General features: G+C 53.9%; 84 protein-coding genes, 4 tRNA genes and 2 pseudogenes. 38 read left to right on the top strand and 52 right to left on the bottom strand.

What is annotated here, in order from left to right; translation table 11 throughout:
- From G462_RS0111980 to G462_RS0111970, 3 genes and pseudogenes are all read left to right on the top strand, one after another.
- Positions 1-199, top strand: a pseudogene (locus G462_RS0111980) (hypothetical protein); the annotation flags it as partial.
- Positions 200-778: 579 nt separating this feature from the next.
- Positions 779-2,173: a GIY-YIG nuclease family protein gene (locus G462_RS0111975; protein ID WP_026959199.1), complete on the top strand. Its 1,395-nt coding sequence runs from the start codon at positions 779-781 to the stop codon at positions 2,171-2,173.
- Between the two features lie 8 nt (positions 2,174-2,181).
- Complete coding sequence (locus tag G462_RS0111970; RefSeq protein WP_157378610.1) at positions 2,182-3,069, top strand: hypothetical protein; 888 nt, start codon at positions 2,182-2,184, stop codon at positions 3,067-3,069.
- A gap of 77 nt (positions 3,070-3,146) precedes the next feature.
- Here G462_RS0111970 and G462_RS0111965 read toward each other — a convergent pair.
- From G462_RS0111965 to rpsU, 5 genes are all read right to left on the bottom strand, one after another.
- Positions 3,147-3,223, bottom strand: a tRNA-Ile gene (locus tag G462_RS0111965).
- Between the two features lie 116 nt (positions 3,224-3,339).
- Positions 3,340-5,169, bottom strand: a complete 1,830-nt coding sequence (rpoD, locus tag G462_RS0111960; RefSeq protein ID WP_026959197.1) for an RNA polymerase sigma factor RpoD — start codon at positions 5,167-5,169, stop codon at positions 3,340-3,342.
- 124 nt (positions 5,170-5,293) lie between these two features.
- Positions 5,294-7,054, bottom strand: coding sequence for a DNA primase (dnaG, locus tag G462_RS0111955; RefSeq protein WP_026959196.1), 1,761 nt, complete (start codon positions 7,052-7,054; stop codon positions 5,294-5,296).
- 164 nt (positions 7,055-7,218) lie between these two features.
- Positions 7,219-7,662: a GatB/YqeY domain-containing protein gene (locus G462_RS0111950; protein ID WP_026959195.1), complete on the bottom strand. Its 444-nt coding sequence runs from the start codon at positions 7,660-7,662 to the stop codon at positions 7,219-7,221.
- Positions 7,663-7,687: 25 nt separating this feature from the next.
- Positions 7,688-7,903: a 30S ribosomal protein S21 gene (gene rpsU, locus G462_RS0111945; RefSeq protein WP_016403353.1), complete on the bottom strand. Its 216-nt coding sequence runs from the start codon at positions 7,901-7,903 to the stop codon at positions 7,688-7,690.
- Positions 7,904-8,118: 215 nt separating this feature from the next.
- Here rpsU and tsaD point away from each other — a divergent pair, with 215 nt between their 5' ends.
- Positions 8,119-9,135, top strand: a complete 1,017-nt coding sequence (gene tsaD / locus G462_RS0111940; RefSeq protein WP_026959194.1) for a tRNA (adenosine(37)-N6)-threonylcarbamoyltransferase complex transferase subunit TsaD — start codon at positions 8,119-8,121, stop codon at positions 9,133-9,135.
- A 40-nt stretch (positions 9,136-9,175) separates the two neighbouring features.
- Here the strand turns inward: tsaD and plsY are convergent, their stop codons facing one another.
- Positions 9,176-9,772 carry a glycerol-3-phosphate 1-O-acyltransferase PlsY gene (gene plsY, locus G462_RS0111935; RefSeq protein WP_026959193.1) on the bottom strand — a complete coding sequence of 199 codons (597 nt, stop codon included), beginning with the start codon at positions 9,770-9,772 and terminating at the stop codon, positions 9,176-9,178.
- A 116-nt stretch (positions 9,773-9,888) separates the two neighbouring features.
- Between plsY and folB the strand changes: the two genes are divergently transcribed.
- The 3 genes from folB to G462_RS0111920 are packed head-to-tail and all read left to right on the top strand — an operon-like array spanning position 9,889 to position 11,600.
- Positions 9,889-10,263 (top strand): dihydroneopterin aldolase, encoded by a 375-nt coding sequence (gene folB / locus G462_RS0111930; protein ID WP_026959192.1) that lies wholly within the window; start codon positions 9,889-9,891, stop codon positions 10,261-10,263.
- Positions 10,264-10,265: 2 nt separating this feature from the next.
- Positions 10,266-10,748: a 2-amino-4-hydroxy-6-hydroxymethyldihydropteridine diphosphokinase gene (gene folK / locus G462_RS0111925; protein WP_026959191.1), complete on the top strand. Its 483-nt coding sequence runs from the start codon at positions 10,266-10,268 to the stop codon at positions 10,746-10,748.
- Between the two features lie 48 nt (positions 10,749-10,796).
- The gene (locus tag G462_RS0111920) at positions 10,797-11,600 is read left to right on the top strand and encodes an undecaprenyl-diphosphate phosphatase (RefSeq protein WP_026959190.1); all 804 of its coding nucleotides are present in this window, start codon (positions 10,797-10,799) and stop codon (positions 11,598-11,600) included.
- A gap of 52 nt (positions 11,601-11,652) precedes the next feature.
- On the opposite strand, the gene G462_RS0111915 is transcribed toward G462_RS0111920, so the two are convergent.
- The gene (locus tag G462_RS0111915) at positions 11,653-12,894 is read right to left on the bottom strand and encodes a multifunctional CCA addition/repair protein (RefSeq protein WP_026959189.1); all 1,242 of its coding nucleotides are present in this window, start codon (positions 12,892-12,894) and stop codon (positions 11,653-11,655) included.
- Positions 12,895-13,026: 132 nt separating this feature from the next.
- Here G462_RS0111915 and G462_RS0111910 point away from each other — a divergent pair, with 132 nt between their 5' ends.
- Positions 13,027-14,664 (top strand): ExeA family protein, encoded by a 1,638-nt coding sequence (locus tag G462_RS0111910; protein WP_026959188.1) that lies wholly within the window; start codon positions 13,027-13,029, stop codon positions 14,662-14,664.
- On the top strand, positions 14,664-15,527 hold the full coding sequence (locus G462_RS23955) for a general secretion pathway protein GspB (protein WP_026959187.1): 864 nt from the start codon (positions 14,664-14,666) through the stop codon (positions 15,525-15,527). The genes G462_RS0111910 and G462_RS23955 overlap by 1 nt, the downstream gene beginning before the upstream one ends.
- Positions 15,528-15,594: 67 nt before the next feature.
- Here the strand turns inward: G462_RS23955 and G462_RS0111900 are convergent, their stop codons facing one another.
- From G462_RS0111900 to G462_RS0111890, 3 genes are all read right to left on the bottom strand, one after another.
- Complete coding sequence (locus G462_RS0111900; RefSeq protein WP_051326716.1) at positions 15,595-16,200, bottom strand: TIGR04211 family SH3 domain-containing protein; 606 nt, start codon at positions 16,198-16,200, stop codon at positions 15,595-15,597.
- A gap of 132 nt (positions 16,201-16,332) precedes the next feature.
- Complete coding sequence (locus tag G462_RS0111895) at positions 16,333-17,598, bottom strand: inorganic phosphate transporter (RefSeq protein WP_026959185.1); 1,266 nt, start codon at positions 17,596-17,598, stop codon at positions 16,333-16,335.
- Positions 17,599-17,627: 29 nt separating this feature from the next.
- Positions 17,628-18,308: a TIGR00153 family protein gene (locus G462_RS0111890; protein ID WP_026959184.1), complete on the bottom strand. Its 681-nt coding sequence runs from the start codon at positions 18,306-18,308 to the stop codon at positions 17,628-17,630.
- Positions 18,309-18,494: 186 nt separating this feature from the next.
- On the opposite strand from G462_RS0111890, the gene G462_RS23950 reads away from it, so the two are divergent.
- Positions 18,495-19,556: a CYTH domain-containing protein gene (locus G462_RS23950; RefSeq protein WP_051326715.1), complete on the top strand. Its 1,062-nt coding sequence runs from the start codon at positions 18,495-18,497 to the stop codon at positions 19,554-19,556.
- Here the strand turns inward: G462_RS23950 and G462_RS0111880 are convergent.
- Entirely contained in the window at positions 19,553-20,020 is a 468-nt protein-coding gene (locus G462_RS0111880) for a chemotaxis protein CheX (protein ID WP_026959183.1), read from the bottom strand. The two genes, G462_RS23950 and G462_RS0111880, sit on opposite strands and share 4 nt — an antisense overlap.
- A 389-nt stretch (positions 20,021-20,409) precedes the next feature.
- On the opposite strand from G462_RS0111880, the gene G462_RS0111875 reads away from it, so the two are divergent.
- On the top strand, positions 20,410-21,261 hold the full coding sequence (locus G462_RS0111875) for an HDOD domain-containing protein (protein WP_026959182.1): 852 nt from the start codon (positions 20,410-20,412) through the stop codon (positions 21,259-21,261).
- 160 nt (positions 21,262-21,421) lie between these two features.
- Here G462_RS0111875 and G462_RS0111870 read toward each other — a convergent pair whose 3' ends face one another.
- The 3 genes from G462_RS0111870 to G462_RS0111860 all read right to left on the bottom strand — a co-directional run bounded on the left by G462_RS0111870 (position 21,422) and on the right by G462_RS0111860 (position 22,438).
- On the bottom strand, positions 21,422-21,901 hold the full coding sequence (locus G462_RS0111870; protein WP_026959181.1) for a DUF4442 domain-containing protein: 480 nt from the start codon (positions 21,899-21,901) through the stop codon (positions 21,422-21,424).
- 320 nt (positions 21,902-22,221) lie between these two features.
- Positions 22,222-22,297 (bottom strand) — tRNA-Phe (locus G462_RS0111865).
- A 65-nt stretch (positions 22,298-22,362) separates the two neighbouring features.
- Positions 22,363-22,438 (bottom strand) — tRNA-Phe (locus G462_RS0111860).
- 462 nt (positions 22,439-22,900) lie between these two features.
- Between G462_RS0111860 and G462_RS0111855 the strand changes: the two genes are divergently transcribed.
- Positions 22,901-23,374, top strand: a complete 474-nt coding sequence (locus tag G462_RS0111855; RefSeq protein WP_026959180.1) for an Lrp/AsnC family transcriptional regulator — start codon at positions 22,901-22,903, stop codon at positions 23,372-23,374.
- A 27-nt stretch (positions 23,375-23,401) separates the two neighbouring features.
- Here the strand turns inward: G462_RS0111855 and G462_RS0111850 are convergent, their stop codons facing one another.
- Both G462_RS0111850 and G462_RS22650 read right to left on the bottom strand, forming a co-directional pair.
- Positions 23,402-24,121, bottom strand: a complete 720-nt coding sequence (locus G462_RS0111850; RefSeq protein ID WP_026959179.1) for a DUF3581 family protein — start codon at positions 24,119-24,121, stop codon at positions 23,402-23,404.
- Between the two features lie 83 nt (positions 24,122-24,204).
- Complete coding sequence (locus G462_RS22650) at positions 24,205-25,206, bottom strand: gluconeogenesis factor YvcK family protein (protein ID WP_051326714.1); 1,002 nt, start codon at positions 25,204-25,206, stop codon at positions 24,205-24,207.
- A 168-nt stretch (positions 25,207-25,374) separates the two neighbouring features.
- On the opposite strand from G462_RS22650, the gene G462_RS22645 reads away from it, so the two are divergent.
- The 8 genes from G462_RS22645 (at position 25,375) to G462_RS0111800 (ending at position 33,580) form a co-directional block, all read left to right on the top strand.
- A complete protein-coding gene (locus G462_RS22645; RefSeq protein ID WP_084405045.1) occupies positions 25,375-26,187 on the top strand; it encodes a UDP-2,3-diacylglucosamine diphosphatase in 813 nt (270 codons plus the stop codon).
- A 54-nt stretch (positions 26,188-26,241) separates the two neighbouring features.
- Entirely contained in the window at positions 26,242-26,679 is a 438-nt protein-coding gene (locus G462_RS22640) for a tellurite resistance TerB family protein (RefSeq protein WP_035477578.1), read from the top strand.
- 171 nt (positions 26,680-26,850) lie between these two features.
- Positions 26,851-26,926: transfer RNA gene (locus G462_RS0111830), tRNA-Trp, on the top strand.
- A gap of 60 nt (positions 26,927-26,986) precedes the next feature.
- Positions 26,987-28,414, top strand: a complete 1,428-nt coding sequence (locus G462_RS0111825; protein ID WP_026959178.1) for an FAD-dependent oxidoreductase — start codon at positions 26,987-26,989, stop codon at positions 28,412-28,414.
- Between the two features lie 360 nt (positions 28,415-28,774).
- Complete coding sequence (locus G462_RS0111815) at positions 28,775-30,010, top strand: imelysin family protein (protein WP_245579561.1); 1,236 nt, start codon at positions 28,775-28,777, stop codon at positions 30,008-30,010.
- Between the two features lie 98 nt (positions 30,011-30,108).
- The gene (locus G462_RS0111810; protein ID WP_084405044.1) at positions 30,109-31,524 is read left to right on the top strand and encodes a di-heme oxidoreductase family protein; all 1,416 of its coding nucleotides are present in this window, start codon (positions 30,109-30,111) and stop codon (positions 31,522-31,524) included.
- A gap of 9 nt (positions 31,525-31,533) precedes the next feature.
- Positions 31,534-32,499, top strand: coding sequence for an imelysin family protein (locus tag G462_RS0111805; RefSeq protein ID WP_026959175.1), 966 nt, complete (start codon positions 31,534-31,536; stop codon positions 32,497-32,499).
- The gene (locus G462_RS0111800; protein ID WP_026959174.1) at positions 32,489-33,580 is read left to right on the top strand and encodes a DUF1513 domain-containing protein; all 1,092 of its coding nucleotides are present in this window, start codon (positions 32,489-32,491) and stop codon (positions 33,578-33,580) included. The genes G462_RS0111805 and G462_RS0111800 overlap by 11 nt, the downstream gene beginning before the upstream one ends.
- Positions 33,581-33,592: 12 nt before the next feature.
- On the opposite strand, the gene G462_RS0111795 is transcribed toward G462_RS0111800, so the two are convergent.
- The 9 genes from G462_RS0111795 to rsmC form a co-directional block, all read right to left on the bottom strand.
- Positions 33,593-34,216: a GTP cyclohydrolase II gene (locus tag G462_RS0111795; RefSeq protein ID WP_026959173.1), complete on the bottom strand. Its 624-nt coding sequence runs from the start codon at positions 34,214-34,216 to the stop codon at positions 33,593-33,595.
- 80 nt (positions 34,217-34,296) lie between these two features.
- The gene (locus G462_RS0111790; RefSeq protein ID WP_035477577.1) at positions 34,297-35,490 is read right to left on the bottom strand and encodes a BamA/TamA family outer membrane protein; all 1,194 of its coding nucleotides are present in this window, start codon (positions 35,488-35,490) and stop codon (positions 34,297-34,299) included.
- A complete protein-coding gene (locus G462_RS0111785; RefSeq protein ID WP_035477575.1) occupies positions 35,487-36,755 on the bottom strand; it encodes a DUF4056 domain-containing protein in 1,269 nt (422 codons plus the stop codon). Before G462_RS0111785 ends, G462_RS0111790 begins: the two co-directional genes overlap by 4 nt.
- 3 nt (positions 36,756-36,758) lie before the next feature.
- Positions 36,759-37,667: an alpha/beta fold hydrolase gene (locus G462_RS0111780; protein ID WP_026959170.1), complete on the bottom strand. Its 909-nt coding sequence runs from the start codon at positions 37,665-37,667 to the stop codon at positions 36,759-36,761.
- 8 nt (positions 37,668-37,675) lie between these two features.
- Positions 37,676-38,569: a hypothetical protein gene (locus G462_RS0111775; RefSeq protein WP_035477572.1), complete on the bottom strand. Its 894-nt coding sequence runs from the start codon at positions 38,567-38,569 to the stop codon at positions 37,676-37,678.
- A 208-nt stretch (positions 38,570-38,777) separates the two neighbouring features.
- The gene (locus tag G462_RS0111770; RefSeq protein ID WP_026959168.1) at positions 38,778-39,059 is read right to left on the bottom strand and encodes a late competence development ComFB family protein; all 282 of its coding nucleotides are present in this window, start codon (positions 39,057-39,059) and stop codon (positions 38,778-38,780) included.
- A gap of 83 nt (positions 39,060-39,142) precedes the next feature.
- Positions 39,143-40,597: a glycogen synthase GlgA gene (glgA, locus tag G462_RS0111765; RefSeq protein ID WP_245579560.1), complete on the bottom strand. Its 1,455-nt coding sequence runs from the start codon at positions 40,595-40,597 to the stop codon at positions 39,143-39,145.
- A gap of 94 nt (positions 40,598-40,691) precedes the next feature.
- Positions 40,692-41,912, bottom strand: coding sequence for a glucose-1-phosphate adenylyltransferase (gene glgC, locus G462_RS0111760; protein WP_026959166.1), 1,221 nt, complete (start codon positions 41,910-41,912; stop codon positions 40,692-40,694).
- Between the two features lie 111 nt (positions 41,913-42,023).
- The gene (gene rsmC / locus G462_RS0111755) at positions 42,024-43,055 is read right to left on the bottom strand and encodes a 16S rRNA (guanine(1207)-N(2))-methyltransferase RsmC (protein ID WP_026959165.1); all 1,032 of its coding nucleotides are present in this window, start codon (positions 43,053-43,055) and stop codon (positions 42,024-42,026) included.
- Between the two features lie 308 nt (positions 43,056-43,363).
- Here rsmC and dapA point away from each other — a divergent pair, with 308 nt between their 5' ends.
- Positions 43,364-44,236 (top strand): 4-hydroxy-tetrahydrodipicolinate synthase, encoded by an 873-nt coding sequence (dapA, locus tag G462_RS0111750; RefSeq protein ID WP_026959164.1) that lies wholly within the window; start codon positions 43,364-43,366, stop codon positions 44,234-44,236.
- 121 nt (positions 44,237-44,357) lie between these two features.
- On the top strand, positions 44,358-45,113 hold the full coding sequence (locus tag G462_RS0111745) for a GGDEF domain-containing protein (RefSeq protein WP_026959163.1): 756 nt from the start codon (positions 44,358-44,360) through the stop codon (positions 45,111-45,113).
- Between the two features lie 10 nt (positions 45,114-45,123).
- Here the strand turns inward: G462_RS0111745 and G462_RS0111740 are convergent, their stop codons facing one another.
- The gene (locus G462_RS0111740; protein ID WP_026959162.1) at positions 45,124-45,462 is read right to left on the bottom strand and encodes a hypothetical protein; all 339 of its coding nucleotides are present in this window, start codon (positions 45,460-45,462) and stop codon (positions 45,124-45,126) included.
- A gap of 83 nt (positions 45,463-45,545) precedes the next feature.
- A complete protein-coding gene (locus G462_RS0111735) occupies positions 45,546-46,907 on the bottom strand; it encodes an aminotransferase-like domain-containing protein (protein WP_026959161.1) in 1,362 nt (453 codons plus the stop codon).
- Between the two features lie 113 nt (positions 46,908-47,020).
- Here G462_RS0111735 and G462_RS0111730 point away from each other — a divergent pair, with 113 nt between their 5' ends.
- A complete protein-coding gene (locus G462_RS0111730; RefSeq protein ID WP_026959160.1) occupies positions 47,021-47,614 on the top strand; it encodes a LysE family translocator in 594 nt (197 codons plus the stop codon).
- A 59-nt stretch (positions 47,615-47,673) separates the two neighbouring features.
- On the opposite strand, the gene G462_RS0111725 is transcribed toward G462_RS0111730, so the two are convergent.
- The gene (locus tag G462_RS0111725; protein ID WP_035477571.1) at positions 47,674-48,885 is read right to left on the bottom strand and encodes a uracil-xanthine permease family protein; all 1,212 of its coding nucleotides are present in this window, start codon (positions 48,883-48,885) and stop codon (positions 47,674-47,676) included.
- A gap of 174 nt (positions 48,886-49,059) precedes the next feature.
- On the opposite strand from G462_RS0111725, the gene G462_RS0111720 reads away from it, so the two are divergent.
- Both G462_RS0111720 and G462_RS0111715 read left to right on the top strand, forming a co-directional pair.
- Positions 49,060-49,413, top strand: coding sequence for a DUF2956 domain-containing protein (locus G462_RS0111720; protein WP_026959158.1), 354 nt, complete (start codon positions 49,060-49,062; stop codon positions 49,411-49,413).
- Between the two features lie 20 nt (positions 49,414-49,433).
- The gene (locus tag G462_RS0111715) at positions 49,434-49,967 is read left to right on the top strand and encodes a GNAT family N-acetyltransferase (RefSeq protein ID WP_026959157.1); all 534 of its coding nucleotides are present in this window, start codon (positions 49,434-49,436) and stop codon (positions 49,965-49,967) included.
- Here G462_RS0111715 and G462_RS0111710 read toward each other — a convergent pair.
- The 3 genes from G462_RS0111710 to G462_RS0111700 form a co-directional block, all read right to left on the bottom strand.
- Positions 49,964-50,464, bottom strand: coding sequence for a hypothetical protein (locus tag G462_RS0111710; RefSeq protein ID WP_026959156.1), 501 nt, complete (start codon positions 50,462-50,464; stop codon positions 49,964-49,966). The genes G462_RS0111715 and G462_RS0111710 overlap by 4 nt on opposite strands.
- 357 nt (positions 50,465-50,821) lie before the next feature.
- Positions 50,822-52,078 (bottom strand): condensation domain-containing protein, encoded by a 1,257-nt coding sequence (locus G462_RS0111705; RefSeq protein ID WP_026959155.1) that lies wholly within the window; start codon positions 52,076-52,078, stop codon positions 50,822-50,824.
- 112 nt (positions 52,079-52,190) lie between these two features.
- On the bottom strand, positions 52,191-53,444 hold the full coding sequence (locus tag G462_RS0111700) for a condensation domain-containing protein (protein ID WP_026959154.1): 1,254 nt from the start codon (positions 53,442-53,444) through the stop codon (positions 52,191-52,193).
- A 116-nt stretch (positions 53,445-53,560) separates the two neighbouring features.
- On the opposite strand from G462_RS0111700, the gene G462_RS22635 reads away from it, so the two are divergent.
- The gene (locus G462_RS22635) at positions 53,561-54,778 is read left to right on the top strand and encodes an MFS transporter (RefSeq protein WP_169720171.1); all 1,218 of its coding nucleotides are present in this window, start codon (positions 53,561-53,563) and stop codon (positions 54,776-54,778) included.
- Here G462_RS22635 and arsJ read toward each other — a convergent pair.
- The 4 genes from arsJ to G462_RS25055 are packed head-to-tail and all read right to left on the bottom strand — an operon-like array spanning position 54,771 to position 58,280.
- Entirely contained in the window at positions 54,771-55,991 is a 1,221-nt protein-coding gene (gene arsJ / locus G462_RS0111690) for an organoarsenical effux MFS transporter ArsJ (RefSeq protein ID WP_026959153.1), read from the bottom strand. The two genes, G462_RS22635 and arsJ, sit on opposite strands and share 8 nt — an antisense overlap.
- 2 nt (positions 55,992-55,993) lie before the next feature.
- On the bottom strand, positions 55,994-56,998 hold the full coding sequence (locus G462_RS0111685) for an ArsJ-associated glyceraldehyde-3-phosphate dehydrogenase (RefSeq protein ID WP_026959152.1): 1,005 nt from the start codon (positions 56,996-56,998) through the stop codon (positions 55,994-55,996).
- A gap of 11 nt (positions 56,999-57,009) precedes the next feature.
- Entirely contained in the window at positions 57,010-57,504 is a 495-nt protein-coding gene (locus tag G462_RS0111680) for a phosphatase domain-containing putative toxin (RefSeq protein WP_026959151.1), read from the bottom strand.
- Between the two features lie 2 nt (positions 57,505-57,506).
- Positions 57,507-58,280 carry a metalloregulator ArsR/SmtB family transcription factor gene (locus tag G462_RS25055; protein ID WP_051326710.1) on the bottom strand — a complete coding sequence of 258 codons (774 nt, stop codon included), beginning with the start codon at positions 58,278-58,280 and terminating at the stop codon, positions 57,507-57,509.
- Between the two features lie 316 nt (positions 58,281-58,596).
- Here G462_RS25055 and G462_RS0111670 point away from each other — a divergent pair, with 316 nt between their 5' ends.
- On the top strand, positions 58,597-61,236 hold the full coding sequence (locus G462_RS0111670; RefSeq protein WP_026959149.1) for a nitrate reductase: 2,640 nt from the start codon (positions 58,597-58,599) through the stop codon (positions 61,234-61,236).
- A 10-nt stretch (positions 61,237-61,246) separates the two neighbouring features.
- On the opposite strand, the gene G462_RS22630 is transcribed toward G462_RS0111670, so the two are convergent.
- Positions 61,247-62,206 (bottom strand): DMT family transporter, encoded by a 960-nt coding sequence (locus G462_RS22630; protein ID WP_211234217.1) that lies wholly within the window; start codon positions 62,204-62,206, stop codon positions 61,247-61,249.
- Between the two features lie 109 nt (positions 62,207-62,315).
- On the opposite strand from G462_RS22630, the gene G462_RS0111660 reads away from it, so the two are divergent.
- Positions 62,316-63,233 carry a LysR substrate-binding domain-containing protein gene (locus tag G462_RS0111660; RefSeq protein ID WP_026959148.1) on the top strand — a complete coding sequence of 306 codons (918 nt, stop codon included), beginning with the start codon at positions 62,316-62,318 and terminating at the stop codon, positions 63,231-63,233.
- 61 nt (positions 63,234-63,294) lie between these two features.
- Here G462_RS0111660 and G462_RS24945 read toward each other — a convergent pair.
- The 5 genes and pseudogenes from G462_RS24945 to G462_RS0111640 all read right to left on the bottom strand — a co-directional run.
- Positions 63,295-63,585, bottom strand: a pseudogene (locus G462_RS24945) (GlgC family sugar phosphate nucleotidyltransferase); the annotation flags it as partial.
- A gap of 15 nt (positions 63,586-63,600) precedes the next feature.
- The gene (locus G462_RS22625) at positions 63,601-64,548 is read right to left on the bottom strand and encodes a sugar phosphate nucleotidyltransferase (RefSeq protein ID WP_245579558.1); all 948 of its coding nucleotides are present in this window, start codon (positions 64,546-64,548) and stop codon (positions 63,601-63,603) included.
- A gap of 284 nt (positions 64,549-64,832) precedes the next feature.
- Complete coding sequence (locus tag G462_RS0111650; RefSeq protein ID WP_157378609.1) at positions 64,833-65,399, bottom strand: thioesterase family protein; 567 nt, start codon at positions 65,397-65,399, stop codon at positions 64,833-64,835.
- Between the two features lie 33 nt (positions 65,400-65,432).
- A complete protein-coding gene (locus tag G462_RS0111645) occupies positions 65,433-66,098 on the bottom strand; it encodes a trimeric intracellular cation channel family protein (protein ID WP_026959146.1) in 666 nt (221 codons plus the stop codon).
- 71 nt (positions 66,099-66,169) lie between these two features.
- Positions 66,170-66,877 (bottom strand): autoinducer binding domain-containing protein, encoded by a 708-nt coding sequence (locus G462_RS0111640; protein WP_026959145.1) that lies wholly within the window; start codon positions 66,875-66,877, stop codon positions 66,170-66,172.
- A gap of 168 nt (positions 66,878-67,045) precedes the next feature.
- Between G462_RS0111640 and G462_RS22620 the strand changes: the two genes are divergently transcribed.
- Positions 67,046-67,489, top strand: a complete 444-nt coding sequence (locus tag G462_RS22620) for a DUF4902 domain-containing protein (protein ID WP_169720170.1) — start codon at positions 67,046-67,048, stop codon at positions 67,487-67,489.
- On the opposite strand, the gene G462_RS0111630 is transcribed toward G462_RS22620, so the two are convergent.
- Positions 67,481-68,047, bottom strand: a complete 567-nt coding sequence (locus G462_RS0111630; RefSeq protein ID WP_026959144.1) for an acyl-homoserine-lactone synthase — start codon at positions 68,045-68,047, stop codon at positions 67,481-67,483. The two genes, G462_RS22620 and G462_RS0111630, sit on opposite strands and share 9 nt — an antisense overlap.
- A gap of 312 nt (positions 68,048-68,359) precedes the next feature.
- On the opposite strand from G462_RS0111630, the gene olsF reads away from it, so the two are divergent.
- On the top strand, positions 68,360-70,162 hold the full coding sequence (gene olsF, locus G462_RS22615; RefSeq protein ID WP_084405039.1) for a bifunctional ornithine lipid synthase OlsF: 1,803 nt from the start codon (positions 68,360-68,362) through the stop codon (positions 70,160-70,162).
- Here the strand turns inward: olsF and G462_RS0111620 are convergent.
- Positions 70,125-71,273 (bottom strand): aminotransferase-like domain-containing protein, encoded by a 1,149-nt coding sequence (locus G462_RS0111620; protein WP_026959143.1) that lies wholly within the window; start codon positions 71,271-71,273, stop codon positions 70,125-70,127. The genes olsF and G462_RS0111620 overlap by 38 nt on opposite strands.
- A gap of 196 nt (positions 71,274-71,469) precedes the next feature.
- Here G462_RS0111620 and G462_RS0111615 point away from each other — a divergent pair, with 196 nt between their 5' ends.
- The 6 genes from G462_RS0111615 to G462_RS0111590 all read left to right on the top strand — a co-directional run bounded on the left by G462_RS0111615 (position 71,470) and on the right by G462_RS0111590 (position 78,324).
- Positions 71,470-72,363 carry an AraC family transcriptional regulator gene (locus tag G462_RS0111615; protein ID WP_026959142.1) on the top strand — a complete coding sequence of 298 codons (894 nt, stop codon included), beginning with the start codon at positions 71,470-71,472 and terminating at the stop codon, positions 72,361-72,363.
- Between the two features lie 140 nt (positions 72,364-72,503).
- Complete coding sequence (gene metN / locus G462_RS0111610) at positions 72,504-73,538, top strand: methionine ABC transporter ATP-binding protein MetN (RefSeq protein ID WP_026959141.1); 1,035 nt, start codon at positions 72,504-72,506, stop codon at positions 73,536-73,538.
- Entirely contained in the window at positions 73,528-74,181 is a 654-nt protein-coding gene (locus tag G462_RS0111605; RefSeq protein ID WP_026959140.1) for a methionine ABC transporter permease, read from the top strand. Before metN ends, G462_RS0111605 begins: the two co-directional genes overlap by 11 nt.
- 58 nt (positions 74,182-74,239) lie before the next feature.
- A complete protein-coding gene (locus tag G462_RS0111600; protein WP_051326708.1) occupies positions 74,240-75,031 on the top strand; it encodes a MetQ/NlpA family lipoprotein in 792 nt (263 codons plus the stop codon).
- Positions 75,032-75,454: 423 nt separating this feature from the next.
- Positions 75,455-77,371, top strand: coding sequence for a methyl-accepting chemotaxis protein (locus tag G462_RS0111595; protein ID WP_026959138.1), 1,917 nt, complete (start codon positions 75,455-75,457; stop codon positions 77,369-77,371).
- Positions 77,372-77,487: 116 nt separating this feature from the next.
- On the top strand, positions 77,488-78,324 hold the full coding sequence (locus G462_RS0111590; protein WP_026959137.1) for a CvfB family protein: 837 nt from the start codon (positions 77,488-77,490) through the stop codon (positions 78,322-78,324).
- 7 nt (positions 78,325-78,331) lie between these two features.
- Here the strand turns inward: G462_RS0111590 and G462_RS0111585 are convergent, their stop codons facing one another.
- Both G462_RS0111585 and lhgO read right to left on the bottom strand, forming a co-directional pair.
- Positions 78,332-79,288, bottom strand: coding sequence for a YbgA family protein (locus tag G462_RS0111585; RefSeq protein ID WP_026959136.1), 957 nt, complete (start codon positions 79,286-79,288; stop codon positions 78,332-78,334).
- 479 nt (positions 79,289-79,767) lie between these two features.
- Positions 79,768-80,973, bottom strand: coding sequence for an L-2-hydroxyglutarate oxidase (lhgO, locus tag G462_RS0111580; protein WP_026959135.1), 1,206 nt, complete (start codon positions 80,971-80,973; stop codon positions 79,768-79,770).
- Between the two features lie 84 nt (positions 80,974-81,057).
- Between lhgO and G462_RS0111575 the strand changes: the two genes are divergently transcribed.
- Together G462_RS0111575 and G462_RS0111570 are read left to right on the top strand one after the other, a co-directional pair.
- Entirely contained in the window at positions 81,058-81,813 is a 756-nt protein-coding gene (locus G462_RS0111575; RefSeq protein WP_035477567.1) for a sulfite exporter TauE/SafE family protein, read from the top strand.
- 209 nt (positions 81,814-82,022) lie between these two features.
- Positions 82,023-82,760 (top strand): ferredoxin--NADP reductase, encoded by a 738-nt coding sequence (locus G462_RS0111570; protein WP_026959133.1) that lies wholly within the window; start codon positions 82,023-82,025, stop codon positions 82,758-82,760.
- Between the two features lies 1 nt (position 82,761).
- Here G462_RS0111570 and G462_RS0111565 read toward each other — a convergent pair whose 3' ends face one another.
- From G462_RS0111565 to G462_RS0111530, 7 genes are all read right to left on the bottom strand, one after another.
- Positions 82,762-83,934, bottom strand: a complete 1,173-nt coding sequence (locus tag G462_RS0111565; protein WP_026959132.1) for an AAA family ATPase — start codon at positions 83,932-83,934, stop codon at positions 82,762-82,764.
- Between the two features lie 162 nt (positions 83,935-84,096).
- The gene (gene ettA / locus G462_RS0111555; protein ID WP_026959131.1) at positions 84,097-85,761 is read right to left on the bottom strand and encodes an energy-dependent translational throttle protein EttA; all 1,665 of its coding nucleotides are present in this window, start codon (positions 85,759-85,761) and stop codon (positions 84,097-84,099) included.
- Positions 85,762-85,789: 28 nt separating this feature from the next.
- A complete protein-coding gene (locus G462_RS0111550; protein WP_026959130.1) occupies positions 85,790-87,085 on the bottom strand; it encodes a site-specific integrase in 1,296 nt (431 codons plus the stop codon).
- Positions 87,058-87,282 (bottom strand): excisionase family protein, encoded by a 225-nt coding sequence (xisR, locus tag G462_RS22610; protein WP_035477565.1) that lies wholly within the window; start codon positions 87,280-87,282, stop codon positions 87,058-87,060. Before xisR ends, G462_RS0111550 begins: the two co-directional genes overlap by 28 nt.
- A gap of 192 nt (positions 87,283-87,474) precedes the next feature.
- Entirely contained in the window at positions 87,475-87,852 is a 378-nt protein-coding gene (locus tag G462_RS0111540; protein WP_026959129.1) for a hypothetical protein, read from the bottom strand.
- A 222-nt stretch (positions 87,853-88,074) separates the two neighbouring features.
- Positions 88,075-88,344 (bottom strand): helix-turn-helix transcriptional regulator, encoded by a 270-nt coding sequence (locus G462_RS22605; RefSeq protein ID WP_035477564.1) that lies wholly within the window; start codon positions 88,342-88,344, stop codon positions 88,075-88,077.
- A 256-nt stretch (positions 88,345-88,600) separates the two neighbouring features.
- Complete coding sequence (locus G462_RS0111530) at positions 88,601-88,816, bottom strand: hypothetical protein (protein WP_026959128.1); 216 nt, start codon at positions 88,814-88,816, stop codon at positions 88,601-88,603.
- Between the last annotated feature and the right edge of the window lie 434 nt (positions 88,817-89,250).

Here is an 89,250-nt window from a genome sequence, read left to right as displayed (position 1 = left end):
AAAAACGGAGTTCTTGAAAGCCAGCATCAGGCCCAAAGTCGAGCACCCGTTTCGCATCATCAAATGCCAGTTTGGTTTCGTGAAAGCGCGGTACAAAGGCTTGATGAAAAACGACAACCAGCTAGCGATGTTATTCGCACTTGCCAATCTTGTTCGGGTTGACCAGATGTTGAGGAGCAAGCAGCACCAGTGTGCCTAAAATCTGGGAGTAGCCCAGATAAAGGGCCTGAAACGGGCAAATTCGGCAGTTATTCGGCCACAATGATTCAAAATCTCGGAATCAGAAAATTCGAGAAAGAGAAAATGGTCGGTTTACGCGTACGAGTGGCTTGATCGCACCTTCCCTAGTTTCCTCTATATCTGTTAATGAATGTCCACTGTTGGCCGCTAGTATGAAAGCCGCGGCAAGTTAACTGATAGTCGCCTTTGAGGAGCCCTTAGATAGAGCGGGAGCAAAGCAATTGACTTCCATGTCAGCAATGTGATTGTAAAGAAGAACCCGGCGTTGTGCACGGAGAAGGTATAAGCCTGCTGCTGTAGTGCCTAAGAACGATAGATTTTAGCGCGGGTGGATAGTCAATCTTTACCCTGGGTGCACAGCAAGTATTGCCTGCGCTTCAACTTTTTCCAGTAAACATGGTTAGCTAAACTATTGGTATATATGAATTTTATGGAAAAGATCCCTGTAAGTAATGTAAGGCTGTGCTAATGTGAATCCTCACTCGCCGAGGCATCATCAAGGATGAGCCTTTCTTTCTTCGAGGATAATGGAGTATTGATGAAAGAACTTCACCAGCTTACCCCCCTGCAAAACCAGATCGTCGATAAATCCATCGACAACGTAAATCGCAAACTTATCGCGGGATACCGCAACCGCAGCTTAAACAAGCCCACGACTGGCAATACGGTTAAGGCCGCGACGGCCAGTGACGCCATGGACGTCGCCAATCGAGGGCAAATGTGGAAGGAGATGATTGCCAAGTCCTTCTCCCATGGCATCGGCTCTATATCAACGCTTCAGTTTGATAGGAGCTTCACGGTGCAAGGCGGGCAAGCCCAGGGCTTGGAACAGCAACCTGACAAGCCCGGTGTATATGTGGTTTACGATAGCAGTGGCAACATCCGCTACATCGGCGATTCAAGCAATGTTAACGAACGTTGGCAGAAGGGACATTTGGGGGAGGGGAACTCCGACAAGCCCTACAAGCTAGATAAAGAGCTAGCTGAAGGGTGTACTGTAAAGGTTATTGATTGTGACAGTGTGGAAACAGCCGCGGCTTTAGAAGCGGCACTGATCGATGAGGTTGGTACAGAAAACCTGATTAACAGTCGCACTGAGCTCTCTGGTGAACAAACTAGCCGTTCCAATATCGAAGCAAAGAAAATCAAAGAGCGTATGGGCTCTGCGGCTAGCTTGGCTGGAGGCGCCGCCATTGAGGGGGCTAAAAATGGTGGATGGGTGATGCTAGAACAGCTGGTTGCCGATTGCCTTAAAGCGTTGAAAGATGAAATTGTGGACCTGTTTTACAGCGGTGAGCCGGACCTACTAGAGCGCGTAAAGCGCCTGCTTAGCCGGTGGTTTGAGTCAATTAAGCAACAACTCACGAACGTACGCGACTTTGCCAAAGGGGTGTTTGAATTTGTAGTTAATGCTCTTAGTAAGGCGATTAGTCAGGTCTATCAGCTTGCTCGCAACCTGTTTGACTTGGGCCACGCAGCATGGAGCCTGTACAAGAATAAAGAGACGATGAGCAAAGAGGAGCTTGTCAGCAAAGTTACTGAGACGGTGGTGATTTCAGCCAATGTATCGTTCTGGAGCAGCATGGACATGATGCTGGAAGGACAACTATTTCCACTGGTAGGCCCTGCCGCTCCCATCCTTTCCGCACTGATCTCTGCATTGGGCTTTGGCCTATGCAGTAACTACTTGAGCCAATTTGTTCCCAAGATTGTTGAGTACATCTACGGTGGGTTTGCTGAGACAAAAGAGCAGCTTCGCGAGTCGGCGTTGCAACTGGTGGAGTCATCGCAAATGAATATGCGATTGCTGGTTGAGCTGGAGGCCTATGCCGCATCAAGTGTAGGGCTGATGCAAGATGTAACAGAACACGAGCGCAGGCTCTCAGAGCTGACGCCAAGAAACGCCACGATTAGAAGCGAAGTCGACTTGTAGTAGAGGGAATGATGGATTTAGTACACAAAGTGGGAAACAACTCTCCAGTTAATAAACAGGTCGATGACCTAGTTGCGCGTTTTGATGGCATGAAACAACGCCTGAGTGAGTCCATGGGAAGTGTAAAGGAAATCAACTCGGAAGAGATTGAAGTTGGTTTTCTTAAAGGTCTTCGAGGAAAAACCGATGCCCAGATTGCAAAGCAAGTAAATGCTCTTGGCAAGAACTTACTGGAAACACAACTAGTGGTTGAGTTTTTAATTGAACTAAATCACGCAAAAAATGAGGTGCTTAGAGGTTTTTTCGATGCTCTGGTTCGCAAGTTGGTCGAGCTGGACAATGAAAGCCAAACGATTGTGGGTGACCAAGACGTATCGAAAGCAAACGAGCGTAAGATCGTTTTAAAGATTAAAGAGCAGATAGAAGCTCGCCTGAACATGGAGTCGAAGATTGAAAATAACAGAGTTGAGATTGGTGCCAACCGAGAAGAGATAGAAGCAAACAAAGAGCTTATTGAGGGTAACCGAGAGCAGGTAAGTGATAACTCTCAAGCCATTGATAGCAACCGTTCATCGATCACCAATAACAGCTCGTCCATCGTTGAAAACAAGCAAAACATTAGCTCAAACTCACAATCAATCAGCGACAACAAAAGTAGCTTGGAAGGTGTGAAACAGCAGCTCCATGAGCTTACGCGCGAATGCGCCAGCCAGCATGTTCTCCAAGATGGGCTGCAACGTCAGTTAGATAAGCTGGAAGCGCGAGTACAAGCGTTGGAAAGCTCAACAGCAACAAACAGTGCATTACTCAGCCTGCGCAAGCAAACCTTGCTAACGGCACTGCTTGCTTTGTTGGCGTTGACACTCACCGGGTTGTCTATCGGGGGCGTTGTCTAGAAGCGACGTTTGCATCGTCAACTGGTCAAATAGCAAAAAGGTTAGCAACTATTCCAGTGCTAACCTTTTTCTGTATTTGGTGGCCCTTGCCCGACTTGAACGGGCGACCAAGCGATTATGAGTCGCCTGCTCTAACCAACTGAGCTAAAGGGCCTGATTGTAAGGTTTCTTAGAAAAGAAACAGGCAGGATTATAGGGAATCCTGCCTGTTGTGTCTATTGCCGATAAGTGCGTTCGCTCAAATCTTAAGCGAAGGCTAGGGCCTTGATTTTACTCGTCTAAGAAGCTGCGCAGTTGCTCTGAGCGGCTTGGGTGACGAAGCTTGCGCAGGGCCTTGGCTTCGATCTGACGGATACGCTCACGGGTTACGTCGAACTGCTTACCTACCTCTTCGAGGGTGTGGTCAGTGTTCATGCCGATACCGAAGCGCATACGCAGTACCTTGGCTTCACGCGGGGTAAGGCCAGCCAGTACGTCTTGGGTGGCGTTCTTGAGGCTTTCACCGGTGGCTGCGTCAACAGGCATAGCCAGGGTGGTGTCCTCAATGAAGTCGCCCAGATGCGAATCTTCATCATCACCGATGGGGGTTTCCATGGAGATCGGCTCTTTGGCGATCTTCAGAACCTTACGGATCTTGTCTTCTGGCATCATCATGCGTTCTGCCAGCTCGTCTGGGTTTGGCTCGCGGCCCATCTCTTGTAGCATCTGACGGCTGATACGGTTGAGCTTGTTGATGGTCTCAATCATATGTACCGGGATACGGATGGTACGTGCCTGGTCGGCAATCGAGCGAGTAATCGCCTGACGGATCCACCAGGTTGCGTAGGTCGAGAACTTGTAACCGCGACGGTATTCGAACTTATCCACCGCCTTCATCAGGCCGATGTTACCTTCTTGGATCAGATCCAAGAATTGCAGGCCGCGGTTGGTGTACTTCTTGGCAATCGAGATTACCAGACGTAGGTTCGCTTCAACCATCTCTTTCTTAGCGCGGCGAGCCTTAGCTTCACCGATGCTCATGCGACGATTGATGTCTTTAATTGAGTGAACCGACAGGCCGGTTTCTTCTTCGATCTGCTTGAGCTTGAAGATGCTGCGGCGGATCTCTTCTTCAACACGCTTAAGCGCAGGAACATGGCCTTTATCGCTCGCCAGCTCTTTATCTAGCCACTCAGAGTCGGTTTCGTTACCAGCAAAGGCACTGACGAAGGCTTTCTTCGGCATCTTCGCTTGGTCGCAGCTTAGCTTAAGTACCAGGCGCTCTTGGGTGCGCACACGGTCCATCATGGTACGCATGCTGTCTACCAGGCGGTCGAACAGTTTTGGTACCAGGCGGAAGGTGTGGAACACTTCGCTTAGCTCTTTGATCTCTTTGCGGGCTTCTTTGGACTGACGGCCATGTTTTGCGATGGCGGCTTGAGTAATCTCGTAGTGCTCACGCAGGGTGTCGAAGCGCTCTTTGATCAGCTCTGGGTCGAGGCCGGTATCTTCTTCTTCCTCGTCCTCGTCTTCGTCATCATCTTCATCATCGAGGTCTTTCTCTTCCAACTCAGAACCTACGTGGGTAGCGGTTGGAGCGGCGGTGTCTACCTCGTCTTCGCTGATGAAGTTACTAACGATGTCGCCAATTTTCAGCTCTTCAGCTTGGTATTGGTCGTACATCTCCAACAGGATGGAGATGGTTTCAGGGTATTCAGATACACTGCGCTGTACTTCGTTGATGCCTTCTTCGATACGCTTGGCGATGTCGATTTCGCCTTCACGGGTTAGCAGTTCAACGGTACCCATTTCACGCATGTACATACGTACTGGATCAGTGGTGCGGCCTAGTTCAGATTCCACCGTGGCAAGTGCCTGGGCTGCAGCTTCGGCAGCATCTTCGTCGGTGGTATTCTCAGCCAACATCATGTCATCGGTATCGGGGGCTGCTTCGAGCACCTGAATACCCATGTCGTTGATCATTTGAATGATATCTTCAACTTGATCGGAATCTACGATGTCTGCAGGCAGGTGATCGTTCACCTCTGCATAGGTTAGATAGCCTTGCTCTTTACCTTTAGCTAAAAGGATTTTGAGTTGAGACTGTGGAGTTTGTTCCATAGATGTCATCCGAAGTAGATTAAGCTAGCTTTACCGATACGAAAGCGCTCGGGCGCAAACGTGCCATTCTATCAAATGTGGGTATTTTTTGCCAATTCAAGGGCCAACTAATAAGTCTTTACTGTCAAGTTTTCAGCTCGGTCATCAAAGTCTGCATTTCTCGCTTTTCTTCGGGGCTAAGTTGTCCTTGTAGGGACTTCACCGTTAGCTGATCGAAGCGTTGATGGAGTAGCTGGTCCACAAAGCTGGAGATGGTATCGTCCAGCTCTTCTTGGTAGCCCTGTTCATCGATCTGCAAGTCATAGCCAGCCAGCAGGTTTAGGTGCTTTTGTTGCGGCAGATCGCGCCAACGCTCCAGCAACTGGGCGGTGGTGATATCGGGCTTTTGCTTGATGTGTTCCAGTAGTTCTAACAGGATCTCGATGCCTTTTTGGTCGAGGCTTTCCAGCCCTGGAACTGTAGGTACCTGCAAGCCGATCTGGGGCGTTTGCAACAACATGGCAATGGCCTTACGCATAGGCGTAAGGCTAAGTTTAGTCTGTTTAACGTTCGCTTGGGGGCGATTTTTTTTAATCTGGGCCAGCTCGGTATCGAGCCGGTTGCGCAGCCAGCGATTACGGGTCGCCAGCTCGGAGAGCAGGGTTTCTTTGTAAAACTCCGCCGGAATTTGGTTAATCAGCTGGTAGGCCTGCGAGGCTAAATGGCTCTTGCCGGCGTCGGTGCTGATATCGATATCTTGGGCGAGTCGCTCGAACAAGAACTGCGACAGCGGCATGGCTTGCTGCATGCGCTGCTCGAAGCCGTCTTTGCCTTCTTGGCGCACCAAGCTGTCGGGATCTTCGCCGTCGGGCAGGAACATAAACTTCAGTTCTACCTCGTCGCGCAGTTGGGGCAGGGCGTTTTCCAAGGCCCGCCAGGCGGCATCTCGGCCAGCGCGGTCACCGTCGTAACAGCAGATAATCTGACGACTGGCGCGGAACAGCGTTTGCAGATGCTCTGGGGTGGTCGAGGTACCCAAGGATGCGACCGCATAGTCGATATCGAACTGGGCCAGCGACACCACATCCATATAGCCTTCCACCACCAAGATCTGTGGGATCTTGTTGTAGGCTTGGCGCACTTCATACAGGCCATACAGCTCTTGGCCTTTGTGGAAGATCGGTGTTTCCGGCGAGTTGAGGTACTTAGGCGTACCGTCGCCGAGAACCCGTCCACCAAAGCCAATATAACGACCACGCTTGTCGCGGATCGGGAACATCAGCCGGTCGCGGAAGCGATCATAGCAGCGGCCCTTGTCGCTCTTAATCGACATGCCTGAATCGAGCAGCATCTGCTGAGCTTGTTGGCCGAACAGCTTGTTGAGCGAGTCCCAAGCATCGGGCGCATAGCCAATGGCAAACTTTTGCGCGACTTCGCCACTGAGGCCCCGGCCTTTAAGGTAGTCGATCACCTTTTGTTTTTCTGGGTGTTCGCGTAGCTGCTGCTGGAAGTAGCGGGTGGCATGCTGCATCAGCTCGTACAGATCTTTGGCGTACTGCTTTTGCTGCTGGTTTTGCTGGGGATTGAACTTGCCCCCACGGCCCTCTTCACGCTCCACTTCCATGCCCATCTGGCCGGCGAGCTCTTCCACGGCTTCGACAAAGTCGAGCTTGTCGTACTCCATGATAAAGCCGATGGCATTACCGTGGGCACCACAGCCAAAACAGTGATAGAACTGCTTGTCGGGACTGACCGAGAAAGACGGGGTTTTTTCGTTGTGGAAGGGGCAACACGCCGAGTAGTTTTTGCCGGTTTTTTTCAGGCTAACCCGTTGATCAATCAACGATACAATGTCTGCTCGTGCCAGCAGGTTATCGATAAATTGTTGGGTTATACGTCCAGCCATAAAGTCTCGAACAGGCGCCTATGGAAAATTACCGTGAAGCGGATTAGAAAAGAGTGCCCTTAACTTAAGAGCCTATCAATACGCTTTTGTTCAATACGCAAGAAAACAACAAGCCGTGATCCCAAAAATGAGAGCACGGCTTGCCAGATTGAAGCTAACGGGATTTAGGCGAGTTGCTTGCGTACAGCGGCGCTAATTGCGCCCATGTCAGCTCGGCCTTGTACTTGTGGTTTAAGTACGCCCATTACCTTACCCATGTCTTGCATGCCAGCGGCACCAGATTGACTGATGGCAGCAGAAATCAGCTCGCTGATCTCTTCTTCGCTAAGCGGCTTAGGAAGAAACTCTTCCAGCACAGTGATCTCAGCCAACTCTACGTCGGCTAAGTCTTGACGCTCGGCTGCAATAAATTGCTCGGCGGCGTCTTTGCGCTGTTTCACCTGCTTAACGATGATTGCCAGAACTTGCTCATCGTCAAGTTCAATGCGCTCATCAACTTCACGCTGCTTAACAGCGGCCATTAGCATACGCAAGGTGCCAAGACGTTGCTTGTCTTTAGCACGCATTGCGGCTTTTTGTTCATCCTGAAGCTGGGCTTTTAATGACATGGTATTGCTTAACTCTTAGTGCTTATTAGTACAAGCGAACGCGACGTGCGTTTTCACGAGCCAGCTTTTTAGCGTGACGCTTAACAGCAGACGCTTTAGCACGCTTACGAGCAGTGGTTGGCTTCTCGTAGAATTCGCGACGGCGAACTTCAGAAAGAATACCTGCTTTTTCGCAAGAGCGCTTGAAGCGACGTAGTGCTACGTCGAATGGTTCGTTTTCACGTACTTTAACGATTGGCATATGCCTTTCACCTTCCGGTTGTAGTTGTGAGGCCGAGCATAATTCAGCCTGGGTGATTAAAAATGGTGCCGAATTTTAAGCCGATCCCACTGTGCTTGTAAAGCCCAAATGTGCTGGCTGGTGAAAAATCCACGACGCAGGTAAGATATGCGCGTTTTTTAATTGGCTAAACTTACAGCGCTTGGGCAAACCTGAGGCTGACACGGGAACACTGCATGCGAATTCTAGGTATCGAAACCTCTTGCGACGAAACTGGCGTAGCAATCTACGATGACAAGCTCGGGCTATTGTCGCACGCCCTTTATAGTCAGGTGAAGTTACATGCAGATTACGGCGGGGTAGTGCCTGAGCTGGCCTCGCGCGACCACATCCGTAAGACCATTCCCTTAATAGAAGAAGCGCTCAAAGAGGCCAATTGCGGCAAAGACGAGATCGATGCGATTGCCTATACCGCCGGCCCGGGCTTGGTGGGCGCGCTATTGGTGGGCTCGCTGACCGCCCGCAGCTTAGCCATGGCCTGGGAAGTACCGGCAGTGGCGGTGCACCATATGGAAGGCCACCTGTTGGCGCCGATGCTAGAAGATACCCCGCCAGAGTTTCCTTTCTTGGCGCTGCTGGTATCTGGCGGCCACACCATGATTGTGGAAGTGGACGGAATCGGCGAGTACACCATTCTTGGCGAGTCGATTGACGACGCCGCCGGTGAGGCCTTCGATAAAACTGCCAAGCTATTGGGTCTGGATTACCCGGGCGGCCCATTGCTAGCGCGCTTGGCTGAGAAAGGCGTACCCGGCCGCTTTACCTTCCCACGCCCCATGACTGACCGCCCCGGTCTGGATATGAGCTTCTCAGGCCTTAAAACCTTTGCCAAGAACACCATCGATGCCGAAGGCGACGATGAGCAAACCAAAGCGGATATCTCGCTGGCCTTCCAGCAGGCAGTGGTCGATACCCTGATCATTAAGTGCCGCCGCGCGCTTAAAGAGACCGGCCTGAAACGCCTAGTGATTGCCGGTGGGGTAAGCGCCAACACCTCGCTACGCGCCCAGCTCGGTGAGCTAATGAAAAGCCGTGGCGGTGAGGTGTTCTACCCGCGCAACGAGTTTTGTACCGATAACGGTGCGATGATCGCCTACGCGGGTATGCAGCGCTTTAAGGCTGGACAGGTGCAGGATTTGAGCATCGAAGCCAAGCCACGTTGGCCGCTGGATCAGCTGCCGCCTGCTAAATAAAACATCGCCAGTGAAAAAACAGAGAGATATCGAAGGGTGCTTAGCGTTCTTTACGCTTAAGCACCTTACTTTCGGAATGGCTACGTAGCCGCGAGATATTACCCTGATGGCGCATAATAATCAGCACCGAGAGCATGGCAACCGGCAAGGTGTAGGCGGGCTTAATCCACCAGGTGTAGAGCGGCGCCATGGACACTGCGACAATCGCCGCCAGCGATGAATAGCCGCGTACCCACAGCGTTAACAACCACGTGCCAATCAGCAGCGCGCCTAAATCCAGCCCAATCGGCAGTACCCCTCCGAGCGCTGTCGCCACACCTTTGCCACCCTGAAAGTGAAAGAATATCGGGTACATGTGCCCCAAACAGGCGGCGATTCCCACAAAGCCCAGCACTACTGGCGCTAGACCTGCAAAATAACCGAGCCATACTGGAATGGTGCCCTTGAGCATATCGCACACCAGTACTAAGCCTGCAGGCAGCTTGCCGCCGAGGCGGTAGACGTTGGTGGCACCAGGGTTATTGGAGCCAGATTGGCGGGGATCGGGAAGTTTAAACACGCGGCAGATTAGCACGGCGCTGGAGATGGAGCCGAGGAGATAGGCACAGCTAATAAAGGCTAATCCGGTAAGACCCATTGTCTACAAACGTTCCCCCTGCCATGGAATTGGGTTATTATCGCGCACCACCGAATCATACGCTGTTTTATAACCCAAGGCTATTGGTGGACCACTCAGCTGACCTGATGAGTTCTATGGATAAAGTAATAATTCGCGAGCTTACCTTGCTCGCCAGCATTGGTGTTTACGACTGGGAACACCAAATCCAACAAAAACTGGTTATCGACCTGGAAATGGGCTGGGACAACCGTCCGGCTGCGGCCAGCGATGATATCGCTCTAGCGCTCGACTATGCCTCGGTCAGTCAGGCGGTGGGCGAGCTGGTTCAAGGGCAACACCACAAACTGGTGGAAACCCTGGCCGAGAAGATTGCCGCCATGCTGCTTAACGATTTCTCCACCCCTTGGGTCAAGGTCAGCTTGAAAAAGCCCGGTGCGGTGCCCAATGCCGCCACGGTTGGGGTTGAGATCGAACGTAGCGGCGCTGAACTGCCACAAGCAGGACGATAGTGATGGCAGAGATCTTCGTTGGCATTGGCAGCAACATCGACCGTGAGCAACATATTGCCAGCGGCATTGATATGCTGCGCGAGGCCTTTGGTGAGCTCAGCCTGAGCCCCATCTATGAGAGCGAGTCCTTTGGCTTCTCTGGCCCCAGCTTCTTTAACTTGGTGGCCCGTTTTGAGTCGTCAAAGAGCATCGGCGAGGTGTTAGCTGAGCTAAAGCGCATCGAAGCGGCCAACGGCCGAGTGCATGGCGCGAAAAAATTTGCCTCTCGAACCTTAGATATTGATATCCTGCTCTACGATGATGTGGTGTGTTCACAACCGTGTGAACTGCCTCGTGGGGAAGTATTGGAGAACGCCTTCGTGCTTCGCCCGCTAGCTGAGTTGGCCGGTGAGCGGATTCATCCAATTGCAAAACAAAGCTACCACGCGCTGTGGCAAGCTTTCGATAAGCAATACCAACCGTTAAACCGAGTCAGCTTAACCTGATAGCTTAGGTTCGTAAGCCGGTTTCCAGTTTTAAAATAGTAGGTACTTATGTCCACCATTGAAGTAGTGGTCTTGTCCCTTATCCAGGGATTGACTGAATTCTTACCCATTTCCAGCTCTGCCCACCTGATCCTGCCTTCGCAGTTGTTAGGTTGGGATGATCAGGGCCTGGCCTTCGATGTTGCCGTGCACTTTGGTAGCCTGTTCGCCGTAATGGCTTATTTCCGCACCGAGATCCTCTCCATGCTTAAGTCGTGGATTGCTTGGTTTGGCGGAAAGCGCGACCCGGAAGCCACCCTTGCGTGGTTTATTATCTTCGCCACTCTACCTGCGGTGTTCTTTGGCTTCTTCGGCAAGGACCTGATTGAGATGTACTTGCGCTCTGCCTGGGTGATTGCCTGTACCACCATCGTGTTTGGCATGCTGCTGTGGTGGGCCGACAAGAGCGGAGTGCGCCGCTTGGGCGAGTACGATATCAGCTGGAAGCAAGCCATGGCGATTGGCTTTGCTCAGGCGATTGCAATCATTCCCGGCACCTCGCGCAGTGGTATCACCATGACTGCAGCTTTGATGCTGGGCATGAAGCGCGAAGCGGCGGCTCGCTTCTCTTTCTTGTTGTCGATTCCGGTGATCTTGGGCGCCTGTGTGCTGCTCACCAAGGATATCGTTGATACCAATGTAGCCACCCCAGATTGGTCGGCGCTGGCAATGGGTATTGTGCTGACCTTCTTCAGCGCCTACGCCTGTATCCACTACTTTATTAAGTGGATCAGTAAACTGTCGATGACCCCGTTTGTGATCTACCGGGTATTGCTGGGCATTGGCTTGGTGGTGATGCTAACTACCGGCTAGATAAGGGTAAGTCAGCCACGGTAGTGGCTGGCTACATCGATACGATGACTGTTTAAGAGGCGTGGTTTGCTAACCACGCCTTTTTTGTATCGCTGATCACCGCTATCCGCTGCTGGCCAAGCTGTTCGCGGATCTCCGCGCCTTTATAGCCGGCAGCAACGATGGCTTTTACATCCACCGCTTGGGCGTTTTGGTACTGCAGCCACAGATAATCGGCAGAGGGGTAGGGCTTGCTCTGCCAGCCTAAGCGGCCGCGGTAATCGGCGATGCAGGCTTGCAAGATCTGCTGGAAGCGCTCGCCCTTGCGCCAAGCGTCGGTCTTGTTCAGCAGTTTGAGCACGGTGGCAGGCTTTAGCTCAGCGGCGCTATGGATGGTGATATGGTATTCAGCCACGAGTAGCGCTAAGTCGCGGTAGTGGTTGGGCACCTTAAAGCGCTCGCAGAAGGCCTTGATCCGCGGCATACCCGCCGGGCCATGGTTGGGGTGCGAGGGCAGCTTGTCTTTTGGCGTGAGCGCCTTGCCAAAATCATGGCATAGCGCAGCGAAACGCACCTCTTTGGCAAAGCCTTCATCGACCGCTTGCTTGAGTACCATCATGGTGTGTAGCCCGGTGCAGATCTCCGGGTGATACTCTTTGCGCGCAGGCACGCCGTAGAGCTCATCGAGCTCGGGGAACAGCACCTTCAGCGCCTCGGCTTCGCGTAGCACTTCAAAGAACACCTGCGGATTTTGGCAATCCAGGCTGCGCTCCAGCTCGCTCCACACCCGCTCTGGAGTCAGGCTCTCCAGCTCACCGGAGTGGGCGATATCGCGCATCAACGCGATGGTCTCATCGGCGACCTTAAAGCCAAGATGGTGGAAACGGGCAGCAAAACGGGCGACCCGCAACACCCGTAGCGGATCTTCCACAAAGGCCGGGCTGACATGGCGCAGCAGCCGCTGTTCCAGATCGCGCTGGCCACCGTAGGGGTCGTGGATCTCGCCGTTGGGCGATTGGGCGATGGCATTGATGGTGATATCGCGGCGGATCAGGTCTTGCTCGAGGGTAATGGATTCGTCGAAATCGCAGATAAAACCGGTATAGCCCTGACCTTTTTTACGCTCGGTACGCGCCAGTGCGTACTCTTCTTGGGTGTGCGGATGCAGGAACACCGGAAAGTCTCGGCCCACTTGGGTAAAGCCCTGATCGAGCATCTGTTGCGGGGTTGAGCCAACGACCAAATAGTCACGATCTTTCACTGCCAAACCCAGTAAGTTGTCGCGCACTGCGCCGCCAACTAGATAAATCTCCACGCTCGTCTCACTCTTGCCGATCCACAAAATCTTTGAACGCGGTATTATATACCCGAACTACTCCAAGGTGCAGGATTCGAAAAACTCAATGTCCATCGGGCAAGGCGAACTGCGGTAAAAAAGGATAACAGGATGTACTTTGAATACTTCGGGTTAACGGAGAACCCGTTCTCGATTGCTCCCAACCCGGACTATTTGTTTTTAAGCGATCGCCATAAAGAGGCGCAGGCGCACTTGAACTTTGGTTTGGGTGAGACTGGCGGCTTTGTATTGCTTACCGGCGAGGTGGGCACCGGGAAAACTACGGTGCTACGTAACCTGTTGCGCCAGTTAGGCGATGACAGCCAGGTGGCGATGATCCTCAACCCCAGCCTGAGCGAACGTGAGCTGCTGGCCAGTATCTGTGATGAGCTGGAGATAGATTACGACCAGCAGCAAGACAGCCTGAAGCTCTACAGCGACGCCATTAAACAGCGCTTGATGGATAACCACCAGGCCGGCAAGCACACCCTGTTATTGATTGATGAAGCGCAGCACTTGGGCGTACAAGCTCTTGAGCAGCTGCGCCTGCTCACTAATTTAGAAACCGACACCCAAAAGTTACTGAGGGTAGTGTTGGTTGGCCAGCCAGAACTGCAACAGATGCTCAAGCAGAGCATGTTGCGCCAGCTGGCTCAACGGATTACCGCGCGCTATCACTTGCTGCCACTGACTCTGGCAGAAACTCGCCAATATATTCGCTACCGCCTTAAGGTGGCTGGCTGCCAGCGCAAGCTGTTCAGCGATAAAAGCTGTAAGAAAATCTTCCAGCTAAGCGGCGGGATCCCCCGTCTGATTAACCTGCTGTGCGATCGAGCATTGCTGGCCAGTTACGCCGCCGACCAAGAGCTGGTTGAACCCAAAGCGGTACAACAAGCGGCAGGCGAGATTGGTCTGGAGGGCGTAAAAGCGGGCTCAGGAAATAAACTGGGGCTGGGCTTTGCGGCAGGTGTGGTGCTCGCCTTGGGCGTGGCAGGCGCTCTGGCTTATTTATCAAAACCTCCTGCGCCTAGCGCCATTGAACCCACGCTGCAGCCCGCACTCGAGCTTAATCCCATCGTTGCCGAACCCGCGGTAGCCGCTGAGCCGGAGCCGTACGAGCTTGCCGAGGCTGCGCCCGCTGTCAGTGTTGACAGCCAATGGCGTGAGCTGCGCCAAGCCAACCTTCGGCCAGATATTGCCCGCCAGACGCTTTACAAGCTTTGGGGCTATCAGGTGGAGGCCCAGCAGGCCAACTGCCAGCTAGCACCCGCGGTGGGGCTGCGTTGTCAGCGCCAGCAGGGCGGCTGGAACGCGCTGCTGGCGCTCAACTACCCGGCGGTGATTGCACTGAATGATGAAGGCCAACGCTTCTTTGCGGTGGTCACCCAACTTGAGCCGGAGGTGGAGCTGTGGCTCGATAGTCAGCGGATAGTGGTCGAGCCAAGCTGGCTACTGCGCCGCTGGGATGGTGAGTTCGAACTGATGTGGTACCCACCGCGCGGCTTTAGCGGGGTGTTAAAGCAGGGTGAGCGTGGTCCGATGGTGGAGTGGCTTAGCCAAAGCTTAGCCATGCTCAACGGCGGCCTTGCGGGCCAAAGCAGTGTGTTCGATGGCGAGTTGGCCCAGCAAGTCCGCAGCTTCCAACGCCAAAATCTGTTGGAGGCCGATGGGGTGGTTGGAGAGCAAACCATGATGCGCCTTTCCCAGCTAGTCCATCTTAGCCAGCCGCGACTCAAGGAGGTGTGGTAATGTCGATTATCTCTAAGGCACAGCAACGCGGTCAGGGCGAGTATTACGACGGCGACAAACAAGGCTTGTCCATCAAACCCTTGGCTGCCGTTATCGGTGGGCTAGTGCTCGGTTGTGGCTTAGCCGCAGGTGCTTATCTGTATTGGAGCACGGCCACCGCTAGCCCATCTCAAGCAGTTAGCGGTGCCGCAGGGCAACAGCCCGCCATTCAGGTGGTTCAGACGGCTCAGGTTGTTCATCCCGATCAGCAAATACTGGCAAAACCGGCACCTGCCAAGGAGCCGCGCGCGATGGAAAGTGCCTTAACACCCAGAGAGATAACCATATTGCCATTGCCAGAGCTTAAGTTAGAGGCGGTCGATTTGCTGAGTCTGCGCCAGCAGCAGTTAAAGCTGCAGAGCGAGGCTCAGGCGGCCTCTTATTCGCAGGCTGAAGCACCTGTTTCCCAAGCGGCTACCAATGCAGAGCCTGTATCGCAAATAACACCGAGCGCCCAACAGACACAACCACTAGCGCAGCAAGCTGAGCCTGAAGTTGATAGCGTGCTGGCGGCATTGTTCGCCGATGCGGTGGAAGCTACCGAAGGCCAGAGCTGGCAGCAGGGTGACTACGATATGACGCCACAGCTAAGTGCGCTGGATGAGGCTATTAGCGCCAAGGTGCCCGACTTTCAATTTAATTCCCACGTGTATTCTTCGGATTCGGAGCGCAGCTATGTGCGCTTTAACAATGAGCTGTTGTACGAGGGAGAAGAGGTGGCGCCCGGGGTCATTCTAGAGGCCATTCGCCGCGATGATGTGATTTTAAATATCGACGGCACCCTGTGTCGCCAGCGGGCCCTAAAAGACTGGAAGCTCGGCTAGGGCCTAGTGATGCGGTAGAGACTAAAAAGGCGTGCTTAGCACGCCTTTTTTGATCGTGTGATGGAGCTTACATCCAGCGGTTGTCGCGTTTCTTGCGGCGTGGCAGGTGCGGCACAATCAAGCCAACGATCAGGCCCACGATGGCGATAATGCCACCACGCATCATCCAGCGCATTTGAATGTCGGTTTCGCGGGTGTCCAAGCGACGACTCAGGTCTTGGTTTTGGTCGTTGATCTGTGCGAACTGCTCGTTGAGTTGCTGGTTTTGCGCGGTCAGCGTTTCGATTTGCGCAGTCTGCTCTTCAATCAACTGCTGCTGCTGGCCTGCTTGAGAGCTGCTGTCTTCAGCCATACTCTTACGTGCTTGCTCGCTTTTTGCCAGTGCATCTTGCGCCGCTTTCAATTGCTCAGCCAGGCCCGGGTTGCGGTTCAGGAACTTGGCTTCTACCCAGCCTTCGCGGCCGGTAGACATACGGATCTTGGCATACTGGGTTTCGCTGTTAAGGTCCAGCAACTCCACTTTCTCACCGGCGTTGACTGAGCCAATGATGCGGAATTGGTTGCTGGACCCGGAATGCATATAGACGAACAGTTCGTCAGAGATATAGCGGGTTTGAGCGTGAACACTCAAACTCAGGGCAAAGGTGGCAATAGCAAGTAGTCGTGCAAACACGTTATTAGTCTCTAAGTGATTGTTTATGATTTGGTCCCAGTGTACGAAACAACGCTGTGGGGCTCAACCACAGCGTTGTTGTAGAGCACTCATGAGCGCGCTTTATAGGCTCATGAGAGGGGCTTGCGTTGCTTAGTTGAAGATAAGCAGTAGTAGTTCGAAGAACACAATCGCCAGGCCGGCACCTGCTGGTAGGGTAATCACCCACGAGGTAACGATCTTGCGCACCACACCAAGGTTCAGCGCCGCAATACCGCGCGCCATACCTACGCCTAATACCGCACCCACCAAGGTTTGGGTGGTGGAGATTGGTAGGCCGGTACCCGAGGCGATCACTACCGTTGCGGCAGCGGCCAGCTCGGCGGCAAAGCCACGGCTTGGGGTGAGGTGAGTAATGCCGGTACCAATGGTAGCCATGACTCGGTGGCCGAACAGCGCCAGACCAGTCACGATGCCCAGACCGCCCAGTGGCAAGATCCACCACGCTAGCTGCGCTTTAGCCAAGATTTCGCCGTCGTTCTTCACGATGCTCACTACCGCGGCCAGCGGGCCAATGGCATTCGCCACATCGTTAGAGCCGTGGGCGAAGGCCATACAACAGGCGGTGATCACCATCAGTACGGCAAACACCTTCTCTACGTTGGTGTAGTGCATATGGCGGTCGGCTTTTGGATCAATCTTCAGTTTACTGATCACATACTTACCGACGATGGCAACCACCACACCCACCGTGATGGCTAGCAGGTACCCTTCGGCTTCACCAATGTCCAGGCCAACATGCTTAAGGCCTTTTTTGATGGTTACCAGCGACATCATAAAGCCTGCACCAAACATATATAGCGGTACATAGCGCTTGGCCGCTTGGATAGGGTTTTCATCGTCGAAGATAAGCTTCTGCGCACTCATAAAGATGAGATAGGCGATGACCCCAGAGATAGCCGGGGTGACAATCCAGCTGCCTACGATGCCGCCCACCTTGCTCCATTCAACGGCATCAGAGCCCACGCCTATGTAGGCAAAGCCGATGATGGCACCGATGATAGAGTGAGTGGTCGACACCGGCCAACCGTTGTAGGAGGCAATGATCAGCCAAGTGCCCGCGGCTAGCAGCGCGGCTATCATGCCGAAGACCATCAGCTCGGGTTGAGCGGTAAAGGCGTCGGCATCGATAATGCCTTTGCGAATGGTGTTGGTCACCGCGCCACCGGCCAAGTAAGCGCCGGCGAACTCAAAGACCATCGCAATAATGATCGCCTGTTTGATGGTGATCGCCTTAGAACCTACCGAGGTTCCCATCGCGTTCGCTACGTCATTGGCACCAATGCCCCAGGCCATCACAAAGCCGACCACGGCTGCGATAACCACCAGGATGGCACCATAATTTGCAATAATTTCCATAGGTGTAACCTAAGTGTTTTTCTCGTTGGTTAAGAACGGTAGATCATAAGTTCCAGACGCGCGCCTACGCGTTGCGCCTGATCGGCCAGTGCGCCGATGGACTCGATGATGTAGTAGAGGAACATCACGTTGACAGGGTTGAGCTGGTCTTCGAGTTTAAACAGCTCTTTACGCAGTTTGATCTGCTGTGAATCGGTGTCGTCCTCGATGGCATCGAGGCGTTGAATCATCCGCTCCACCAGTTCGACTTCGCGTCCGCGAAAGCCGGTTTCCAGCAAATCGTCGAGTTCGTTGATGGCGTCTTTGGCCAGCGCGGTGGCATCAAGGCTGCGCTTCACATAAGCCATGAATAGATCGACCAGCGACTCCGGCACTTCCAGGTGGCGACCCAGAATACGTCCGCTGATGTCTTTAGCTTTGTTAGCGATACGGTCTTGGTGGGTGAGCAGCTCCAGCAAGTCGGAACGTTCCACCGGCATAAAGATACCGCCAGGTAGGTTAAGTCGAATATTTCGTTTGAGTTTGTCGGCGTCCTTTTCCTTACGAGAAATAAAGGCGCGCGCCTCAGTGGCGGCCTCCCAATCCTTGGAAAAAACGGCGTTAAAAAAAGGTACTAAGCCTTCGCAACACTCATGCACCACACTAATATGCTCTTCCAGTGGCTTGATGGGTGACTTTGCAAAAAGGCCTAAAATTGAGTTCGCTGACATAGTCTTCTTCTCAGTTTAAATTACGCACAATACGTCCATTGCGCGGCGAATGTTAACTTAGCCTAGTTCACTTGTAAGTAGTTTTTTGTCATCTTTTCGCAATCAATTTATGCTAGGTCTGATTTTGATCAAAATGCTGGGATCTAGCCCGCTGATTCTTAAAGTTAATATGAAACTACGCAGTAAATGAACGACGAAATTGAGCTGAAGTTCATCGCCAATCGTGACATCTGGAAGCCACTAGTTGACCTGATGCGTCAATGGACGATCATCGAGCGCGACTCCGTCCCCTTACTCAGCGTCTACTTCGATACCCCCGACTGGCAGCTGTTGAGCTGGGACATGGGACTACGACTGCGCAGCGAGCGCGGTCAGCAATGGCAAACCCTGAAAACTCCCGGCCAAACATTGGGCGGGGTGCATCAGCGCCCGGAGTTCAATCACCCCTTCCAAGGCGAGCTGCCCCAGTTAGCCCTGTTTACCGGCGTACCTTGGCCCGAGCCTGCCAAGCTAGTATCGATGCAGCATCAGCTGCGCGAAGTGTTCCGCACCGACTTTGTACGCCTGCGCATGGTGGTGGAAGTGGATAGGCTTGGGGTGGTGGAAGTGGCCGCCGATCGCGGCCATGTGTCGTTAGGCGGCAACGTATCACTCGGTGAGCAGTGGGAAGTGATCAATGAGATTGAGCTGGAGTTGCTGGACGGCAGCCCCAAGGCCATGTTCGTATTGGCCAAGCAGGTGGCGCAGCTAGCGGGTGTGCAGCTGGCTTGTATCAATAAAGCGCAGCGCGGCTATCACTTGGCCTTGCACAAGCCCTTCACCGCGAAAAGCCTGCCGGGCTTTGAACTTACCAAGCCTGATGCTGCTGCAATCAGGCGCTATCTCGAGCAGCTACTCAATCATGCCCTCTATCACCTGCAGCTTTCGCAGCCCGAGATTACCGCAAACGACAAGCCCCAGGCCTTGCTGCTGGCGATAAACAGCTTTTCACTACTGCTGGATAGCTGTGAAGTATTGGCCAAGCATGCCGGCTGGTTCAAAGGGAAGGCGAGCGGGTTAGAGGGTTGGCAGAACAGTATAGACAAGCTCCGCCAGCTTGATGCAGAGGCGGTGTTTGAGCAGCGCGAGCTGTGCCAGTTGTCACTGGAGATATGCCGCCCCCTCTACCTGCAGAAAGGCGAAGAGCCAGCCGCGGTGACTGACTCTTCAGAACTTATCGCCCAGCTTAGCGCTGTGCGAGCGAGTTAGGCTTTCTCGAAGCAGATCTCGATGGTGGCTTCACCGTACTCGCAGGTGAACGGCATCATCATCTTCGCGCCATCGTTTTTATGGGTAATGGTATGGGCAGGGCCAGAGACCACTACTGGCGTTGCCATCGAGAAATCATAGCCGTCGTCGGCCAATATTCGCTTGGCACCACCGGTCACCATGTTGGTGATTTCACCCACCATATCGGTCACTTCTTCGTTAACGCTGCTAGGGGTTTCGCCCAACATACGGCGCATGATCTCAAAGGCCAGTGAGCGGTCAAAGCTGACGGAGAATGAGCCCTTAAGCTGCGGGCCTACCATACCAATCAGGCCGGACACATCGCCGCGCGCCACTTCGTCTTTCTTGAGTTTGGGTTTGCCGGGCTTGAGCTCAAGCTGCGCCATAGTGGTTAACACATTGAGCAAAGACGACAAAAAAGGATTAACGAACTTAACATCCATGAACTTTTATTCCAGTTTGTTCAGACACTAACAAGAGTCGGTTCAGGTAATTATCAACATACCTTAGAATCGCACGAGAATTCTAAGGCTGCAACCTAGAGGCCACTTTTCGACGCTCTCACAGGCAAAGTTACGACTCACTTCATAATCTGCCAGAAAAGCGGCTGAAACGGGCAATATCGGCGCTGCTTTCTTGTGATGTTTCCTTAAAAATAGCTGATATTAATCAACGACTTGTTAACGCTGTTGGTGGAACTTCGGTGAGCTTGTCAAAGTTCGATCGGAGTTATTGAGTTAGCCTATTAGTTGGTTTAAGGTGTAGTTGTCTATCTATCTGATAACTAAGGCATTGTTGCATATCGTGCCGAATGAGCCAGGAAGCTTGTGGTATGGCCTTATTAGTGACCGAACCAGAGAAAGTAATTCTCGACCAACTGTTAATTCCCCCGCGCCCGCAGATCCTTTTGAAGATCACCCAGCAAGCTCGCATGGACGAGCCCGATGTGGCAATGATTGCCGAAGCGATTGCCAGTGATGTGGGACTTAGCGGCGCAGTATTGCAGGTGGTGAACTCGGCGGCGTTTCGCCGCGCCACCACCATTCGCTCGATTCATCAGGCAGTGATGACGCTGGGGCTGGATCGGGTGCTGCTGATCGTTAAGGCGGTCGCGCTGAAATCTTGTTGGTCTGATTCCAAGGCCTTGGAGTACCTATGGGGCCACAGTCAATTGATTGCCAACTGTGCCGCCTTGCTGGCGGAAGAACTCGGCTACGAGGTGATCAAGGACAAGGTCTATATGCTCGGGCTGTTCCATCAAAGTGGTGTAGCGGCGCTGTATACCCATTTTGATGACTACGCCGAGTTGCTGGCCAAAAACCAAACACTTAGCTGGCGTGGCATTGCCGATATCGAGCGGGAGCGCTACAGCACCAGTCATCCCACCGTTGCAGCATTGATAGCCCAAAAATGGGGACTGCCCACCGCGCTGGCTGAAGCCATTTACTATCAATATGATTGGGAAAGTCTGGTTGCCAGCGAAGAGATGACCAAGGCGGTACGACTGTTGGTGGTGCTGCTCAAACTGGCCAAGGTGGCCGCAGATAAGCAATCGGGCCAGCCCTACCCACCGAGCAATTGGTATGAACTGGTCGATGCAACCAGTAGCTTCCTAGGCCTTGATGAAGGGCAGCTAGAGGAAGTCTTGCTAGTGGTTGCTGAAAAAGCCGCTAGCGCTCAATAGTTATACCAGTCTACATAAGTAACTGAGCATTCTTGCTGGTTAAAATCATTGATGACAGCGTCAACGCTTTTGTAATTAGTCCTCTAGTTACGGCAAGCGCCTCCTTGCCCTCAATGATTTTCCTGCGCAATATCTGATCATTAACTTATCCAGATTGGTATTACTTCGCGCTCGCTTTCAGTGACAGGGTCAGCGAGAAACGCGCCATTACCTCATCGCCGCTGAGCTTAGGGCAGGTGGCGATAATCTCAACCGCTTGGTTGACCCGCTCGCCACTGGCTGCGCTTTGCTCCAGCATCTGATCGATCAGCGCCCCATCTTTACAGGTAAATACCACATCATCTTCCGGGCGTTTTAAGAACTCGCCCTCCACCGCCTTGAACGCCAAAGATATCCGATAGGGGCTGTTAGCGGTTTTGGCAAAGGCCAGAAACGCCCCGGCTACATCGGCACCAACCGCCAGCGCGCCAAAGTACATGCTGTTGAGATGATTTTTGGTGCGACGGCGCAGTGGGATCTTCATCACCAGCTCTTGCTCGGTCATCACCAGGATTTTAGGGCGGCAAAACCCAATGAGTGGCACCTTAACCAGGCCAAAGTAGCGCAGCATAAAGTTGGCTTTCCGTAGCGACGGCAGCATGGCATTCCTCCTTGTTAGACGTGCTAATACCAATCTACATAAGTAACAGCTCATTATTGCTGGTTAAAATCATTGATGACAGCGTCAACGCTTTTGTAATTAGCCCACTAGTCACGGCAAGCGCTTCCTCGTCCTCAATGATTTTCCCTGCGCAATCTCTGATCACTTACTTATCCGGATTGATATGAATTTAAACGCTTGTTTGAAAATAGCAAGCGAGGCATTGCAAGTTTGTGGCGGGCAAAAGCTGTGGGGAGGCAGCGGGGACTATTTCCGGTGACTAAAACGCAAAAAGCCTCGCAATGCGAGGCTTTTAAACGTGGTGCCCGGAGGCGGAATCGAACCACCGACACGAGGATTTTCAATCCTCTGCTCTACCGACTGAGCTATCCGGGCAAATTTTGTATCTAGTGCTGCTGGCAACCTAGTAAAAAGCCTCGCTAAGCGAGGCTCTTTAAATGTGGTGCCCGGAGGCGGAATCGAACCACCGACACGAGGATTTTCAATCCTCTGCTCTACCGACTGAGCTATCCGGGCAACGGGGCGTATTAGACGTTTTTTACGGTTTGAAGTCAAACGCTAAACCGCAAAAACGCAGAAATCGAGTTTGTTTGCTGAAAATGCACTCAAACTGGGTTTTTAGTGAGCTGGTATTGCAAGGTTTGGGCGCAAACAGCACAAGAACGTTGCCACTATAAACGACGAAAGGTGGCCAATGGCCACCCTCACGCGTCGTTAATCTCTTGGGTTAAGAAGTAAGCTGTGCGGTCTAACCGGGTAAGTTATCGCCAGTTGAGTGCCCGATACCTAGGTGAGGTAAGTGCTGCGCCCCACCGGTAAGTGGTTTGCGTTTCTCTAACGTGCTTATAGATTAAGGATTTCGAAGGGGTGAGTGGTTGCGATGTTTGCCGAATATGCAGTTTATTAAGCAAGAGATAGCTTCTAAATGGCCTTATTGAGGTGTATTGTTGCTTGGCAGTAAATTTAGGGACAACTTTTATGAAGTTAGATAGAACAGATCGGCGTATTCTCGCCCTTATGCAGCAAAATGGACGTATCAGCAACCTGGAGTTGGCAGAGCAAGTCGGCCTGTCTCCATCGCCCTGTTCACGGCGGGTAAAAGCCCTGGAAGAAGCCGGGCTGATCGCCAAGCATGTCACCGTACTTGATGCCAATAAGCTCAACCTGAAACTCACCGCATATATCCATATCTCGATGGACCGCCACACCCCGGATCGCTTTGATAACTTCGAGCGTCTAGTCGCTGGCTACGAGGAGGTGATGGAGTGTGCTTTGGTGACTGGCGTCGATGCCGACTACCAGCTCAAGGTAGTGGTGCCGGATATGGACCATTACCAGCAGTTCCTGCTGGGAAAACTGACCCGCATTGAAGGAGTAACTGGGGTGCGTTCAAGCTTTGTGCTGCGTCAGGTGTTCCACCATAGCGCACTGCCACTGTCGCATATTCGTTAGCAAGGGCGAGCTATCGCCCTGCCATGCTTATTGCGCGCTTTGAGCCAGATAACGATCGCGCGCCGCGCAGTAGCTATCGATCAGCAGTTGGCTCTCTTCTTGTTTGTAGGGCAGCAATGCCCCAACCAGCATCCGCTTTTGGCCATGGCCTAGCTTCTTGCCATTCTCGCTAATGGTGAAGTGCAGGGTGGCAACACCACGACGGCCATTCGGCTGGTAATCGCCGTGGTCGAAGTCGAGGGTAGCGCGCTGTTGGGGCAGGGTATCCAGCTCCAGGCTCATGCTCTCGTAGATCACCAGCGGGCGCTTGCGATTGAGCATCAGCCCCTGCTCTTTTAACAAGGGCTCAAGAATATGTGGGAAGTTCATGCCAGAGAAACGGGCATAGTCTTGAATCATTCCCTCAATCACTTCGTGCTGATGGGTAGACTCGCCCTGAGTCTCCAGACTCAGGTAGCGCTTGTCGTTGTCGTCGAGTAGGTCAAAGCGGCCCTTATCAGGAGATTCGACCCGCAGTGGTACGTTGTCGCTGACCATATCGCTAAAGCTGACTTGCATCTTTTGGGCGAGGCCTAGCTCGTTGAGTAGCACCGAGAACAGCAGATCGCCGGGCACACAGAAGCGCGAGGAGTCCGCATCGTGGATCGCGTTAAAGTCGTTCGCGACCGATTTAGCGAAGCTACAGGCCTGCTGACGGCTGAAGATCAGCTTGTCTTGCTGGCGCGAAAAATAGTCAGATAGTTCCATAATCTTGTGACAACCACAGTTTCAATCGGCGAGATTCTACCAAAATCCCTGCAAACTGTGGTCGTATCAGTGTAAAAGCTCGATTAAGTAGCGTGGCTCAGCTCGGCAAAGTATGCGCTCAAGGCCTTCGAGAGCTTGTCGGAGGAGTGGCGTACCACCTCGCCATCGTCTAGCAGATCGGTGTGAATGAACTGGTAGTTTTCCCGCAAGGCTTGCAAGTTGTCGAAGGCGACATGTTCGGCGCGCTCAGAGCTGTAGTTATTCAGTGCCTCTTGGCTGGGGGCGTGGCTGTTTACTAGCAACACATCGAGCTTGCGGCCGATGTAGCGCTCCAGCACTTCAATAAAGGCTTCCAGCTTAAAGCCGTCGGTTTCGCCAAACTTGGTCATGATATTGCTGACATACACCAGCTTGGCCTTGGAGCTGCACAGCGCCTGTCTAACGCCCGGCACCAGCAGGTTGGGAATGATAGAGGTAAACAGGTCGCCCGGACCCAGCACAATCGCATCCACCGAGTTGATCCGCTCGATAACCGGTGGATAGACCCTGACTTGTTCAGCGTGGTGGGGCACTAAGAACACGTTCTCAATCTTTTCTCGTTGATCGCCGCGAGGGATATCGATGGCGCTTTCACCAAAGATCCGCTCGCCGCTGGTGAGCTCGGCGACTAAGGTGGATTTGTCGACTGTGACCGGCAAGATCTCGCCCTCAACATCGAGCATCTGTGCCAGACCCTGCACCCCTTCTGAGAATGAGCCGCTGTATTGCGACAGCATGGTCAGCAGCATATTGCCCGCGCTGTGGCCGGTTAGGCGGTTGCCCTTGGTAAAGCGCTTGAGCAATAGTTGGCGGGCCAACTCACGATGGGGCGATAGCGCCAAAACACACTTGAGGATATCGCCGGGGGGGAGGATCCCCAATTCGTCGCGCAGACGACCGGTGCTACCGCCACTGTCGGTCATCGAGACGATCGCGCTGACCGAGGTGTCGGGAAGATCGCGTAGCGCCGAGAGCATAACGAAATGTCCACTACCACCACCGATGGTGGCGACTGCCAGTTTATTGTTATAAGAAGGGGCTGACATACTATCCATGACAAAGCGAGTGATGGGCAAATTGTGACAGTAAGAGTGGCGACTCTCAAGGTTGACTGACCAGTTAGCGTGAGCACTGTCATCATCGTGCAATCCCAGCTTCACATTGCGGTCAAAAATCCATCGTAATTTTGCAGAAAAACCACGGATGACAATGCTATGGCGAAAAAGCAGGTCTATCAAAGCCTCTGGCTTTCCGATATTCATCTGGGCTGCAGGGACTGCAAAGCGGAGTTCCTGTTACATCTTCTTAAGCAAACCCGCGCCAAGCGGATCTTCTTGGTGGGAGACATCATCGATGTCTGGGCGCTCAAGCGCCGGGTCCACTGGCCAGCCGCACATAACGATGTGCTCCAGTATTTGATGTATCTGGCGCGCAAAGGCACCGAAGTCATCTATATCCCGGGCAACCACGACCAGCTATTTAAGGCCTATAAGGGCTTGGAGCTGGGCGATATCCCGGTGCACGAGCAATACACCTATACCAGCATTACCGGCAAGAAGATCCTGATGCTGCATGGCGACCAGTTTGATGACGAAGTGTGCTTTGGCAAGCTCTACGCCAAGCTGGGGGATCACCTCTACGACCTGCTGATGTTCCTCAATCGCGTGGTCAGTGATTGGCGTCAGCGCTTGGGTTACTCCTATTGGTCGCTGGCGGGCTACATCAAATCGCGCATCGGTAAGGCGCAAGAGGCAATCCTACGTTACCAGAATGCCGCGATTAACGAGGCCAAGCGTCAGCAGGCCGATATGATTATCTGCGGTCACATCCATCACCCTTGCTTACTCGAGAAAGACGGCGTGGTCTACGCCAACGATGGTGACTGGATAGAAAACTGCACCTACCTGTGTGAAACCATGGAAGGCGAGCTGCAGCTACGCCGCTGGGATGACAAAGCCGGCGAGTGCCAGTTGCTGGCCAGTCACGACACCCGTGAGCCTGCTGCGCCAGAATCTAAGGTGGCATAAGCAGCTTTTCGCGCTATAGTCCCCGAAAGCACACACTTTTGGGGACCATCAAGCATGTTGCAAGCCTTAAAGCAGTTTATTCAGGCGGCGATTGAAACCGATCATGCAGTAGCGGGCGATGAAGTCGAGTTGGCGGTTGCCACCTTGTTTGTCCAGCTAAGCCGCGCCGACAATCAGCCCGATGAGGCTGAGCGCGCCAAGATGCTCAAACGCTTAGCGCATCTGTTTCAGTTAGAGACAATAGAAGCAGAGCGCCTGCTCGCGCGCGCCGACGAGATGGCCGAGCAAGCGACCTCGCTGTACGACTTTACCCGCTTTGTGAAGCAACTCGAGTATCAGCAGCGCTATCAGTTTACCGTGGCGCTGTGGGAAATAGCCTGGGCCGACGATGAACTCGACCCGCACGAAGAGGCATTGATCAGGCAAATCGCCGAGCTGATTTATCTCAGCCACAGCGATTTTGTGAAGGCCAAACACCAAGCGCAGCCATAACATGCATCACTTTGAACCGCTGCATGCGAAAATTTGAGCCGCGGCTCGCGAAAATTTGGTGAACTAATCAGCGATTTGCGGCGTTTTGTTTAAAGCTTGCGCAAACAGACTCAATGCGCGATTCTGGGTCTTTACCTTTAGTTGGGTTTAGGTATACTACGCAGCGTCTCTAGGGGCGTAGTTCCAATGGCAGAACGTCGGATTCCAAATCCGAATGTTGGGAGTTCGAATCTCTCCGCCCCTGCCACATTAAAAGGCCAGCTTTATGCTGGCCTTTTTCGTATCTGCATGCCGGAAGGAGTATCAGGTGTCGGCTGGTTCACACAAGTTAGCGGTTATTGGTGGCGGCATCGCCGGTTCTACCATTGCTTTGAATTTGGCAGAGTTGGGCATTGAGGTGCACTTGTTGGAGGCAGGCCCCAGTCTGGTCAATGGCCCTCCGGCGTGTCATCTGCACGCAGGCGGTAATCTTTATCGCGAGCTCGACACCCAGCAGTGCATCGATCTTCTCGAGCAATCACTGGAGATGCTCAGCGCCTTCCCCCATTGCGCGAACCCCCGTCCTACCGTATTGGCACTTCCGCTTGAAGACGCCAGTACGCCGCAAGCCTTGCTACCTCGGCTGGAACATCTACGCAGCCACTATCAACAGCTTATCGAGCAGCGCCCGGAGCTTGAGCTCATCGGCAAGCCGGAGCACTACTTCAGCCTCTACTCGCGTGAGCAGTTGCAAGCGCTGGCAGAGCGAACCCCGCCTGCGCAGCCTCGCTGTGACGATGATTGGATGATTCCGCTGGCGCGCCAGCTCGATCTGAACAAGCTGCAGTTTCCGCTGATCTTGGTGCAAGAGTATGGCCTGAGCATGCTACGCCTGGCGGCTAGCTGCGAACTGATGGCGGAACACTTGCCAAACTTAAATCTGTCGCTTAACAGCCGGGTTGATGCACTAAGCCGACAAGGCGACAAATGGCAGCTAACGGTTACTCGTGGTGGAGAGCAGCAAATGCTCGAGGTGGACTACTTGGTGAACGCCTGTGGTTTTCGCACCGGTAGCATCGACGATCAGGCAGGCCTGAGCCGCCAGCGTATGGTGGAGTTCAAAGCGGCGTTTCTGAGCCACTGGCCGCGCCCCGAAGGTCATTGGCCAGAGGTGATCATCCACGGCGAGCGCGGTACCCCGCAGGGTATGGCCCAGCTCACTCCTTATGCCGATAGCTACTTCCAGCTACATGGTATGACTGAAGAGATCACCCTGTTCAAAGACGGCTTGGTGGCTAGCGACCAGCAAAGCGCCCAACCGCGCTTGCCCAGCCCGCTGCTCAGTAAAATCGAGCAGGGCTGGCCCGAAGATGTGCTCAACCAACGTAGTGAGTTAGCGATTGCTCACTTCGCGCGCTTCCTACCAGATTTCTCGCAGGCCGAACCGGCTAGTAAGGCGCTGTTCGGTGCTCAGCAGATCCCCGGTGGCGATCCAAGCCGCCGCGAGGCCACAGTTAGTTTTGCTGATAATCACTACGCCCGGGCCGAGATCGTCAAGTTCTCATCGGCGCCGAAAGCGGCTCGACTTATCGCTGGGGAACTGGCTGAACTGGGCTGGTCAGTGAAACCCTACCAACTGCTGCAAAGTGCTAAGCATCTCAACAAGCAGCAGATCCTTTCACAGGCTCGCGCCATTGCAACTGCGCGTCAGCTTCCGCCTGCCTTGGCGGAGATCTATGGGGAATTTCAGGCCTAGGCTTGCTGAAGCAGCCGGCAGTAGTGGTCAGGCACCTGCTGGCTCTTAGCGAGGCGATAAACCACCTCCAGCTGGCACCCTGCACGCTGGGCAAACACCGAAGCTGGAATTCCTTTTCTGCGTAGTGTTTTTAGAAATTGTCGTCCGTTCACTGCTATCTCGACATGGTTTAAGTCTGTTGGCAGGCGCTATTTAACCCAAGCAGTATGACAGTGCGATGAAACATCGCTAACCCTTGATTAAATGATTATTTGCCAACCAGTAAAGCGCCTATTTAACTTAATTCCATCAGGGTCTTTACAATAGCAATATAAATGCTAACAATAACGATTCTCATTAAAATGTAAAACAGGGATGTTTATGCGTTCGTTAGTATTTCTCTCAGGCGTGTTGTTTAGCGCTACTACCATTGCCGCTCCAAGCGTTGAGCAAGTCACTGAGCACTATGCCGATTTGGCCCATGCGGTTTACACCGATGCCTACACCTCCGCCATTCAATTGCGTGAAGCTAACAAGGCGTTATTGGCCTCACCCAGTGAAGCCAGCCTGCAAGCTGCTAAGCAAGCATGGCTGAATGCCCGGGTGTTCTACCAGCAAAGTGAGGTGTTCCGCTTTGGTAATCCAGTTGTTGATGATTGGGAAGGTCAGCTGAATGCCTGGCCGCTGGATGAGGGCCTTATCGATTATGTGGCGACTGACTATCAGTTTGAGTTGGGCAACCCCGGCGCTACCGCCAACATTATCGCCAGCCAAAGTCTGCTAGTGGGTGAAGATAACATCGATCTTAGCGAGATCACGCCAGATTTGCTGGCTTCACTCAATGAACTGGCAGGCTCTGAAGCGAATGTCGCCAGCGGCTACCACGCCATCGAGTTCTTGCTGTGGGGGCAGGATCTGAATGGCACCAACGCCGGTGCCGGTGAGCGTCCGGCCAGTGACTTCGCACAAGGCTCGGCTTGTACTAATGGTAACTGTGAGCGCCGTGGCGAGTATCTGATGGCAGCCAGTCAGCTGCTGGTGGATGATCTAGCGTGGATGAGTGCGCAATGGTCGGAGCAAGGTGATTACCGCAGCGAGCTATTGGCTGAATCTTCAGAGCAGGTACTACGTCGTATGCTGTTTGGCATGGGCAGCTTGTCACTGGGTGAGCTAGCCGGTGAGCGTATGAAGGTGGCACTGGAAGCAGCATCCACCGAAGATGAGCACGACTGCTTTAGCGACAATACCCACAACTCGCATTACTACAACGCCAAAGGGGTTGCCAATGTGTACTTTGGGCAATTCCAGCGCGCTTCTGGCGAAACCTTTAGTGGTCCAAGCCTGCATGAGTTGGTGCAAGGCCTAGATGCTCAACAGGCCTTGGCTAACCAAACCGCCTTTGCCAATACCGAGCAACAGCTCACGGCAATGGTGACCAGTGCCGAACAAGACGGCGTGTACTTCGATATGTTGATCGCGCCTGACAACCAGCAAGGCCATGAACTGGTCAATGGCGCGATTAGCGCGTTGGTTGAGAGCACTAAGGCGATTGAGCAAACCGCCAACGTGCTGGGTGTTCAAGGCCTGAATCCTGACACTGCTGACCACGAGTTCTAATCAACCCTACCTTGATTAAGCAACTGGGAGCTTCGGCTCCCCTTTGTCGTTCCCTTTGTCGTAGTTTTGCCGCTAAAGAAAGATAACAAGGAGAGAGTATGTCAGCGCGCATATCAACAGATGGTTTAGTTGGGTGGGCTTGGCTGGGGGCAGCCTCCGCTGCGTTAGTCTCCGGCTCTTTGCTGGCTAATCCGGCCTTACCGGGAGGGGGGACCACGACCTCCAAACAAGACCAAAACGCCTTTTCTATGCCTGCTAGCAACCTCGGCTTTGAAGGGCGTTTGGAGTTTAGCTCCGGTAATAGCTTTTTTCGTAACCCTTGGGTGGTTGCCCCCGCCACCACCATCGCCCGCGATGGCCTGGGCCCGCTGTTTAACACCAATGGCTGTCAGAACTGTCATATCAAGGATGGCCGTGGTCATGTCGCCGAAGTGGGCGACGACAATGCAGTGTCGATGTTGGTGCGAATTAGCATTCCGGCCACGAGCGGCGAGCAGCGCGAGTTTGAGCGCCTACATGGCACGATTCCCGAACCCAATTACGGCGGACAGATCCAAGACCAAGCGATACCCGGCGTGGCACCAGAGGCGCGAGTGCGGGTGAGCTACAGCTATCAGCAAGTCAGCTTGGCCGATGGTTCGCAGCGCGAGCTGCGCCGCCCCGAATTAGTTGTCGATCAGCTCGGCTATGGGCCGATGCACCCCGATACTCTGTTTTCGTTGCGTGTCGCCCCGGCGATGATTGGCCTCGGGCTGCTGGAGAGCATTAGCGAGACGGATATTATGGCCTTGGCCGATCCGCAAGACAGCAACAACGACGGTATCCGCGGTATCGCCAACTTGGTGTGGGATATCCAAAGTCAGGACTTCCAGTTGGGCCGCTTTGGCTGGAAGAGTGGCCAGCCAAGCCTGCGCCAGCAAAACGCGGCTGCTTTTAACGGTGATATTGGTATCACCAGCGCGTGGTTCGCCAGCGATGACTGCAGCGCCGCCCAGGCAGATTGCTTGAATGCCGCCTCCGGCGGTGCGGCGGAGGTCAGTGAAAACATTCTCGATTTAGTGGAGTTTTATACCCAGCATCTGGCGGTACCGAAACGGCGTAATCTCGATGAGCCGCAGGTGAGTGAGGGCGATGCGCTGTTTAGCCAGCTCAGTTGCGATAGCTGCCATGTGCGCAAATTTGTCACTGCCAAGCGTGAAGACCGCCCAGCCCTGAGTGAGCAGACCATCTACCCCTACACCGATTTGCTACTGCATGACATGGGTGAAGGGCTAAGCGATGGTCGGCCGGAATATCTGGCCAGCGGCCAGCACTGGCGCACTCCGCCGTTGTGGGGCATCGGCTTGCAGCCGGTGGTCAACGGCCACTCTGAGCTATTGCACGATGGGCGCGCCCGCAATGTGGAAGAAGCGATCTTTTGGCATGGCGGCGAAGCGCAAGCTTCGCGCGACAGCTACATGGCGCTCAGCCAAGCCCAGCGTGAGGCGCTGCTGGCCTTTGTTAACTCACTCTAGGAGGTTGTGATGAAGCAGCTAATGTGCGCATCGGTGCTAATGCTATGCAGCGTGGCCTCGTTTGCTGATGGCGGTGGGCAGACCCAATGGCTAGAACAAGAGCAAGCCCTGTTTGCCGGCTACTTGCAGGATTTCGATAGCAGTGCCAAGCACTTCGCCGAGAGTCAGCAAGGCTATTGCGCCAATCCGCAAACGCAGCCGGATGCGCTAAATCAAGCCTGGCTTGAGCACTATCAGAGCTGGCTAGCGCTGCAGGCCAGTGGCCTGGGGCCCTTGGAGGATCTGCGAACGCTGTGGGCGATCAGCTACTGGCCGGATAAAAAAGACAACGTGGGCCGGGCGGTGGCCAAGCTAAGTGCGGCGATAAGCCTCCCCAAGCCTGCGTCCATGGCGGTGACCCAGCGCAACCTGCGCTCGTTGGCCGTACTGCTATATGCTGAGTCTGAGCGAGATTGTGCCTTGCTGGGGCTGGTGACCGAGGCCTACCTGCAGCAGCAGGGCTATCTGTCGGCCGCGCTAGCCGAGTATTTGAGCAAGGCCGAGCCTGATCTATTGGTGCTGGCCATGGTCGATAGCTATCACCTGCAGGCGACCTTGATGCAGAAAAAACTGGGGGCCATGTTTAGCTCTGAACACCAGCGCCTGCGTCCCTACCAAGGCGAGGCATGGCGCAGCGACCAGTCGATGTGGTTGCTCCGTGAGCAGGCTAAGCAACTCGCTAGGCGTTATCAGGTCGGGTTGAAGCCCTATCTGGCGCAGCGCGACCCGCAATTGGCAGAGAAGCTCGAGCAAGCCTTGGCTAGCCTGCTGGCGGGCCTGCCGCTGCTCGAGCCTAGTGTTGCTGAACAGGCGCTGCAGCCCTGGCAAAGCAGCCAGCAGCAGTTGGCTGAGCTGGCGGGATTACTCTCGACCGCAGTGCCTAAGGCCTTGGGCTTGAACTTGAACTTAGGATTTAACAATCACGATGGCGACTGATCACGCTCGGCGCAACAGCCTCAAACTGTTAATGGCGCTGGGAGCAAGCCTTCCCAGCCCTTGGGTTGCTGCGCATGCTTTGGCATCAGCTGACGTGGGCTCGGCCAAGGAGAACTGGCGTGGTGTTATCGGCTGCGCCAAGCAAGACGCGCAGCACTATGTGGTCGCCGCCAGCAGTGATGGGGAGCTGCGCTATCAGCTGCCTATGCCCGCTCGCGGCCATCAAGTTGCTTTATCGAATGATGGCGCGCTGGCGGCCTGCGTGGCCCGGCGCCCCGGCGACTATCTGATGCTGTTTGATCCGCTAAGCGGGCGCGCGCTTGAGCAGCTCAGCCCTCCGAACGGCTTGTGCTTCAATGGTCATGCAGTATTTGTGGGGGCAGAGCGGCTGCTGGTGTCGGCGGCGGAGCGCCAGAGCAGCCAAGGTTGGGTTCTTCACTATCAGCGCTCTAGGCAAGGTTGGTGTCTAAGCGAGCGCTGGGTGCTGCCGGGCTTAGGCCCGCACCAGCTGTTGGTAGATGGCGAGCAACTGGTGGTCGCCTTGGGTGGGATCCACACCCAAGGGCGCACCAAGCTTAATCTCGACAGTCTGCAACCGGCCTTACTGCGCTTTTCACTGCTAACCGGCGAGTTGCTGGATACTCGGGTGCTGGCGGATAAATCCTTAAGCATCCGCCATATCAGTCGCGCCGATGACGGTCGCCTTTGGCTCGCCTGTCAGGCCCAGCGTGAATCGAGTTGGTCACAGAGCCTGGTTTTCTCTCAACTGCCCGGGCAGCCTTTGCAAGCCTTAGACGCTGGGGGCGACTACTGGGAGCTGTTCAACGGCTATGTCGGCAGTATTGAATGTTTTGCCGGTAGCGTCTTTGCCAGCTCGCCTCGGGGGCATTTACTTGGTCAGTGGTCGCAGCAAAACGGTGAACTGTTGAGCCTAAAGCGTTTTGAAGATGTCTGTGGGATTGCTGCAACCAGCGAAAAGCTGGCTGTTAGCAGCGGTCGGGGCTGGCTAGCCAGTGGTGAGGGGCGAGTGCGTTTGCCCCTGCAATGGGATAACCATTTGAGCTACTACAGCCCAAGCTAGCAGAACGTAAGCTTAAGCAGGCTGAATATTCTTGGCTATCTTCAGACGGTGTTTACCTTTGTTAGCCTTGGTTTCCAGGTAGTAGTGGTTGTCTTGCTTGCGGTATACACCAGTGCTCTCCATCTCTTTGACGTCGAGACCAGCTTCATTGAGGGCTTGTTGCTTGCGCGGGTTGTTGCTGAGCAGGCGTAGCTGCTTGATACCCAAAGCTGTGAGCATGTCCACCGCTTCACCAAAGTCGCGCAAGTCGTCGTCGAAGCCGAGTTGGTTGTTGGCCGAGTAGGTGTCGACGCCTTGGATCTGCAGCTTATAGGCATCGAGCTTGTTATACAGGCCAATGCCACGGCCTTCTTGGCGTAGATAAAGGAGTACGCCGCCTTGTTCAGCCATCTTCTCGATGGCCTCATTGAGCTGTTCGCCACAGTCACAGCGTGAAGAGCCAAACACATCGCCGGTTAGACACTCAGAATGTAGGCGCACCAAGGGGCAATCTTGCTGCTGATCAGCTTGCTTAAACACCAGCGCCACATGTTCTTTGTCGCTAGACAGCCCCGAGAACGACAGCATCTCGGTAGGGATGTCACTGCGAGGCCCCACATGAAAGGGAACTCGGGCTCTGATCTCTACTTGGCTCATTAAAACACTCCAAGGTTAGTACGGTGTGGCGATGGCGCAGTTTAGCAATTCAGTATAGGAAAAGCGAAGTTTAGCTGGCATCAGAACGCTTCGTTAACATTGAAATAGAAGCCATTTTCTCCGCGACCGAAGCCCATATCCAGGCGCAGGTTCATCCGCGGTTTCACTTCAAAGCGGTAGCCAAAACCTGCGGTAGGTAGTAGCTCATCGCTGCTCAGCTCATTCAAGGTCGGTGCTACCGCGCCCGCGCCCAGCCAAGCGACTGCGCCGTGACGACCGGTGAGGTGCTTACGGTATTCCACTTGCCCCATCAATAGCTGCTTATCGCGATAGCGCGACTCGGTGTAGGCGCGTAAGCGCCCACCGCCACCGGCTTGGGCTAGTTGATCCCAGGGGACGTCGCCGCTGTTAAAGTCGCCTTGCAGCTGCAGCGCTAAGATGTCACGGCTGCCGCCCAAGCGGCGGTAGTAACTGTACTCAAGGCTGAGGTTTTGGAAGTTGTTATCGCCGCCCAGTTCTTCGCGGTAGACCGACAGTTGCAACTCCAGCAGCTTGCCCTGATAGGCATTGGCAATCACGTCGCGGCTATCGTGGATAAAGCTTAGGTGCACACCGACGTTAGTGGAGTTGTCTTCCAGCACCGAGGTGTCGACGTTGGAGTCCAGCGCATCGAATTCATCGACTAACACCCAGCTGGCAACAAAGCCACCGCCGAGGTAGGTGTTGGGGGCAACCCGGGTCAGCATGGTGGGTCGCAGGTTGAAGATGCGGCTGTCGTAGCTGACGCGGTTGTTGTTATCGGCGTTTTGCTGGTAGCCCACGCCATAGTAGTCACCGGGGGCGTTGGCGATCTCGGCATCCAGATAGAAGCGCTGGCGGTCGCCGTTTAGAAAGCTCTTGTTGCGGATGGCCATACCCAGCGAGCCATTGGTGGAGATAAAGCCGCTTAGGGTCAGGGTTGATAGCTGGGTGTCGGGATTATCGCGGTCGACATTGTAGAGACCAATCGCCGCCACACCGAGGCCGAGCTCCAGATCCGGGTTATAGAACGGGCCCGGTAGAATGCTGAAGTCGATGGGTTTGCTGGGGTCGTACTCGCCATCGGCGCCAAGCTTCTCCAGCAGGCGGTCCATGGCGCTAAGTGGTGCTTGTTCACTTGAGTCGGCGGTAGGCGCGTCTTGCTCGGCGATGACCACGCTATTGGCAAGCTCTGCGCTAGCGCTAAAACTGAGTGCAGCCATCAGGCATAAGCTGTTGAACCAAACTGCTTTCATTGACGCGTCTCCTGCCAATCTTTGAGCTCTCGCTCATCTTGCTGGCGGTTATAGCCGGCGATGGTGCCAAAGCTCTCTTGGTTAAATCCGTGGGCCCAAAGCTCGCTGGGGATATGGGCAAAGCTTGCGGCAAATTTGCTGTCCACCACCAACCACTGCTCGGCGAGTTGCTTGAGCTCAAAGCCATGCACCGTTTCCGGCAAGGCCAAAGTCAGCGCAGGTGGCGCGCTTGCATAGCGGTCTTCAACCATCACCCAGGCCGGGTGGGCACGGGCGATCTCCTCGGTAACCAGATAAGGCGACTGTTGGTTGCCCATCGCGTAGTGGCGTTTGAGCAGCATAAACTTGCTGGGCATGGCAACCGAGGAGTCCCACCACAGGCCATCGACTGCATCAAACAGCATGTTGCTTTGCTTCACCGAGACCGGCTCGAGGCTCTGCAGTGTGGCCTTGAGCCATTGGGTCATATGGGTGTTGTAGATATCACGGTTACTCGCCAGCTCGTTGATCAGCAGGGCATAGGCAATCTTCGCGCCCAACATGTTGGAGTAGATATCTTCTGGCGAGTAGGCCGAGACCGACTCCGACCACGGACGCCAGCTGCGATAGCCATGCCACTGGGCCAGCTCATGGGCCTCGGCCATAGAGTAGGCCAGCCAAGTAGCTAGGTGAGCAGCCAGCTCGCGGCGTTGCTGCGGGTTAAGCATGGAGCTGTCGAAGGCCTTTAAGCGGATCTCCCGCGGGCCAATCTCATAGGGCAGCTCAATGACCTGCGCTTGCCCAAGCTGCGGATAGATCCGCTGGTACAGGGCGATGGCGTTGTCGGCGGTATCACGCACATGGGCGATATCGATAAAGCCACCGCGTAGGGTGTACATTTGGCCGTTGCCTTCGCTGCTACGGCGCGAGGTGGGCTTGGGGCGCTGCAGGCTAAGGGTGCCGGCTTCGTAGCCATGGGCGCCCAAGTCGTTGATGCCAACAGTGTTGGCATAACGGAAATACGGGATGATCACCGAACCAATACGCACCCGTTGTGCGTTACCAAAGGCGCAGCAAGGGCGGATCGCCTCTGGCATGCGCGCTAGGGTAAAGGTCTGCGATTCGGTTTGCAGGATCTGCTCTGACGCGGGCGAGGCTTCAAGGCTTGCCTCCACAGCCTTGTCGCTGGGCAGAGTCATGCTGTGCCAGTTACTGCTGCTGCATCCTACAAGGGTCATCCAGGCGCTCAGCCACAGGCCGCGCTTAAGGGTTTTAATCAGTCGCATTGCTTAGTCCAGAAACAGTTTGCTGGCCTGAATGATCAGGTCCGGATAGTCGTTGCTGATGTTGTGATTGGCACCGGGGATAACCATCAATGGGGCGCTGTAGTCCTCGGATAGCTGCTTGGCGATAGTCAGCGGAAACACCTGATCCTGCTCGCCCCAGATAAGCAAGGTGCGAGGCAGCGAGCGCGCCTCAAAGTCTTGAGCGAACTCATCACGATATGCAGGCAGGGTGTCAATCATGGCGCGTTTCTCATCTCGCCAAGGCTCGAAATAGCGCTGGTAGAGCTGCTCATCGACAAAGCCGGGCAGCTTGGGGGCGCGCTCAAAGGTACCGTCGAGTAGCTCGCGCATCTGTTGGCGGTCATTGGGCACAAAGATCGCGGTGGCATCGGATTTGTCGAAGCGGGTCGCCATCAATTCCAGCTGGTGGTCGTCGAGACGAACCCCGGGGCTGGCCAGAATAATCAGCTGCTCGGCCTCAAAACCGTGGTGGATCATGTCTAAGGCGACGAAGCCACCGTAGGAGATGGCCATAATCGGGGCGCTTGGCACACGCAGCTGAGCAAGCAATTGCGCAATCGCGTCGCGGTGCACCGCCAGTTCGGCGGGCTGATGGCTGTAAGAGTCGCCAAACCAGGGCAGATCGGGCGCGATAATGCGGTACTCGTCGGCCAGACCTTGCATCACTGGTAGCCAGGTGGTGGTAGCTGTGCCACCAAAGCCGTGCAGTAGCAACAGCGGCCGGCCTTGCCCGCCTACCCAGTAACGTAGCTCGCCACCGTCATTAAGTTGTAGTACGGATTCGGTAAAACCTTGCTCCTGCAACGCGCGCTGCTGGCCTTGTTCCACCCAGTGCAGGGCAGAACAGGCTTGTAGAGTGAGCGCAGCAAGCAGGCTGAGTAACAGGCGCATGGCAAGTGTTAGAAGCGGTAACCCAGACCCAGCATCATGCTTTTACGCTGGCCAAAGCCCATTTCGAATAGCAGATCGAGGCCATCGGTAAGGGCAACTTGGCTACCGATTACGGTGTTCCATTTGTTGACTAGGCGCTGATCAACGGTAAACCTTGCATCGTCAAGGCCGATATCTCCGACAAAATCCAGTCCATCAAGATCCTTCACATAGCCACTAAAGGTTTGCTGGACATCTTGGTACATACCGCCAACCCACAACTGAACGTCATGACCTTTGTAGTTGTAACGGTAGCCTGCGCGAGGTGCGGCTACCAGTGTGGTAATACGACCGTCTAAAATATCTAAATCTGTGTAGGTGTAATTAACATCTACCAACGCAAACCAGTTGCCGATACCGCCGGCGAAAGTCGTACCACCCCCGTAGGTGGTGCCTTTAAAAGTTAAGTCGAAGCTACTATTGATTTCTTGTCCAAGAAAGCGACCGTTGATTGGGGCATTACTGCTACCACTAGTTACACCTACTACCCCGTAGACGTTCCAGAATGGAAGTACCCACATATCACCGCGAAGAGTAAACGTCTCTGACTCCTGATGGGCTCCATCAATAGCTTCAGATAGAAAGTTGTTGACGATGCCTTCTAAGGGGATGTTTGTGATATTAATCCCTGTAACATAAAGCGGCTGATCCATCTTCATATAGTTGAAGGTGAAACCATAAGGCTTAGGCAGCTCGTAGCCACGGTCATAGGCTTCTTGGGCCAGTAGCGGGAAGGTGCGGTCGTAGATAAAACGCTCTTCTTCTTGCTCTTCAACCTCGGTAAAAACCACAGACTCGACATCGCTGGCGGCGCTTACGGAGGCGGCAAGCAGCGCCAGACACAGGGTGAATAACTTCTTCATTCGGACTCTCTATTTATATGTTGCGGCGACTGGAATAGTCGAATGTCGTTGTTCCCTGACAGCGTTCTAGCGAACTAACGGAAGAGTCCTTTCGTGACCGGAGCCAAACAGCAGATTGTTCTGCTACTTGGCTAGAAAATAGGCGGGGATTGTAGACCGTTTGATGACGTCTAACAAGTAAATTTGTGAGAAATGTCTCAAGTTTTCTTCAGCTATCTCTGACCTCTTGGCGGCGGTCTCGCAGCAAGAAATCGAGGGCATCGTTGATCTCAATAGCGATGTTTTCTTGCAGGTGTTGGCGCTGTTCATCGCTGAGGCTGCTCAGTGCATCCACATCATGCCTAACGTAGCGGGCGGGTAGGCGATTCAGTACGATGCAATAGAGGTCGAGCTTCTGCTCGTCGTTTAGCTCATTAAGCTGTTTTAGATCGCGTAGCTGCTCAGCAACTAAAAACTCATTAAAGTTATGAATCTGTTCAGATATCCCCATAGTTCCTCCTGAATGGGACGGCCTTCATACAGGGTATAAGACAACCCGCCCAAATGCCAAAGCGACAGTGGGGCGGGCAGGGTTTAACTTCGCGCTTGGTGATACAGCTCTAAGTATTGCTCCACCGACTCTTCCCAACCAAAGCGGGTTTGCATGGCGCGCTGGCGCATAGCGCTAAACTCTTCCGGGTGTTCAAGGTAGAGCAGCAGTGCCCGGCGCAGGGTATTGAGTAGATCGCTGGACTCCGGCTCGTAGAAGATATGGCCAGTGGCCTTCTCTGGGTCTTGGTCGTAGTCCACCACGGTGTCGTTTAGACCACCCACTCCTCGCACAATCGGCAAGGTGCCATAGGCCAGGCTGTACATCTGGTTTAGGCCGCAGGGCTCGAACAGCGACGGCATCAAGAAGAAGTCGGCACCGGCTTCGATAAGGTGGGCCAGCTCGTTGGAGTAGGCATTGATAAAGCGCAACTTCCGCGGGTAGCGCAGCTGTAATTGCTCCAGCGCTGCCGCGATCTGGCTATCGCCAGTACCAACGATCACCACTTGCACGTTGTGGCGCAGGAAGTGCTCCAGTGCAGGGAGCAGCAGATAGAAGCCTTTTTGCTCGGTCAGTCGGCATACCATGCCAAAGATCGGCACTGGCAGAGACTCCAGATCGGTTTTGCGCTGCAGCTCGTCGCGGCACTTCTGTTTGCCGCTGATATCGTCCAACGAGTAGTTAAACGGCAGTAGCTTGTCGCTGGCTGGATCCCAATCGGAATAGTCACAGCCATTGAGGATGCCCACCAAGTCAGCTTGACGCTCCATAAAGACATCGCCCAGGCCATGGGAGCCGAGTCGGGTCAGTAGCTCTTGCGCGTAGTTGGGGCTCACCGCATTGATCTTATCGGCGAAGCGAATACCGGCTTTGAGCAGGTTGACGCAGTGGAAGTTGTCCAGCAACTGATCCACCAAGCCTTCGCTGGCACCTTCCAAGCGATCGAATTGGCGACGCTCGAAGATCCCCTGAAACGCAGCATTGTGGATGGTCAAGATGCTCTTGGTGTTGCAGAAGAACGGGTGTTGGGCGAAGCGGACCTTCAGTAGGAAGGGGATAAGCCCGGTGTGCCAGTCGTTACAGTGCAGGATATCCGGTTTGAACTGCAGCGCTTCACACACCTGAAAGACTGCGCGACTGAAGAAGGCGAAGCGCTCGCCGTTGTCGTCGTAGCCGAACTCGCCTTCACCGTAGAGGCCATCGCGCTCAAAGTACTCTTGGTGTTCCAGCAGGTAGACAGGCACATCGCCTAACTTGAGTTGGTAGACGCTGTAGTGGAAGGGTTGGTCCGGCTGGTCGCTGGGCAGTTGCAGGTCAAGTAGCTTGGTTGCCTCTTCGCGACGCTTTAGCGTCTTGTAGAAGGGCATGATCAAGCGGACGTCCTGTCCATGTCGTTGAAGAGCCAAGGGAAGGGCTTTGGCCACGTCGGCCAGACCGCCGGTCTTAGCCAAACTCTCTACCTCGGAAGCCACAAATAAAATGTTGGCTGAACTCGACACAATATTCTCCTTAAACATCAGAGGCACCTAAGGGTGCCTCTGTGATGGTACTAACGGAAGCAAATACTTCTGTTATATCAGTTCAGTTGCTCGCTTAGAAGCCAACCCGTGCATTTTTCGGGATCACAACGATGCCGTTCGGTGACACGGTAAAGCGTTTGCGGTCTTCCTCAAGGTTCTCGCCGATCACCGTACCGGGGGCGATTTCGGCGTTTTTATCGATGATGGTGCGACGAATCGAGCAGCCCTCACCAATCTTACAGTTGGCGATCAGCACCGATTCGCTGACGATGGAGCCCGGGCGCACGTGGCTGCGGAAGCCCAGCACAGAACGGTTCACTTCTGAGCCCAGCACAAAGCTACCGGCTGAGATGAGCGACTCACTGACACTGACTTTTTTGCCGTCCATATCCTTAAAGGTTGCCGGTGGCAGCGGTGGATAGTGGGTGTGTAGCGGGAACTTGGGGTTGTATAGCGAGAACGGAGGGTTCTCGTCTAGCAGATCCATATGGGCTGCCCAGTAGGCATCGAGGGTACCCACATCGCGCCAGTAGCCGCTGGCCGCCTCGCCGGCGATCTGGTTGGTGGTGAAGTCGTAGGCGTAGACATTGCCCTTGGGATAGAGCTTAGGAATGATGTCGTTGCCAAAGTCGTGGCTCGATTCAGGGTTTTCACCATCTTCGACCAGTGATTTGAGTAGGGTGTTGGTTTCAAACACATAGTTGCCCATCGACGCCAGCACGTGGTCGGGATCGCCGGGGATGGTCTTAGGATTTACTTTGGGTTTCTCTTCAAAGCCAATCATACGACCCTGCTCGTCGACCTCGATAATGCCGAACTGATCGGCCTGATCCACTGGCACCTTAATCGCGGCCACGGTGAGGTCGGCCTTAAGCTGGCGGTGGTAGTCGACCATCTGGCGCACATCCATCTTATAGATGTGGTCACTGCCGAAGATACAGACATGCTCTGGCTCGTTGATCTCAATAAAGCGGATGTTCTGATAGATGGCATCGGCAGTGCCGTCGTACCAACGTTTGCCCATCCGCATCTGTGCGGGCACGGCATCAATAAAGCGGTCGGTAATACCAGACAGGTGCCAGGCTTGGCGAAGGTGGGTATTGAGTGACTGCGACTTAAACTGGGTCAGCACGTAGATCTTCAGGAAATCCGAGTTAACAAAGTTATTCAGTGCGAAGTCGATGAGTCGATAGCTACCACCGAACGGAACTGCGGGTTTGGTGCGGCTTTCGGTGAGCGGGTAGAGACGCGTTCCTTCTCCCCCTGCCAAAATCATAGAAAGGATGCCTGCCATAGTGACCTACCTTGGTTAAGTTGAAATCGTTTTCAAAATTGCTGACAACAGTTTCTCAAAAAATCCCCCAATGTAAACAGGGGATTTAACAAAATGTTAAAGCTAACCAGCTTAATTGTTGATAGCGCGCAATACCTTGAACTTGCGGTTATCGACCCGCTGTTCCCAGGATGAGAAATTGCTGTTCAACAAGCTTTCATATTGCAGGTGACTGTTGGCGACCAACCACAATTCGCCTTGGGGCTTGAGGTGTTTTTTTACACCGCGAATAAAATTTTCTACTACCTGATAGTCGGTATGTACGCCCGTATGGAAGGGAGGGTTACTTACTATAAAGTCGTACCGCCCGGTCACTTCACTTAAACCGTCTGAAGCAAACACTGTTCCAGTTAGTCCATTCAGCGTTAGGCTCTGGCGGGCGCACTCTACGGCGTAAGCACTAACATCGAGCATGCTAATGGTGCTGCCCTTATTTAGGGCAAGGGCTGCACCAATCACTCCCACGCCACAGCCAAAATCGAGGATCTCTCCTTGCAGTTTGGGGAGCTGCTGGAGAAGTAACTCGGTGCCTGCATCCAGTTTGCCGTGATTGAAAACGCCTGGCATCGAGCTGAGTGCAACCTCGCCCTGGGGCAGCGTTAGGTTGAATTGCTGCTGCCACTGCTGCAGCTCAAAGGCGGGGATCGGCTGGTCTATCTCGCAGTAGTAAAGCGAGCAGCGGCGCGCGCTATCAAGCTTTCGTGGGGACAAACCGTAGTGTTTGAGCAGCTTATCGGTGGCGTTAATGCCGCCCCGGTTCTCGCCCACCACATACAGCTCGGAGCCCGTTGGTAGCTGCGGCAATACCGCTGCCAGCAGCATTGCTGCCTCTTGCTTGGCCTTGGGCATATACATCAGGGCGGCATTGCACCCCTCGGCAGCTTTGGGCAGCGCGCCAAAGCTGAGCTGGGCGTCTGAGGCTTTCGCCTGCATGGCCTGATGATTGGAAAAGTTGTAGTTATGAACTTGCAGTTGCTTGCATGACTTGGTCAGGCTTAGCGGGTAGTGATCGAGTACTTGTCCAAATACCAGCAGGCTACGATCGTCAAAGAGGTCAGGGTGGCGTTCGAGTAATTGGCTGCTGGGCTGGATGGTGCTGTTCATGGGACTGCCGGGTCGGAAAAAGTGCCGCAATAATAGTGAAGTTTTTAGCAAAACACCATGAGTGGCGCCATGCTTTGCAGCCTCAAGCCTTGACATTTGGGGCCAGCTTGGGAAACTAGGGGCAGTTTTATTACAGAGATTAATTCGTGACGAACCTCGTTTCTTTCAAGCTCAAACGCAAGCTTCCTAAATGCAGGGAGCGGGATCTGGCTGGGCAGCACTAAACGACGACAAGCGAATCTGAACCCGGCCATGTGACCGGGTTTTTTATTTTACGCCGATTTTTATTTACGCAGGATGGAGCAGGCATGTTTAAAGGGTCAATAGTTGCGCTAGTCACGCCATTTCGTGATGGTGAAGTGGATTACGAGGCGATCAAAGCCTTAGTTGAGTGGCATGTCGAGCAAGGTACACATGCGATTGTGCCCGTCGGTACCACTGGTGAAAGCCCAACCTTAACGCACGATGAGCACGTGCAAGTGGTCAAGACCGTGGTCGAGCAAGCGGCAGGCCGTGTACCGGTTATCGCCGGTGCGGGCTCTAACAACCCCGTCGAAGCGATTGAATACACCCGTCAGGCGCAACAAGCTGGCGCAGACGCTACCTTGCATGTGGCAGGCTACTACAACCGTCCTAAGCAACCCGGTCTGTATCAACACTTCAAGATGGTGCATGACGCCACCGACATTCCTATCGTGGTTTACAATATTCCTCCACGTGCGGTGGTGGATGTTGAGCCAGAAACCATGGCTGAGCTGGCGAAGCTGCCGCGTATCGTTGGGGTAAAAGATGCCACCGGCGATCTGAGCCGCCCACTGTTCGAGCGCCAACTGATTGATGGCGAGTTCTGCTGGCTAAGCGGTGAAGATGCAACCGCAGTGGCTTACAACCTGAGCGGCGGCCAAGGCTGTATCTCGGTAACTGCTAACGTCGCACCAAAGCTGTGTGCACAGATGCAGCAAGCCACGCTGGATGGCGACTATGCGCTGGCACAGTCCATTCAAGACAAGCTGATCCCACTGCACCAAGCGATGTTTGCTGAGCCAAGCCCGGCCGGTGCTAAGTATGCGGTATCGCTACTGGGTAAATGCCAGCCAGAGTGCCGCCTGCCGGTGATGGAGCTGAGCGAGGCCACCAAACAGTGTATTACTGATGTGATGCGTGAGTTGGAGCTGATCTAGCCGTAGCGTTTTTGTGCTGTTGCTAAGTGTTGTTGCTAAGTGTTTGTTTGCAGAAGATTTAGTCCATTCGCAATATCGGACTATGCTGTAGAGTATCAGCAGCTTACAACAGGCCAGCACAGTGAGCTTAGAGGGTTACTTCGACACATTACTGGAAGCCGATAGCGGACTGTGGCTCTATCAGCAGCAGGACGATCAGCTGTGTGTCAGCTACCCGTGGATCCATACCGGCTATCAACGTTTTCAGTTGCAGCCTTGGTTGATGTCTTTAGACCCCTGTTGCCGCAGTGCCTTCGCCAGTGCCTTTGAGCGTTCTATGTCGCAGCAAAGCCCCTTGGTGATGCACTATTGCCACAGCGAGGATGAATGGCTAAGGTTAAACGCCATGCCGATTACCGTGGCTGGGCAGCAAGTGGTGTTTGGCAGCATCTTGCCACTCACCATGCCGGAGATCAGCGACCACGGCCACTTGCGTGACCCACAAACCGGACTGCTGCGCGGGCAGATGTTTCGCGAGATGCTGATTCAGGCGCTGCGCCTTAGCCAGCGTAATCTCGAGTCCTTTAGCTTACTTACCCTGCAGATCCCCGAATCCTACGATGAAGACCTGTTTATCCAGCTGGCTGCCACCTTACGCACCCAGTTGCGCCGCTCCGATAGCATTGCCAAGTTTGGTCAACGGGAACTGGTGGCCTTGCTGTACGGGGCTAATCGACATAGCTGTGAGTTGATGATCCCGAAACTGCAGCAGGCGCTGATCGGCCAACTTAATGGCCAGCGCGCGCGTATGGCGTGGGTGCATTATCCCGAGGTGGGTGAGAGTGCGGATACTATCTTGGCGCATCGTATGGATGATGCTATCTGGTTAGGCGCTTAGTCGCCCACAATTAGGCTCTGGCCAACATCTGCGGCCCACGTTGTCCCCGCGAATCCGCATACTCCCGGTATAAACGAATATGAGGCCCAGAGTCTTGGACGCTGCGGTTCATTGCCTCGCGAATCGACTTACGATTGGCGACTTTTGCATCGTGGGTGTTGCGTAATTGCTCTGGGCTGAGGCCCGGCTGAACATCGGCATCGCCAAATACTGGTGTTCCGGGGCGACCGGTTTGGCGGGCCGCGCTGTATTCGGTGATTGTTTGCCGTGGCGCTGCCCGCTCAATACGCTGACGCGCAGCGTAGGGCGATTCAAAGGATGCGGCACCTAAGTTGTAGTTAACAAACATATCCTGATCTGTTTACCCAGCGATGCCTTTTTATCGGCGAAGCCTTGCCAAGCTTTAACCCAATCTGAGATGAACAAGGGCGTTTAGCAAAGATCGCTACTGTTCGGTACGCCCTCATTTAGCAACTGCCGAAGTAGCGCTAATGCTTGGTCCAAGGCGAGATTGTCACTGAGCTGGCCCAGCGACAGGCGGATCGCATTCGGCACTTGGCCGCTAACGCTAAAGTGCTCGGCTGAGGCGAGCTCCAGCCCTTGCTGTTTGGCCGCCTCGGCAAAGCTATTACTGCTCCAGCCGCTGGGCAGCTGTAGCCAGCAATGTAGTCCGCCCTCTTGATAGCGATAGTCGAAGCCTTTTAGGTAGTGATGCAGCAAGGCAGCGCGCTGTTTGAGTTGACTCGCCTGTTGGGCCAATGCGTGCTCGGCGTGGCCTTGCTTAATCCACTGGCAGGCTAAATCAATCAACAGTGGGCTTACCAGCCAGGCATTGGCACGAATACTTCGGGTGAACTCCTGAATCATGGCCTGTGGCACATGCAGGTAGCCAAAACGTAGCCCGCGAAACACCCCTTTGGAGAAGCTATTTAGATAGATGACTTGCTCGGGCAGCAGGCTCTGCAGGGGGGCGGGCGATTGCGCCAACGGGCTGCTCACATCGTCTTCAATCACCGTTAGTTGGTAGCGCTGAGCGAGTTCGACAATCCGCTCGCGTCGCTCCAGCGACATGGTACTGGCGGTCGGATTTTGCTGATTCGGGGTGAGGTAGAGGTGGCGGCAGCTGTTGTGTTGCAACACCGCTTCTAGCGAATCGGGGCAGAGGCCTTGCTCATCCAGTTTTATTGGCTTGAGCTTGATATTGAGCTGGCGCGCCAAGTTGCTAAGGCCCGGATAACACAGCTCTTCACACATCAGTGATTGCCCTGCCAATCCCGAGGCCAATAGTGCGGTTTGCAGGCCATGTTGGCCGCCATAGCAAAAGAACAGTTGCTCGGCATGCATGCTCGGCTGATTGAGCCACTCAGCCAAGATCTGCCGCTGGAACAGCGCCCCTTGAGCAGTTTCGTCGTTGAGCAGCTGGTTAAGTTGAGCGGGATTGTGCTGATAGAGCTGAAACAGCTCCAGCAGTGGCGAGGCGCGGTCTTGGTCCACCGCTAGGTTCTGCCACATGCCAAGGCTATCGGGCTGTTGTTCCTCACCCCACTGGCGCTGGTTCTGCGCTTTGACATAACAGCCACTGCCCACCTTGCACTGGATATGTCCTTGCTGCTCGGCCAGCGCTAGTGCGCGGGTAATGGTGCCGATCCCCAGCTGCAGCTGTTCGGCCAGTGCGCGTTGGGTCGGGAGTTTTTCGCCCGCTTGTAGCTCGCCGTTGGCGATGGCATCGGCGATTAGACTCGCCAGTGCTTGGGCTTTGTTGCCTTTATTGAGGGCAGTGTTCCAAATTGTCATGGTGACAATAATCTCTTTGCATCCAGTTAACGCCCATTATACGGTGGATTCATGACTTATTGAGCGACAAATATCAGTTATTCGCTTAATTGTATCGATACAAAGGAGGGGCGATGGAGAGTTTATTAGCGTTAATTGTGTTTGCCATTGTGATGACAGGAACGCCGGGACCGAACAACGTGATGTTGACCTACTCTGGGGTTAACTTTGGCTACTGGCGCAGCCTACCGCATATGGCGGGTATCCCTGCTGGTATCTGCTCGATGCTACTGCTGATGGGCTGTGGTTTGGGGTGGGTGCTGCAAACCTATCCGCAGCTGCATTGGGGGCTAAAAGTACTCGGCTCTGCCTACCTACTGTTTCTGGCGTGGAAGATGCTGGCTGGCGCAGGAGCGAAAGTTGCGGGTGAAGAGCGAGCCAAGCCGCTACGCTTCTCGCAAAGTTTTGCCTTTCAATACCTCAACCCAAAGGCCTGGATGATGGCTTCATCGGCGGTGGTCACCTTTACCCAAAGTGGTGATGGCTATTGGCTATCGCTGATGTGGGTGGTACTCGCTTTCTTGATGGTGAACCCGTTTACCAACTCATGCTGGGTGATCTTTGGTAAGTTGATTGCGCTGAGCCTGAAGGATGCGCGTAGTAAGCGGGTGTTTAATGGCGCAATGAGCGGCCTGACCGCTGCTTGTGTGGTGATGCTTTGGCTATAGCGTAGGTTAAAAATAACAACGGCCGCCCAGTGCGGCCGTTGTGTAGATAGCGGGTTTGCTTAATCGTGTTTTGCCTGAGGCAACACCTGATTGAGCAAGATGGCCACGATACCGCACAGACCTACGCCTTGCAGGCTAAAGTCGCCCCACTGAAGTACCATACCGCCGATACCGAATACCAAGGTCACCGATACAATCACCAAGTTACGTGGCTCGTTGATATCCACTTGCTTGTCGATCAGGGTTTTCAGACCCACTGCGGCGATGGCACCAAACAGCAGACACATGATCCCGCCCATTACTGGAACTGGAATCGACAGCAGTAGCGCACCGGTCTTGCCGATAAAGGCCAGAGCAATCGCGAAACACGCGGTCCAGGTCATAATCACCGGGTTATAGGTTTTCAGTAGGCTAACTGCACCGGTTACCTCACCGTAGCTCACCACCGGTGGACCACCGAAGCTAGCTGCTGCCATGGTAGCCAGGCCGTCACCCATCAGCGAGCGGTGGATACCCGGCTTCTCAACAAAGTTCTTGCCGGTCACATTCGAGATGGCCAGGATATCGCCGAAGTGCTCGATGGTGACAATCAGGCCGATTGGCGCAATAAACAGGATGGCTTGCCAGTTAAACTCAGGGTGAACAAACTCCGGCATGGCCAACCACGCGGCCGCTTCAACCCCTGAGAAATCCACCACGCCGTAGAACAGCGCCAATGCATAACCTACCAGTACCCCGCACATAATCGGCATTAGTTTGAGCATGCCTTTGGCGAAGATGGAGATGGCGATGGTGGTCACCAGTGAGGCCAGCGATAGCACTAGCGCTACGTTTTGTGGCACCAACTGCGCCGCACCGTCACCGGTTTTACCCAGCGCCATATTTACCGCAACTGGAGCCAGGCCAAGACCAATCACCATAATTACCGGGCCAACCACCACGGGGGGCAGGAAGCGCTCGATGACTTGAACGCCGCGCAGGCGCACAATGGCACTGACAATCAAAAAGACCACACCGGCAGCCATCAATCCGCTGAGTGTGGCGGGCATGCCAAACTGCTGAGCGCCGAGGATGATCGGTCCGATAAAGGCAAACGAACTACCTAGGTAGATGGGGATCTGTCGCTTGGTACAGAGTTGGAAGATCAGGGTACCCACACCCGCGCCAAGTAGCGCCAGGTTAGGACTGATCCCGGTAAGTAGGGGTACCAGGGTGGTTGCGCCAAAGGCAACCAACAGCATCTGAGCACCCAAGAGGGGAGTTCTAAACATGTACACGTTCCTTATGAAAAACTCGGTCAATTTTATTGGTTTTACTGCGAAAATTCAGTGATCTGCGCCTGTTTGGCGGTGACTTATGCGACTTTATTTAACAGTTTAAAAAACTTTAATTCAGTGGGGGATTGGGCTAACTTGGGCGTTTCCGCAATCGCTGAATGGGCAGTAATGAAAAAGCAGCACAATCAGGTTTCCCCAGAAACTGAGGCAGAAGCCATGGCCATCGCAAAGTCGACGCAACGGCCGGGTCAAAGCAAAGAACAAACCAAGTTGATCGCCCAAGGCATTCAAAAGGGCATTGAGCAATACAAAAAACAGCAAAAGAGCAAGCGCCGCGACGCCGACAAGCATCGCAAGAAGCAGCAGCGCGAAAAGGCGCGTCAAGCTGAGGCTGCTGAGCTTGATAGCAACCAACTATTGCCGCAAACCTCCAGTGATGCAGCGACCAATCCTCGCCTTCCATGGATCTTGTTGCTCCTTTCTTGGGCAGGCTTTGCCCTGTACTTGGCACTTGTGCCCTAGACTACGGAAAAGGAGGTGCCATGTTTGGACAGCTGATTACGATTCGTCCCTATCTCGATAGCGATGCCCCGGCCCATGCGGAAGCGGTGCGTGAGAGTGCCGCCAGCGGCCAGCGTTGGCTGGAGTGGATGACCGAAGACTACCCAGAGCAAGAGAGCCTGAGCTGGCTGCAGATGAGCCAGCTCGCCTTGGCCAAGAACGTCGCCTTCGATATGGGGATGTTCGATCGCTACAACCAACAGTTTGTTGGCGGTATCGCGCTTAACCGGATCGATTGGCACTACCGAGTGGGCAACCTCGGCTACTGGGTGCGTGAGTCCTGTGCCAACAAAGGGATCGCCAGTGAAGCGGTGCGTTTGTTCGCTGAGAATGCCTTTGAGGCCTACCAGCTAAGACGGATAGAGTTGGTGATTGCCGAACATAACTTGGCCAGTCGCCGGGTCGCTGAGAAAGTAGGCGCGCAGTTTGAAGCGCTGGCTCGGCAGCGGGTCACCGACAATGGGCAACCCTGCTACGCCGCACTCTACTCGCTGCTACCGGAAGATCTCCGCTAACCCGCCTTGGCGGTATGCCGTGCTGTGGGAAAGTGTTTGCGCTGATTCACCAGCATCAACATAGATTTGCCCAGCAACCAAGGCAGGTCCTCGTTCACCGCGTGATAGCCAAGCTTGGCGGCGACTTGGTTGGAGAGTACGGTCCAACCCACATTAGCTAATCGCCAAGCGACACTCTCTTCCTGAGAGGCATCGAGAAACAGCATCACAATCGCACTGAAATGGCTGGAATCGAGGCTCTCCAGCCACGACTCTCGCAGGCGCTCACGGCTGCTAAGATCGAGATGGTCAACGAAGTGTTGGGTCAGGCTTTGATTTACCGCGACCACCAATACCTGATAGCTGGGAAACAGCTGCGCCAGCTGCTCCTCGCTCCAGTCGCCGCATTCGGCAAGGTAAGAGAGGGTCATGACCCGCCAATCGCCCAAAAGCAATCGTTCGGTGATCACGTCGACCACCTGTTTACGTTCTAGACTAAGAATCTGTGTTTGTGTCATAGCACGCGTCCTGCGTGGGGCCAATGCTGGCCGTTATACCCTCGTTGTATCTTGGCCTACGCCAAGCAACGGGGCAGCCTCATCCTAAGCAGCTTAAGTTTAGTGTCGGCTTTGACCTTCGCCAAGCTCAGATCTGCTTAACTCCGATAACTATTAGGAACGTCACAAAAACCTTTCTGTTTCATTTGGCTGGATCATTGCGGTCTTGAGTGGTGGAAGCTTTGCTTGGCAGGGGCTAACCGACGCCGGAAGCTGAGCCCAGAAGGAAAACAAGGTGGAGAATAAGGTAAGAATGAGTGGGGAACGAAGGAAGAGTCAGGTAAGCCATAATGCTATGGCTTACCTGCGGTTTACGTTTTAAAGCAGCGCCATCAGGCCATGTTCTAGCTCTTGCAGGAACTGCAGTTTCATCGAGTCGGGCACTAAAGGGCGCACGCAGTTAATGGTCAGGTTCAAGCTTCCGTTGACTGTGGATGCGCCCACCCAAAACACCGAGCCGGACTTGTGCTGGCCGGAGCTAAAATAGCAATCGGTGACGCGCAGCGGCAGCGCTTCGTCGCATTGGCTAAAGCTAAGCCTTCCCAGATTGGAGAAGTGCAAGCAGGTATGACGGCCCAGCGGTGGGAAGGGGAAGGCCTTCTCGGCGCGCTTCTCAAACCACTCATGCTTACAACTGTTGAGCAGTGAGCGGTTGTCCACAATCGCCGCTAGCTGAGCCCCGGTCTTCTGGGCAATCTGCCAGGTGCTGTCGCGGGTGTCGACATCGATGGAGAAGCAAGCGGCGAAGGCGCCTAACTCATTATCGGCGTATTTAGGGTCGCAATAGGGGCGGGCGTTGGCGTTAGCGCTGCAATCAACTTGAGTCACCGGCGAGGTGGCAATTCGCGCCAGAGCCTTGGTGATCACGCTGGTCAGCAGGCTGTTCAGGGTAACGCCCTGTTGGCGACATTGGCGCAGCAGGCCTTGTAGGTAATGATCTTCGATATCCAGCCATGCCAGACTGTTGTTCATGGTGATCGGCTGGCTAGTATCGACCCAAGCAGCCAAACGATCAGGTATTCGCTCGCTGGTAAACGGGGTGTCTTCAAGATCGGTCACTTGGTGCATTACGCACTGACTCACCGAGCTGGGGATGGGCGCCATGGTTTGGGTTTGGCTAGGGGCGTTGAGCTCGGCTACCAACTGGTCGAGCATTAGCTGCGCAGAGATGCCGTCACAGATGCTATGGTGGCTCGCAATTAGCAAGGCGTGGTGGCTCTCCCCTAAGATGACTCGGATGCGCCACAGCGGCCCGTCCTGGTTAAAGCGCATCTCGCACTCGGCTTCCATTTGTTGAAAGGCGAAGGACTTGAGGCTGAGGTGGCTCGGGGTCACTTCGTAGTTAATCGATACGGGGAGCTCGCTGGGCACAAAGTGCCAACGCTCACCGTGTTTAGCGATCCCGACATTAAGGATCTGATACTGGGCTTGCAGGCGATCGGCAGCGGCGGCGATGTCTTCCAGTTCCAGCGTGCCTTCCAGCAAGGCAAGATTGACAACGGTCATAGAGCCGTCGGCAGAGCCTTCGGCGAAGATATGTTCGAAGGCTTCCAGGGGACGATACAGCTTTGTCATGGGAATACGGCTATCGGTTAATAGGAGAGGGCATTATTTCACTATTAACATGACAGGCAGTAGGATGAACTTAACAAAACCCTGCAAATGTTATGGGTAAGAGTTGCGCCGCTTACGCTAATTCCAGCAGGCCATCCTTCAGTTGCTCGATAAACGCCAGCCGCATCGGCTCGCTTACCAAAGGCTGAACACAGTTAATCACCAGATTTAACCGTGAGCCGACTGTTGCCGCTCCCACCCAAAACACCGAACCCGATTGCTGTTGTCCTGAGGTGAAATAGCTGTCGGTGATGTGCAGTGGCAGTGTTGGATCAGTCTGACTGAAGGCAAGTCTGCCGAGGTTAGATAGGTGCGCGCAGGTATAGCGCCCGAGCGGTGGCGGCGTATGGCTGTCGGCCATATTCAGATACCACTGGTGCTTGGCGGTATTAAGAAAGACACGGCTGTCGATAATGGTGGCTAAGTCATCACCGCAGCGCTTGGCCATCTGCCAAGGATTGCCATCGCAGGCCACATCAATGGAGAAGCTGGAGGCAAACACGCCCAGTGCTTGGTTGGCGATCTCGGGTTGGCAGTAGGGGCGAGTATTGACGTTGCCGCTACATTCCACGTGGCTCACCGGGCACTCAGCAATGCTCGCTAGCGCTTTGGCAATGACCGCAAACAGCAAGCTATTAAGAGTGACGCCATGTTGGCGGCACTGTTGCAGCAAGCTTTTCAGCTCATTTTTTTCAATATCCAACCATGCGGTACGGTTACGCAAGGTCATTGCCTGGCTGGTGTCTACCCAGGCGCTCATATCTTCGGGTTCATTGCCGCTGGTGAACGGGGTTTGGCTCAGATCGGTCTGCTGGTGGGCAACGCAGTCACTGCCTGAAGGCGGGATCGGCGTTTGCTCTTGGGCCTCGCTCGGGCAGTTTAACTCTGCCACCAGGCGGTCCAGCAGCAGCTGCACGGAGATGCCATCGCATATGCTATGATGGGCCGATAAAAACAGTGCATGCTGATCTTTTCCGAGAATAACTCTGATACGCCACAGTGGTCCCGTTAGGTCAAAGCTCGCCTCACACTCTTCTTCCATTGTTTGGAAGGCCAGAGATTTGAGGCGAGAGGGATCGGGCGCGAGCTCAACGCTGATGGCAACCGCTTGATGGCTTTGGGTGAAATGCCAGTTCTCTGCGTGCTTGGCAATGCCAACGTTAAGTGGCTGGAACTGTTTTTGAAGGCGCTCGACGGCGCGAGCTAGGGCATGTTGGTAAAACTTGCCTTTCAAGAATGCAAGGTTAACCACGGTCATCGAGCCTAGGGCGGAGCCCTCAGCAAAGATGTACTCGTAGGCTTCCAGGTGACGATACAGCTTAGTCATAGGGATGCGGCTTTTGGCTAGTAGAAAGGTCCATTATTTCACCGTTACACTCTCAGGCAGTAGGATGAACTTAACAAAACCCCATGTATCTTGTGAGAATTACCCAGGGAGGGCACTTGCTTAATTCGACATTTTGGCGGGCGACCCTGGCGGTATCGTTGGCCTCATTGATTACCTTCTTCAATCTGTATCTGGTGCAGCCCTTGCTGCCGATGTTTCGCGAGCGCTACCAGCTCTCGACCCTTGAAGCCAGCGGAATGCTCTCTTATGCCATGCTGGGGCTGGCGTTGGGCTTGGCGGTGCTGGCCTCGGCATCCGATAGCTTTGGACGACGTAAGATCTTGCTGGGCTCGTTGTGGTTTAGCCCATTGCTGACCTTGGTGATCGCCTTTGCTGGTGAGCTGGATTTTAATTACTTGCTGGCACTGCGCTTTGCCCAAGGATTGGTACTGGCCGGCATACCGGCGGTGGCGGTGGCCTTCCTCGGCGAGCTGCTCGAGCCGCCTAAGCTTATCAAAGCGGTGGGGATCTTTATCGCCGCCAACTCCATTGGCGGGATTGGTGGGCGTCTGATTTCTGGCTGGGGAGCTGAGCTGATGGGCTCGTGGCAGTGGGCATTTATGGCGATAGCGGCCTTAAGTTTGGTGGTGGCGACACTGGTTCACTACCTGTTGCCCGATGAGCCACCACGCGAGCGCAAACCCTGGCGTTTGCTCCAGAGTCTAAGTAACTATGGCTTGCACCTAAAACGCTGGCCGCTATTAGTGGCCTTTGCGGTGGGCGGTGGGGGCTTCGGTATCTTCACCCAGCAGTTTAACTACCTAACCTTCTTGTTGGCGGAGCCGCCCTATGAGCTGCCGTCCAGTTGGTTGTCGATGCTGTTTCTCGCCTATCTGGCGGGTACTTTTACGGCGACTCAGTCCGGGCGTTTGGCACAGCGCTGGGGAATGCGTCGTGGTATAAGCTGTGGCTTGCTGGTGATGATTGGCGCTAGCTTGTTATCGGCCACCGGCAACTTGCTATTGATTCTGGCCGCCTTGGCCCTGCTCAGCAGTGGCTTTTTCCTCACCCACTCTCAGGCCAGCGCCTATGTGAATCAACGGGCGACTCAGGCCAAGGCCAGCGCCTCGGCGCTCTATGTAATCAGCTACTACCTGGGGGCTGCGCTAGGGGCTTTTATGATTGAACCGTTCTATCAGCGCTGGGCGTGGCTGGGAGTGGTTGGCGTGTCGGTGGTGACACTGAGCGTGTTGGCGCTGGTGGCTTTTGTTAGCTTGCAAGACCCCGCCCGAAGCAAGCGCTCCGAGCAGGATAAGGGGCTAGCGGCTAGTTAACCGCAGGGTGGCTATCGTGCCGGGGCAGGGCGATGGAAATCACGCTGGTGATCACCAACATGGCGGTGGCTATCCACAGGCAGGCCGCCAGACCTGCATACTGGAATACCAGACCCGAGAGCACGGTGCCGACCAAGCGGCCCATGGCGTTGGCCATATAGTAAAAGCCCACGTCCAGGCTGACGCCATCCTCTTTGGCGTAGCTGACGATCAGGTAGGAGTGCAGTGAGGAGTTCACCGCGAACACCAGACCAAAGATCATCAGGCCCACCACGATGCTTAGCGCCGGATGCCATTCCAGCTGGACCAGCAATGCAAGAACACCGGTAATTGCAGCCAGTATCATGGCCCACAGTAGTGCGCCACGGCCATCTGGCGTGCGCCCCGCTTGGCTACCGGTGAGCTTAGGTGCAAAGCCTTGCACAATCCCGTAGGCCACCACCCAGCATGCCATAAAGCTGCCTGTTTGCAGGTGACTCCAGCCCAGAGTTGCGCCCAGGTAGACCGGCAGCGCAACCACAAACCACACGTCGCGCGCGGCAAACAGGAATAGCCGAGCCCCAGAGAGGACGTTCACCGAGGGGCTTTTGGAGAAGATCGCCGAGAACTTCGGTTTATTCTTAGCCTTACCCAGATCCCGGTCCAGCATCAGCAGACTCATCACCAATACAACGCCCAGCACCGCCGCCATCGCCAGCATCGCGGCTTGGAAGCCGATGGTGTAGAGCAGCGCACCGCCCAAGAAGAAGCCAAAGCCTTTTAGCGCATTCTTAGATCCGGTGAGGATCGCCACCCACTTGTACAACGCGTGTTGCTGATCGCCGGTTACTAAGGTTTTCACGCTGCTTTTGGCGCTCATCTTGTTAAGGTCTTTGGCGATGCCGGAGATGGCTTGCGCCGCCATCACCAATGGCACGGTTAAGTAAGCGCTGGGCAGCGCCATCGCCAGCAGTGCTACGATCTGCATCGCCAGACCGATGTTCATGGTGTGGTTGAGGCCAACCCGTGCGCCCAACCAGCCACCGACCAGGTTGGTGACTACGCCAAAGAACTCGTAGAACAAGAACAGCATGGCAATGGCCAAGGGCGCATAGCCGAGCTGGTGGAAGTACAGCACCACCAACATGCGCAGGGCGCCGTCGGTGATGGTGAAGTTCCAGTAGTTAAAGGTGATCAGCAGATACTGACGCAACTCTCTGGGTAGGGATGTCATGCTTAGCCTGCTAAACCTACTTTGCGGATCAGTTCAGAAGTACGGGTCGCGTAGCCCATTTCGTTGTCATACCAGGCGTAGATCTTAAGCATGCGCGGGCCGATCATCATGGTGCTTAGCGCGTCGACGATGCTTGAGCGTTGGTCGCCTTTGTAGTCGATAGACACCAGCGGCCGTTCTTCGTAGCCTAAGATGCCTTCTAGCTCGCCTTCGGCTGCTTCTTTTAGTAGCGCGTTCACCTCTTCAGCGGTGGTGTCGCGACCCACTGTGAATACCATGTCGGTCAGTGAGGCGTTAGCCAGTGGTACACGTACCGCGTGGCCGTTCAGCTTGCCTTTTAGATCCGGGAAGATCTCGGTGATCGCTTTAGCGCTGCCGGTGGTGGTTGGGATCAGACTCATACCGCAGGCGCGGGCGCGGCGCAGATCTTTGTGCGGCGCATCCAGAATTGTCTGGGTGTTGGTCAGATCGTGGATGGTGGTCATGCAGCCATGCTCAATACCCAGCTTCTCGTGAATCACCTTAATAACCGGCGCTAAGCAGTTGGTGGTGCAAGACGCCGCGGTTACGATGCGGTGCTCGCTTGGCTTGAAGATCGCGTCGTTGACGCCGACTACAATGTTCGCCACCGAATCGTCTTTCACTGGCGCTGATACCACTACACGTTTTACGCCTTGGTCCAGGTAGCCTTGCAGCAGCGCCACATCGCGGTGAACACCGGTGGCTTCCAGTACCACGTCGCAGCCAGACCAGTCGATCTTGCTTAAGTCGCGCTCTTGGGTGCAGGCGATGATTTGGCCGTTGATCACCATGTTGTCGCCATCAGTGGTGACTTGGTGCTCCCAAGTGCCTTGCACCGAGTCAAATTGCAGCAGGTGAGCCAGGGTCTGGGTGTCGCCCGCTACGTCGTTGATTTGCACGAACTCCAGCTCAGGCCAGTCAAAGGCTGCGCGAAGTGCCAGGCGGCCGATACGGCCGAAGCCGTTGATTCCAACTTTAATGCTCATAGTGTTCTCTCTTATTTGGCAAATTGCGCAATGTAGCTTTGTTGTTTTTCAAGGTTAAAGGCGTTCGGGCGAACCGTGCGAATACGGGCAATCGCTTCATCCAGCTCCACACCGTATTCCAGCAGCAGGCGCGCGGCGATAAGGCCGGTGCGACCACTGCCCCCCTTACAATGAATGGCCAGGTTTACACCACTATTAATCAGCTGCTTAAAGCGTGGCAAAAAGCCCTGGAAGCGCGCTTCCCACTCTTCACCGGGTACGGTGTCATCTTCAATCGGTAGGTGGAACCATTGCATATCGAAGATCACTGAGGTTTTACCGATGGCATCCACACCGTTGGCTGCCAGCTCTTCGCTGGTCATCGCGGTCAGAACTGCGCCGCTGTTGGCTTGGCTGAGTTGCTGCAGTGAGCTGCTCAGGTCGGCGTCTTTGGTGCCCGGGCAGGGGCAAAGCAGTAGTTGGGCATCGTCGGTGATGGCAATCGGGAATACAGGATGTTGAGACATGCTTAACTCTCTTGGTTTGCAAGTTGTAGCCGCAGTTCGCGCAGGCGCAGCAGCGGCAGGTTAATTAGTGATGGATTGGCGATACGGGTGGTGGCCAGCACTTTGGCAACCCAAGCATCATGGCAATCCGGAAGGTGGTAGAAAATCTGTTGGCCGTGGCGTGTGGTGCTCAGCAGCCCACTTTCGCGCAGTAGCGCCAGGTGGCGCGAGGTTTTCGGCTGGCTCTCAGCCAGTGCCTGACAAAGCTCGTTCACGCTCAGGCGTTGTTCGTCCTCAATCAGCATCATGATCTGCAAACGGGTTTCGTCGCTGAGTAGCTTGAACACCTGCAGTGGCTCGAGTGATTGGGGGCGCTGTTGAATATAGGTTTGTAAGCGCTTCAGTTGCTGGCGTAGCAGCGCGGCAATGTCATCAAAGCGTGGTTGGCCTTGTTCATCGCGGGTAGAAGGCAGCTCCCAATGCAATACCCCGGGGCTATCGGGCAGCGACAGACACTCTTGCTTGGCTTCGCTACATAGGGTAATCACGTAATCAAACTTCTGGGCGGGAAGACTTTCCAGCGCTTTGCTGGTTTGATGGCTGGCCTGCAGCTCATGTTGCTGAAAGTACTGATATAGCTCGGCGGAGACTTGGGTTGCCCGTGCGCCAGCGCTGAGCGCCTTAAAGCTATCGGCAAACTCATGGTTGCAGATGGCTTCGGCTAGCTGGGAGCGGCCAGCGTTATTGGTGCAGATAAACAGAATACTTAGCATCGCGTAACAGGAAAACCAATACATTCGAAAATTCATATATACGGTAATTCATATGTAACTAGAGTGCAAGGACCTAGAGCACTTCCTTTCTCCTCGTCTTTTTCCGTACGCCCCAACTTAGACGCCGTGATGCACCGTTTGGGTGCGTGATTGGATGGTTAGTCTTCAGCAAGCGCGAAAAACGCATCGATTCTTATTCCTAAAGGAGTAGAAAAACCGCGCAATTCAAGCTGGTTCAACATTTGCAATTCCCAGGATAAATACGATGTAAAAATAGAATAGAGCGCCGTCCGCTGACCCTCGAACAAAGGTAGTCGATGCGCGTAGCAAGGAGAGCACTTTGGCTGGAACCAGTTGGATTAAAACGACCTGTCCTTATTGTGGCACTGGCTGTGGGGTTGAGGCCCGTCAGCGTAGCGATGGCACCACTCAGGTAAGAGGCGATGCCAGCCACCCCACCAACCGAGGACTACTCTGCTCAAAAGGCAGCGCCTTGGGTGAGACCGTGATTGAGCAGGGCCGGCTGCGCCACGCGATGATCAAAGGCCACCCTGAAAAGCTCGAGCGCGCCCTCGACTACGCGGCCAGCCGCTTGAGCCAAACGATTGCTGAGCATGGGCCGGATTCCGTCGCCTTTTACGTGTCAGGCCAGCTACTTACCGAAGATTACTATGTGGCCAACAAGCTGATTAAGGGCTTTATCGGCACCGCAAATATCGATTCCAACTCTCGGCTGTGTATGTCTTCAGCGGTCGCCGGGCATAAACGTGCCTTTGGCGAGGACTTGGTCCCGGCCTGTTATGACGACCTTGAGCAGGCCGATCTGGTGACCCTTATCGGCTCTAACCTGGCTTGGTGTCACCCGATCTTGTTCCAGCGCCTGAAGCAGGCCAAGTTGCAGCGCCCAGAGATGAAGCTGGTGGTAATCGACCCGCGCCGCACCGATAGCTGTGATATCGCCGACCTGCATTTGGCGCTGCGCCCCGGCCATGACGTGGACTTGTTCAACGGACTGCTCGCCTATCTGGCCGACCAACAGCAGCTGGACCAAGACTATATCGAACAGCATGTGGATGGTGCGATTGAGGCGATTGATGCAGCCATCGCTCAAGCGGGTGATATCGAAGCCTTGGCCGAGCGCTGTGGGCTGAGCGTTGCTGAGCTTCACCAGTTCTTCCAGTTGTTCGCAGCAAGTCCCGCTTGCTTGAGTCTGTTTAGCCAAGGGGTGAACCAGAGCCACCAAGGGGTGGACAAGGTGAACGCGATTATCAACGTGCATCTGGCCACCGGCAAACTGGGCAAGCCTGGCAGCTCGGCCTTTTCGATTACTGGCCAGCCCAATGCTATGGGTGGGCGAGAGGTGGGGGCGCTGTCGAACTTATTAGCCGGGCATCTGGACTACACGCCGACTCACCTCAGCGCCTTAGCGGATTTCTGGCAAGCGCCGCAGCTGGCACAGCAGCCGGGCCTGAAAGCGGTGGATATTTTCGAGGCTTTGCATAGCGGTAAGATCAAAGCCATCTGGATTATGGGCACCAACCCAGCGGTAAGCCTGCCCAATGCCAACAAGATCCGCGAGGCCTTGCTGGCCTGCCCACTGGTGATTGTGTCTGACTGTGTTCAACACACCGATACCACTCGCTACGCCGATGTGCTATTGCCTGCAGCCGGCTGGGGCGAGCGCGAAGGTACCGTAACCAACTCTGAGCGGATGCTATCGCGCCAGCGTCCCTTTGTTGAGATGCAAGGAGATACCAAGGCCGACTGGTGGCTGCTCTCGCAAGTCGCCAAGCGAATGGGCTTTGGCGAGGCCTTTGCCTATCAACACCCCAGCGAGATTTTTGCCGAGCACGCCAAGCTGACCAACCTGCTGCAGGACAGTGAGCCGCGCGGGCTGGATATCTCGGTGTTGGCCGAACAAGACCAAGCGGCCTATCAAGACTTCGCGCCAGTCAGTTGGCCACTCGACACTGACTCGCCTCGCTTGTTTGCCGATGGCGGCTTTAGCACCGCCAACGGACGGGCCAAGATGTTGGCCTTGCAGCAGCTGGTATTGCCGCAACCCAAACCGGGGCAGCTGCTACTGAATACCGGCCGGGTGCGCGACCAATGGCACACTATGACCCGCACCGGCTTAGCACCGCAACTGGGCAGCCATAGCAGTGAACCGCTGCTGGATATCGCGCCGATTGACGCTCAATTGCTGGGGCTCAGTGACGCGCAGTTAGTCAAGGTCAGCAGCGAACAGGGCGAGTTGGTGGTGAGATTGCGGGTAAGTGATGCCCAAACTCCGGGTCAGCTATTTATGCCGATCCATTGGTCTGAGCAAAACTCCAGCGTTGGCACGGTGAGCAAACTGGTCGGCGAGGCCTGTGATCCGCTCTCGGGTCAGCCTGCCGCGAAGTACACTGTGGTGGCGCTCGCCGCGCTTGAGTTTTTATCTGAGGGGAGCGTGCTTAGCCGTGAGGCTATCGATGGGCGCCGCTTTGCGTCAGATATCTATTGGTGCGAGCAAAAGCTGCCTGAGGGCTACCTCTATACCTTGGCCAGCGCGCAGAGCCCGGCGGAGTTCTATCAGTCGCTCAAAGCCATGTTGACCGAGAATGGCAGCCAAACCCTCGATTATCGTGACGATGCTAAGCAGCAGTACCGTTGCGCGGCGATTACCGGCAATGGCCTGGCGTTTAGCTTTGAGCTGCAAGCCTATGCCAGCCAGGGCGACCAAGCTTGGCTGGAGTCTCTGTTAAACCAGCCGGTTTCTGAGCAAGTGCAGCGCGGGATCTTAGCCGGTACCAGCCCTGAGCCCTCATTGGGCAAGGTGGTGTGTGCTTGTCATCAAGTGCGCGAAGGGACCATCGAGCAGTGCATCGAGCAAGGTGCCGATAGCGTGGAAGCGATTGGTAGAAGCTGCAGCGCCGGTACCAACTGTGGCTCTTGTGTGCCACAGCTGAAAACCATGCTAAACCGAGTAGTCGCTTAGGGTCGAGGCCCTAAGGATCTTCCCGTGTAGCCGCTTGATGGGTGTTGGCGGGGTACTCGGGAGGACTGCTTGTCTCGTTAAGCTCTTCGTTAGAGAGCTCGTTACAGAGCGCCTCTTTTGCGGGTGTTTTATCTTGCTTGCGGTTGGCCAGCCACAATAGCGGCGCGATAATACACAGCGCGCCCAGCAGCAGGCTGGCATCCAAGGATTCCCCAAAGGCCAACACACCAACTACGATGGCACCCAATAGGCCTGTGTACTCCGCGCCAGCAATCTTATTGCTCTCGGCGCTGCGGTAGGCCAGCACACAACTTCCGGCATAGATCAGAATGCACACGGTGGACAAGCTGGCGTTGATAAACAGCTGCCAATCCCAGCTATGCCCTTCAGCAAAACTTAGCGCAGCGGTGCTCGGCAGCCCCATCAGGTTGGTCAGTAGCAGCACGATTACCACATTCTGTTTGGTCGGAATACGCGGGATCAGCAGGTTATTCAATGCCAAGGTTAGTGCGACGCCTAAGGCCGCTAGGGCCGCTGGGTTGAGCTCGGTGGGCTTTACAATCACCAACACGCCAATAAAGCCAATCAGGGCTGCCAGCCAGGCGCTGAGCGATAGCTTCTCGCGATTTATCCAAATCCCCAGCGGCAACATCATCAGCGGCGCAGAGTAGAAAATCGCATTGGCGGTGGCCAGTGGCAGGTTGTTGAGCACATAGATCATCAAGCCTGCGCCAGCCAGCCAGATGTGCGAGCGTAGCAGATGCCAGCGCAGCCCTAGCGGACCGCGGTAACGGGGTATCCATAACAAACAGGGCAGCAGCAGTAACAGCGCACTGAGCTGGCGGTAGAATACAAACTGATAAACCGCCTCTTGGTTATTGGCCAGCTTGACCACGACATCGGAAAACACCGCGATTTGGTTGCCGACAACCAGTAATAACATCGCTGCGCCTAAGCTGAGTGGCTTCACCCGGTGGTCCCCCTTGAATACTGTCGACTGAAAGCAGACCGATACTGTATCTCTGCTTTATGATGAATCATAATGATGAATATTATTTTTAGTATGAGATATTTAGATAGTGAGATTGCCACCGCTACGGGCTATCCAGTACTTCGAACAGGTTGCTCGACTAAATAGCTTCTCTCAGGCTGCGCAGAACCTACACGTGACCCAAAGTGCGGTGAGCCACCAAATCCGTTTACTGGAGGATTACTTGGGGCATAGCCTGTTTGTGCGGCAAGGACGGCGGCTCAGCCTGACGCCTCTGGGTGAGCGTTACTACGGCGAAATCAGCCAAGCGCTGCACGGTATCGCCAAGGCCAGCCAGCAGATTGTCGAGGGTAGCCGAGGTGACTTGCGTCTGGCGATTTATTCATCCTTGGCGGTCAAGTGGTTGATCCCGAGGCTGGGGGATTTCAAGAATCAGCATCCCGAGATCAACCTGAGCCTAAATATGGTCGCCGATGACCCGACCATCTCCGATCAGCTAGCAGACTGCTTTGTTACGATTAGCCCACCATCGCGTGATGCAGTGGTGGAGTATCTCTATAAAGAGCGACTCTACCCGATGTGCTCACCCAAGCTGTGGCAGCGGCTACAAGGAAAGGCATTGCCTGAAGCTCTTTGGCAAGAGAACCTATTGACGGTGCAGAGCACCTTTCCGGAAGGGCGCTTTGCTGAAGACTGGCAACTGTGGTGCGAGCAGGGTGGTTTTCGCTGGCCAAAATCGCCGCAGCTGACTCAGTTTAGCCATATGCTGTTGGCCACCGAGGCGGCGCGTTATGACCAGGGCATCGCCTTTATCAATCCCTATTTTTTGGACGAGTCTGAGTATCACCAACCCTTGGTGCGCTTACCGATGCATGACTTGGTAACTGGCGATAGCTTCTATTTTGTCTATAAGAATAAGCTGCGTAACAGGGCGGATGTTCGGGCATTGGGGTTATGGCTTAAGCAGCAATGCTATCTCGACCTGCCACAGAGTGCAGCGGAGTAGCCTGTAAACAAAAAAGCCCCGGTTTACGGGGCTCTGATGATGGTTGTTTGATGGCTTGTGGCTACTCGAACATATCGCGGGTTACCAGTACCACGCCTTTGTCTGAGCAAACAAAACGCTGCTTGTCTATTTCGGGGTCAAAACCAATCACGGTGTTATCTGGCACCACGCAATCTTCACCGATGATCACCCGGCGTAAGCGACAGTTCTTGCCGACAGTGGCGCCTTCCAAAGCAATCACTTCATCCAGCTCCGAGCGCTCTTCCACGCGCACATCGATGGATAGCAGGCTGCGGTTCACTTTCGCGCCGGAGACGATCACACCTGCAGCGATAAGTGAGTCAGTGGCATAACCGCAGCGTTGTTCTTAGTTGAATACGAACTTGGCACCAGGGCGTTGCTTTTGCTCGGTGATAACTGGCCAGTCGCGGTCGTAGAGGTCCAACTCTGGATCGGGATCGAGTAGGTCGATATTTGCCGCAAAAAACTCATCCAAGTTACCCACATCCCGCCAGTAGGCGGTGCGTCCGGGGTGGCCAGGGGCAGAGAACACATAACCAAAGACTTTGCGGTCTTTTAGCATCTCGGGGATAACGTTGTGACCAAAGTCATGGGCGTAGTCAGGCTTTAGTAGGCCTTGGCGCAGCTCTTCATCCAGCACGTCCATATTGAAGATGTAAATGCCCATCGAAACCAGAGCATCTTCTGGGTGGCCGGGATCGGGTTTAGGGTTTTTCGGCTTCTCTTCGAAATCCACGATGCGGCCGCTCTCATCCAGTCCCATGACCCCAAACGAAGAGGCTTGAGATAAGGGTTTGCGAATACAGGCCACGGTTACATCGGCATCATTCTCCGCATGGAAGTTGATCATCCGCGAGTAGTCCATCTTATAGATATGGTCGCCACCGAGGATCAGCACCCGGTCAAAACGATCATGATCGATGATATCCAGGTTTTGATAGACCGCATCGGCGGTGCCGCGATACCAGTTCTCACCAGTGCGCTGCTGAGCCGGAATGATTGAAACTCCTTCTTTCAAAGAGGGGCTAAGCATCTGCCAACCGGCTTGAAGGTGCATAATGAGCTGGTGGGCCATGTATTGAGTCAGCACCCCCACATTGCGAACCCCTGAGTTCACACAGTTGGATAAGGTGAAATCAATAATGCGATATTTACCACCAAAGCTGACGGCAGGCTTTGCCACTTTATTGGTAAGGTTCTTAAGGCGGGTGCCCTTGCCTCCGGCAAGAACTAAAGCAACGGTACGGCGAACCAAGCGGTTACTGGAGGTATGCGAATAACGGTTTTCAGACATGTGATTACTCCCTTTCACTTATCGTAACTGCAAAAAATAAGGCGTCTGAAGCAGCGATGAGTGCAGATCTAAACGCGAGCATAGGGCGGGAAAGACGCCTTACAAACGGACTACCTCGCTACTGTATGGCTGAATTGCGTAAAACAAGTTAAATCATCGTTACTGGCGCGGAGCTTTTATCTTGTTTGTGAAAAAGCCCACAATTCTGCAAGCGTTTTCAGTGACAGCTTATTTTAATTAACTTATAAGTCAATAGCTTGTATCAACAGCTTGTGAACTGAGTATCATCCAGCGCTGGCATCTTGGCGTTTTTGCCGCAGTAGATCGCGCCATTTATGTATTCTTTCTGGCAACTCAGGAGAGATGTTTTGTTCACCTGATAGGTGAGTGACCTGCTGCATGCTGAGTACTCGACCCTTACTCAGGAACACCCCGCGCACGAGTATGCTGGCGTGAAGTGTTTCACCTTTCAAAAAACGATGCTCGAAATACCAATACTTCTCATCCCAACCAAGTAGCTCGGTTTCCATCTCAAAGCAGGCCATTGGTGCGAGGGGGCGAATATAGGTGATCACTTGGGCGTTCACCACGCCGGTCCAGCGCTGCTTGAGCGCGCTGCGGCCAAACCGTGTGGTCAGTAAGAAGTTAAGCCTTCCAAGATCACCAAAACCTAGATAACGCGAGTTAGTGAGGTGCAGATTGATATCGCAGTCGTGTGGCCACACTCGAAAGTGCAGCCGTTGCGAGTCGAGCATTGCATTGGTATCGCGACGTAGTAGTTGTCGCATGATTAGCCAGAGAAAGCGCAGGTAGAGGTTCATGGTACGAGTCGATAAACGGTTGTTTATCAAACAGGTACCATGTGGCTGGACGGCAAACCAGCACTAATTGAGGTTTTTGTACTTCTGCTTGCGGATTTCGCGGTTTTGCAGGCGGGATAGTTTGTAGTGAGGAAAGCGCAGATCCAGCTCGAACGCCAGTACCCGAAGTGCAAAGGCTGCCGCACTGGCGAGCAAAATGGCACTGATCTCTTCTACGCCAAGGTATTGGAGTGCGACATAACTGGCACTGCCAAACAAGCAAGCGGTCACATAAATCTCTGGCTCGAAGATCATCAGTTTCTGCTGCAGCATCATATCGCGGATCGCAGAGCCCAACGTGGAGGTCATCACGCCCATCAAGATAGCCACGGAGATAGGTGCGTTGTAATCAAGAGCCTTAATGGTGCCGAGTACCGCGAACATGGCGATACTGGCGGCATCGATCCACTGCAGCACTCGGTCAATCTGTACTACACGATGGGCGAAGAAGTAGGTCATCGCAGAACCCACCACGCAGACGACCAGATAGCGTTGATCCGCGACCCAAAAAACTTGCTCAGTGTTGAGCAGTAGATCGCGAAACGTACCACCGCCAATCCCGGTCACTGTACCCACAAAGATAAAGGCCAGAATGTCGAGCTCTCGCTTAGCCGCAGCCAATGCGCCCCACAGCGCAAAGAAAAACACAGCAACTAAACCGATTAAATAGATAGCGGAATGAAAATCCAATGTGGCAACCCCCAGAAAAGTCGGGCGCTAGTATATACGCAAGCCGCAGCCTTACCTAGCGCTAATCTAGACTAGGCGAGAAGTCCTTCAAGTGCGGCTTTTACCGTAGCCGAGGTCTTGTTGGCAACCTGCAATTTACTGACTGCCTGACCGATGTGGAAGTTCACTGTCCTGGCGGAAATGCTCAAGATTACTGCGATCTCTTCAGCGGTTTTACCATCGGCAGTCCATTTCAACATTTCGATCTCGCGCTCGGTTAAGTTGTAGCTGCGACCACCTTCTCGGGATAGCCGACCTGATAGGCCATGATGGGTAAGTTGGGCTAACCACATCAAGCGGTAGCAGTGTTCTTTGATCTCTTGAGGAGAAACTTCTTCATTAGCCCTCGAGAATGCAAGCAAGCCAACACTTCCATCTCCGTTTCGAGTCGATTGTGACCAACCATATTGAATACCAAAGGAGCGAGCATCCTCCCAAAACTCAGGCTGCTGCTGGGATAGATGCTCATTCCAAACAACCGGAAGCTGTGACTGTAAAGCATGCTTTACGGTTGGGTCGACTTCAATGTAGTTATTACGGTGATACTGCAACTGCCACGATAAGGGGTAGCTGGTGAGAATTTCGGTTTTAGGAGAGGAGATAGGGTAGGCCTGACGTAGCGCAAAGGCACAGTATTCAAAACCAAATTCTTTTGCGACTCGATTTAAATGTTCAAAGTAGTCACGACTGGTATTGCTTGACTCCAAGCTGTTCAATTCTTGTTCTAACCAGCTATCCATACTTCTCTGTCGATTACCTTAACGTCGGGCGAATTTACCATGAGTGATTCGCAAAAAATCACGACTATGTCCATGCTTCAGTATACCGCAACTGTCAATGTTGACAATTGAGCTGGTTAACAAGCACTGCTTTATTTACTGATACTAAAAACACAGGCGAGTTTTGCTTTGATTAAACAACAGATACTTCCGTCTCCGATTGCACAGCCTGAGCACCTGCCGGCAGTTAGGGTTTCTGATGATGGCTTGGTTAGGATCACCTTTGAACAGTTATTGTGTTTCCCGATGCAGCACTTGCTGTCAGGGGTAGATAACGAGCGTGGCGATGCGGTTGCGACTGAATCAGCGCAGGCATCGGAGCTAGCGGGTTACACCGAATGGTTTTATGAGAACGGCAGCGCCATCACCCTAGGCTGGGATTGGCGCTGGTTCTACGCGAACGGCAGTATGCATTGTGATGCCATTCGCTTGCCACGGAGTAACATTCAGCTGCGAGAAGACGACTACGATGTCAGCCCTGCTCGCTACGATGAGTTGCTGATGAAGTATATTAGTCAGCTATGTTGGCGTCGGGATACGATCCATACGGTGTGTACCCAGCAATCAGCCTAGCTGCTCCTGCAAGTCAATGGAGAGTGCAACCAGCGCATAGCCGTCGATGATTTGCGGTTTGCCTAAACGGTGGCAACGTAAACCGAGACGACGGTAAAGGCGTTCGATCATCAAGGTCGCAACGCCGACAACATGCTTGGCCCCGTGCTCTTTAGCCACTTTGAGAGTCTTGAACGCTAGCTCGGTGGTGATTTTCGGGTCAGGTTTGCTGCCAACTGCTGCTTTGGTATCCAAAGTCGTTAGGCGAGAGACCTCCCAGATGTCTTTTGAGCAGGGGAGTGGGAAGTCGTTCATCAGTTGCGGGAACACTTCACCAAGTAAATAAGGTTTGTGGGTTGGTAGTAGACGGGAACAGCCGTTTATTGCGCCTTCTTCATCGCGGGAAACGATGTAAACAGTGTCTTCTCGATCAAATTGGTCTTTTTCGAAACCTTCTGGAGTATCTAGCTCCCAGCCCAGTTTTTCGACGAAGACTTGGTAGCGGTAGTTAGCCAGTTCGATATAGGTAGATTCATTGTAACTATTTAATTGTTTTGCAGTACCAGAAGTAAACTCCATCTCAACTCTCCTGTTGGTCAGTGGTTGAGGTGAGTACAGCGCAGGCTTTGTTTTACCGAAACTGTCAATGTTGACAGTAGCGGGGGCCGCTATTTATCTGTTAAAAGCGAGTAGACGGTTAGAGTTATAAAGGTGGCTAAAATCAGCTATTTAGTTGATTATTAATAATAAAATCGATTATCTGATTATTTTGCTTGGATGTGTTTGCGCGACTTAATCTTTTTGCCCTACTTCATAAATCTGCAAATTTATTGTTCCTAATTTGTCATATTTGCTGACTAGGCTGGGCCGAGCCCAGGGAGAGGTCCGCGAATGATATCGACAAATCAAATCCTAGATCAGCATTTTCCTTCGCTTAATCAAAAGCCTAAGCGCCGTGGAATGGTACATTGGTTACTCAGAAAGATGCTCTATGAGAACGAGTTTCAGACGTTTTCAGAGCAACACCCTCAGCTAAAAGGCTTGGCGTTTATTGAACAAGCATTTAGTGAGCTAAACGTAAGCTATCAAGTGAGTGAGCGGGATCGAGAAAGGATCCCCACTCACGGCAAAGTGGTGATCGTTGCCAATCACCCGATTGGCTCGCTAGATGGCTTAGCGCTGCTCTTACTGGTGGGGAAACTGCGTCAAGACGTGAAGATCGTTTCCAATGAGATCTTGTCTGCCTTAGATCCTCTAAATGGTCTGCTACTACCCGTGAACAATATGAATGGAAATAGCCGCCGCTCGCAGCTTACGGCGATTGGGCGACACTTGGAGCTGGGGGGCGCTGTGATTATCTTCCCTGCAGGCGAAGTGTCTCGCTTGAAAGGCATCACGGTTCAAGATGGCCGCTGGAGCAAGGGATTTCTTAACATCGCCACCAAGGCGAAGGCGCCGATTCTGCCCATTTGTGTCAGAGCCAAAAACAGTAAGCTGTTTTACTTGGCCAGCACACTCTACAAGCCGCTATCGACCTTGCTATTGGTGAGGGAGATCTTTACCCATAGAAATCAGATGTTGAATCTGCGAGTTGGCGAGCTGATCCCGGTGCGTAGTTTCGCCAATACCGGACTTGATGACCGCAACACCCAAGCCAAGCTAATGCGCAAACATCTCTATTGGATCGGTAAGAAGCGCCCCGGACTGTTTCAAACCGAAGCGGCAATTGCACACCCGGTATCACGCCAAGCGCTGCGCCAAGTAGTGAAATCCCTCGAGCCTCTGGGCATGACTCCGGATGGCAAGCAGATCTATCTATCGCGCGACAATCACTCAGAACTGCTGTTGGCCGAGTTAGGTCGCCTGCGAGAAATTGCCTTTCGCGCGGTAGGTGAGGGAACTGGCCTGCGCAGCGATACGGACCGTTTTGATGCCGACTACATGCACTTGCTGCTGTGGGATGACGACGACCTGGAGGTCGCTGGCGCGTATCGCTTTGCTGATAGCCACGCTCAGGTTGAAAAACATGGGCTCAACGGCCTTTATAGCCATAGCTTGTTTAATTACAGCTCACAGAGCGAGGATTTTATCTCGCAAGGCTTGGAGCTGGGGCGTAGCTTTGTCCAGCCGCGCTATTGGGGCAAGCGTAGCCTGGACTATCTATGGATTGGGATCGGCGCATTTTTGGCGAAGAATCCGCAATATCGCTACCTGTTTGGTCCGGTTAGTATCAGTGGTGCGATGCCTGAAGCAGCCCGAGACCTGCTGATCCATTTTTATCAAAGCTACTTCCCGCCCAAGGTGCAGTTTGCCCACTCACGCCAGCCTTACCAACTGGCGGAGCAGCTAGAGCAGGGCTTGCAGTTCAGCTTTAAGGGCGATGACTACAAGCAGGAGTTCTCTCAGCTAAAAAGTGCTTTGGCGAGCATGGGCACTGCGGTGCCAACGCTCTACAAGCAATACACCGAGCTGTGTAAGCCCGGCGGCGTGCAGTTTATCGATTTTAATGTCGACCCTGATTTTAATCAGTGCATCGACGGTTTGGTGTTAGTGGATATGCTGCGCCTGAAAGACAAAAAGCGTAAGCGCTACATTGCCGCCCACAACAAGCTACCAGCGGAGTCTGAGAGTCGCTCCGTAGTTGAGTCCACTGGGATTAGCCCAACGAAGCAAACGCCTGAGACAGTCGTTTGACCGCTAGGTCCAGTTGCTGCGTGTTGAGGGCACTGAAATTGAGCCGTATTGCCTGCTCGCTGGCCTCACCCTGAGGCCAGAACTCATCCCCCGGTACCACCGCTACACCATGCGCTAGAGCGGCGGCAGCAAGGTCGCTGGCATTGTGGTGTTTAAGACTGGCCCAGAGAAACATGCCCCCTTCTGGCAGGCTGAACACCAAGTGATCTGCAAGCGACTCGGTTAATTGCATGGCGAGGTGTTGCAGGTTTTGCCGGTAGTGGCTAGTCAGGTTGTCTAGGTGAGCCTCGAATGTGGGCTGCTGCAACAGCCATAGACACATCTGCTGCATCGGGACGGCGGAGTGTAGATCGCAAGCCTGTTTCACCTTAGCCATGGGCTCGATCAAGTTGCTGCTGGCATTGACATAACCTACGCGCATCCCCGGCGCGCCAATCTTGGAAAACGAGCCAAGGAAAAAACTGTCTCCCTGTCCCAGACTTGATACTGCTGGCAGCGCCTCACCTCGATAGCGCAACCGCGAGTAGGGAGCATCTTCAATCAGGGTTACCCCATAGCGTTCCATCAAGCGAGCAACCGCTTGTCGAGTGCTCAGATCCCAGCAACGCCCCGTGGGATTGTGAAAATCCGGCACGGTATAAAACAGCTTTGGCTTGTGCTCGATAAGTTGCTGCTCTAACACCTCGAGATCGGGGCCGGTAGTTACGCTGGGTATTCCGATAATCTGTGCTTGCGCCAGCTCAAATATCTGTAGTGCTCCTAGGTAGGCGGGAACTTCGCAAATGATCTTATCGCCGGGGCTGATATAGGCCCGGGCGATTAAATCAAGGGCCTGCTGGGAGCCGGTGGTGATCAACACATCACCGGCGATGGGCTGTTGTGGCCTTAGATGTTCGCGCAGTTCGCCCAACCCAAGCGTGGCGCCGTACTGATAGCACTGGGGGGAGTTTGCCAGCTCAGCCGCGGCTTGCTTGAGTAGTGAGAGCGGGAACAGCTCTGGGTTGGGCAGGCCGCCAGCGAGCGACAACACTTGCTGCTGTTGTGCCACATTAAGGATGTTACGGATGTAAGAGCTACGGGTTTGTCTTACGGCTTGATTGGGAACGAGCATGTTGCCTCCTGCGGTGTGCTTTATGTTTGCTCAACAGGGTAGGCTTGATGACAGAGAACACGTTTGTCTTAATCAGTGCACGTTCTTATCCAAATGTGCTATTTATCTTTCATGGCTGATTTGTTTTTAGGCAAAGTGACCTAATGTCGCTCATTAATCACGCTATTTGATCTCCATAAGGAAAGGTGCAGCCGTTATGACCTTGGATACAGAAATTAGTCGGGAGCGCCGAATCAACGATGTGCTCTATCATATCCACCGGAACTTGGATGGCGATCTGCGAGTATCGGGCTTGGCTAAGGTGGCGGCTTACTCTGATTTTCATTTCCAGCGCTGCTTTAAGGTGGTGACCGGAGAGAGCGTTAATGACTATGTGCGCCGCACCCGGCTTGAACGTTGTGCCAATCTGCTGGTGTTTAACCCTACTTTGAGTATCCAACGAGCCGCCGCTCAATGTGGGCTATCCTCGCCCGCTTCTTTTAGTCGTTCGTTCAAAGAGTACTTCGGAGTATCACCGAAACAGTGGCGAAATGGTGGTCATCGTCGCTACAGTGCGGAAAACTTGCAGCAAAACTGGGGCGATGAGTTACGCCGCCAGCTTACCGAGCCCTGCCATTTGGCCTTTCCCGAAGTGCGGATTGATGTGTTGCAGGCCCAAGCGGTTGCCTACGTGCGGCATCGTGGCTACGACCGCTCGATCAATCGCGCCTACGACAAGTTGCGGGTGTGGGCAGCGATGCATGGTGTGCCGTGGCAGCAAGATAAGCTGCTGGGGCTGTTGCACTCTAATCCCGATATCGTACCGGCCGATGCCTGTCACTACGTGGCTTGCTTGCAGATCGAGCAAGAGAATATCCGGCGCGGACCGGTCTGCTTTATGACAATCCCCGGCGGCCCCCATGCGCGCTTATCAGTAAAGGGCAAGTTCGGCGACTTGCTGCCGGTGCTGCATCACTTCTATCACCATTGGTTGCCCGAGAGTGGCTACATCCTTGGCAATACCCCTGCCTTTGTTGGTTATCGCCAATGTCATTTTGTCGATCCTGACGAATCCTTCGACCTCGATCTGTTCGTTCCCATTAGCCTTTAAGACATTTAGACGGCTATACATCTAAAAGTCTATTGACAGACTTCTGGATGGCTATATACTTCGCTCATTACCTATACGAAATGTCGCTTATTGATGACCTGGTGGTTTAAGTGACTGGTTAATTGGCTGTATTGGCGTTAATGATTGAATTAAAGCAAGTATCTAAAACATATACTCATGCGGGGCGAACGGTTGCAGCGTTACGCCCGCTTGACCTGCAGGTAGAACGAGGCGAGATCTTCGGGATTATCGGCAGTTCTGGCGCGGGTAAAAGTACCTTGATCCGCTGCGTGAACCTGTTGGAACGGCCGGATGGTGGACAAGTGCTGGTGGATGGGCTCGATCTGACTACCCTGCCTGCTAAACAGCTACGGGCTGCGCGCCAAGATGTGGCGATGATCTTCCAGCACTTCAACCTGCTTAACTCGCGAACCGTGTTTGGCAATGTGGCATTGCCGCTAGAGTTAGCGGGTGCAGACAAGCAGCAGATTGCCAATAAGGTGGCATCGCTATTAGAGCTGGTCGGGTTGGCGGATAAAGCCAATAGCTATCCGGCAATGTTGTCGGGCGGTCAAAAACAGCGAGTGGCGATCGCCCGGGCCTTAGCGGTTGACCCAAAGGTACTGCTGTGCGACGAAGCGACCTCGGCGCTGGACCCGGAAACCACCTCGGCGATCCTTGATTTGCTCAAGCGGATCAATCAACAGCTCGGCCTAACCATCCTACTTATCACGCATGAGATGGATGTGGTTAAGCGGATCTGCGACAAGGTGGCAATCATCGACGATGGCGCATTGGTCGAGCAGGGCCCGGTGGGCGAGTTCTTTGCCAATGCCAAGACCGAGTTGGCCAAGCGATTTATTGCTTCCACCATGCACTTGGAGGTGCCGGCTTCCTATCAGCGTCGCTTGCACAGTAACGCAAAGGCCAGCAGCCATCCCTTGGTGAAGCTCAGCTTTCGAGGCGATGCGGTGGATGCACCGGTGATTTCTCAGGTAGCGCGTAAGTTCAACATCGACTTGTCGATTGTCAGCGCACAAATGGACTACCTCGGTGGCAACAAGTTTGGCTTGATGCTGGTGGAGCTAAGTGGTGAGCAGGCGGCAATCCAAGACAGCCTTGCCTACTTCGAACAACACAATATCACTGCGGAGGTAGTGGCTTATGTCGACTGATCTGTTTCCTCTACTGTTGAAAGCCACTTGGCAAACCCTGCAGATGGTGGGTTTGTCGGGGTTGGTGGTCGCACTGTTTGGCATCCCTCTTGGGTTTTTGCTGCATTTAACCAAGGCTGAACAGTTGCTGGCAATGCCATGGCTAAATCGAATTCTGGGCACGGTGGTCAACGCAGGCCGCTCTATTCCCTTCATTATTTTACTGGTGGCCTTGATACCGTTTACCCGTTTCGTGGTGGGCACCAGTATCGGCACCATGGCAGTGGTGGTGCCACTGAGTATCGGTGCTATCCCATTTATCGCCCGCTTGGTGGAAGGGGCGTTGTTAGAGATCCCGTCTGGCTTGATGGAAGCGGCTGAGGCGATGGGGGCCAGCCCTTGGCAAACCATTCGCAAAGTGCTGCTACCGGAAGCGTTGCCGGGGATCATCAATAGCATCACCATCACTCTGGTTACGCTGGTCAGCTATTCGGCCATGGCTGGAGCGGTGGGTGGCGGAGGCTTGGGCGATGTAGGCATTCGCTATGGCTACTACCGTTTTGAGCCCGAGGTGATGGTGGCCACGATCGTGGTATTGCTAGCACTGGTACAGCTTATTCAGATGTTGGGCGATGCGCTGGTACGCGCCATCGACCATCGATGAGCCAATAGATAAATCAATAGACAAAACTAAAAATAAAGTAACAAGTGAGAACGCAGCAATGAGTAACTTTTTTAAAAACATTATCTTGGGCGGTAGCGCATTATTGCTAGCTGCCTGTGGCAGCAACGACGACGTACTGAAAATCGGTGCCATGGCGGGTGAGGAAGAGCAGGTTGCTGAAATCGCCGCCGAAGTGGCCAAGCAGCAGTTCGGTCTGCAAGTCGAGATTGTGGCCTTCAGTGACTACGTCACACCAAACGAAGCGCTCAACGATGGCAGTATTGACCTGAATGCCTTTCAGCATCGCCCTTATCTGGATGCACAGGTTGAAGCGCGTGGCTACGACATCGTGGCAGTGGCCAACACCTTCGTTTATCCGATAGCTGCATACTCGCAAAAGCTAGACAGCCTGGAAGCGCTGGAAGCTGGTTCAAAAGTGGCGCTGCCGAATGACCCGAGCAACCTGGGTCGCTCGCTGGTGTTGCTGGAGCAGCAAGGTTTGTTGGTACTTAAGCCAGAGGCCGGCATCAACGCAACCACTCGCGATATCGTCGAAAACCCGCTGAACCTGGAAATCTTGGAGCTAGAAGCTGCGCAGCTACCGCGCTCGCTAAACGATGTGGCCTTTGCGGTGATTAATAACAGCTTTGCTGGCATGTCGGGTCTGACTCTGGAAGAGCATGGCTTGTTTGTTGAGAGCAAAGAGAGCCCTTACGTAAACCTGATTGTGGCGCGCAGCAACAACCAGCAAGATGAGCGCGTGCAGCAGTTCATTGAGGCTTACCAGAGTGAGCCGGTGTATCAAAAAGCCTACGAGCTGTTCCAAGGCAATATCGTAAAAGGTTGGTAATTCAATCTCTTACAAATAACTCTCTAAACGGCCAAATCCTTGGCCGTTTATTTATCTCCTGTCATATAAATGTCACAACACCGTCATAGGATCCGCCCATAAAGCCCTACAATTCATAGCTTTATACCCGAGCAATCTCAAGATGCTTGTTCAGCGAGATTTTACAGGCCCTCAGGTAAGGCACTGCTACGCCGATCTAGTGGTCTAAATCAGGGAGCAGTAACGCGGCATGAGGGCCTGTAAAACTCGCCCTTTGGGAGGAGCTCAATGTCCATAGCTCTGCGTTGAAAGTACTCAAAATGGGTCACCATTCCTTCATACTTTCGCCTTGCTCTATGGACATTGAGTTCCTCTGAATCATGTATCTTGAGGTTGTTCGGGTATATAGGATTGAAACCAGTTCCAGTTGTTAAAGGACTAACAATGCGCGTATCCCAATTTACTCGCCTGCAAATACTGGCATTAATGCTGATTAGTGGGTTGCTGTTCGTTGGCCTCTACTACTCCTTGAGCCAAAGTTTGCAAGCCGACAACAAGCTCAGCCACTATCAGGCGCTTAAGCTGGAATTTAGTCGCGATCTGATGAGTTCGATCCACTCTTATCTCGATACTGGCGATGCCATTAAGCTCAGTCAGGCAGAAGATCTAGCCATTTCGCTTGGTGAGCGCAGCCGCGACATGGGGCTTATCGAGCTGAGTGTGCTGCTTAATGAGTTTGTTGAGGCCCTGCAGCAGCGCTACCGGGCGCTCGGAAAACTCAGTGGTGATGAGCAGGGCTTGCTGGTGAACGCGGAGCGCGAGCTGGTCGCATGGACTGACAGCGCACTGGATTATGCCCAGCAGGCCGACCACTCTAAACGCATCGACTATTTTAGTTCGGCCGGTAAGCTGCTGACCGAGCTGGCCATGTTAGCGCAGCAGCGTCAGCGCTATTTCGATAACCCCAGCGAGGCAAGTCAGCAAAGCTACTTGGCGACCGTTAAACGGGTCGAGCAGTTGGCGACCAAGCTCTCCAATCTACCCTTACTCGGGGTATTCGCAGAAGCGCCGGAAGATGACTTTGTTTTAGGTGATCCTGAAGAGCCGGAAGACTTGGCTGAAGAGATCCAAGCCGAGCTACGTTCATTGGCGCGCCGCTACCCCATGGAGCTAGATAACTCCCTGCAGTTGATTGCCCAGCGCGAAAGTCTGCGCGAGGCCTTGCGCGATGAAGTGGCCAACTTGAGTCAACGATTAGACCGCGCTGCGGCTGAGGTTGAAGTGTATCGGCAAGAGGTGAATCAGCGTACCGAATGGAGCCTTTATTCCATCGCTGCGGTGCTGTTTGGTTTGGCTATTCTGATATGGGTGGTGACGCGCTACATCGTATTGCTGCCACTGCGTAACCTACGCGACGGCTTCCGCGAGTTAGTGGAAAACGACCGGGTCGAGTTTCTGCAGGTGCGACAAAAAAACACCGAGCTAGGCGAGATTGCCAACTACTTCAACCACTTACTCAATGGCCAGCTAGAGCAGCAGCAGCGACGCAATGAGCAGTTGTCGGTGGTGTCTGAGTCGCTCAGCCGCGTGACCACGCAGATCCAGTCCCTGCAGCAGCAGTCCCAAGCCACCGATGAGCAGATGAGTGCATCGCAGTCGTTGATGGGCCAGCTCGAGGCCTTAGCGGCTCAGCTGAACCAGATCGCCACCAACCTGGAAGACAAAGCCCACGCCACCGAGCTGGCGATGGTCGATAGCTTGCAGGATGTGGAGAAGGTAATGGATGCCAGCAGCCAAACCCAGCAAGCGGTAGCGGCGGGACGAGAGTCTCTGGCTACCTTAGTGACCGCTGTGACCGACGTAAGTGCTATTTTGGATGTGATCCGCAGCGTCGCCGAGCAGACCAATCTACTGGCCTTGAACGCGGCAATTGAGTCGGCGCGCGCTGGCGAGCATGGCCGCGGCTTTGCTGTGGTCGCCGATGAGGTGAGGAATCTGGCGATGAAAACCCAAGGCTCGCTGGAAGAGGTTAGCGAGATCCTCAGCCAACTGAGCGAGTCCTCAACGAGCCTGCAAGGGCACATCAATGGGATTGGTGAGGCCAGCGAACACCAACGTGAGATCTCAACCCGTTTACTGCAGACCAGTAGCGATGTGCGTGCTCAGGCGCAAAGTTCGGCCGAGGTCTCCGAGCAAGCCTCTCAGTGCATTCGTGAGCAAAGTAGCTGTATGGCTGATTTTGGTGGGCAGATGGCGCGGATGAAAAGCCAGATAGACTCAGCTTGTCGCTTGGCGGTGGATATTGAAGCGGATGTTTCCTCTCAGGCCAGCAATATCGTGAAAACCCTTCAGGTGGCCTAAAATGTGTGCTCTGCTAAAAAACACGGTTCGCTGAAAAAATACTAAAATCCAAGCATGTCGGGGCGGCTCTTGTTAGAATGCCGCCTTTTCCACCCCTGCTAATCGAGAGTATCGCCATGCTTGAACTCGGCCGAGTTAACCGTCTTCCTCTAGTCACCGACCCATCTGGTCAACCTTGTGTTGATGCCGGGGAGCTGGGGCTATTGAGCATTAAGCCCGAGGAGATGGAGCGAGTTAAGCCTGATAGTGACAGTGTCGATGCATTCCTCTATCGCGATAATGACGCCGGTGTCGTCGCCACCCTTAAGCGCCCCAAGGCGCAAGTCGGTGAGTGTGCCAACCTGCGGGTTACCAGCATCACCCCGGTGGGCATTTTTATGGATTGGGGCTTGGATAAAGAGCTGTTTGTGCCCTACAACCAGCAACAGCAACCGATGCAGGTTGATCACAGCTACGTGGTACACCTTTACCTGGACAACGAAGAGCGTGTGGTAGCTAGCGCTAAGTTGGACCGCTTCCTCGATAAGACCGAGCACGACTACCGCGATGGCCAGCAGGTGAATATTTTGGTCGCCGGGCGAACCGAGCTCGGTTACAAGGCCATCGTTGAGAACCAGCACTGGGGAATCCTCTACTACGACCAAGTGTTTCAGCGGGTGCGTGCCGGTGAGCTGCTAAAAGCCAAGATCGCCAAGGTGCGCAGCGACGGCAAGTTAGATCTGAGCATGGGCGCGGGTGGCAAAAAGCAGAGCGACGAACTGGGTGAGCGGATTCTGGCTAAGCTTCGCCAAGAAGATGGCTATCTGGCGATCAGTGACAAAAGCTCGCCTCAGGTGATCTCGGCGGTATTTGGTGTGAGCAAAGGGGCCTACAAAAAAGCCATTGGTGCGCTCTACAAACAAGGCCTGATTACTATCAGTAAAACAGGCCTTGTGCTGAACGACGAAGACTAAGCAGTTCTTAAAGCGAGTAGCGTAGCCTCAGTGCCATCGGGTGCGGGTTGAGATAAACCTGCGCTGAGAGATAGTCATTGGGGTGCTCGCGCAGATAATGCTGCAACAGCACCACCGGTGCGAGCAGTGGCAGCATTCCCTTCTTGTAGTTAATAATGTGGTCGGCCAACTCTTGGCGCTGCTCGCTGTTTAGCTGCTTCTTGAAATAACCCTGTAGGTGCTGCAGTACATTGCAGTGATTCTTACGGCTGATGTTGTGCTTCATAATCGCCATAAACTCAACGATATAGCGCTCAAACCCAGCTTGGTCATTCTCGCTAAGGTTGGCGACCACTGGCCCTAACTGGCGGTAACGCTCGGGGTTATGGGCCATCAGCAAGTACTTGTAGCGCGAGTGAAACTGCATGATCTTGGAGACGGTCAAACCGCTTTGCTGCATGCACTGCCAATCGTGGTAGGCGTACACCCGGCTGATAAAGTTCTCTCGCAGGATGGCATCGTTGAGCCGACCGTCTTCTTCGACGGGTAGCAGCGGATTGTTGGCCATCAACTTGGCGGTAAACAGGCCAACGCCGTCGCGCGAGGCATTGTTCTTCGCAGGCGAGTAGACACTGACTCGCTCCATGCCGCAGCTCGGCGATTTTGCGCAGACCACGTAGCCACTGAGATGGCTTAAACGCTTGGTTTGCTGCTCGCTAAACGCTTCCATGGATTCAGTGACATCGATACTGCCATCGCTGGCCTGTAGGCGGATGCGTTGGTCGTCTTCGACCAGACGGATGGTTTTACGTGGCGTGCCCATGCCGATGGCCATTTCTGGGCAGATCGGCTGAAAGTCAAAATACTCGGTAAGCTCATAACGGCAGAAACGGCTCTGTTTGTGGCCGCCATCATAACGAACTTCCTGTCCTAGCAGGCATGCACTGATGCCCACTTGAATGCGCTGCGATGAAAACTCAGACATTGCTACCTCGACTCTGTCGTGAAGGGTTAACAGGGGGCTTGAAAGATGTGTCCCAGCTAACATGTAACCCATTTAAGCATAGTATACCCGAGCACCCTCAAGATGCATGTTCAGCGAGACTTTACAGGCCCTCAGGTAAGGCACTGCTCCGCCGACTTAGTTGCCTAAATCAAGGAGTAGTAACGCGGCATGAGGGCCTGTAAAGCTCGCCCTTTGGGAGGAACTCAATGTCCGTAGTTCTTCGTTGAAAGCACTTGAAATGGGTTGCCACTCCTTCGTACTTTCGCCTCGCCCTATGGACATTGAGTTCCTCTGAATCCTGCATCTTGAGGTTGTTCGGGTATAGATGTCGCGCGGTAGCTCGGGGCAACTGCAGTTCCGTTTGCCCGAAGAGTGCTTGGCTTCTCATCGCCCTGTGACGGGGGAGCCAACGAAACTACCTGCGCAACATCTCTTTACGCTAGGGAAGAGCGAAACGATCACGGCGCATATTTTTTTGCGATTTTCTGGCACAGATACTCGCCGATGGGGATCGCCGACGTGGCTGCAGGGGAGGGGGCGTTGCACACGTGCAGGCTACGTGGACTTTCGGCAAACAAAAAATCGTGCACCATCGCGCCGTCGCGCATCACGGCCTGGGCGCGGATGCCGGCTGGATAGGGCTTTAAATCTCTGAGCGTGAGGCTGGGGCAATACTTGCGAACCTGTTGCAGATAGCCGGGCTTGAACAGGGAGTTTTTCGCCTCGCGCAGCCCAGCGCTCAAGTGGCTGCGAGTAGTTTTCCAGAAGCCTTCGAATGAGAGCATTTCACACAGATCGCTTCGATTGATGCTTAGCTTGCGGTAGCCCTCGCGTGACAGGCCCTGTACCGCGTTGGGGCCAACGGTCACGCTGCCATCCACCATCCGAGTCAAGTGCACGCCTAAAAACGGCAGTTTGGGGTCGGGGATCGGATAGATCAGGTGCTTGATTAACTGATTGCGCGATTCAGGGAGCTGATAGTACTCGCCGCGATAAGGAATGATCTGAAACTCAGTAGGCAGGCCATGCAGTTTACACAAGCGATCGGCTTGGAGCCCGCCACATACCACCAAAAACTGGCAGCTAAGCGCATGCTCCTGGCATTGGACTGTAATATCATTGCGGCGCTCTTTGATGCCGACGACCTGCTGGTTAAGCAAGATCTCGCCACCGAGTTCTCGGATCAGTTCCGCCATGCGCTGGCAAATCGCTGGATAATCAGCAATGCCGGTATCAAAGACCTTAATCGCGCCTAAGCCGGTGATATTCGGTTCAGCCTTGGCCAGCTTGGCCGCATCCCACAGCTCGCAGGCAATCTGGTTTTGTTTGCAGCGCTCGAAAAGCTGTTCCATCCGATCAAGCTCCTGATGATCGGTTGCCACCAGTAGCTTGCCGCATTGTTGATAAGGGATCTGATGCTGATCGCAGAACGCGATAGTGGCCTTTAACCCACGCTTGCAGAAATCAGCCTTAAGGCTGCCCGGCTCGTAGTAGACGCCGGCGTGGATAACCCCGCTGTTGTGGCCGCTTTGGTGCTGGGCGAGCTGGGCTTCTTTTTCCAGCAGGACTAAGCGCTTACCCGGGTATGCTTGAAGCAGCTGCCATGCCGTGGACAGGCCAACAATGCCGCCACCCACAACAATAAAATCAACATCTTGTCTCATTGACATCCTTATCCGAGCTTGTTGATCTTGAGTGTAACAGGCGAACAACAAGATTTGGATAGTGGTGACAAGGATGCAATACAGATGACGGTGCTAGAGATAAGCGCACTGCTGGTGCTTGGGCTACTCGCTGGCGGTATCAACACCCTAGCCGGTGGCGGCTCTAACCTGACGGTTCCCGCGCTGATGGTCATGGGTATGCCCGCCGAAGTGGCCAATGCCACTAACCGGGTTGGGATCTTCTTGCAGTGCCTGACCGGAACCTTAGGCTTTAAACGCCACAATCAGCTGGATACTCAAGATCTCTCAGGCATCCTTTGGCCGATGTTTGTCGGTGGTCTAGCCGGTTCGGCGGCAGCCGCGTTCGCTCCTAGCTACCTGATCAAATACTTGCTGTTGGGCGCCATGCTTAGCGTCACCGGTTTAATGCTGCTGCGCAGTGAAGTGATGTCGCCGGAAGCCGATGAGCCGGTCAAGCGGGTCAATGACACACCTTCGGCTTGGCCTGCGCTATTGTTTGCAGGCTTCTATGGCGGCTTTGTACAGGCGGGTGTCGGCTTTGTACTACTGGCCGCCTTGGTGGGCAGTTTGCGCTACGACCTGATCAAAGCCAACGCCCTGAAACTGGTCTGTACCCTCGGTTTTACCGCCGTCGCGCTGGTGATGTTTATCTGGCAAGGGCAAGTCAGTTGGCTGCCTGCACTAGTACTGGCGGCCGGCTATATGGTCGGAGCACAGCTGGCCGTGAAGTTGGCCATTTCTGCTAAACCTCAGACTCTTAAGCGCTTTTTGTTTGCGATGACGCTGGTGGCTTGTGTTGCTGCCTTGTTCAGTGACTGATACCAATCCGAATAAGTAATGTTCAGAGGTTGCGCAGGAAAAATCATTGAGGACAAGGAGGCGCTCGCGGTAACTAGTGGACTAATTACAAGAGTGCTGACGCTGTCATCAATGATTTTGACCAGCAAGAATGACCCGGTACTTATTTGGATTGGTACAGCTATGCTTTAGGTCAACGGTGATTTGTTGCAACGATTTAGGGAGACGCTATGTGGGTGACGGGCAAGGTTAGGGAACGCATCGATTGGAACGATAGTCTTTTCACCATCAAGATCGAGGCGGACATCCCCCGCTTTAAGGCCGGCCAGTTCATCAAGCTAGCCGAACAGCGCGATGGAAAGCGCTTGGCGCGCGCCTACTCTCTGGTTAACGCTCCTGATGACCCGCTCTTGGAGGTATTGGCCATCAAGGTGGAAGACGGCCAGCTATCGCCCCAGCTCCACCAACTGCAGATCGGCGACAGCATCGAGCTATCCAGCAATGCTGCCGGTTTTATGGTGGTCGATGAGGTACCTGAGTCCCGCGACCTGTGGCTGCTGGCCACCGGCACCGGCGTTGGCCCCTTTCTTTCCATGATTGACGATCCGCTAACCTGGCAGCGCTTTGACAACGTGGTGCTGTGTTACGGGGTGCGCTTTGGCGAAGACCTCTGTTATCTGGAACGGATCCATCGGCAGGGGCAAGCCAAGCCCGGGCGCTTCCACTTTGTGCCGCTAGTTACCCGCGAAGCCCATCCCGACAGCCTGCAAGCGCGCATTCCCCCGGCATTACTTTCCGGTGAGCTAGAGTCCTTCGCTGGTCTGAGCCTCAGCGCCGAGCACTCCCATGTGATGCTGTGCGGTAATCCGCAGATGATCAGTGATGGCATCGAGGCGTTGCAGCAAAAAGGGCTGCGCAAGCACCTGCGACGGGAGCCTGGACATATCACTGTGGAGCGCTATTGGTAGGCTAGCGCAAATCGGGCCAGGCCCAGGGCGGTGTGTTCAATAGATCCTGTCCTTCAATTTCCGTCTGGCCAAACTGTTTGCGCAGGCGAATGGTGTTGCATTCCGCTTGCTGCTCGAGGGCATCGATTAGTGCGGGTGCATGCGAGACCACCCACACTTGGGTAGCTTGGCTGGCTTTGATAATCAGCCGTGCTAATGCGGGAAGCAACTCCGGGTGTAGGCTGGTCTCCGGTTCGTTGATCACCATCAAACTGGGCGGGCGAGGAGTCAGCAGGGCAGCCACCCACAGCAGGTAGCGTAGGGTACCATCGGAAAGCTCTTTACCGGTTAGCGGCCGCAGTAAGCCATGCTGGTTAAACTCTATATTAAACAGGCCATTATCAGAGACTTGTATGGTTAAGCGGGCGCCGGGGAAGGCATCTTCGATGGCCTCTTCGAGTCCTTGCTCGTCGCCGATCTCGATGATGGTTTGCAGGGCCGCGGCTAAATCGCTTCCATCATGACCCAGTACCGTGGTGCGGGTACCGAGCTGGGGCAAGCGCGCTGGTGCCTCGGAGTCGGTACGAAAATGGTCATAGAAGCGCCAGTTCTTGATGAACTCCCGTAGGTTCAGTACCTCTGGGGTGTGCTGTGGATCGGCGAGCTGAGTGAAGATGCTCTCGAACATCGGCATATGCTGGGTAATCACCTGCCATTGGCGTTTATCTCTGGCCTTCACCAGGCAATCAGTGCGCTCCACCAAGGCGGAAGCTGGGCGGTACTTGCTACCTTGCCAGATGCTCTCGCGCTTCACTTCTGGGTCTAACTCAAAGGCGCTGGGGTAGGGCAGTGGTGGGGTAACCCCTAAAGATACCGAGTAGCTAAACTCACTTGCGGCAAAGCCCAGGCGAAGGCGCTTGACTGCCTGCGAGTTGGTGGCTTGAATATCCTGCTCACCCTGGCGCATTGCCCGGGATATCTTTGCCGGGCCCGCCCAAAACGTCGATTCAATCCCACCTTCTTTAGCCAGCGAGTTGACCACACCGCCGCGCGCGGTTTCAGCGAGCAGCCTAAGCGCTTTGTACAGGTTTGATTTGCCACTGCCATTGGCGCCGGTGATGAGATTCAGGTTGGCCAATGGGATGACAATGTTTTGCAGTGAGCGGTAGTTACTGATTGCCAGAGTTTCAATCAAGGTCGTGTCCCTACGAGTAACAAGATGGCGGATTCAAGGTTACCAGTTCGCGCTCGCTGCTTGAAGGTCAAGCGCTATGCTCGGGGCTGAGGGGCAGTTTAATGTCTCCAACGAAAAAGGCTTCCCGAAGGAAGCCTTTCTATTGAGCGGTGCGGCACAGGATTAGTTAATACGCTTGTACTTAATGCGGTGTGGCTGCAGGGCATCTTCGCCGATGGTTTCCTTCATCCAGGCTTCGTACTCGGTGTAGTTGCCTTCGTAGAAGTTCACCTGACCTTCATCGCGGTAGTCGATGATGTGAGTGGCGATACGATCCAAGAACCAACGGTCGTGCGAGATAACCAAGGCACAGCCGGCAAACTCCAGCAAGGCGTTTTCCAAGGCGCGCAGGGTTTCTACGTCCAGGTCGTTGGTCGGTTCGTCGAGCAGCAACACGTTGCCGCCAGCTTGTAGCAGTTTGGCCAGGTGCAGGCGGCCACGTTCACCACCGGACAGTTCGCCAACCCGTTTTTGCTGGTCGGTGCCTTTGAAGTTAAAGCGTCCAACGTAGGCACGGCTTGGGATCTCGATATTGCCGATGCGCAGGATGTCCTGACCGCCCGATACTTCCTGCCATACGGTGGCAGAGTTATCCATGGCATCACGGAACTGATCCACGCTGGCCAGCTCAACGGTATCACCCAGCTCAATGCTGCCGCTGTCAGGCTGCTCTTGGCCATTTAGCATGCGGAACAGGGTCGATTTACCCGCGCCGTTCGGGCCGATAATACCAACGATGGCGCCTTTAGGAATGCTGAATGACAGGTCGTTAATCAGCACGCGGCCATCGTAGGCTTTGTTTAGGTTGGTGACATCGATAACCTTATCGCCTAGGCGTTGAGCCGCTGGGATGAACAGCTCATTGGTTTCGTTGCGCTGCGAGTAGTTCTGGTTGTTAAGCTCTTCAAAGCGTGACAGACGCGCCTTGCTCTTGCTTTGACGACCCTTGGCGTTGCTGCGTACCCATTCCAGCTCTTTCTGGATGGACTTCATGCGGGCTTTCTCTTGGGAGGCTTCTTGGGCTAGGCGAGCTTCTTTTTGCTCCAGCCACGACGAGTAGTTGCCTTCCCATGGAATACCTTCGCCACGGTCAAGCTCGAGGATCCAACCAGCCACGTTATCTAGGAAGTAACGGTCGTGGGTAACCGCCACAACGGTGCCTTCGTAGTCGTGCAGGAAGCGCTCCAGCCAAGCCACAGACTCGGCATCCAAGTGGTTGGTCGGTTCGTCGAGTAGCAGCATGTCTGGCTTTTCTAGCAGCAGGCGGCACAGTGCCACACGGCGGCGCTCACCACCGGAGAGAACCTTGATTTGGGTGTCCCACTCAGGCAGACGCAGCGCATCGGCGGCGCGCTCAAGTTGTGATTCCAGGCTGTGGGCGTCGTGGGTGGCCAGGATCGCTTCCAGCTCGCCTTGCTCTTGGGCCAGTGCGTCGAAGTCGGCATCCGGTTCGGCGTAGGCGGCGTAAACCTCATCCAAACGAGTCTGGGCGTTTTTCACGATGGCGACGGCTTCTTCAACCACTTCGCGAACGGTTTTCTCCAGATCTAACTGAGGTTCCTGTGGCAGGTAGCCGATCTTGGTGCCTGGATGGGCGCGGGCTTCACCTTCAATCTCGGTATCGATGCCGGCCATAATCCGCAGCAGGGTCGATTTACCCGCACCGTTAAGACCCAATACGCCGATCTTAGCGCCGGGGAAAAAGCTCAGTGAGATGTCTTTTAGAATGTGTCGCTTGGGAGGAACGATTTTCCCTACGCGATTCATGGTGTAGATGAACTGGGCCATAAGTTAATTTTCCTTAGAATTCATTAAGTTATGCGTTTCTAGTTTTCTTGTGGGGCATGTGTGGGGCACTTTTCTTCAAACTCGCCTCTAACATAGCCACCTGATTAGCGTCGTTTTCGGGGATCCAATCGCCATAGACATTGAAAACCATCTGGGCGGTGCTGTGTCCCATTTGCCCCGCAATATACGCAGGATTAGCCCCGTTTGAAAGCATCCAACACGCGAAAGTGTGACGTGTTTGATAAGGGGGGCGGCGCTTGATGCCTGCCCGCTTACAGATCCGCGTCCATTTGTCTTCAAGTGAGGTGTTTGAGTAGTGCGGCTTTTCATACTCACCTCGTGCAGTTACCAACGGGTTAAATACAAACGTACAGTGATCAATTCTGATTCGGCGCTTCTCTCGCAGAACAACGTTTATAGCGTTGCTGGGGTAAAGTTTGGTTATTGCTTGCTGGGCCTGCAAGGCTTCCACCGCCGGTGACAAGAGTTTTATGACACGCTCACCGCTTTCGGTCTTGGGTTGGACAAACTCGCCAATGCTTGCGAGGTTACGTGATACCTTTAATTCTCGCCGAGTGAGGTCGATATCCTCCCAAGCTAAGCTGATTAGCTCACCATGGCGTAGCCCAGTGTAGACCGCAACTGTAATAAGGTTGGCATCTTGAGGGTGTAGGCACGCAGCTAATAGTCGACCGAACTCGTCGGTGCTAAGTGGTTCAGGTTTAGAGCGGGTCTTTTTGAGCTGCTTAACGCTCTCCCAAAAGCGTGACTCTACAATGTCGTTGGAAAGGGCAAACTCGAACATCTGCCGCGCGATAGTCAGGTACGTGTTAACGGTTCTGACAGTTCGGCCAGACTTGGCTCGATTAGTATGATTTTGTGGCGCGTCCAATAGCTGGGAGCGAAGCTCGGCAAAGTCTTGTTGGCGTAGGTCGCTGCAAAAGCGATCTGGCCCCATATAGTTGACAATGGTTTTTAGCATTGAGGTGTAACGAGCATGGGTATTGTTGGAGATGTCCAAGGCTTTGTACCTCAACCACCTTTGCGCCAGTTGAGATACTGTTATGGTGGCTGAGTTGACCCCAAAGCGGGCTAGATTGGGGGATTCTGGAAATGCTTCTCCATAATCAAAGGCACCTGTTCTGATTAGATAGGTGATGTGCGAGCGTTGCTGGCTAGCCTTTTTTATATTGGCTTTTGTGGGAGGCACGCCCAATGACTCACGACAGCGATGGCCACGATACATAAACCAGATCCGCAGCGAGCCGCCGTGGACTTCAACGCCAGTTGGCATTTTTACTGTTGGGGGTATTGGGCGATCCACGCATAGATCCTCGGTAAGTTGTACATCACGCGCCCGCGATGGTTGGCCTCACCGGATACGCCAATTTTTACCCAGTGCTCACCTTGCAGCCAAATCTTCCCGCGATAGTTTTTACACATGGTTTGAGTAAACCCTAGAAGGCTCATCAATTTGTCTTCCGAAACCCAGATTAGCGATACCTGCTTAAGCTCGTTCATAACCAACCTCTGACACGCTCTAGTTATGGAAGGCACCATTGCCGCAACTAGATGGTTGAAAGCATGGCTTTCTCATCTATCCGGCGGCTAATGCGCATCCACTCTCAAGCTAGGATGGCTGGTAACGGGGGCAAGGTTTTAAACTAATGTCATGGCTGGCGAGACTTAACGTATTTTGAGTGACATTGGCACTTACCAATCATCAAAGTCCAACCAGTCATCGAAGAGGTCATCATCCCCACCGAGGGTGCTTCCACTTGAGTTGCTTAGGCTGTCATCAAAAACATCGCTTTGCTCATGTAACACAGTGCTATCGTCAAGAAACTCGAACAAATCATGGTCACTCAAGTCTGAACCATAGGGATTTCCCGCGACATCGACACCATTGAAGCTATCGGCCATGGGCAGGCCTGTCGCCGGATTGGTTCCCCTACTGTCTATTTCATGAGAGCTGTGCGGCGGAGCGCTATCGAAAAAGCCATAGTTGGGCATGCCTCTCACAAAGGTTTCGTCACCGCTGTTACTCGACGAGGTATCAAAGTACCCAGCTATCCAGCTCAACAGGCTCATGCTCTTCTCCTGGCTGCACTTTATACAGAAGCTAATAGGCGTGATGCTTTGAGGGTGGATGATAAATCTGTAAAAAGGAAGGTTATAGCGAGATTGTTTTGTGTCGGTTACCGACACAGAATAACGGCGAGGTCGCCCACGAAATGACTCAGCATAACAGCGTGCTTTCCGGCGGCACCTGCCCAAATGCTGACACAGAGTACTGTATTGTAATCGACCAACTCAAAATGGGAGCTGAAGCTGCTGACAAGGTCGCCTGTCGAGCATCAGTTTAACGGCCGCTTTTAACTGGTTGCTGGATGCGCCTTTGCAGAGCATGTCTGAGATTTCATCAATCTCAGACTCATACCACACAGGTGCACGGCCACTTATCAAGTTAACTGGCGGAGGGAAGGTGCCATTGTTGATGCGCTCAAGCACATCGCGCTCACCTAGCTTTGTTCTTTGACCAAGCTGTGACTTTCGTATTGTTCTCTTCTCAAGCAGCTGCATGCCTTAACTCCTACTGGGCTCAACGATTACGCGTGGTGCGTAATCACGTTGCGTTACTCAGTAGATTGTCGCTAAGCAGCTAGCCGCTCGGGCCAACTAAAGTCACCTAGCCGTAGAGTTAGCACCATTTGGTGTCACAGCTCGGCTCCCCTTGCGCAAATAGGATTGCGAAGCGTTGGCCACGGAATGACTCAAAGACAAAAATAGACGCTATGAGCGTCTACTTAAACAGGATAATCAGTAAATTGCGTAGCACTTAGCGAGCCATCATCACCTTTTCAAAAGAGGCATTAAAGGCTTTAATCGCGCTTGCTTTCGCTTTGCTTGAGGCTTCACGTTTAGCGGCTTGAGTGAAGTTGATATTCTGCAAGCTTTTTAACACAGCGTTTCTGTCCACCACAATGGATACTGCTTCTGTTGACTTGGCCTGACCGCTTCGACCCGAAGCTCTACGGCGTTTGTAAGTAACCATCTTGTTGCTCCTTGTGTCGTTAAATCAGGGCTCGCAAGCGTACTATGCGCTCACCAGTTCAACAAACGGTTTGATCCGCCTGTGTCAAGTTACGGTGATCATCTTAGTTTAAAGTTGACGATGCTGTCAGCAACTAACGGCTGATTTTGAGGGGGATCAGATATCAAGATGTTAGGCTTCACACCCCTCAAGGTGATTCACAGCGAACAAGGCTTGCCTTGAGACTTTGTTTCACTAACTGAAGGTTGCTACCTAGGTCAGGGACACGTAGATAATAGTCCTCAACCGACACCTTGACGCCTGTTGGTCACTCGTGATCTAGTTACTAACAGATATTAGGTCAGGGTGAGAGCGTGAATGGTTACTTTTCACTCTATTTCTCTGAGAACCCTGCTGATAGCACCTGTTCAAGGTAAGTTGTGTTCATTGCCGCA

Source organism: Aliagarivorans taiwanensis DSM 22990, from assembly GCF_000429505.1.
Taxonomy (GTDB): domain Bacteria; phylum Pseudomonadota; class Gammaproteobacteria; order Enterobacterales; family Celerinatantimonadaceae; genus Aliagarivorans; species Aliagarivorans taiwanensis.
This window is presented reverse-complemented; position numbering and strand designations above follow the sequence as displayed.

Bases quoted from the DNA above. Each gene is read 5' to 3' on its own strand.
- G462_RS0111975 (WP_026959199.1), top strand. From the start codon at position 779: ATGAAAGAACTTCACCAGCTTACCCCCCTGCAAAACCAGATCGTCGAT.
- G462_RS0111970 (WP_157378610.1), top strand. From the start codon at position 2,182: ATGATGGATTTAGTACACAAAGTGGGAAACAACTCTCCAGTTAATAAA.
- rpoD (WP_026959197.1), bottom strand. From the start codon at position 5,169: ATGGAACAAACTCCACAGTCTCAACTCAAAATCCTTTTAGCTAAAGGT.
- dnaG (WP_026959196.1), bottom strand. From the start codon at position 7,054: ATGGCTGGACGTATAACCCAACAATTTATCGATAACCTGCTGGCACGA.
- G462_RS0111950 (WP_026959195.1), bottom strand. From the start codon at position 7,662: ATGTCATTAAAAGCCCAGCTTCAGGATGAACAAAAAGCCGCAATGCGT.
- rpsU (WP_016403353.1), bottom strand. From the start codon at position 7,903: ATGCCAATCGTTAAAGTACGTGAAAACGAACCATTCGACGTAGCACTA.
- tsaD (WP_026959194.1), top strand. From the start codon at position 8,119: ATGCGAATTCTAGGTATCGAAACCTCTTGCGACGAAACTGGCGTAGCA.
- plsY (WP_026959193.1), bottom strand. From the start codon at position 9,772: ATGGGTCTTACCGGATTAGCCTTTATTAGCTGTGCCTATCTCCTCGGC.
- folB (WP_026959192.1), top strand. From the start codon at position 9,889: ATGGATAAAGTAATAATTCGCGAGCTTACCTTGCTCGCCAGCATTGGT.
- folK (WP_026959191.1), top strand. From the start codon at position 10,266: ATGGCAGAGATCTTCGTTGGCATTGGCAGCAACATCGACCGTGAGCAA.
- G462_RS0111920 (WP_026959190.1), top strand. From the start codon at position 10,797: ATGTCCACCATTGAAGTAGTGGTCTTGTCCCTTATCCAGGGATTGACT.
- G462_RS0111910 (WP_026959188.1), top strand. From the start codon at position 13,027: ATGTACTTTGAATACTTCGGGTTAACGGAGAACCCGTTCTCGATTGCT.
- G462_RS23955 (WP_026959187.1), top strand. From the start codon at position 14,664: ATGTCGATTATCTCTAAGGCACAGCAACGCGGTCAGGGCGAGTATTAC.
- G462_RS0111895 (WP_026959185.1), bottom strand. From the start codon at position 17,598: ATGGAAATTATTGCAAATTATGGTGCCATCCTGGTGGTTATCGCAGCC.
- G462_RS0111890 (WP_026959184.1), bottom strand. From the start codon at position 18,308: ATGTCAGCGAACTCAATTTTAGGCCTTTTTGCAAAGTCACCCATCAAG.
- G462_RS23950 (WP_051326715.1), top strand. From the start codon at position 18,495: ATGAACGACGAAATTGAGCTGAAGTTCATCGCCAATCGTGACATCTGG.
- G462_RS0111880 (WP_026959183.1), bottom strand. From the start codon at position 20,020: ATGGATGTTAAGTTCGTTAATCCTTTTTTGTCGTCTTTGCTCAATGTG.
- G462_RS0111875 (WP_026959182.1), top strand. From the start codon at position 20,410: ATGGCCTTATTAGTGACCGAACCAGAGAAAGTAATTCTCGACCAACTG.
- G462_RS0111870 (WP_026959181.1), bottom strand. From the start codon at position 21,901: ATGCTGCCGTCGCTACGGAAAGCCAACTTTATGCTGCGCTACTTTGGC.
- G462_RS0111855 (WP_026959180.1), top strand. From the start codon at position 22,901: ATGAAGTTAGATAGAACAGATCGGCGTATTCTCGCCCTTATGCAGCAA.
- G462_RS0111850 (WP_026959179.1), bottom strand. From the start codon at position 24,121: ATGGAACTATCTGACTATTTTTCGCGCCAGCAAGACAAGCTGATCTTC.
- G462_RS22650 (WP_051326714.1), bottom strand. From the start codon at position 25,206: ATGTCAGCCCCTTCTTATAACAATAAACTGGCAGTCGCCACCATCGGT.
- G462_RS22645 (WP_084405045.1), top strand. From the start codon at position 25,375: ATGGCGAAAAAGCAGGTCTATCAAAGCCTCTGGCTTTCCGATATTCAT.
- G462_RS22640 (WP_035477578.1), top strand. From the start codon at position 26,242: ATGTTGCAAGCCTTAAAGCAGTTTATTCAGGCGGCGATTGAAACCGAT.
- G462_RS0111815 (WP_245579561.1), top strand. From the start codon at position 28,775: ATGCGTTCGTTAGTATTTCTCTCAGGCGTGTTGTTTAGCGCTACTACC.
- G462_RS0111810 (WP_084405044.1), top strand. From the start codon at position 30,109: ATGTCAGCGCGCATATCAACAGATGGTTTAGTTGGGTGGGCTTGGCTG.
- G462_RS0111805 (WP_026959175.1), top strand. From the start codon at position 31,534: ATGAAGCAGCTAATGTGCGCATCGGTGCTAATGCTATGCAGCGTGGCC.
- G462_RS0111800 (WP_026959174.1), top strand. From the start codon at position 32,489: ATGGCGACTGATCACGCTCGGCGCAACAGCCTCAAACTGTTAATGGCG.
- G462_RS0111795 (WP_026959173.1), bottom strand. From the start codon at position 34,216: ATGAGCCAAGTAGAGATCAGAGCCCGAGTTCCCTTTCATGTGGGGCCT.
- G462_RS0111790 (WP_035477577.1), bottom strand. From the start codon at position 35,490: ATGAAAGCAGTTTGGTTCAACAGCTTATGCCTGATGGCTGCACTCAGT.
- G462_RS0111785 (WP_035477575.1), bottom strand. From the start codon at position 36,755: ATGCGACTGATTAAAACCCTTAAGCGCGGCCTGTGGCTGAGCGCCTGG.
- G462_RS0111780 (WP_026959170.1), bottom strand. From the start codon at position 37,667: ATGCGCCTGTTACTCAGCCTGCTTGCTGCGCTCACTCTACAAGCCTGT.
- G462_RS0111775 (WP_035477572.1), bottom strand. From the start codon at position 38,569: ATGAAGAAGTTATTCACCCTGTGTCTGGCGCTGCTTGCCGCCTCCGTA.
- G462_RS0111770 (WP_026959168.1), bottom strand. From the start codon at position 39,059: ATGGGGATATCTGAACAGATTCATAACTTTAATGAGTTTTTAGTTGCT.
- glgC (WP_026959166.1), bottom strand. From the start codon at position 41,912: ATGGCAGGCATCCTTTCTATGATTTTGGCAGGGGGAGAAGGAACGCGT.
- rsmC (WP_026959165.1), bottom strand. From the start codon at position 43,055: ATGAACAGCACCATCCAGCCCAGCAGCCAATTACTCGAACGCCACCCT.
- dapA (WP_026959164.1), top strand. From the start codon at position 43,364: ATGTTTAAAGGGTCAATAGTTGCGCTAGTCACGCCATTTCGTGATGGT.
- G462_RS0111740 (WP_026959162.1), bottom strand. From the start codon at position 45,462: ATGTTTGTTAACTACAACTTAGGTGCCGCATCCTTTGAATCGCCCTAC.
- G462_RS0111735 (WP_026959161.1), bottom strand. From the start codon at position 46,907: ATGACAATTTGGAACACTGCCCTCAATAAAGGCAACAAAGCCCAAGCA.
- G462_RS0111730 (WP_026959160.1), top strand. From the start codon at position 47,021: ATGGAGAGTTTATTAGCGTTAATTGTGTTTGCCATTGTGATGACAGGA.
- G462_RS0111725 (WP_035477571.1), bottom strand. From the start codon at position 48,885: ATGTTTAGAACTCCCCTCTTGGGTGCTCAGATGCTGTTGGTTGCCTTT.
- G462_RS0111720 (WP_026959158.1), top strand. From the start codon at position 49,060: ATGAAAAAGCAGCACAATCAGGTTTCCCCAGAAACTGAGGCAGAAGCC.
- G462_RS0111715 (WP_026959157.1), top strand. From the start codon at position 49,434: ATGTTTGGACAGCTGATTACGATTCGTCCCTATCTCGATAGCGATGCC.
- G462_RS0111710 (WP_026959156.1), bottom strand. From the start codon at position 50,464: ATGACACAAACACAGATTCTTAGTCTAGAACGTAAACAGGTGGTCGAC.
- G462_RS0111705 (WP_026959155.1), bottom strand. From the start codon at position 52,078: ATGACAAAGCTGTATCGTCCCCTGGAAGCCTTCGAACATATCTTCGCC.
- G462_RS0111700 (WP_026959154.1), bottom strand. From the start codon at position 53,444: ATGACTAAGCTGTATCGTCACCTGGAAGCCTACGAGTACATCTTTGCT.
- arsJ (WP_026959153.1), bottom strand. From the start codon at position 55,991: ATGACATCCCTACCCAGAGAGTTGCGTCAGTATCTGCTGATCACCTTT.
- G462_RS0111685 (WP_026959152.1), bottom strand. From the start codon at position 56,998: ATGAGCATTAAAGTTGGAATCAACGGCTTCGGCCGTATCGGCCGCCTG.
- G462_RS0111680 (WP_026959151.1), bottom strand. From the start codon at position 57,504: ATGTCTCAACATCCTGTATTCCCGATTGCCATCACCGACGATGCCCAA.
- G462_RS25055 (WP_051326710.1), bottom strand. From the start codon at position 58,280: ATGTATTGGTTTTCCTGTTACGCGATGCTAAGTATTCTGTTTATCTGC.
- G462_RS22625 (WP_245579558.1), bottom strand. From the start codon at position 64,548: ATGTCTGAAAACCGTTATTCGCATACCTCCAGTAACCGCTTGGTTCGC.
- G462_RS0111640 (WP_026959145.1), bottom strand. From the start codon at position 66,877: ATGGATAGCTGGTTAGAACAAGAATTGAACAGCTTGGAGTCAAGCAAT.
- G462_RS0111630 (WP_026959144.1), bottom strand. From the start codon at position 68,047: ATGGAGTTTACTTCTGGTACTGCAAAACAATTAAATAGTTACAATGAA.
- olsF (WP_084405039.1), top strand. From the start codon at position 68,360: ATGATATCGACAAATCAAATCCTAGATCAGCATTTTCCTTCGCTTAAT.
- G462_RS0111620 (WP_026959143.1), bottom strand. From the start codon at position 71,273: ATGCTCGTTCCCAATCAAGCCGTAAGACAAACCCGTAGCTCTTACATC.
- G462_RS0111615 (WP_026959142.1), top strand. From the start codon at position 71,470: ATGACCTTGGATACAGAAATTAGTCGGGAGCGCCGAATCAACGATGTG.
- metN (WP_026959141.1), top strand. From the start codon at position 72,504: ATGATTGAATTAAAGCAAGTATCTAAAACATATACTCATGCGGGGCGA.
- G462_RS0111605 (WP_026959140.1), top strand. From the start codon at position 73,528: ATGTCGACTGATCTGTTTCCTCTACTGTTGAAAGCCACTTGGCAAACC.
- G462_RS0111600 (WP_051326708.1), top strand. From the start codon at position 74,240: ATGAGTAACTTTTTTAAAAACATTATCTTGGGCGGTAGCGCATTATTG.
- G462_RS0111595 (WP_026959138.1), top strand. From the start codon at position 75,455: ATGCGCGTATCCCAATTTACTCGCCTGCAAATACTGGCATTAATGCTG.
- G462_RS0111590 (WP_026959137.1), top strand. From the start codon at position 77,488: ATGCTTGAACTCGGCCGAGTTAACCGTCTTCCTCTAGTCACCGACCCA.
- G462_RS0111585 (WP_026959136.1), bottom strand. From the start codon at position 79,288: ATGTCTGAGTTTTCATCGCAGCGCATTCAAGTGGGCATCAGTGCATGC.
- lhgO (WP_026959135.1), bottom strand. From the start codon at position 80,973: ATGAGACAAGATGTTGATTTTATTGTTGTGGGTGGCGGCATTGTTGGC.
- G462_RS0111575 (WP_035477567.1), top strand. From the start codon at position 81,058: ATGACGGTGCTAGAGATAAGCGCACTGCTGGTGCTTGGGCTACTCGCT.
- G462_RS0111570 (WP_026959133.1), top strand. From the start codon at position 82,023: ATGTGGGTGACGGGCAAGGTTAGGGAACGCATCGATTGGAACGATAGT.
- ettA (WP_026959131.1), bottom strand. From the start codon at position 85,761: ATGGCCCAGTTCATCTACACCATGAATCGCGTAGGGAAAATCGTTCCT.
- xisR (WP_035477565.1), bottom strand. From the start codon at position 87,282: ATGAACGAGCTTAAGCAGGTATCGCTAATCTGGGTTTCGGAAGACAAA.
- G462_RS0111540 (WP_026959129.1), bottom strand. From the start codon at position 87,852: ATGAGCCTGTTGAGCTGGATAGCTGGGTACTTTGATACCTCGTCGAGT.
- G462_RS22605 (WP_035477564.1), bottom strand. From the start codon at position 88,344: ATGCAGCTGCTTGAGAAGAGAACAATACGAAAGTCACAGCTTGGTCAA.
- G462_RS0111530 (WP_026959128.1), bottom strand. From the start codon at position 88,816: ATGGTTACTTACAAACGCCGTAGAGCTTCGGGTCGAAGCGGTCAGGCC.